The sequence below is a fragment of the Streptomyces sp. NPDC051064 genome (genome assembly GCF_044455985.1).
In the GTDB taxonomy this organism is placed as follows: Bacteria; Actinomycetota; Actinomycetes; order Streptomycetales; family Streptomycetaceae; genus Streptomyces.
In genome coordinates, this window is record NZ_JBITFK010000014.1 from 1 (window position 1) to 111,244 (window position 111,244).

Sequence of the window (111,244 nt, forward strand, 5' to 3'; positions counted from 1 at the left end):
GGCGGGGCGGGGGGGGGGGGGGGGGGGGGCCGCGCCGCCCCCGGCCCGCGGGGGGGGGGGGGGGGGGGGGGGGGGGGGGGGGGGGGGGGGGGGGGGGGGCGCCCCCCCCCCCCCGCCACCGGTCAGCTGGTGGGGAAGCTGTCAGGAGTGCTGATCCGGTTCTTGAGCAGTGCCCCGGACTCGGTGAGCACGCCACCGCTGCTGTAGTCACCGCCGCCGCAGGTGCCGGGCCGGAACGCCGCGCTGCTCTCGGGGGCGTCGGAGTAGGTCCAGTTCGCGTAGCTGATCTTCAGCCGGTCGAGCAGGTCCAGCCAGGCCGTGGTGCTCGCCTGGTCCATGGCTCCGCCGCCGGTGGCGGTCACGGTGCCGAACTCGGTGACGAACAAGGGAAGTTGCGAGGCGGCGCGGCTCAGCGTCGAGCGGTAGGAGTCCTTGTGGCTCGCGGCGTAGAAGTGGAACGTGTACATGATGTTGGACGCGTTGACGGGGTTGTTGACGACCTCGCTCTCGTTGGAGCCGTCCGAGACCCCGAGCGAGGACCAGCCGCGGGTGCCGACGATGACGACCGCGTCCGGGTCGGCGGCACGGACCACCGGGATGACCTGCTCGGCGTAGCGCTTGATGCCCGACCAGCTCACGCCGTTGGGCTCGTTGGCGATCTCGTAGATCACGTTCTTCTTGTCCGCGTTGCGGGCGGCGACGGACGCGAAGAACGTCTTCGCGCGGTCGAGGTTGTAGTTCGGGTCACCCGGCGTCAGGGTGTGGAAGTCGATCAAGGCGTACATGCCGCGGGCCTCGGCCATGTCGACGAGCTCGTTCACGCGGGCGGTGAAGCCCGCCGGGTCGGTCTCGTAGCCGTCCTCCTGGACGTACATGGAGATGCGCAGCAGGTCCGACTTCCAGACGTTCGCCAGGGCGTCCAGGGACGCGGCGTCGTAGCAGGCGTCGAACCACTGGATGCCGTGCGTGCTCATGCCCCGCAGCTGGATGGGGCGGTCGTGCTCGTTGCACAGGTTCACGCCGCAGACGTGAAGCTGACCGTTGACATCCACGGGGGTGCCGTCGACGTCCGGGGCCGGGCCGGGCGGGGGCTCTTCGAGGGAGCCCGTGCAGGCGACGCCGTTGAGTGTGAACGCGGTGGGCTTCGGGTTGGCGCCCGTGAAGGTGCCCGAGAATCCCAGGTCGGTCGTCGCGCCGGTGGCCAGCGTGCGGTTCCAGTCGACGCCGACGGCGGTGACCGCGGAGCCGGACTGCGACCAGGTGGCGTTCCAGCCCTGGGCGACCTTCTGGCCGGCGTCCGGCATGGCGAACGCGAGCGTCCAGCCACTGGTCGGGGCGCCCAGGTTGGTGACCTTCACTCCGGCCTGGAAGCCGCCCTGCCACTGGCTGGCGACGGTGTACTCGACCTTGCAGCCGGTGGCGGCAGCCGCCTCCTGGGAGCCGAGTGCTGCCGTGAGGCCCAGGACTGTCGCGCAGGTCGCCAGTAAGGCGAGTAGGCGTTTCATAGCGTTCCTCCTCGTGCGAAGCGGAAACAGTGGGGGGTGGGAGCGCTCCCAAGGTCCATCGGGCCGAGACCGTACACGGTGCGCCGAGGCGCGTACAGACATCCGACCGGCTTCGGTGAGGAGCGGTACGTAGGCAGCGGTTACGGCATGGCGGCGAGCTGGGAAGACGTGTCAGGCCCAGGAGGATGTGCCGTGAACGGTGTCGGCCGACTGCACGGGGCACCCCATGAGGTCCACGGCCGCCAGCACGGCACGGCGCGCCGCCGCGCTGTCGGCGGGCGGGAACGCGACCCGGAGCTGATGGCCGTAGGCCGACTCGTACGTCAGGAGCCAGCCGGCGCCGTCCACGGCGAAGTGGTCCTGCCGCCGGCCGTCGTGCTCGTAGCCGCCGCGGTCCGACGTGGGGGCGAGCGCGTCCCGCAGGATCTTCAGGCGTTCGGTGTACGGGCGGGCCCCCTCGCCCAGGCGTACGTACACGTGGTCGAGCTGGACGGCGGGGTCGAACCAGGGGGCCGGCTCCGGATCGTGGTGCAGGAGCTGGGACGGGATGCGGCGGCTCGTCACACCGTCGAGGAACGCGCCGGCCCCGCAGTCGAACCGCTCGTAGTCGTCGTCCCGTGACCAGATCACCACCGGCCAGGATTCGGGAGGCCCTTCGGTCAGCCAGCAGACGTGCGCCGCGCTCTCCGTCACCGCCCAGGCGAGCAGCCCGCCGGGCTCCGGGAAGAGCGGGTAGGGGTAGTACTCGGGGCAGAGGTCGCGCAGCGGACCGTAGTCGTCCAGGAGGTCCGCCGTGAGCGGGACCGGGTTGTCGTCACCGAACGGGGTGCACAGACACAGCGCACCCCAGAAGTCCCCGCGTCCGTACGTCGCGACCAGCTGCTTGTAGTCCTCCGGCAGCCGGGTGCCCAGCGCCTTCTCCGCCTCGGACCAGTCACCGTGGCCGTCGACCGCCACGGCGGGCGGCCGCACCCGTTCGGCGATGCGGGCGAGGGAGCTCTGCGGGTCGGTCATGCGCGCACCGTCAGGTGGTGGAGGCGACGAACGCGGCCCAGGCGGCCGGGGGCACGGTGAGGACCGGGCCGTCGGTGACCTTGGAGTCGCGGATGTGCACGGCGGCGGGGTGGGCGGAGACCTCGACGCAGTTGCCGCCCTCGCTGCCGCTGTAGCTGGACGTGCGCCAGTCGTAGGCGACTTCGAGACAGTCGCCGCCCTCGCTGCCACTGTGGCTCGACTTGAACCAGGTGAGACCTGTGCCCTGTGCTGCGCGCGTCATGACTCTCCCAGCAGGTCGTCCAGTAGGCGCTTGCTTTCCTCGGGGGAAATCGCCTGCGAACGCAGCATCCCATATTTCTGTTGCAGCACGCTGACCTCGTCGAGGTCGTCGATCAGGACACTGACGCGCTGGCCCTCGATGTACGCCAGCTGGTCGTGGTCAGGGGTCTCCAGTAGCACCATCGGCCCGTCGAGCGCGGCGTGCGTCTCCCGGTTCGTGGGCATGATCTGGAGTCCCAGGAACGGCAGTTCCGCGCAGCGCCGCAGATGCCGGATCTGCTCGCGCAGGACGGATCGGCCGCCTAGAGGCCGCGCCAGAATGGACTCCTCGATCAGGAAGTTGACCATCGGCCGAGGCTTCCGGTCGAACACGCACTGTCGGCCGAGACGACCTGTGAGGCGCTCCTCCAAATCATCTTCCTCCAAGGGCGGGTAGAGGCTCGCGAAGACGGCGCGTGCGTACTTCTCCGTCTGCAACAGCCCGGGTACCACCTGGTTCTGGTACGACAGCAGCGTCACCGCCTCCTGCTCGTACTCCACGAAGTCCTGCACGAACGCCGGGAACCGCTCCTTCTGCGGCACCTTCGCCACCGCGACCCCCAACGCCCCCTTGGTGTCGAGCAGTTCGTCGAGCTGCGTCGCGAAGTCCGCCTGGAGGGCCCGGCGGCCCTGCTCGATCGAGGCGATCGTGTCCTCGCCCACGCAGAACCGGTCGGCCAGCGACGTCTGCGTCAGCCCGGCCGCGCGCCGGAACGCGGCCAGCTGCGCTCCGATGACATGCCAGGACGTGACCCGCTTGTTCCTCTTCACCGAGTGCATGCCGTGCCTTTCCCTGTACGCGAGCCCCGCCGGACCCGTCAGCGCTCGTACAAACGCGGTGTACGACCTGACGCGGTGCCCCACAGTAGTGACGTTCTGTGACAGTCGTGCCGTGAATGAATCAACGCAACTGGCCTCCTTCCGCGAGGCGTTCTACCGCCGCGAGCGCAGGTCGATCCCCCTCGCGCGCCAGTTCGTCCGCGAGGCGCTGCTCGACTGGGCGTGCGAGGTGGACCTGGACGACGTACTGCTCTGCGTGAGCGAGCTGGCGACCAACGCGCTGGTCCACGGAGTCCCGCCCGGGAGGGGTTTCCGGGTGCAGCTCACCTGGGGGAGCGTGCTCCGGATCGAGGTGCACGACAGCGGGGGCGGTGTGGTCCAGGGGTCCGCGCACCCCGTGCCCCTCGCCGAGTACGGGCGCGGGCTCGCGCTGGTCGGTGCGCTCGCCGACGCATGGGGGGTGGGGGAGCGGGATCCTGGGAAGACCGTGTGGTGCGAGTTTGCTGGTTCAGCAAGCAGGTTTGTCGAATCACCGTCGCGCGCGCACCATCTTCCGTAACAGGAGGTGTTCCGCATGAGCGAGACGAACCAGCGGTACGACGTAGTGGTGATCGGCGGTGGGGCGGCCGGGCTGAGCGGGGCGCTCGCGCTGTCCCGGGCGCGGCGTTCCGTGCTTGTGATCGACGCGGGCAGCCCGCGCAACGCCCCCGCGTCCCACGCGCACAACTACCTGGGTCGGGAGGGCGTCCCGCCCCTGGAGCTGCTGGCCATCGGCAGGGCCGAGGCGGCGGACTACGGCGCCGAGATCGTCCAGGGCAACGTCGTCTCGGCCGAGAAGCTGTCCGACGGCTTCCGCGTCGTGCAGGAGGACGGGAACGCCGTCCACGCCCGCCGCCTGCTCGTGACCACCGGGATCGTCGACGAGCTGCCGGCCGTGGAGGGCCTGGCCGAGCGCTGGGGCGGCGAGGTGCTGCACTGCCCGTACTGCCACGGGTGGGAGGTGCGGGACAGGCCGGTCGGCATTCTGGCGAGCAGCCCCATGGCCGTGCACCACGCGCTGCTCTGGCGGCAGTGGACCGACGACGTGGTGCTGTTCCGGCACGAGCAGCCCGACTTCAGTGACGAGGAGTACGAGCAGTTCGCCGCGCGGGGCATCTCGGTGGTGGACGGCGAGGTGGAAGCGCTGGAGGTGGCCGACGACCGGCTCACCGGTGTGCGGCTGGCCGGGGGCACGGTGATCCCGCGCGAGGCGCTCGTGGTCCAGCCCCGCTTCACCGCGCGGTCGGCGGTCCTGGAGAGCCTCGGCCTGGTGCCGACCGAGATGACGATGGGCGACCAGGTCATCGGCACCTACATCGCTGCCGACCCCGCAGGGGCCACCGATGTGCCCGGGGTCTGGGTGGCCGGTAACGTCGCCAACCTCATGGAGCAGGTCGTCGGAGCCGCCGCAGCCGGGCTGAAGGCGGCCTCGATGATCAACATGGACCTCGTCACCGAGGACACCCGCCGCGCGGTCGACGCCCGCCGCGTCCCCTTCTCGGCCGAGGCCGAGCGCCAGGTCACCGAGCGTGTGCTCGGGGACCGCCGTCACGGACTTCAGGAGACCTCACGATGACCACCGACAGCACCCGTACCGACGCCGAGATGTGGGACGACCGGTACCGCGAAAGCGACCGCATCTGGAGCGGGAACCCCAACGTCGCCCTCGTCCGTGAAGTGGAGGGCCTCAAGCCGGGCCGCGCCCTCGACCTGGGGTGCGGCGAGGGCGCCGACGCGGTCTGGCTCGCCCGGTGGGGCTGGCAGGTCACCGCCACGGACATCTCGCGGGTCGCCCTGGAGCGGGCGGCGGGTCACGCGGCCGAGGCCGATGTCGCCGACCGGATCGACTGGCAGTGGCACGACCTGGGGGCATCGTTCCCCGAGGGGGAGTACGACCTGGTCTCCGCCCAGTTCCTGCACTCGATGGGAGACCTGCCGCGCGAGGAGATCCTGCGCAGGGCCGCCAGGGCCGTCGCACCCGGCGGCGTACTCCTGATCGTCGGGCACGCCGGCTTCCCCTCGTGGGAGCACGACCACCCGGACATGGAGCTGCCCACGACGGACGAGGTTCTCGCCTCGCTCGAACTGCCGGAGGGGGAGTGGGAGGTGCTGCTCAGCGAGGAGCACGAGCGGATCCAGAACGACCCCGAAGGCAACCCCACCACCCGCACGGACAACGCGCTGAAGGTCCGCCGTAAGTCAGGCCGCTGACGCCGAGCGCCCGCCGTCCTCCCCGGGAGGGGAGAGCCGGCGGGCGCGCTCGGTTCGGGAGGGTCAGGCCTGCGGGGCAGCCTTGATGGCGGAGATGTCGAAGGTCAGCTTGACCTTGTCGCTGACCATCACGCCGCCGGTCTCCAGCGCCGCGTTCCAGGTCAGGCCCCAGTCGGAGCGCAGGATGCTGGTGCTGCCCTCGAAGCCGACGCGCTCGTTGCCGTAGACGTCGGTGGCGGAGCCGTTGAACTCCAGGTCGATGGAGAGCGGGCGGGTGACGTCCTTGATCGTGAGGTCGCCGGTGACGCGGTAGGTGTCGCCGCCCAGCTGCTCGGCCTGCGTGGAGCGGAACGCCATGAGGGGGAACTTCTCGGCGTCGAAGAAGTCGCCGCTGACCAGGTGGCCGTCGCGGTCGGGGATGCCGGTGTCCACGCTGGCGATCTTGACGTCGATGGAGGCGGAGGAGTTGGCCGGGTCGGAGCCGTCCAGCACCAGCGTGCCCTCGTGCTCACCGAAGGAGCCGCGCACGTTGGTGACCATGGCGTGACGCACGGTGAAACCGATGCTGCTGTGGGCCGGGTCGATCGTGTACGTGCCGGTCAGCGCGGCCAGCGCGGGGTCCACCGCGGGGGTGGCGGCGGCGGTCGGGGCGTCGTTGTTCTTGCGGTTGAACAGAGCCATGGCTCCTCCTCGGGGGACGGATTCAGACGAGTGGCTGTCGAAGCGTTGATTTAACCTTCAACGAGTTCGACTGTAGACCCATCTTGTTCAAAGTTCAACATCAAGGGTCCAGGCCGGTCCGGAAATCGCGGAAGGTCTGGCGGGCGCCTCGGTCGCCCCCTGGCGGACGCGCGTAGAGCTGGGGCACTATCTCCCTGCCCGTAATTGTCATGAGCAGGAGGACTCCCCATGCTGACCCGCCCCCGACTCCGCTCGGCCCTCACCGCTCTCGCCCTCGTCCTCGGCGCGCTCTTCGCGCCCGGCGTCGGCGTCCTCGGCGGCGGCGCCACCGAGGCGCACGCCGTCACCAAGCTGACCCACTCCCAGGCGACCTCCCGCTTCATCTCGTCCGGGATCACCTGGTCGTCCTCGGGTGGCTGCTCCGACCGGAACGTCTCCACCTGCACATCCTTCGACCAGCTCAACCTGACCAGCGCCCAGGGCGCCCAGACCCTGAAGAGCGCCACGGGCTGCGCCCTGAACATCACCGGGGGCACCGAGACCGGGCACGCCAGTGGCACGTACTCGCACTGGAACGGCTACAAGCTCGACTTCGGCAAGAGCACCTGCCTGACCAACTACGTGAAGGGCGTGTTCAGTTACATCGGCCTGCGCGGCGACGGCGCCCCGCAGTACAAGTCCGGCTCCGGCAACATCTACGCCGACGAGGGCAACCACTGGGACGTGACGTACTACAACTGCGGCGGCTGCTGACCTCACGCGCACAGGCCCGGCCCCGTACGCGGAGGTGCCCCCGTCCGGCCGGACGGGGGCACCTCCGCGTACGGGGCCGACCGGAATCAGACCTGCGGCTTCAGCGCCGGCCCGAGCGAGGCGAACTTCTCCTTGCTGACGACCCGGCGCGGCGGCCAGGTGATGTTCTCCGGCGGCCAGCTCTGGCCCGTCTTCTTCAGGAACCAGGCGGGCGGCTCGTACATCGGCGGCTCGTAGCCCTCCGGCAGCGCTGTCTTCCAGGTCAGCCCCTTGGTCCGCTTCTCGAACTCCTCCTTGACCCCGCGCAGGAGCTCCGGCTTCACGAGGAGGTCGACAGCCGTGGCCGCCAGATAGGCCGCGGCGGCCTTGATCGCCGCGTGGGCGGGTGCCGATCCCGCGCAGGAGGCGGTCGACCAGGTGTGCATCTTCGACCCGATGGGAGCCACGGCCGCGCCCATGGAGACGGTCGGCACCTGCCAGCTGATATCGGCCACATCGGTGGAACCGCCGCCCAGGAAGACCGGGTTGGGCGGCGTCAGCTCACCGACCTTGTCGTGCAGTCCGCTCTCCGGCAGCCCCAGCGAGCTCTGGAGCTCCTTGGCCAGGCGCTGGGCGTCCTCGGAGAAGACCGGGGGCCCGATCTGCCGCATGTTGTCGTACATCAGCTCGGCGAACGCCTTGGAGGGGAGCTGGTTCCAGCACGCCGAGGTGATCCGGTGCCGCACCGACGTGCGGCTGGCGGTCGCGGCGGCCTCCGAGACGGCGATGACCTTGTCCAGCAGCGAGGTGACCCGCTCGACGCTGCCCTCACGGACGTAGTAGGAGATCTCCGCGATCTCCGGCGTCACATTGGGGATGTCGCCGCCGTTGTTGATCACCCAGTGCAGCCGCGCCGAGGGGGCCATGCTCTCCTCGCGGAGGAACTCCGACATGGTCGCCATCATCACGGCCGCGTCCAGCGCGCTCTTGTTGCCGAGCGGGGTGCCGCCGTGGCCGGCGACACCGAGGAAGGTGAAGGTGACGGCCGTCATCGCGTTCGAGGTGCCCCAGCCGGTGGCGTTGCCGGTGGAGGGGTGCCAGTCGAGGAAGGCGTCGAGGCCGTCGTAGGCGCCCTGGCTGACGGCGTACGTCTTGCCGATCAGCTGCTCCTCCGCGGTGGAGCCGAAGAACTTCACCGTCACGTCGAGCTTGTGGCGCCGGGACGCCTCCGCGACGGCCGCGGCGGCAGCCGCCGCAGCGGTCCCGAGTGCGCAGTGGCCGCAGCCGTGCCCGGCCCCGTAACCCGGGGCGAACGGGTCGTGGACGTACTCCTTCGGGTCGTGCTCGCCCACCCCCTTGTTCTGGGACAGGCCGGGAAGGGCGTCGTACTCGCCGCTGAAACCGATGACGGGGCCGCCCTTGCCCCGGGTGTACGTGGCGGTGAAGGCGGTCGGGAAGCCGGCCGTGCCGAACTCGACGTCGAAGCCCGCCTTGCGCAGGAAGTCGGCCTCGGCGAGGGAGGAGTTCCACTCCCGCAGGCTCAGCTCCGCGTGCTCCCAGATCTCGTCGTTCAGGCCGTTGATCCGGGACGCGTTCCGCTCGATCCAGCCCAGCGCCGTCCGCTTGGCCGCCGAGTCCTGGGCGAGCCCCTCGGGCGGGGTGTACGAGGCGGCCTCCACCGCTCCGCCGGCGGCCTCGTCCGAGGCCGCCGCCATCGCCGGATCGGCGGTCGCGCCCATCGCCGTGGTGGCTATTCCGGCGGCCCCGAGCATCTGCATGATCCGGCGGCGGCTCAGCCCGTCGCCCGTGTGTACCGCATGGTCGTGGTCGCTGGGGTCGTGCAGGTCACACACGGGCGCCTCCGGGTCCGATGGCATGTACAAGTACAGTGCCCGGCACTCTCCATTCCGGTTGTTGCGAAGTCAATAGGCCCGGATGTCGCCGGAGTTACGCGTTGCGTACCGGCACCTGTGTATGCGGACGACCAGGGTTCGCAGCCCTCCGGGGCGAGCGGCGGGGAAGAAGCCGCCGCCGCGCACGGATACGGTGCGGGCCGGCGCGGCGAGGGCACCGGCCTGCCGGTGAGAATCCGTCCTCACGTCATCGCGACGACGACCTTGCCGGCCTTCGCACGGCCCTTCTCGACGTACTCGATGGCCGCCGGGGTCTCGCGAACGGGAAGACGCGGTCGACGACCGGCCGGATCTTCCCGGCGTCCACGAGCGCCGCGAGTTCCCGCAGCTGGTCGCCGTCGGCCTTCATGAACAGGAACGTGTACGTCACCCCGTGGCGCTCGGCGCGACGCCGGGTCCTGAAGCTCAGGGCGCTCACCGCCAGTCGGAGAATCGCGTTGGCGCCCAGCTCGCGGGCGAAGCCGGGGTCGGGAGGGCCTGCGATGCTGATGACTTTCCCGCCCTGCTTGAGTACCCGCAGGGACTTCTTGAGCGTCTCGCCGCCGAGGGTGTCCAGGACGACGTCGTAGCCGTCTAGGACTGTCTCGAAAGCCTGCTTCCGGTAGTCGACGACGACGTCCGCGCCGAGTTCCTTCATCAGGGCGACCTTGGCCGTGCTCGCGGTGGTGGCCACGTGCGCGCCCAGTTGCTTCGCCAGTTGCACGGCGATGGTGCCGACGCCGCCGGACCCCGCGTGGACCAGGACCCTCTGGCCAGGTTGCAACTGAGCTCGCTCCACGAGCGCCTGCCATGCGGTCAGGGCGACCAGGGGAAGGGATGCGGCCTCCTCCATGGTCAGCCCGGCCGGTTTGACCGCCACGTCGTCCTGCTGGACGGCGATGAGCTCGGCGAACGTGCCGATGCGGTCCTTGTCGGGCCGGGCGTAGACCTCGTCACCCACCGTGAAGCGCGTGACTGCTGATCCCACCCGCACCACCACACCCGCGAGGTCGTTGCCCAGGACGAGCGGGAGACGGTACGGCAGGAGCGCCTTGAGGTCCCCGTCACGGAGCTTGAGGTCCAGCGGGTTGATGCTCGCCGCGTGGATCCGGACGAGAACGTCGGCGGCTCCCACCTGCGGGTCGGGCATCTCGCCGGCGCGCACTCCGGCCCTGTCGCCGTAGCGCTCGATCATGAAGGTCTTCATCGTCGTCGCCGTCCTCCGTCCGCGAAGGCAAAGGCGTCTCCGCCCGTCCCGCGCCTCATGCCGCGTCAGGCGAAGCGGCGAGGCTCTGCTTGACGTACCGGGTGGTCTCGTCGGCGAGGATCTCGGACATGCCCGTCTCGATGCCGTCCAGGGCCTGTGCCGCGACCCCGGCGGGGGCGGCCTTCTGGTCGGCCGGAACGCCCGCTGCCATGTCGGTGTCCATGTATCCGACGTGCAGCGCCGAGACGGCGATGCCGCGGGGCGCCAGTTCCTCCCGGGCCGCGTCGGTCAGGGCCCATGCCGCGGCCTTCGCCGCGGCGTAGGACCCGAGGCCCGCCGGGTGCAGCCAGGACAGGACGGACAGCACGTTGAGCACGGCGCCGCCGCCGTTGCCCTCGATGACGGGGGCGAAGGCCCGCGTCACGGCGAGCGGACCGAAGAAGTTCGTCTCCATCTCCAGGCGCACCGCGTCCAGGTGACCCGCGATCAGCGGCGTCGCGGTGGAGATGCCGGCATTGTTCACCAGCAGGGTCGCGTCGGAGGCGATGCGGGCCGCGGCCCGGATCGATTCCTCGTCCGTCATGTCCAGCCGCAGCGGAGTGACGCCCGGCAGGTCCACCGTCTCGGGGCGGCGGGCCGCCGCGTACACCGTTGCTCCGCGTTCCACGAGCTGTGCGGCCAGATGCCGCCCGAGCCCCCGGTTGGCACCGGTCACCACCGCGACCGCGTCCTTCAGTTCCATGTCTGCTCCCAGCGTTGCGGGCGTCGAGCGCCATTAGATGATGAGGGTAATCTAAACATGGCCTAGAATAGATTTCAACCGACATCAAACAGTGAGGTGGCTGATGGGCCGCGTATCGCAGGCGCAAGCGGAGGAGAACCGCCGCCGGGTCGTGGAGACCGCGTCCCGGTTGTTCCGGGAACAGGGCACCCACGTCAGCGTGGCCGACCTCATGAAGGCGGCCGGGCTGACCCATGGCGGCTTCTACAAGCAGTTCGCCTCCAAGGAGGCACTCGTCGACGAAGCCACCGCTCACGCGTTCGACGAACTCGGCCGGCTCCGCAACGAAGGGCTCGAGCGGAACGGCGGGCGGCGTGACGCCGCCCAGCGGGCGCTGATCGACACCTATCTCTCCGTCGAGCACCGTGACAGTGCGGCGGACGGGTGCCCCGCTGCCGGACTCGTCACCGACATGGCCCGTGAATCCGGGGCTCCCGGGGCTCGCCGCGCGTACACCGAGGGGGTGGGTGATTTCGCCGCATGGCTCGCCACCGATGACCAGGAGGGCATCACCCGGCTGTGCACCATGCTCGGCGCACTCGTCCTGGCCCGGGCCACCAAGGGCTCCCCGGTCTCCGAGGAGATCCTCACCACCGCGCGCGCGGCGCTGACGGCAGCCGGCTGAGCGGAGGTGTGGTGCCGGTTGGTACGCGGCGGGAACGGGCCCGGTTCGTCCCGGCTGTACGTACGCTTCTCGGCGAAGGCGCTGCTCGTCCGGCAGAACCGCCCCGCCGGCCGCGCACAGCGGCCGACGGGGCGGGTTGCGTGTGGGGTCAGGAGCCCACGCTCACCGTGAAGCGGCGGGGGTTGCCGTCGTGCGCCGCCCCCGACACGTCCGGCTCGCCGTCCGGGCGTACGTCGTCGTAGGGGAAGGCGTAGCCGATCGGGGAGTTCGCGTGGACGACGCGCGACCAGTGGTTCGTCACCGCGCCCTTGTAGTAGTCCGCCACCGATGTGCCGTTCGGCTGGCTGGGGTGGCTGAGCATGATCGAGCGGTTGAAGCCCGCCGCGATCCTGGCCAGCAGGGCCTTCTTGTCGTCGGAGTCCCCGGGGTTGTTGGTGAAGGGACCGTGGTTGCAGGTGAAGATGTCCTTCGAGGCCGGCTTGACGAACGTGTGGCCGCCCTCGAACGTCAGGGTGTCGCCGCTGACCCGGCCGGCGAGCGTGCCCCGGCCCCCCTGCAGATCGATCCGCAGGTCGGTGGAGCGGTACTTCTCCCAGACCTCGTCGATCTGCGCGGTGAACAGATCACGGAACGGCATCTCGGCGGGGCGGTCGAAGAACGGCGCCATCAGGTTCTGCGGCGAGATGACCCGCAGGACCTGTCCGTCCGAGCCGCGGGTGACCAGCTTGTCCCAGGGCTGCCCGTCGGAGGCCGCCTGGGCCGTGAGGTCGTCGGCGATGCGCTGGACCGCGCCGTCGGGGAGCGGGGCCACCGTGTGCGTGGCGTCGCCCTCGAGGGTCAGCCCGATCGGCAGCGCCGTCACCAGGTCGACGTAGCTGATGTTCGCGTACAGCTGCTGCGGGTTGAAGGTGAACTCGCAGAACGACCAGGTCCTGCCGTAGTTCGGGTCGGTGGGCGTCGCGAAGGCCGGCTCGACCAGGGACGGGCCCGGGTTGAGGTAGAAGTCCAGCTTGTCGTCGCGCACGAAGTAGACCCGCGCCCCGTACATCTGGGGCAGGGTCAGGACGACCGGGCCCCCGCCCGCGGCCTTCAGCGGGATGGCGCAGTCGACCGGCAGCGGGGTCTGCGGTGCGCCGGGGGAGTCGGGGCGGTAGACGCCGCCGTCGGGGCGCAGGAGCACCCAGCGGTCCGAGCCCTGCTCGTGGCCGGTGACATAGGCGTGCACGGTGCCGGGCAACGAGCGGTTCTCCAGGGCCAGTTCACACGTCGCGGGGGCGGCCGACGTACGCGGACTCAGGGTGCTGCCCCAGAGGGGGTAGGCGAGCGCGGTCGCGGAGGCGGCGGCGCCCGTCAGGAACATTCTGCGCGAAATCACGGAGGAACTCCCGAGGTGTGGGGGGACGCGGACGGGGATCAGGGGTGGTGCGGGGAGGTGGAGAGGTGGGGCCGTCTGCGGTGCGCACCACTCTCGCGACGGCTCCGGTGAGCGTCAAGAGTCAGGACTGAGAGCGCTCTCAGAAAGTTGCCGTTCTTCACAACTCGACGCCTGGGAACGGCTTTTGGCCACGCCTGGTCCCTCGCCGTGCGCGTGGAGTGAACAGGTGTTGAACGCGGCCGCCGCCGGAGCCCCGGCGCCGGGGGTGCCCCGGGTGGTCGGGCGGGTGCCGCCTCGCTCGCCCCTCGGGGGATGTGAAACTGTGGCACCGGAGCCTGCCTCCGTGACTGGAATCCGGCGCCGGCCCCCCTGCCATTCCGGTGGGTCCGGTCGCCCGCCCCGGTGGATCCGCGGCGTGGCGCGCGGAGCGGTGTGTGGCCGGGGCCACATTCCGCGCTTTGTCGAAGCCCTACAACGCGGAAGCCCTGTGAGCTGGCAGATGGGATGCATGGTGCACCGCTTCTGTCAGGTGCCACCAGGAAACCGGGCAGGAGACTGTTCGGTGTGGACGGCAGGAATTACGCGGTCGGCTTCGTAGGGTCGACGTATGACCGTTGTGGACGAAATCGCGGGCGAGCCGAGTGACACGCGTGGCCGGGTGGCCGAACTGCTGGCACTGCGTGAGCAGGCCCGGCGCGGACCGAGCGACCGGGCGACCGAGGCGCAGCACGCCAAGGGCAAGCTGACGGCGCGCGAGCGGATCGAGCTGCTGCTGGACGAGGGGTCGTTCAAGGAGGTCGAGCAGCTGCGCCGGCACCGGGCGACCGGCTTCGGCCTGGAGGCCAAGAAGCCGTACACCGACGGTGTCATCACCGGCTGGGGCACGGTCGACGGCCGGACGGTCTTCGTCTACGCGCACGACTTCCGGATCTTCGGCGGCGCGCTGGGCGAGGCCCACGCCACGAAGATCCACAAGATCATGGACATGGCCATCTCGGCCGGTGCCCCGCTGGTCTCGCTGAACGACGGCGCCGGAGCCCGTATCCAGGAGGGCGTCAGCGCGCTCGCCGGCTACGGCGGGATCTTCCAGCGCAACACCCGGGCCTCCGGTGTCATCCCGCAGATCAGCGTGATGCTCGGCCCGTGCGCGGGCGGCGCGGCCTACAGCCCGGCGCTGACCGACTTCGTCTTCATGGTCCGCGAGACCTCGCAGATGTTCATCACCGGACCGGACGTCGTCAAGGCGGTCACCGGCGAGGAGATCACCCAGAACGGCCTCGGCGGCGCCGATGTGCACGCCGAGACCTCGGGCGTCGCGCACTTCGCGTACGACGACGAGGAGACCTGCATCGCCGAGGTCCGCTACCTGATCGGCATGCTCCCGTCCAACAACCGGGAGAACCCGCCCGTCGTAAGGAGCGACGACCCGGCCGACCGGCGCGGCGACGTCCTCCTGGACCTGGTCCCGGCGGACGGCAACCGCCCGTACGACATGCACAAGGTCATCGAGGAGCTCGTCGACGACGGCGACTTCCTGGAGGTCCACGAGCGCTGGGCCCGCAACATCGTCTGCGCCCTGGCCCGGCTCGACGGCCAGGTCGTCGGCATCGTGGCCAACCAGCCGCAGGCGCTGGCCGGTGTCCTGGACATCGAGGCGTCCGAGAAGGCCGCGCGATTCGTCCAGATGTGTGATGCGTTCAACATCCCCATCGTCACTCTGCTGGACGTACCCGGCTTCCTGCCCGGCGTCGATCAGGAGCACGGTGGAATCATTCGGCACGGCGCGAAGCTGCTCTACGCGTACTGCAACGCCACCGTGCCGAGGATCTCGCTGATCCTGCGCAAGGCCTACGGAGGCGCGTACATCGTCATGGACAGCCAGTCCATCGGCGCCGACCTCACCTACGCGTGGCCGACCAACGAGATCGCGGTGATGGGCGCCGAGGGCGCCGCCAACGTCATCTTCCGCCGGCAGATCGCCGACGCCGAGGACCCCGAAGCCATGCGGGCCCGCATGGTCAAGGAGTACAAGGCCGAGCTGATGCACCCCTACTACGCGGCCGAGCGCGGCCTGGTCGACGACGTCATCGACCCCGCCGAGACGCGCGAGGTACTGATCGCCTCGCTCGCGATGCTCCGCAACAAGCACGCAGACCTGCCGTCCCGCAAGCACGGCAACCCTCCGCAGTAGTCGCCGGCCGCAGCGGCGACCCCGCCCACCGTCCGCGACCACTGCCCAGAAGACGGAGACATCCATGAGCGTCACCCCCGCCGATTCGGTCCTTCGCGTCGAGAAGGGCCAGGCCGGCCCCGAGGAGCTCGCCGCCATCACCGCGGTCCTGCTCGCCCGTGCGGCCGCACAGCGCGACGCGCCCGCCCACCGCGGCCGCACCACGGCCGGATGGCGCCGCCTGGAGCGCACCCCCGGCTTCCGCGCCCCGCACAGCTGGCAGGGCTGAGAACGGCCACTGAGGCCGCTCCAGGGCCCACCGGGCCCTCTTCACGCCGAAGGCCCCGTACTCCTTCCGAGGAGTACGGGGCCTTCGGCGTGTGCGGCGGCGGGGTCAGCGCAGGCGGGCCATGAGGGCGTGCTCGACCAGGGTGATCAGCGCGCTCTTGGCGTCGGCACGGTGCCGGGCGTCCGTGGTGAGGATCGGGGTGTCCGGGCCGATCTGGAGGGCTTCGCGTACTTCGTCGGGTGTGTAGGGCTGGTGTCCGTCGAAGCCGTTGAGGGCGATGACGAAGGGGAGGCCGCTGTTCTCGAAGTAGTCGACGGCTGGGAAGCAGTCGGCGAGGCGGCGGGTGTCGACGAGGACGACGGCGCCGATGGCGCCGCGGACCAGGTCGTCCCACATGAACCAGAAGCGGTCCTGTCCGGGGGTGCCGAACAGGTAGAGGATCAGGTCCTGGTCCAGGGTGATGCGTCCGAAGTCCATGGCCACCGTGGTGGTGGTCTTGTCCCCGGTGTGGGTCAGGTCGTCGATGCCCGCCGAGGCGGACGTCATCACGGCTTCGGTGCGCAGCGGATTGATCTCCGAAACGGCACCGACAAACGTGGTCTTACCCACGCCGAAGCCCCCTGCCACCACGATCTTCGCCGAGGTAGTGGAGCGGGCTGCTCCGCCGCTAGAGCTTGCGAAGTCCACTGAGCACCCTTTCGAGCAGTGTCACGGCTGGTTGGCCGCCGGCGGCCTCGTCGCCGCCGGGCTGATGGATAGCGACGAGTCCGGCCTCGGCCAGGTCGGCGACGAGGATCCGGGCAACGCCGAGGGGGATCGAGAGAAGGGCCGAGACCTCGGCCACCGACTTGATCTCGATGCAGAGCCGGCAGATCCGCTGGTGCTCGGGCAGCTGCCCTTGCAGCCGGGCAGGATCGGCCGTGGTGCTGACCAGTGCCTCGATGGCGAGCTGGTACCGCGGCCGGGTCCGGCCGCCGGTCATGGCGTACGGCCGGACCAGCGGGTTGTGCGCCGCGGGCTTCGACGGCTGGGGGGCCTGCCGCTGGACCGGCTGGATGCGCGACGGCGGAGCCTCGTACCGCTGCGGAGGCTGCTGCTCGTGCTGCGGCTGCTGGTAGTGCTGCGGCTGCTCGTGCTGCGGGTGCTGCGGCTGCTGCTGCGGCCACCCGGAGCCCGGCTGCTGAGGCTGCTGCTGCCAGCTGCCCTGCTGGGGCTGCTGGTAGGGCTGATATGGCTGATAAGGGTCTTGCGAACCCTGTCTGCCGGGCATGGAGGGGTTGTCGAAACGATCGTCACCCTGCTCACCCGGAACCCGCTGACCGCCCTCGTACGGGTGTCCGCCTGTGGGTGCTGCCACGTTTCCTCCTCCGACTGCCGTTCGCCATCCCAGTGGTGCCGCGCCACCGCACCTTATGGCGCGGTGACGAGAAACGCACTGTCTGTCTGTTAGTTAAGAAGACTTCCCTGGAGTTCGGCGCGGAGATCCGGGGTAAGAACACTTCCTGCACGGTCCACGAGAAGTGCCATTTCGTACCCAACCAGACCGATATCGGCGTCCGGGTGGGCGAGGACGGCGAGTGAGGATCCGTCAGAGATGGACATGATGAAGAGGAATCCTCGCTCCATCTCCACAACGGTCTGATTCACGGCACCGCCTTCGAAGATCCGTGAAGCACCCGCGGTGAGCGACGTCAGGCCGGAGGCGACAGCCGCCAGCTGATCGGCACGGTCCCGTGGGAAACCTTCGGACATCGCCAGCAGGAGTCCGTCGGCGGAGACCACCACCGTGTGCGACACCCCAGGGGTGTTGTCCACGAAGTTGGTGATCAACCAGTTCAGATTCTGCGCCGCCTGGCTCATCGGGCTCACACTAACGCTCCTGGTTGTAGGTATTACTTGCGTCCGACCCCGCGGTCCTTCCCCGCAGGACACCACGCCGCAGGTTGCTCAACCTGCCGCGTACGTCCTCAGGGGCGCGGGAGACCTGTGGGCCGCCCTGCTGGGTCTGCTCCGCCGTGCCCTCGACCAGATTGGCCTTGGGCACGCGCCGGGGGAGTCCGGAAGGGGTGATCCCGCCCGCCTTCGGATCCCGGAGCTTCTCGGCCCGCTCCCAGCGCTCGTCGTTCGACGAACGCCAGTCGCCGGGCCTTTCCCCGTGGGCATGCTCCGTCTGCTGCGCCTGCGGCTGTTCCTGCTGCGGCCGCTGCCGCTGCTCGGGTGCGGCAGGCTGATCGTTTCCGCGGCCGGTGGGCTGCCAGTGCTGCTGGCCGGCGCCGCGGCGCGGGAGGCCCGCCCCGGTCAGGTCCTGACCGGGGTTCGGGGTGGGCCCCGGGCGGTCGAAGCCTACGCGGTCCTGTGTCCCACCGGGAGCGCTCGGGGCCGCTTCCGCCTGGGGCTGCGCCAGGGGCTCGAACGCCCCCTGGTAGGAACCCTGGTCCGCCCAGTCGCCCTGGTGGGGGAGCCCCTCCTGCGGGGCGAACTGGTCGGCGTACTGCTCCTGCCGGCCGTCCGGAGCGGCGTACGTGGCTTCCGCGTAGGTGTTCTGCTGCGGATCCTGGTAGCCGTTCCCTGCGGCGTACGGGTCGTAGCCGCCCTCGTAACCGGGCTGCGCGTACTCCTGCTGCTGCTCGGGGGCGTACTGCTCCTGCGTGTACTGCTGCGGGGAGTACTCCTGCCGCTGCCCGGAGCCGTCGTCCTGGAAGGACGGACGCTCGCCGCCGGCCTGCGCCTCCAGGGCCGCCCGCCGCTCCTCACGCATGAGTGAACGGTTCACCGGGTCCAGCTGCGGGGAGTCGGCCGCCGAGGTCTCGTAGCGCGAGTCGTCGAAACCGAGCTCCGCCGCCGTACGCATCGGAACCTGCTGCGGCATCGGGTCGAACGTCTGCTGCTGCTCGGCCATGATCGAGGAGACCGTGAAGTCGTCCTGCGGGAGCCCCTCGCCACCGCCACCGTGGGTGATGGCGTCCGGCAGCATGACCAGCGACGTGGTCCCCGCCTGCTCGCCCGAGGGCCGCAGCTGGACGCGGATGCCGTGCCGGTCGGCCAGCCGGCCGACCACGAACAGACCCATCCGCTGGGAGACCGCGGCGTCCACGGTCGGCGGGTTGGCCAGCTTGTGGTTGAGGTCCGCGAAGTCCTCGGCGGTGAGACCGATTCCCTTGTCGTGGATCTCGACCATGACGCGGCCGTCGGGGAGCCGGGTCGCGGTGACCCGGACCTTGGTCTGCGGCGAGGAGAACGTGGTGGCGTTCTCCAGCAGCTCGGCCAGCAGGTGCACGAGGTCGGTCACGGCCTGGCCGTGGATCTCGCTCTCCGGGACACCGGTGAGCTCGATGCGCTCGTAGGACTCCACCTCGGAGGAGGCGGCCCGCAGCACGTCGACGAGCGGCACCGGCTGGTTCCAGCGGCGGCCGGGCTCCTCGCCCGCGAGGACGAGGAGGTTCTCACCGTTGCGGCGCATACGGGTGGCCAGGTGGTCCAGCTTGAAGAGGCTCTCCAGCTGGTCCGGGTCGGCCTCGTTGTTCTCCAGGTCGGTGATGAGGGTCAGCTGGCCCTCGATGAGCGACTGGTTGCGGCGCGACAGGTTGGTGAAGATCGCGTTGACGTTGCCCCGGAGCATGGCCTGCTCGGCTGCGAGCCGGACGGCCTCGCGGTGCACCTGGTCGAAGGCGCGGGCGACCTCGCCGATCTCGTCCTGGCTGTTGATCGGGATCGGCTGCACCCGGGTGTCCACCCGGCCGGGCTCGGTCCGCGACAGCTGGTCGACCAGCATCGGCAGCCGCTGCTCGGCGATACCGAAGGCGGCCGTACGCAGCTGGCGCATCGAGCGGCTCATCTGGCGGGCCATGAGACCGGCGATGATGAAGGCGGCCAGCAGCGAGATGATCACGATCGCGGCGTTGGTGATCGCGTCGTTGCGGGCATCGGTCGAGATCTCCGCCGCCTCGGCCACGGCCTTGTCGACGAGTTCGTTCTCGACCGTCGTGTAGCCGTCGAACTTCGCGGTGGCCGCGGCCATCCAGGTCTCGGGGGTGATGCCCTTGGCCTTCAGCTCTTCCGGGGACTTGCCCTGGCCGATCTGCTGGGCCATGCCGTCGAAGACCGAACCGTCGACGCTCGGAGGCGCCACGAAGGGCTTGCCGGCGGCCTTGGCCTGCGCCTGGGCGGCCTTCAGCTGCTTGGCTCCCTCGGCCGCCTTGCCGGCCATGACCTCCTTGAGCCTGGCCGCGTCGGCCTCCGTACCACCGGAGACGAACTCGCCGAGGGCGATCTGCTCCAGGTAGTTGTACGAGCTGAACGCCGTGACCTGGCCGTTGAAGTTGCGCTCCTCCTGGCTCGGACGCACCAGCAGGTGCATGCCGATGGAGCGCTGAAGCGATTCGGCAGCCTTGGAGAGCTCGATCGCGTACACGGTCCGGCCGTAGCTGGTGATGTTGCCCGTACCCAGGCCGAGCTCGTTGGAGAACTCCATCAACGAGTGCTGGACCTTGGTATAGCCCTCTTCCGTCTTCACCGGGTCCATCGCCTCGGCGTAGGCGGCCTTGCGCAGCTCGGGAAGGAGCGGCTCCTCCACCTTGAACAGCTTCAGACGGCGGTGGAGGCCCTCCTTGTCCGGCATGTTCTGCACGGCGGCGTCGAACTTCGACGCGGCCGCGTCCGTGGTGGCGCGTACCTGCTCCACCTCAGCGGCGGTGCGCTTGTTGGACAGCAGCGGTTCGGCGGTGAGGTCGCGCTCGTTCAGCAGCGCCTGCCCGTACGCAGCCGCGGCGCGGACGACCAGGGCCGTCTTCTCGGCGTCCTGGGCCTCGTTCCAGGTGTCTACGGACCCCTTCACCTGGAAGCCGCCCATGACCAGACCGACGAGTGCCGGGATCAGGAGAATCGCGTTCAGCCGGGTGGGGACCCGCCAGTTCCGCGGTGACAGCCGACTGGTGCTGCCGCCTGCCGGTTCCGCCCCGGACGACGTGTCCGCGGGCGGGGACAGCGCGGCGCGCGGCGGCGGCGTGAAGTTGCCCCGCTCCGGCTGCGCCGCGGAGCCCTCGTTGCTTCGCCTCACTCGACCAACAACCTCTCGGCGTCGGCACCTACGTTGTGCCGGATTATCGTTCAGGAGCCGTACTACTGGGTAGTTCGAGGCATTGCAGCACGCGGACCGGTCGCGTTCCAAACAGTCGGAATGAGCGATTCCGACTGTGACCCGGCGCCGATAAAACGGGCATAAAGAGCGAGCCCCGCCAAAAGGCGAGGCTCGTATGAGCGCAGTGGTACCGGTCGTGCGCGTCGGGTATTGATCGGGCTCCAATTCTCTGTCGAAATGTTATGAACACGGGGGCGGATCGTGTCAAAGGACACAGGCCGCCCCCGCGTGACTACAGCAAGTTCCGTAGATCGCTACCGACTTACGGCTACTTCAGCCGGGCCATCAACGCGTGCTCGACCAGGGTGATCAGGCCGCTCTTGGCATCCGCACGGTGCCGGGCGTCCGTCGTGATGATCGGGGCGTCGGGGCCGATCTGGAGGGCTTCGCGTACTTCGTCGGGTGTGTAGGGCTGGTGTCCGTCGAAGCCGTTGAGGGCGATGACGAAGGGGAGGCCGCTGTTCTCGAAGTAGTCGACGGCTGGGAAGCAGTCGGCGAGGCGGCGGGTGTCGACGAGGACGACGGCGCCGATGGCGCCGCGGACCAGGTCGTCCCACATGAACCAGAAGCGGTCCTGTCCGGGGGTGCCGAACAGGTAGAGGATCAGGTCCTGGTCCAGGGTGATGCGTCCGAAGTCCATGGCCACCGTGGTGGTGGTCTTGTCCCCGGTGTGGGTCAGGTCGTCGATGCCCGCCGAGGCGGACGTCATCACGGCTTCGGTGCGCAGCGGATTGATCTCCGAAACGGCACCGACGAACGTGGTCTTACCCACGCCGAAGCCCCCTGCCACCACGATCTTCGCCGAGGTGGTAGAGCGGGCCGTACCGCCGCTAGAGCTTGCGAAGTCCACTGAGCACCCTTTCGAGCAGTGTCACATCCGGCGCGCCGCCGGCCTCTCCGTTGCCCGGCTGGTGGATGGCCACCATGCCGGCTTCCGCCAGGTCCGCCACGAGGATCCGCGCCACGCCGAGGGGCATGGACAGCAGGGCCGAGACCTCGGCCACCGACTTCACCTCGCGGCACAGGTGGCAGATCCGCTGGTGCTCGGGGAGCAGGGTCCCGAGGTGGGCGGGGTCCGCTGTGGTGCTGACCAGTGCCTCTATCGCGAGCTGATAGCGAGGCCGGGTCCGGCCGCCGGTCATGGCGTACGGACGGACCAGCGGCTGGTCGCCTTCACCGTCGTACGACGCGTGGTGCAGTGCGCCGTACGGATCAGGTGAGGCGGGTGGCGGGGTCATAAATCCTCCGGGCGTGACAGCAGGGTGTCGGCTTGCCGTCTGAAGGTGGCCGGTGAGGGGCTGTGTCGGCCGGACGGGTGAGGGTTTTGAGTAGTACCTGGGGGGATCGCGTCAAGTGGCTGCCGCATGGCCGTCTAGTGGAGCAGACTTCCTTGTAGTTCGGCACGGAGATCAGGGGTGAGGACGGTCCCCGCACGGTCGACGAGGAGTGCCATCTCGTACCCCACCAGACCGATGTCCGCGTCCGGGTGGGCGAGGACGGCGAGTGAAGAACCGTCAGAGACGGACATGAGGAAGAGGAAACCTCTCTCCATCTCCACAACCGTCTGGCTCACGGCGCCGCCTTCGAAGATCCGTGAGGCACCCGCGGTCAGCGACGTCAGACCGGAGGCGACAGCCGCCAACTGGTCGGCGCGGTCGCGCGGGAAACCTTCGGACATCGCCAGCAGCAGGCCATCCGCGGAGACCACCACCGTGTGGGACACCCCTGGGGTGTTGTCCACGAAATTGGTGATCAGCCAGTTCAGATTCTGCGCGGCCTGACTCATGGGGCTCAACTAACGCTCCTGCTGGTGAGTGGGGCCGAGTTGGAAACTGCCGGTAGACGAGCCGGTGTTGGCCTGTCGTCCCTGCTGGATGCCCCGGCGGAGATTGGTCAGACGCCCGCGTACGTCATCCGGCGCACGCGAAACCTGAGGTCCGGACTGATGATTCTGCTGTTGAGCGGTGCCCGGCACCAAATTGGCACGTGGGACACGGCGTGGCAGTCCGGAAGTGGTGATCCCGCCGGCGGCGGGCTTCTTGACCCGCTCCGCCTGCCGCACGAGGTCGTCGTTGGGCGAAGCACGCCATGAACTGGTGGCTCCGGTGTCGGCCGCACCACGCCGCGGCATGGGCGGAGGCGGGTTGCCGGCGGGCTGGGGAGCGGCCGGTGCCTGCGGCTCCGCGGCGGGCGGCTGCTGGCCACCCTGCTGCGGTCCGTGGAACCAGTTCGTCTCCAGCGTGTCGTACAGCGGCGTACGCCCGTCACCGGGACCGGCCGGCGGCAGCACCTCGGGCTGCTGCGGCAGGGCCGGGCGCTGCGGCGGTTCACCCGCGGAGGGGGCCGGCGGACGCGGTGCGCCGAAGTCGGCGTTGTCGTGGCGGCGCGGTGCCGGGGCCTGCGGGCGCTGCGGACCCTGGGCACCGAAGCCCTGGTCCTGCTGGGGGCGGTTGCCGAAGCCCTGGCCCTGCGGCATCGGGGCGTTGAAGTCCGGGCGGGCGAACTGCGCGGTGCTCGCCGGGTCCTGCCCCTGCGGGACGTGGGGAGCCTGCGGTGCCTGCGGTGCCTGCGGTGCCGAGAAGTCCGGGCGGGCGAACTCCGCCGTGGCACCGGGGCCCTGACGGTCGTTCATCGGCGGACGCTGATTGGGCGGGCTGAACGGCTGGTTCGGGGCGGAGGTGCCCGGACGGGTGAACCGGCCGGCCTCGTGCTCCTCGTGACCACGCGGCGAGTCCGGCTGCGTGCGCCGGGGGGCGCCCTGCTCCTCGACACCCCAGCTCGTGCTCTGCGGGCGCTGCGGCTGCGGGTTGCCGCCGGGCAGCTCGGCCCGGGGACCGCCGGAGGGCGGCAGCTGGCGGCCGGGGCCGCCGGGCTGCTGCGGGCCGCCCTGGCCGAGCTGGGCCTGCTGCGGCTGCGGAGCCTGGCGTCCGGGCTGGCCGCCCTGCTGGCCGGAGTGGCCGAAGAGGTTGGGCCGGCCGGAGTCCGCACCGGCCGAGGGGTCCTGCGGGGGGCGTGCACCGGGCCGGGCGCCGCCGGCGAAGGCACCGGCGAGGCCGCCACCCTGGCGGGGAGCATCGGAGCGGCCCTGGCCGGGCAGGCCGGGTCCCTGCTGGCCCGGGTTCTGCTGGCCGGGTCCCTGCTGCGGCGGACGCGGTCCGCTGTCGCGCGTGGGCAGCGCGGCGTCGCGCGTGGGCAGCGCGGCCCGGGAGGCCGAGCCCGCGCCGACCTGGCCGCGCGGGGCGGCCGAGCCCAGACCCTTGGCCGGAGCCTCAGGAGGACCGGAGAGCCCGGGACGCTGGCCGCCCGCGGCGGGAGCGCCACCACCGGCGAGGAGCCCGCCCGGAGCGCCGCCCTGCGGGCCCTTGCCCTGCTGGCCCGGCTTCGACGGCTGCTTGCCGCCGTGCGCGACCTCCATGGGCAGCATGACCAGTGCGGTCGTACCTCCGGAGTCGGAGGGCCGCAGCTGGATGCGGATGCCGTGACGCAGGGACAGCCGGCCGACCACGAAGAGACCCATGCGGCGGGAGACCGAGACGTCCACGGTGGGCGGCGAGGCGAGCCGCTCGTTGATCGCGGCCAGGTCCTCGGGGGAGAGGCCGATGCCGGTGTCGTGGATCTCGACGAGCACACGGCCGTCGGGCAGCGCGTGACCGGTGACCCGGACCTTCGTCTGGGGCGAGGAGAACGACGTGGCGTTCTCCAGCAGCTCGGCGAGGAGGTGCACGAGGTCGTTGACGACGCGGCCGGCGACCTCGGTGGCGGGCACCGCGGCCAGTTCGATGCGTTCGTACTGCTCCACCTCGGAGGCGGCGGCACGGAGCACGTCGACCAGCGGCACGGGGCGGGTCCAGCGGCGGCCGGGCTCCTCGCCCGCGAGGACGAGGAGGTTCTCGCCGTTACGGCGCATACGGGTCGCGAGGTGGTCGAGCTTGAAGAGCGAGGACAGCTGGTCCGGGTCGGCCTCGCGCGACTCCAGTTCGGAGATGAGCGAGAGCTGACGCTGGATGAGGCCCTGGCTGCGGCGCGAGAGGTTGGTGAACATCGCGTTGACGTTGCCTCGCAGCAGCGCCTGCTCGGCGGCCAGTCGGACCGCCTCGCGGTGCACGTCGTCGAAGGCCGCGGCCACCTGGCCGATCTCGTCCCTGGAGTGCACACCGACCGACTCGACGGAGGTGTCGACGTCCTGCGGGTCCGTCTCGGAGAGCTGGCGGACGAGCTCGGGCAGCCGGTCCTGGGCGACCCGGGTCGCGGTGTCCTGCAGCCGTCGCAGGGAGCGGATCATGGACCGCGCCACGACGAACGCGCCGACCAGCGACACACCGAGGACGATCAGGATGATCGCACCGTTGAGGATCGCGTCGCGCTGCGACTCCTCCTTGAGCTCGCGGGCCTTGCTCTCCATCTCACCGAGGAGCGTCTCCTCGATGGTCTTCATGGCCTGGATCTTGTTGGAGCTCTGGTCGTACCAGTCCATGTACGTGCGCGTCTTGCCGCTGCCCTCCATGCCCAGGGGGCTGTCGAGCACCTTCTTCGCGTACATGTCGGCGGCGGTTATCTCGGGATTCCCGTTGTCCAGCGGCGCCAGCAGCTCGGCGGAGCTCTTGCCGGTCGACTCGTAGGTCGTCTCGAAGGTCTTGAGGGTCGTGCCCGCCTTGCCGAGGGCGTTGCGGCCGAACGCCTGGTCGTTGTCGTTCAGGTGCGTCTTGGTGCTGTCGCCGCCCGGCAGCGCCGCGGCGATGATGGCGCGCTCGACGGAGGCGTACTCCTTCGAGGAGGAGAAGGCGGCCAGCGCACGCGTCCGCTTGATCATCTCCGGGCTGCTGGTGGCCTGCGCCATGTCCTGCGAAAGGCTCAGCAGCGACGTGATCAGCTGGCTGTACTGGTCGATCGTGTTGAGACTCGGGCTGTTTCCGGCGTACGCGTCCTTGCGGATGCTGGTGATGTTGCCCAGCTGCGTGCCGATCTGGCTGACGCTCGCGTGGATGCTGTCCAGGGCCGCGTCGCCGGGGGTGTTGCCGATGTCGTCGGTCGCCTCGAAGAAGGCGGCCTTGGCGCGGTCGGTGCGCTCCCGGGGCTGGGTGACCTTGTAGTCGGTCGCCTTCACGCCGTTCGACAGGGGGCCGGCCGACTTGTCGCGCTCCTCCTGGAGCGCGTTGGCGAGCGCGGTCGCCTTCTTGGTCATCTGGGTCAGCAGCTGCATGTGCTCCAGCTGGTCCATGTCGTTCATGGACTCGTTGATCCGCAGTCCGCCAAGCGTGGTCGCCGCGACCACGGGGAGGGCGAGCAGGGAGACCAGGCGGGTGCTGATGCGCCAGTTGCGCAGCGCCAGCCGTGAACCGGCGGAGGTGGGACCGACCGGCTTCAGGGGCGGCGGCGCGGCCTCCGGGCTGCCGACACCCGTCGTACCGGAGCGCTGCGCGCGGTCGCCGCCGTCACCGGACGCACCGGGATTCTGGGCGTGCTGGGGCGAGGAACCGCGGTCGTTCCCACCGCGCGGTTCCTGATCCGCCGGGGTTTCCCCTCGGCCCTGGCGGGGCTGGGGCGACCCCATGCCATCCCTCTTGAAACGTCCCTGCACTAGCGTCGCAACCTCTGGACCAGGCGTCCCTCCGCGCATACGCGACGGGACGGTGTCGGCGTCGTGGGGCGCTGGACGCGCCCCATGGTGGTCGTGAGTGACCGGCGTACTTCCCCCTCCCGCCGCCACTCGGCGCTGCGTTGCGCCCCTGCGCGCTGGGCCTGAAACCCGCGGCGGTGCGTGGAATTCCAGCACAGTGGAGGATCTCCAACAAGGCCCGCGTACCGGGCTGTGACCTGGGTGACACGGTGTGATGACCGGGTAACAAGGCGTGGAGCGCGTTCAGGGGCAAACCGGTCGATTAAGGGTGAGGCCACGGGGGGTGCCAGGTGTCCCAGACGCCATGATCGGGAGCGGAATAGGAGATTCAGGGCCGTATTGTCTGGTTTGCATCCCATGATCAACTGCCTGCAATGGGTGTTTTTGTCGCCAAGTTCGTGAGCAAACTCACATGATGATCGCCGTCTCATCCCGGCCAAGGCGGGGAATCGGATGTTTAGCCTGGCGCTTTACAGGGATAGCGAATCCGACAACCGGCGCACCTCCGGGCAGCGCCCCAGCGGCAAGGACCCATACGGCAGATGAAGACGACGATGATTTTCCGCAACATCGCCAACCCCCGGCGCACCACGCTGGCGCACCTCGAGGACGCCGAGGCGCTGCAGACGCCGGAGCAGCGGGAGCACGCCGTCGACCTGCCCACCCAGACGGCCAACCCGCGCCGCACCATCCTCATGGAAGCCCCGGTCGCGGCGGCGAAGTAGTGGCCCGCCCTCGGCGGTAATGCGCGAGGCCCGGCCTCTCACGCGCGCTAGCCTGGAGCGTCAGTCTTCAGCCAGCCAGCAAGTGAGGGGCGACAGCATCCCGTGCGCATCGCCAGGTTCTCCATCGACGGCAATGTCGCCTTCGGCGCGGTCGAGGGCGACAGCCCCGACAGCCTCGTCCTCGACATCATCAAGGGCATCCCGTACGCCGACTTCGAGCTCTCCGGGACCAAGGTCCCGCTGAAGAAGGTTCGGCTGCTGCCGCCCGTGCTTCCCAACAAGGTCGTGGCCATCGGCCGCAACTACGCGGAACACGCCGCCGAACTGGGCAACGAGGTCCCGGATGTGCCCGTCGCCTTCTTCAAGCCCACCACCTCGGTGATCGGCTCCGGCGACTCCATCGAGTACCCCTCGTTCTCCGAGGAGCTGCACCACGAGGCCGAGCTGGCCGTGGTGATCGGCCGTATGTGCCGCGAGGTCCCGCGTGAGCGCGTCAAGGACGTCATCTTCGGCTACACCTGCGCCAACGACGTCACCGCGCGTGACGTCCAGCGACGCGAGAGCCAGTGGGCCCGGGCGAAGGGTTTCGACACCTCCTGCCCGCTCGGCCCCTGGGTGGAGACCGACGTCGACCCCGGCAACCTGGCCATCCAGGCCACGGTCAACGGCGAACAGCGCCAGCTCGGCCGGACGAGCGACATGGTCCGCTCCGTCGAGGACCTGGTCGTCCACATCACGGAAGCCATGACGCTGCTCCCGGGCGACGTGATCCTCACGGGAACCCCCGCAGGGGTGGGCCCCCTGCACGTCGGCGACGAGGTCGCCGTCACCATCGAAGGCATCGGCACTCTCACCAACAAGGTGATCAAGCGTGGTTAACGGACCTGTCCGCGTACGTTTCTGTCCCTCCCCGACCGGCAACCCCCACGTGGGCCTGGTCCGGACAGCTCTCTTCAACTGGGCCTTCGCCCGGCACCACCAGGGCACCCTGGTCTTCCGTATCGAGGACACCGACGCTGCCCGCGACTCCGAGGAGTCCTACGAGCAGCTGCTCGACTCGATGCGCTGGCTCGGCCTCGACTGGGACGAGGGCCCCGAGACCGGCGGCCCGCACGCCCCGTACCGCCAGTCGCAGCGGATGGACCTCTACAAGGACGTCGCCGGGAAGCTCCTGGCCGCCGGGCACGCCTACCACTGCTACTGCACCACCGAGGAGCTCGACACCCGCCGCGACGCCGCCCGCGCGGCCGGCAAGCCGTCGGGTTACGACGGGCACTGCCGCGACCTGAGCGACGAGCAGAAGGCTGCGTACGAGGCCGAGGGCCGCACCTCGATCGTCCGCTTCCGGATGCCCGACGAGGCGATCACCTTCACCGACCTGGTCCGCGGTGAGATCACGGTCCAGCCGGAGAACGTCCCGGACTACGGCATCGTCCGTGCCAACGGCGCTCCCCTCTACACGCTCGTCAACCCGGTCGACGACGCGCTGATGGAGATCACCCACGTCCTGCGCGGCGAGGACCTGCTCTCCTCCACCCCGCGCCAGATCGCGCTCTACCGGGCGCTCATCGAGCTGGGCGTCGCCAAGGACACCCCGGCCTTCGGCCACCTGCCGTACGTCATGGGGGAGGGCAACAAGAAGCTCTCCAAGCGTGACCCGCAGGCCTCGCTCAACCTCTACCGCGAGCGTGGCTTCCTGCCCGAGGGGCTGCTCAACTACCTCTCGCTGCTCGGGTGGTCGATCGCCGAGGACCGCGACATCTTCGGCCGCGACGAGCTCGTCGCGGCGTTCGACATCGCCGACGTCAACGCCAACCCGGCGCGCTTCGACCTGAAGAAGGCCGAGCACGTCAACGCCGAGCACCTGCGCATGCTCGACGTGAAGACCTTCACCGAGGCCTGCGGCCCCTGGCTGAAGGCCCCCTTCGCCCCATGGGCGCCCGAGTCCTTCGACGCGGAGCAGTTCGCCGAGATCGCCCCGCACGCCCAGACCCGTGTGACGGTTCTCTCGGACATCACGGCCAACGTCGACTTCCTCTTCCTGGACGAGCCCGTCCACGACGAGGCGTCCTGGACGAAGGCCATGAAGGAGGGCTCCGACGCCCTGCTCGTGACCGCCCGCGCCGAGCTGACCGCCGCCGAGTGGAACGCCGAGACGCTCAAGACGGCCGTCCTCACCGCCGGTGAGAAGCACGGTCTGAAGCTCGGCAAGGCGCAGGCCCCGGTCCGCGTCGCCGTCACCGGCCGCACGGTCGGGCTCCCGCTCTTCGAGTCCCTGGAGATCCTGGGCCGCGAGAAGACGATCGCCCGCATCGACGCCGCGCTGGCGAAGCTCGCCGCGTAGCTCCCGGTTCACACGACGGGGTGGCCGCCCGAACCGGGGCGGCCACCCCGTCGGCATGTGGCGGACGTGCCGGTAATCTGGCCGGCATGCCGATCCGAGCGGTTCTCTGGGACATCGACGACACGATCTTCGACTACTCGGGAGCCGACCGTGCCGGCATGCGCGAGCACCTGGCGAACGAGGGCTTTCCCGAGGGGTACGACGGCCTGGAGCGGGCACTCGACGCCTGGAAAGCCATCACGGACGTGCAGTGGGCGCGTTTCGCCGCCGGGGAGCTCGACTTCCAGGGACAGCGACGGGAGCGCGTACGCGCGTTTCTCGGGCGGTGGCTGAGTGACGCCGAGGCCGATGACTGGTTCGGCCGGCACGCCGCCCACTACGAGGCCGCGTGGGCGCTCTTCCCGGACACCCTGCCGGTCCTGGACCGGCTGGCGGGAAACTTCCGACACGCCGTCCTGTCCAACTCCAGCATCCACAACCAGGACCGCAAGCTGCGCGTCCTCGGGGTGCGGGACCGCTTCGAGGCCGTGGTGTGCGCCGTTGAGCTGGGCATCTCCAAGCCGGACGCGGGAGCGTTCCATGCCGCCTGTGAGGTGCTGGAGCTCGACCCGCACGAGGTGGCGTATGTCGGGAACGAGCCCGACATCGACGCGGGCGGCGCGGTGGCCGCCGGGCTGACGGGGATCTGGCTGGACCGTGAGGGGCGGGGCGGGCGCCCCGAGCTCGTACGGATCACCGGGCTGGAGGAGCTTCCCGGGCTGCTGGCGAGCAATACCCGTTTTGGAGCGCCGGACACCTTCAGGTAATGTTCTTCCTGCGCCGCCCGAGCGGGCCGAAAGATCCGGCCGGGAAGCGCAGACAGAAACAGAACCCCCAGGGGTTGCGTTTCAGTGGGCTATGGTGTAATTGGCAACACTACGGTTTCTGGTACCGTCATTCTAGGTTCGAGTCCTGGTAGCCCAGCGCAAGTCAGCAGTAAACAAGCCCCCGTTGTGTAGCGGCCTAGCACGCTGCCCTCTCACGGCAGTAGCGCCGGTTCGAATCCGGTCGGGGGTACAGATCCTTCCCGCGAGAACATCTGGGTCGCACCCACGTTCTTGATGCAGGATCGCTAGGGCCCCCGTTGTGTAGCGGCCTAGCACGCTGCCCTCTCACGGCAGTAGCGCCGGTTCGAATCCGGTCGGGGGTACTTCACCATGGGCTATGGTGTAATTGGCAACACTACGGTTTCTGGTACCGTCATTCTAGGTTCGAGTCCTGGTAGCCCAGCGCAAGTCAGCAGTAAACAAGCCCCCGTTGTGTAGCGGCCTAGCACGCTGCCCTCTCACGGCAGTAGCGCCGGTTCGAATCCGGTCGGGGGTACAACACAGCAGTACGGAAGGGCCCTTCACCTCGGTGGAGGGCCTTTCTCGTGTGCGCTCCTCAGAGCCCGTACCGCTGCGCGGACTCCTCCGCCTGTGCCAGCCGGCGCAGCGACGCCAGCAGCGGCTCGTACAGCACGGCCGACGCCACGGCGGCTTCCACCTGCTCGGCCTCCGTGGGGAACGACTCCAGCGCGTCCAGGTCCTGCACCGCCACCTCCCGCATGAGGCGGGCCTGTTGGGCGAGGCGCGCCACATCGCAGGGGTGGCCGAGGCGGATGAGCGTGGCCAGTGAGGCCACCAGCGAGCGGTGTACGGGGGAGAGTTCGCCGAGCTCCAGTGCCGTGGTCCAGCCCAGTTCCGTGAGCAGCCGGGCGACTTCGGCGCGTGCGGTGGCGGTCTCCGGCGCGTCCTCGTCGGGCTCGGGGCCGTGGGGCAGCGCCCACAGGGCGGCGCCCAGCCGGATCGTCCGGCCCAGCGACTCGTCGTCGACGTGCGCCAGCACCTCGCGGGCCGTGGCCACCGGGAGACCTCCGACCTGGAGCAGGGCCCGCACCAGGCGCAGCCGGCGCAGATGGCTCTCGTCGTAGTCGGCCTGTGTGGCGCTGATCCGGGTGCCGGCGGGGAGCAACCGCTCGCGCAGGTAGTACTTGATCGTCGCGGTGGAGACACCGCTCCGCTCACTCAGTTCGGACAGCCGCATCCTCTGTGCCTTCCCGTGTGCCGCCCCGGTGGGTGGTGCCACCATCCCACCCTTGGACAGTCGGGCTCTCCAATGAAGCGACGAGGGTGGCAATCCATGTACCGGCAGCATGTGGGGCTGTGGCACGAGACCTGCATCGTGCCCGAGGGGTCGTACGAATCGGTCTACGCCGATATGCCGGCCTACGGACCGGCGGCGGCGACCGGTGTGCTGTCGCTGGAGAAGAGGGGCCGCCGGGCGGCGGGCCGCTTCGCGCACCGCGCGTCCGGGGAGCGGACGCCGGGGGGTTCCGGGGAGCTGACACCGGAAGAAGGGGGCCGCCACGGCGCTGGGGCGGCTCGGTGAAGGAATAAGAGCGGCGACGACTCGCGGCGCGGGCTTCAGCCCGTGCGGCGCAGGGCCTCGCTCAGTCGTGCAGCTGAGTCGATGATGGCCTGCGCGTGCATCCGGCCCGGGTGGCGGGTGAGGCGCTCGATCGGCCCGGAGACGGACACCGCGGCGACCACCCGGTTCGACGGCCCGCGGACCGGGGCCGAGACCGAGGCCACGCCCGGCTCGCGCTCGCCGATCGACTGGGCCCAGCCCCGCCGCCGGACACCCGAGAGGGCCGTCGCGGTGAAACGGGCCCCCTGCAGGCCCCGGTGCAGGCGCTCCGGCTCCTCCCAGGCCATCAGGATCTGGGCGGAGGAACCCGCCTTCATCGTGAGCGTGGAGCCGACCGGCACGGTGTCCCGCAGTCCGGACAGCCGCTCCGCCGCCGCGACGCAGATCCGCATGTCGCCCTGCCGGCGGTAGAGCTGCGCGCTCTCGCCGGTGATGTCGCGCAGATGTGTGAGTACGGGTCCGGCCGTCGCCAGGAGGCGGTCCTCGCCGGCCGCGGCAGCGAGCTCCGCGAGCCGGGGGCCGAGAATGAAACGGCCCTGCATGTCCCTTGCCACCATGCGGTGGTGTTCGAGTGCCACGGCCAGTCGGTGTGCCGTGGGCCGTGCGAGCCCTGTCGCCGCGACCAGCCCGGCGAGGGTGGCCGGACCGGACTCCAGGGCGCTCAATACCAGAGCTGCCTTGTCGAGAACGCCGACGCCGCTAGAGTTGTCCATACGACGATACTCGCGTCTCACTCTGTGAAACGCAAGTTCAATTTTCCCCGGAAGTTGCGAACCTGTACGTGCGGCCTTACAACGGCCTGCGGCCACCGCCCCGCTCGGGGGTCCGGACGGCGGCACCCGAATCTCTAGTTGGGCCGGCGAAGACGCCGGCCGGAGGGAAAGCGATGGGTAGGACACTCGCGGAGAAGGTCTGGGACGACCACGTCGTCCGGCGCGCCGATGGCGAGCCCGACCTTCTCTTCATCGATCTGCACCTGCTGCACGAGGTGACCAGCCCGCAGGCCTTCGACGGCCTGCGCCAGGCCGGCCGGCCGGTGCGGCGTCTCGACCTCACCATCGCCACCGAGGACCACAACACCCCGACCCTCGACATCGACAAGCCGATCGCCGACCCGGTCTCCCGCGCCCAGCTGGAGACCCTGCGCAAGAACTGCGCGGAGTTCGGCGTCCGGCTGCACCCCCTGGGAGATGTCGAGCAGGGCGTCGTGCACGTGGTCGGCCCTCAGCTGGGCCTGACCCAGCCCGGCACCACGGTCGTCTGCGGCGACTCGCACACCTCCACCCACGGCGCGTTCGGGGCGCTGGCCTTCGGTATCGGCACCAGCCAAGTCGAGCACGTCCTGGCCACCCAGACGCTGCCGCTGGCCCGCCCCAGGACCATGGCGATCACGGTCGAGGGCGAACTCCCCGACAGCGTCACCGCCAAGGATCTCATCCTGGCCATCATCGCCCGGATCGGCACCGGCGGCGGCCAGGGCTACATCCTCGAATACCGCGGCTCCGCCATCGAGAAGCTCTCGATGGAAGCCCGGATGACCATCTGCAACATGTCGATCGAGGCCGGCGCCCGCGCGGGCATGATCGCCCCCGACGAGACCACTTTCGACTACCTGCGGGGACGCGACCACGCCCCCCAGGGCGAGGAGTGGGACGCGGCGGTGGAGTACTGGAAGACGCTCCGCACCGACGATGACGCCGTCTTCGACGCCGAGGTGTTCATCGACGGCGCCGAACTCGCGCCGTTCGTCACCTGGGGCACCAACCCCGGCCAGGGCGCGCCCCTGTCGGCCAACGTCCCCGACCCCGCTTCGTACGAGGACGCCTCGGAGCGCTACGCCGCCGAAAAGGCCCTGGAATACATGGGGTTGACCGCCGGCCAGCCGCTGCGCGAGATCAACGTGGACACGGTGTTCGTAGGTTCCTGCACCAACGGGCGCATCGAGGACCTGCGTAACGCGGCCTCGATCCTGGACGGCCGCAAAGTCGCCGACGGCGTCCGGATGCTGGTCGTCCCGGGCTCCGTCCGGGTCGCCCTGCAGGCGGTCGAGGAGGGCCTGGACAAGGTCTTCACCGCCGCCGGCGCCGAATGGCGGCACGCGGGCTGCTCGATGTGCCTCGGCATGAACCCCGACCAGCTGGCCCCCGGTGAGCGCTCCGCCTCCACCTCGAACCGGAACTTCGAGGGCAGGCAGGGCAAGGGCGGCCGCACCCACCTGGTCTCCCCGCAGGTCGCCGCCGCCACCGCCGTGCTGGGCCACCTGGCATCGCCCGCCGATCTGTCCGACGTCCGTACGCCCGCCGGAGTCTGAGAGTCATGGAAGCATTCACCGCACACACCGGCCGGGCCGTCCCGCTGCGCCGCAGCAACGTCGACACCGACCAGATCATCCCCGCGCACTGGCTGAAGAAGGTCACCCGCGACGGCTTCGAGGACGGGCTCTTCGAGGCCTGGCGCAAGGACGAGAACTTCGTCCTCAACCGCCCCGAGCGCAAGGGCGCCTCGGTCCTGGTGGCCGGTCCCGACTTCGGCACGGGCTCCTCGCGGGAGCACGCGGTCTGGGCCCTGCAGAACTTCGGCTTCAAGGCGGTCATCTCCTCCCGCTTCGCCGACATCTTCCGTGGCAACTCCCTGAAGAACGGTCTGTTGACCGTCGTCCTCGACCAGAAGGTCGTCGACAGTCTCTGGGAGCTGACCGAGGCCGACCCGACGGCCGAGGTGACCGTCGACCTGGAGAAGCGGCAGGTCCTTGGCGACGGAATCACGGCCGACTTCGAGCTCGACGAGAACGCCCGCTGGCGACTGCTGAACGGCCTCGACGACATCAGTCTCACTCTTCAGAACGAAGCGGACATTGTGACTTACGAGGCGGCCAGGCCGTCCCACAAGCCGCGTACAATTGATGCCTGAGCAGCGCTTTTCCCGAACTGCGCCCCCTGCCGGAAGGCAGGGGGCGCAGTCGCTTGTTGAGACCCCCTCGGGCGACAACTCGCCCCAGATGGCACAATCGGTGCATGGAACGCGACAGCCAACTCGAGCTCTATGGCCAAGTCGCCGACCGATTGAAAGAAGCACACGCAAAGGTGCGCGAACTGCAAGTCCCGGAGGGCGTACGGATGGCGCTGTCCCGGAAGCTGCTGGTCGTCACGGCCGCGGCTAAGCACGATCTCCCAGGCGCGGCAAGGCGTCTGGACCGGTTGATGAAGGACCTCGACGAGGGCCGATTCCCCGAAGGTGACTGACTCTGCGGACAGCGCAGCGGTCGACTTCGTTGCGGCACTAGGGTGATTAGCCCGTTTCGTGTTTGATTTGCGGTATATATCTGCCTAACGTGCGAAAAAGCCTGAACAGTTTCGTTCCGGCAATGTCTCCGAAGGGGAAGACGTGAACAAGGCGCAGCTCGTAGAAGCGATTGCCGACAAGGTCGGCGGCCGCCAGCAGGCCGCAGACGCTGTCGACGTGGTACTCGACGCGATCGTCCGTGCGGTTGTCGCGGGGGACCGTGTCTCGGTCACCGGCTTCGGCTCGTTCGAGAAGGTCGACCGTCCCGCCCGGTACGCCCGCAACCCGCAGACGGGCGAGCGCGTACGGGTCAAGAAGACCTCTGTGCCCCGTTTCCGCGCGGGACAGGGTTTCAAGGACCTGGTGAGCGGCTCCAAGAAGCTCCCCAAGAACGACGTGGCCGTGAAGAAGGCCCCCAAGGGCAGCCTCTCGGGCGGTTCTTCCACCCGTACGACGGCGAAGGCGGCCGCCAAGAAGGCCACCGCCAAGAAGGCCACGGCGGCGGCCAAGAAGACCACGGCGGCCGCGAAGAAGGCGGCCCCGGCGAAGAAGACCACCGCCAAGAAGGCCACGGCGGCGGCCAAGAAGACCACGGCGGCGGCGAAGAAGGCGGCCCCGGCGAAGAAGACGACGACCACCAAGAAGACCGTCGCCGCCAAGACGGCGCCCGCCAAGAAGACCACGGCGAAGAAGGCGCCCGCGAAGAAGACCACGGCACGCAAGACCACTGCCAAGAAGGTCACCGCACGCAAGAAGTGAGACCGGGCACCGCTCGTTCCTCATACGCGCCGGGCCGGGCTCCCCGAGGGGAGCCCGGCCCGCGGGCTGTTCAGGGGCGCTCTCAGAGCGTCTGCAGCGTCACCAGGGTGATCCGCAGCGAGGCGCCCTCGCCCTCGGTCTCGATCCGCACCCGCTGCCCCGGGCGCAGCAGCCGCAGCCCTCCCGCGTCGAACGCGGGTGCGTCGAAGTCCACCGGGGTGCCGTCGTCGAGAAGCACGCTGCCGGTGCGGGTCTCGGAGTCGTACGTGAACGAGGTCGCCTGCATGAGCGGCAGCCTATCGGTCCGCGGCAGGCGCCACGGGGGCCGCCAGCGCAGCGGTGAACCGCCCCACTCCCAGTGCCAGCGCGGCCTCCAGATCGTCGCCCGTGTCCACGTCCCTGCGGACCGAATCGATGCCCGGCAGCGAGATCTCCACCGCCCCCGACGCCAGGTGCCTCGCCCGCGACGCCCCGCCGAAGGCCGGCCGCAATTCCACCCCGGGCGCCGCGGAAAGAAATGTGGTGCCGATTCCTTGTGCGTCACCGACAAATGCACGGGGAAATACTGCGGAGAATTCGAGCACCCGCGCCAGATCGTCCGGACGCAGCGCGGGTAGATCCGCGTTGAGCACGGCCACCGCCGCACCCCCGTGCCGGCCGCGCGCCGACCGCGCACCGTGCTCCATCGCCGCGTCGAGTCCGGCCGCCGGGGTGTCGGCCACCGTCCGCGCGCCGAGCGCCGCCAGCGCCGCTCCGGCCACCGGGTCGTCCGTGACGACCACCACATCTCGCACCGCCGGGCAGGACAGCGCGGCCGACACGGTGTCCAGCGCGAACGCCAGGGCCAGGCGCGGACGCAGATCCCCGCCCACCGCCCGGCCGAGCCTGCTCTTGGCCCGTGCGAGCGGTTTCAGCGGGACGACCAGGGACCAGAGGCCGGTCGGGTCGGTGTTCGTGGCGATCTCCCCCTCCGTACGCATCAGCCCTTATTCTCGCCTGCCGGTACGACAACCCGGAGGTCCGCCCCCAGGCGTGAGGCGTACGGTGTTCTCCACACAGCAGGGCCCGGGGCACGAAAGCACCGCCGCGAGCCGCGCAGCAGCTCAGGTCCTAGAGGAAGGCGTCCGAGTGTCCCGCCGCAGAATCGGCTTCTGGTACCGCCTGGCGGCGGCCATCGCGAAACCGCCCCTGGTGGTTCTGTTCAAGCGGGACTGGCGGGGAATGGAACACATTCCGGCCGATGGCGGATTCATCACCGCGGTCAACCACAACTCCTATCTGGACCCGCTGTCGTACGGGCATTTCCAGTACAACACCGGACGCGTTCCGCGGCTCCTCGCGAAGGCCGGACTCTTCAGGACGCCTTTCGTCGGAATGATCCTGCGCGGCACCGGCCAGATCCCCGTCTACCGGGAGACGACCAACGCACTCGACGCCTTCCGTGCCGCCGTGGACGCCATCGAGCGGGGCGAGTGCGTCGCCTTCTATCCGGAAGGCACGCTCACCCGTGACCCCGACATGTGGCCGATGGCCGGCAAGACCGGCGCCGCCCGGGTCGCGCTGATGACCAAGGCCCCGGTCATCCCCGTCGCCCAGTGGGGCGCCAACCTGGCGATGCCGCCCTACGCCAAGGAGAACAAGCTCCAGCTGTTCCCCCGCAAGACCCTGCGGGTGCAGGCAGGTCCGCCGGTCGACCTCTCCCGCTACTACGGCCTCGACCCGACGCCCGACGTCCTGCGCCAGGCCACCGAGACCATCATGGCCGCGATCACCGCCCAGCTCGAGGACGTACGCGGCGAGAAGGCCCCCGCCGAGCTCTACGATCACCGCAAGGCCCGCGCCGAACAGCGGCGTAAGGCAGAGGGAAAGGGAATGACGTGACGCACCCCGCGAAGGCGGCCGTCTTCGGAACCGGCTCATGGGGTACGGCCTTCGCCATGGTCCTCGCCGACGCCGGCTGCGAGGTCACCCTCTGGGGACGCCGCGCCGAGGTCGCCGAGGCCGTCAACACCACCCGCACCAACCCGGGCTACCTTCCGGGCGTGGAACTGCCCGCCTCGGTCCGGGCCACGACCGACGCCGCCGAGGCCCTGCGCGGCGCCGACTTCGCCGTCCTCGTCGTGCCCTCGCAGACCCTGCGCGCCAACCTCGCCGACTGGTCGCGGCATCTGGAGCCCGGCACGGTGCTCGTCTCCCTGATGAAGGGCGTCGAACTCGGCACCGCCAAGCGGATGAGCGAGGTCATCGAGGACGTCACCGAGGTCACCCCGGACCGGATCGCCGTCGTCACCGGCCCCAACCTCGCCAAGGAGATCGCCGAACGCCGCCCCGCGGCCGCCGTCGTCGCCTGCTCGGACGAGAACGTCGCCCAGCGCCTCCAGGCCGCCTGCCACACCCCGTACTTCCGGCCGTACACCAACACCGACGTGGTCGGCTGCGAGCTCGGCGGCGCCGTGAAGAACGTCATCGGTCTCGCCGTGGGTATCGCCGACGGCATGGGCCTCGGTGACAACGCCAAGGGCTCCCTCATCACCCGCGGCCTCGCCGAGACCACCCGGCTGGGACTCGCCATGGGGGCCGACCCGCTCACCTTCTCCGGCCTGGCCGGACTCGGCGACCTGGTGGCGACGTGCTCCTCACCGCTCTCGCGCAACCACACCTTCGGCACGAACCTCGGGCGGGGGATGACCCTCCAGGAGACCGTCGCCGTCACGAGCCAGACCGCCGAGGGCGTCAAGTCCTGCGAATCCGTGCTCGATCTGGCGCGCAGGCACGGCGTCGACATGCCGATCACCGAGACGGTCGTCGGCATCGTCCACGAGGGCAAGCCGCCGGTGGTCGCCCTCAAGGAGCTGATGTCGCGCAGCGCCAAGCCCGAGCGACGCTGACTCGAGCCCTACCAGCAGGTACGCTCATCGCGATATGAGCAGCCAGAACCTCCCCCAGAGCCCTGAGAGCCCGCTGAGCTCCGAGCAGAGCTCCGAGCCGGGCCGCAAGCCGCGCGTGGCCGTCGTGTTCGGCGGCCGCAGCTCCGAACACGGCATCTCGGTCGTCACGGCCGGTGCCATCATGAGCGCCATCGACCGGACGAAGTACGACGTCCTGCCGATCGGCATCACGAGGGACGGACGTTGGGCCCTCACGTCCGACGACCCGGCCCGCATGGCCATCACGGACCGGCAGGTGCCCGACGTGGACCAGCTGGCCGACTCCACGCAGGGCGCGGTGACGCTCTCCGTCGACCCCGGCAACCGTGACGTCGTCGTCAGCGAACCCGGTGCGGTGCCCACGGTCCTGGGCGAGGTCGACGTCGTCTTCCCCATGCTGCACGGCCCCTACGGCGAGGACGGCACGCTCCAGGGGCTCCTGGAGCTCTCCGGCGTCCCCTACGTCGGCGCCGGTGTGCTGTCCTCGGCCGTCGGCCAGGACAAGGAGTACATGAAGCGGGTGTTCACCTCCTTCGGGCTGCCGGTCGGCCCGTACGAGGTCGTCCGGCCCCGGGAGTGGGAGTCGGACCGCCCCGCCGCCCGCAAGCGCATCATGGAGTTCGCGGCCGAGCACGGCTGGCCGCTCTTCATCAAGCCCGCCCGCGGCGGCTCCTCCATGGGCATCACGAAGGTCGACGACGCGGCCGGGCTCGACGAGGCGATCGAGGAGGCCCGCCGGCACGACCCCAAGTTCCTCGTGGAGTCCCTGCTGCGCGGCCGGGAGATCGAATGCGGCGTGCTGGAGTTCGAGGACGGACCGCGCGCCAGCGTGCCCGCCGAGATCCCGCCCGTCACCGCGCACGACTTCTACGACTTCGAGGCCAAGTACATCGACTCGGCGGCCGGCCTGGTGCCCGCACCGCTCACCGAGGAGCAGACCGCCGAGGTGCGGCGGCTCGCCGTCGAGGCATTCGAGGCGGCCTCCTGCGAGGGCCTCGTGCGCGCCGACTTCTTCCTCACCGAGGACGGCACGTTCGTCATCAACGAGATCAACACCATGCCGGGCTTCACCCCGATCTCCATGTTCCCCCGCATGTGGCAGGCGAGCGGTGTGGAGTACCCGGAGCTGGTCGACCGGCTGATCACCTCCGCGCTGAACCGCTCCACCGGCCTGCGCTGAGCCGTCGAGGGCTGTCCCGCACGGGACAGCCCTCAGAGACTGTCGGGGACCGTCTTCTTCACGGGCACGGCGAACGCGGACAACGGGGTGATGTCGTGGGCGTACTCCGTCCCGAGCGTCACCTCGACATACGCCTTGCGGTAGGTGGTCGTGAACCGAGGGCCGGCGTCATCGGGCTGCTCCAGCAGCCAGTTGACGCCGTCCGCGTCGACCGCCTTCGACTGGGAATCATCCATCCTCGCGGGCCGGGGGACACCGCAGCGCAGTACGATCGCCCCGTCCCCCCAGCCGGCGGTCAGGTCCGAATCCGGTGAGGGATCACTCCGCTCCAGATCGTCGACGGTTTCCGGCAGCTCCTTGTGCAGTTCCTCGCAGTACCCGGCGGCCTCCGACGACGGCGTGGGAACCGCCACCGAGGGCTGGTCACCACCGCCGGAACAGCCCGCCACGGCGAGCACGCACAGGGCGGCGGACGGGGCGAGTACAAGGGAACGGGGGGACCGGCGGCGGGTGTGAGTCACCGGACCAGCGTAGACAGGGGTCAGAGGTGGACGACCGGGCAGGTCAGGGTGCGTGTGATGCCGTCCACCTGCTGGACCTTGGCGACCACCATGCGGCCGAGGGCGTCGACCGTGTCGGCCTGCGCGCGCACGATCACGTCGTAGGGGCCTGTGACGTCCTCTGCCTGGATCACTCCCGGGAGCTTTGCGATGGTCTCGGCGACGATCGACGCCTTGCCCACCTCGGTCTGGATGAGGATGTACGCCTGTACCACGGAACCTCCAGGGCGGCCACGAGGATCATGTGGGGGAAAGGGACGCCACGTTATCGCGTTGCCCCGGGCCGGGGGGAGACCTACGGGCCGGTTGACGCCCACAGCGTGGCGCACGCACCACAGAAGTTGACGTATCTCTTGACGGTACCGACAGCCGTTGGGGCTCGCGACCGCAAGCCCACCGGTGCGGAAGGGCGACAGTGACGCCCGTACGCCCCGGAGCCACCGGATCCCGTGGGCCGTCCGCCCACGGTCCGGACCTCCGGCCGCTGAAGCAGCCCGGACAGGTGTCCGGTGCGATAGATGAGAGGTGAGACTCGGTGAAGGGAACCGTGGGCGAGTTGGGGGAGTTCGGGCTCATCAGAGAGCTCACGTCCCGGCTCACCACCACTCCGGCGGTACGGCTGGGACCCGGCGACGACGCCGCGGTCGTGGCCGCTCCCGACCGCAGGGTCGTGGCCAGTACGGACATCCTGCTGGAAGGGCGGCACTTCCGCCGCGACTGGTCGACGGCGTACGACGTCGGCCGCAAGGCCGCCGCCCAGAACCTCGCCGACATCGCCGCCATGGGCGCCGTGCCCACGGCGCTGCTGCTCGGTCTCGTCGTACCGGCCGACCTGCCGGTCACCTGGGCCGCCGAGCTCATGGACGGACTGCGTGACGAGTGCCAGGTCGCCGGTGCGGCCGTCGTCGGCGGCGACGTCGTCGGGGGCGACACCATCACCGTCGCGATCACCGCGCTCGGCGACCTGCGCAACCACGAACCCGTCACCCGGGCCGGCGCCCGGCCCGGCGACGTCGTCGCCGTCACCGGGTGGCTCGGCTGGTCCGCTGCCGGATTCGCCGTGCTCTCCCGGGGGTTCCGCTCGCCGCGCGCCTTCGTCGAGGCGCACCGGCGCCCCGAACCGCCGTACCACGCGGGCCCCGCGGCCGCCGGGCTCGGCGCCACGGCCATGACCGACGTCAGCGACGGACTCGTCGCCGACCTCGGGCACATCGCCGAGGCCAGCAAGGTCCGTATAGACCTGCGGTCCGGTCTCATCGACATTCCCTCGCAGATGTCCGACATCGGGCAGGCCGTCGGGGTCGACCCCCTGCAGTGGGTGCTGACCGGGGGAGAGGACCACGCGATCGTGGCGACGTTCCCCGCCGATGTGAAGCTCCCCGCGCGCTGGAAGGTCATCGGAGAGGTCCTCAACCCGTCGGCGCTTCCCCAGGTCACCGTCGACGGAGCGCCCTGGACGAGCAAGGGCGGCTGGGACCATTTCGGATCCATCGAGGACGCCCAGTAGATTCCGGGGCATGACCGCACCTGCCCCGGTACCGCCCCGTGTCCTCACCGTCGCCGGATCCGACTCCGGCGGCGGTGCGGGCATCCAGGCCGACCTCAAGACGATGCTGGCTCTCGGCACCCACGGGATGAGCGTGCTGACCGCGGTGACCGCCCAGAACTCGCTGGGCGTGCAGGGAGCCTGGGAGCTGCCGGCGGACGCCGTACGCGCCCAGTACCGCAGCGTCGTCGACGACATCGGCGTCCAGGCGGTGAAGACCGGCATGCTGTCCTCGGCCGTGCTCGTCGACACCGTCGCGGAACTCCTCGCGGGGACCGGCGCACCCGTCGTCGTCGACCCCGTCGGGGTCTCCAAGCACGGGGACCCGCTGCTGGCGGCCGAAGCCCTCGACTCCGTACGCACGAAGCTGCTGCCCGTCGCCACCGTCGCCACCCCGAACCTCGACGAGGTGGCCCAGCTCACCGGCGTCACCGTCACCGACGAACCGGGGATGCGCAGGGCCGCCGCCGCGATCCTCGCGTACGGACCGCGCTGGGTGGTGATCAAGGGCGGCCATCTGCCCGGCGAGGCCGTGGACCTGCTGACGGACGGCAGCGAGGAGCACTGGCTGCGCGCCCCGAGGCTCGACAACCGGCACACCCACGGCACGGGCTGCACCCTCGCCTCCGCCATCGCCTGCGGACTCGCCCGCGGCCAGGACGTCCCGGCCGCCGTGCGGGGCGCGAAGGAGTACGTCACCGGCGCGATCCGGGCCGGCTTCGCGCTGGGCGGCGGGATCGGCCCCGTCGATCACGGCTGGCTCGTACGCCCGGCCCGCTGAAGCAGAGCACAGCAAAAAGCCGGTCCACCGAGGTGGACCGGCTTTTTGGGCAACCGGAAGGCTGCGCTACGACGGGGACGTCAGCGCGCGACCTTGCCGGCCTTGATGCACGAGGTGCAGACGTTGAGCCGCTTCGGCGTCCGCCCGACCACGGCACGCACGCGCTGGATGTTGGGATTCCAGCGACGGGACGTACGGCGGTGCGAGTGCGAAATGCTGTTGCCGAAGCTCGGCCCCTTGCCGCAAACGTCGCAGTTGGCAGCCACGGGTCACTCCAAAACTTCAGATGCACTTACAGTGAATTCCGGCGCGCCGGAATCATTTTACTGAAGTGGCGGTACCGGAGGAATGTCCCGACTCTCGTCGGGCAACCGGAGCAGCATACAACGGCTGCGTCGGAGATACGAAACTACCACGGCTCCCCGGGCACTCCGTCCCGCACCTCTGCCCGCCGGGCCTGCGCACGAGGACTACTCTGCGGTGCAGCCAGCCCCCCACGGCCGCCCCAAGGAGGACCAACGGTGCCGCAGTCCCCCGACGATCTGGACGCCGTCGCGGTGCGCACCTGGTGCTCACTGGCCCTGGAGGCCCTGGGACGGGAGCGGGCAGCCATCGACGCCATCAACGTCTACCCCGTCGCCGACGGGGACACCGGCACCAACCTCTATCTCACCGTCGAGTCGGCGGCCGCGGCCGTCGAGGCGGTCTTCGCCGCCCATGAGACCGGTTCCACCGTGCCCGGCCCCGCCGACGCGGTGCGGGCCATGGCGCACGGCGCGCTGATCGGGGCCCGGGGCAATTCGGGGACCATCCTGGCCCAGCTGCTGCGCGGCATGGCCTCCGTCCTGTCCGAGTCGGGTGACGCCCGTCACCTGCGGACCGCGCTGGCGGAGGCCGCCGCGGCGGCGCGGCTGGCCGTGGCCCATCCCGTCGAGGGCACGGTGCTCACGGTCGCCACAGCAGCCGCCGAGGCGGCCGGGGCAACAGGCGGGAGCGCCCGGCTCACCGAGGTGGCCGAGGCAGCGTACGAAGGGGCGCGCACCGCCCTGGCAGCCACCCCCGGCCAGCTCGCCGTCCTCGGCCGTGCGGGCGTCGTCGACGCCGGCGGGCAGGGCCTGGTGACCGTGCTCGGCGCACTGCTGGAAGCGGTCGGCGGACGTGTCCGGGAGCGCGCCGTCACACCCGCCCCCGACGTCCTTCCGCTGACCGGTGACTGTGCGGAGGCGGGCCCGGACAGCGGGCCGGCCTTCGAGGTCATCTATCTGTTGGAGGCCCCCGACGACGCGGTCGCCCGGCTGCGGAGCCGGCTGGACGCCCTGGGGGACTCACTCGTCGTGGTCGGCGGCGACGGCCTGTGGAACGTCCACGTCCATGTCGACGACGCGGGGGCGGCCGTCGAGGCCGGGGTCGAGGCCGGCCGGCCCTACCGGATCCGGATCACCCACTTCGCCGCCGACCGGGGTTCGGCCCACCGTGAACCCGCCCAGCGCGCGGTCGTCGTGGTCGTACCCGGCGACGGGCTCTCCGGCCTGTGCGCCGAGGCCGGGGCGACCACCGTGCTGGCACGTCCCGGCGAGCCGCCCGCCAGCGGCGAACTGGTCGACGCCATCCGCCGGGCGCACGCCCGGGAGGTGGTCCTGCTGCCGAACGACGCACAGCTGCGTCACACCGCCGCCGCCGCCGCCGAACAGGCCAGGGGCGAGGGCATCCGCGTCGCTCTGGTCCCCACCCGCGCCGCGGTCCAGGGCATCGCCGCGCTCGCCGTCCATGAACCCGGCCGCAGCTTCGACGAGGACGTCGTCGCGATGACGTCGGCGGCCGGCGCCACCAGGTACGCCGAACTGGCCGTCGCCGAACGGCAGTCGTGGACCATGGCGGGCATCTGTCAGGCCGGCGACATCCTCGGCCTGATCGACGGGGACGTCGCCGTCATCGGTGAGGACGTCCCGGGCACGGCCCGCACGGTCCTGGACCGGATGCTGTCGGCGGGCGGCGAACTCGTCACGCTGATCCTGGGGGAGGACGTGCCCGACGACCTCGCCGACGAGCTGAGCGAACACGTCCGCGAGGGCTACCTCGCCGTCGACACGGTCGTCTACCGGGGCGGCCACCAGGCGGCGCCCCTGCTCATCGGCGTCGAGTGACACGTCGAGCGGGGCGGCGCACGGAGACATCTGTCAGTGGCGTGGTGTGCAATGGACCGCGTGTCCGCTTTCGATGAACCCCTGAAGAAGCTGCTCGGCGGAGCCACCGCGAAGGTGATGGCCGAACACCTCGACCTGCACACGGTCGGTGATCTGCTGCACCACTACCCGCGGCGCTACGAGGAGCGGGGCCGCCTCACGGCGCTCACCGAACTCCCGCTCGACGAGCATGTGACGGTCGTCGCCCAGGTCGCCGACGCGCGGATCATGATGTTCAACAACGGCCGCGGCAAGCGGCTGGAGGTCACCCTCACCGACGGCAGCGGCCGCCTCCAGCTGGTCTTCTTCGGACACGGCGTCCACAAGCCCCACAAGGAGCTCCTGCCCGGCCGGCGGGCGATGTTCGCGGGCAAGGTCTCCGTCTTCAACAGGAAGATGCAGCTGGCCCACCCGACGTACCAGCTCCTGGACGCGAGGCACGATGACGACCCGGCCGATGTGACCGAGGCCGTCGACGCCTTCGCCGGGCAGCTGCTGCCGATCTACCCGGCCTGCAAGCAGCTCGACTCCTGGCGGATCGCCAAGGCCGTCGACACGGTCCTGCCCAGCGCGCAGGAGGCGGTGGACCCGCTGCCCCCGGCGCTGCGCGAAGGGCGCGGCTTCGTCCCCCTGCCCGAGGCTCTGCTCAGGATCCACCGCCCGCACACCAAGGCGGACATCGCGGCCGCGCGGGACCGGCTGCGCTGGGACGAGGCCTTCGTCCTCCAGGTCGCGCTCGCCCGCCGCCGCTACGCCGACACCCAGCTTCCCGCGGTGGCCCGCAGACCCGTTTCCGGCGGTCTGCTCGACGCCTTCGACGCCAAGCTGCCCTTCACGCTCACCGAGGGCCAGCAGAAGGTCACCGGAGAGATCTTCGGCGACCTGGCGACGGAACACCCGATGCACCGGCTGCTGCAGGGCGAGGTGGGCTCGGGGAAGACGATGGTCGCCCTGCGCGCGATGCTCACCGTCGTCGACGCGGGCGGCCAGGCCGCGATGCTCGCCCCCACCGAGGTGCTCGCCCAGCAGCACCACCGGTCCGTCACCGAGATGATGGGCGAGCTGGCCGAAGGCGGGATGCTCGGCGGGTCCGACCTCGGCACGAAGGTCGTCCTGCTCACCGGCTCCATGGGCACGGCGGCCCGCCGCCAGGCGCTGCTCGACCTCGTCACGGGCGAGGCCGGGATCGTCATCGGCACCCACGCGCTGATCGAGGACAAGGTCCAGTTCCACGACCTCGGCCTGGTCGTCGTCGACGAACAGCACCGCTTCGGCGTGGAACAGCGCGACGCGCTGCGTTCCAAGGGCAAGCAGCCGCCCCACCTGCTCGTCATGACGGCCACCCCCATTCCCCGTACGGTCGCGATGACCGTCTTCGGCGACCTGGAGACCTCCGTCCTGGACCAGCTCCCCGCCGGCCGTTCGCCGATCGCCAGCCATGTCGTCCCCGCCAAGGACAAGCCGCACTTTCTCAGCCGCGCCTGGGAACGCGTCCGCGAGGAGGTGGAGAACGGCCACCAGGCGTACGTGGTCTGCCCCCGCATCGGGGACGACGCCGACGAGGCCGGGAAGAAGAAGGGGAAGAAGAAGGCCGCCCCCGAGGACGACGCGGAGAAGCGGCCGCCGCTCGCCGTGCTGGACATCGCCGACCAGCTCGCCAAGGGCCCGCTGGCCGGCCTGCGCGTCGAGGTCCTCCACGGCAGGATGCCGCCCGACGACAAGGACGACGTCATGCGCCGGTTCGCCGCCGGCCAGGCCGACGTCCTGGTCGCCACCACCGTCATCGAGGTCGGGGTGAACGTCCCCAACGCCACCGCGATGGTGATCATGGACGCGGACCGTTTCGGGGTGTCCCAGCTGCACCAGCTCAGGGGCCGCGTCGGACGCGGCAGCGCCCCCGGCCTCTGTCTGCTGGTCAGCGAGGCCCATGAGGCGAGCCCCGCCCGGGCCAGGCTCTCCGCGGTCGCCGCCACCCTCGACGGCTTCGAGCTCTCCCGCATCGACCTCGAACAGCGGCGCGAGGGCGACGTCCTCGGACAGGCCCAGTCCGGTGTCCGCTCCTCCCTGCGGGTGCTCAGCGTCATCGACGACGAGGAGGTCATCGAGGCCGCCCGCGAGGAGGCCGTCCGCGTCGTCGCGGACGACCCCGGGCTCGAACGCCTGCCGGAGCTGCGCACGGCGCTGGACGCCCTGCTCGACAAGGACCGGGAGGCGTACCTCGACAAGGGGTGACCGGGCGGATTTCCGGCGACGCCATATCGTGGGGAGCACGGCACACGTTCCGTCCTGTGTGCCGCCCGCGACCCGAGGAACAGACACCCATGACCCGCGTGATCGCCGGCTCGGCCGGCGGACGCCGCCTGGCCGTCCCGCCCGGCACCGGCACCCGCCCCACCTCCGACCGTGCGCGCGAGGCCCTGTTCTCCACCTGGGAAGCGCTCCTGGGCACCCTCGACGGCGTCCGTGTCGCCGATCTCTACGCGGGCTCCGGCGCGGTGGGCCTGGAGGCGCTCTCGCGCGGGGCGGTCCACGCGCTGCTCGTGGAGGCCGACGCCAAGGCCGCGCGCACCGTCCGCGACAACATCCGCTCCCTCGGCCTGCCCGGCGCCGAATTCCGTGCGGGCAAAGCCGAACAGATCGTGGCGGGACCGGCACCCTCGGACCCGTACGACGTGGTTTTCCTCGATCCGCCGTACGCCGTCACCGACGACGATCTTCGGGAGATCCTGCTCACACTCCGTGCTCAGGGGTGGCTCACGGACGATGCTCTCGTCACGGTGGAACGGAGCACCAGGGGCGGGGAATTCAACTGGCCCGGCGGATTCGAACCACAGCGGGCGCGTCGTTACGGCGAAGCGACGTTTTGGTACGGTCGCGCCGCCTCTACGTGCGAAGACGCACGATGACCGCACCGGAGAGCGAGGGAACCACGTTGCGCCGCGCCGTCTGTCCGGGGTCGTTCGACCCCATCACCAACGGACATCTCGACATCATCGGACGAGCCTCGAAGCTGTACGACGTCGTGCACGTCGCCGTGATGATCAACCAGTCCAAGAAGGGCCTGTTCACCGTCGACGAGCGGATCGAGCTGATCCGCGAGGTCACGGCGGACTTCGGCAACGTGGAGGTCGAGTCCTTCCACGGCCTGCTGGTCGACTTCTGCAAGCAGCGCGACATCCCGGCGATCGTGAAGGGCCTGCGGGCCGTCAGCGACTTCGACTACGAGCTGCAGATGGCCCAGATGAACAACGGCCTCTCGGGGGTCGAGACGCTCTTCGTGCCGACGAACCCGACCTACAGCTTCCTTTCGTCCTCCCTGGTCAAGGAGGTCGCCACCTGGGGTGGCGACGTGGCTCACCTGCTGCCGCCGACGGTCCACGAGGCCCTCGTGAAGCGTCTCGGCGAGAAGTGATGCGCTGACCGACCGTCACCAGGTGTCGGACGGGAGGCGACTGGCCTTACAGTCGTCCCGTCCGTCTCCAACAGCAGCAGAGAGTGGCGAGCACACGGTGGACGTGCAGAAGAAGCTCGACGAGATCGTCGAAACGGTCGGGAACGCCCGCTCCATGCCCATGTCGGCGTCCTGCGTGGTCAACCGGGCCGAACTGCTCGCGATGCTGGAGGAGGTCCGCGAGGCCCTGCCCGGTTCGCTGGCCCACGCCGAGGAGCTCATCGGCGGCCGTGAGCAGCTCGTCGAGCAGGCCCGGCAGGAGGCCGAGCGGATCATCGAGTCGGCCCGCGCGGAGCGCGGTTCGCTGATCTCCGGCACCGAGATCGCCCAGCGGTCCCAGGCCGAGGCGGACCGCATCCTGTCCGAGGCCCGCAGGGAGGCCGACGAGGTCCGCGGCGAGGCCGACGAGTACGTCGACAGCAAGCTCGCCAACTTCGAGGTCGTCCTCACCAAGACCATCGGCTCCGTCGACCGGGGCCGCGAGAAGCTCCTGGGCCGGAGCGAAGGCCTCGACGAGCAGGGCTACGAGGACCCCGACTTCGCCGAGGCTCCCGAGCGCAGCGCCGACCCCGAGACGCTCCGCCGCCGTGCCGACGACTACGTGGACACCAAGCTCGGCGCCTTCGAGGCCGTGCTCGCCAAGACCCTGGAGGCCGTCGGCCGGGGCCGCCAGAAGCTGCACGGCCGGGTCGCCACCGACGAGCTCGGCGCGCACATGGCCGCCCAGGACGCGGCGGGTGGCCACCTGCACACCAGCGACGAGGACCACTGGGCGGGCCTTGCCGAGCTCGCCACCCCCGAGCCGCGGCAGAGCCCCCAGCAGCCGCCCTACGCCGAGCCCGCACAGCCGGACTACACGCCGGTCGCCGACTACCAGGACCCCGCGCGGACCGGCTTCCCGGCCCAGGGGCAGCCCGAGCCGCAGTACGCGCAGACGTACGGCTACCAGGACCAGCAGGTCCAGGACGGCTACGGCTACCAGCAGCAGGACCCGTACGGCGCCTACCAGCAGCAGCCGTACGACCCGAACCAGCAGCAGGAGTACTGGCCGCAGCAGGGCCAGGTGCCCGTGCAGCAGGGCGAGAGCGCGCTCGACGAGACCAGCCTCTTCGACACCAGCATGATCGACCTGGAACAGCTGCGACGCTACGAACAGGGCCGCTGACCGGAGCGGGGCGTACCGGATTGGGAGCTGGGCGGTACGTCCAGTATCCTGGCTCTTCGGTCGCGTGTATGTCCGCGATCCCGGCTGCCCTCTTTCCGTCAGGACAAGGGGTGGCCCTCCCGAAGCCGCACCACGCACATGATCTCGAAAGCAGGAAAAGCCCTGAACGGCCACCTCGACCACCGCAGCCTTCTCGTGTTCGATACGCGCGAGCTGGGCCGGCGTCCTGGTGCCATGAAACGGCTGACCCGCACGGTGGAAGCTCCGAAGGACCTCGGTATCGACGGGGTCATCGGTGTGCAGGAGAACGCGCCTCTGGCGCTGGACCTCCGCCTCGAATCGGTCATGGAAGGGGTGCTCGTCACAGGCACCGCCCGTGCGACGGCCGAGGGGGAGTGCGTAAGGTGTCTGGAGCCGCTGGCCCTCGAGGTCGAAGCGGACTTCCAGGAGATGTTCTCGTACCCTGACGCCGATGACCGGAACCGCAGCAGGACCGCGGACCCGGTCGACGACGCCGAGGACGACGAGGACAGGTTCTTTCTCGAGGACGACTCGTTCGACCTCGAGCCTGTGCTGCGTGACGCGGTGGTGCTCGCACTGCCGCTGCAGCCGGTGTGCAAGGAGACCTGTGCCGGTCTGTGTTCCGAGTGCGGAATCAGGCTGGACGAGAATCCGGACCACCACCACGATGCCGTCGACATCCGTTGGGCGGCACTGCAAGGACTCGCCGAGACCGTTCAGGACGGCGAGAAGGACAACATGGGCGGCGCCGAACCGGGCGTCGACGAGAAGCAGGAGAAGTAGCCGTGGCTGTTCCGAAGCGGAAGATGTCGCGCAGCAACACGCGCCACCGCCGGTCGCAGTGGAAGGCTGCGGTCCCCACCCTGGTTTCGTGCGAGCGTTGCCAGGAGCCGAAGCTCCAGCACATTGCGTGCCCGAGCTGCGGCACCTACAACAAGCGCCAGGTCCTCGAGGTCTGAGCGGCTGGTGAGAGGCCCGATGTCTGAGTTGTCCAGCTCCAAGAAGACAGACAACATCAACACAGCCTCGTCCCACACGCTTCTGGAAGGGCGGCTCGGGTATCACCTCGAGTCCGCCCTTCTGGTGCGTGCGCTGACCCATCGCTCGTACGCGTACGAGAACGGCGGTCTGCCCACCAACGAGCGGCTGGAGTTCCTCGGGGACTCCGTGCTCGGTCTGGTGGTCACGGACACGCTGTACCGCACCCACCCCGACCTGCCCGAAGGCCAGCTGGCCAAGTTGCGGGCCGCGGTGGTCAACTCGCGTGCACTTGCGGAAGTGGGCCGCGGCCTCGAACTCGGCTCCTTCATCCGGCTCGGCCGTGGTGAAGAGGGCACGGGTGGCCGGGACAAGGCTTCCATCCTCGCCGACACTCTTGAAGCGGTGATCGGCGCCGTCTATCTCGACCAGGGCCTCAGCGCGGCCTCGGAGCTGGTCCACCGGCTCTTCGACCCGCTGATCGACAGGTCCTCCAACCTCGGAGCCGGCCTGGACTGGAAGACCAGTCTCCAGGAGCTCACCGCGAGCGAGAGCCTCGGAGTCCCCGAGTACCTCGTCACGGAGACCGGCCCCGATCACGAGAAGACCTTCACTGCTGCCGCTCGCGTCGGTGGTGTCTCGTACGGCACCGGCACCGGCCGTAGCAAGAAGGAAGCGGAGCAGCAGGCTGCCGAGTCCGCCTGGCGTGAGATCAGCGCCGCCGCGGAGGCACGCGGGGAGGCTGCGGCCAAGGTCGCAGCCGACGGAGGGATCGCCGACATCCCTGCCGACCCGTCGCCGCACTCGGACGCGGCTCCGGCCTGAACCGTCCGAGAGCCCCCCGGTGCCTTGTGCACCGGGGGGCTCTCGCTGTCTTCCCCCCTGTGCCGAAGGAGTCACCGTGCCCGAACTGCCCGAGGTCGAAGTCGTGCGCCGGGGTCTGGAGCGCTGGACCGCCGGGCGCACCGTCGAGGACGTCGAGGTGCTGCACCCGCGTGCGGTGCGCCGGCACCTCGCGGGCGGCCCGGACTTCGCGGCACGGCTCCGTGGTCTGCGCTTCGGCCCCGCGATGCGCCGCGGCAAATACCTCTGGGTCCCGCTCGACGAGGTGGAGTCCTCACTCCTGGGCCACCTCGGCATGAGCGGTCAGCTGCTCGTGCAGCCTGAGGAGGCCGCCGACGAGAAGCACCTGCGGATCAGGATCCGCTTCGACGACGCGCTCGGCACCGAGCTGCGCTTCGTCGACCAGCGGACCTTCGGCGGGCTCTCGCTGCACGACAACACCCCCGACGGCCTGCCCGACGTGATCGCGCACATCGCGCGCGACCCCCTCGACCCGGCCTTCGACGACACCGCCTTCCATCTGGCGCTGCGCCTGCGCCGTACGACGGTCAAGCGTGCCCTGCTCGACCAGTCACTGATCAGCGGCGTGGGCAACATCTACGCCGACGAGGCGCTCTGGCGCAGTCGGCTGCACTACGAGCGGCCGACCGCGACCCTGACCCGCCCCAGGACGGCGGAGCTGCTCGGGCACGTCCGGGACGTGATGCGGGAGGCCCTCGACCAGGGCGGCACCAGTTTCGACAGCCTGTACGTCAATGTGAACGGCGAGTCCGGTTACTTCGACCGGTCGCTGGACGCCTACGGACGCGAGGACGAACCCTGCCACCGCTGCGGTACGCCGATGCGCCGACGGCCGTGGATGAACCGCTCCAGCTACTTCTGCCCGCGCTGCCAGCGTCCGCCGCGGATCTCCTGACGCGACCGGCCGTCCCCGCACCATCGCGGCCACCGCGATGGTGCGGACGGCTCAGAAGCCGAAGTCCTGCGTCCACCAGGGGCCGCCGGAGCCGAGGTGGACACCCACGCCCAGCGTCTTGTAATCGCAGTTGAGAATGTTTGCGCGGTGGCCGTCGCTGTTCATCCAGGCGTCCATCACGGCCTGTGCGTCGGCCTGGCCCCGGGCGATGTTCTCGCCGCCCAGACTCTGCACACCCGCTGCGGCGGCACGGTCCCAGGGGGTCGCTCCGTCGGGGTCGGTGTGGCCGAAGAAGTCGCGGGCCGCCATGTCCTCGCTGAAGTCCTGGGCGAGCGCGGTCAGCGAGGCGCTCGTGGTGACCGGGCTGCAGCCGACCTTCGCGCGCTCCTGGTTGACCAGCGTGAGCACGGTGGCCTGAGCGGTGGTGGCGGACGGGCTCGCCGGGGCGGTGGCCTTGCGGCTCGGCGCGGCGGACGAGGTCTTCGGAGCGGCCGGCTTCTTGGCCGCGGGACTGGACGACGTGGTCTTCTTCGGCTCCGGGGCGGGAGCCTTCGTCCGCTCCGGAGCCTTCGTCGCCGGCTTCGTCGCGGTGGCGGACGGCTTCTTGCTCGGCTTCTCGCTCGGGGTGGCCGAAGGGGACTTCGAGGGTGCGGCGGAACGGCCGGAACCCCGGTCGGCCTCGGCGGACGCGGAGGTGCGGCCGGTCGGCTCGGCGGACGACTCGCCCTGGGTCAGCAGGTCGGGAGCACCTCCGGCGTGGACCTGGTCGGCGGCCCCGCCTCCGCTCACGCTGTAGCTGTCACCGCCGGGCAGCAGGCCCGAGGCCACGGCGACCGCTCCGAGGGCCACGGCCGCGGACACGCCGAGGAGCCCGGCGCGTACGGGTATGCCGGCTCGCTTCTTCCGGCGTGCGCCCCGGGGCCCGTCCTCCGCGTTGGCCGCGTGCTGCTCAGCGGCGGGGGCCGCGCCTGCGCGTCGATGCCGTCCCATGCGCTGTGCCTTCCTCGTGCTCCGGGGCGTCGTCACGACGTCACCGTATTAAAGATCAAACTCACCCGTTCGGGTGAGGCTATTGCGAGGGGACCTTACGCCATGGCGGATTGGGGCGGCGTGCTCCTTGAAGTAATTGGACGGTTAGCGTTCGGGCATGAACGAAGATGCACGACTCGTCGTATGGGTACGCGGCCGAGTACAGCAAGTAGGGTTCCGCTGGTTCACCAGGGCAAATGCTTTGGAGATCGGAAACCTCACCGGCTTCGCCCTCAATCTCGACGACGGCCGGGTGCAGGTGGTGGCCGAAGGACCGCGTGAGAATTGCCACCGTCTGCTCGACTGGCTCGGCTCCGACGACACACCCGGGCGCGTGGACGGAGTCACTGAGATCTGGGACACGCCGCGGGGTGGATATGAGGGATTCGCGATCCGCTGATCCCGCCCGGGAAATGCGGGCCGGACGCGCAGTGCGCACGGACGACGGCGAGCGGTGAACAGAGGGCGGGCGAAGACCTCGCACCCGAAATGACCTGCGGAGGAGGCCGGCGCCTGGACATGGTTGCCAAGAGCGGCGCGCCGTGCCAGGCTGCGGCATTGACGAAGATCTCCACACCCTTCGGGAACCCGCAGGAGAGTCGCGCCGCATGATCGTCAGGCCGCGCACCCCCGGGACACCCGGCCCGCTGGCGTGTGATCGTGTTGACCGTCAAACTTTTTGGTGAGACGCTGAAAACCCCGCGCACCTTAGCTGTTCGGCAGAGCTGGTGACAGCAGAACAGCAGTGAATTCACAGCGCTGCCGAGCACCGCGGGTGCGATTCCCTCACGACCCACACCGCATCGGTCGGTCACTCAGTGTGGAGGACCTTTCATCATGGCAAAGGCGCTTCTCGGTTACGTCGGCGGTTCCGATCCGCGACTCCTCGCCGAGATGCGACGGCTCCAGAAGCGCGTCCAGGACCTGGAATCCGAGCTCGTACGGATCCAGGACGAGAACGACGCGCTCAACGCCGCCGCCCAGCACCAGGAGTCGCTGCTCGACAGCATCGACATCGACGTACCCCAGGCGGAGCCCGCGCTGACCTGACCCCAAGGCCCTGCCGGGGCCGGTCGGGCCACACGCCAGCCGCTCGGGATCAACCATCGAAGTCTTCGTCACGGATCGTCGTCCTGGAACACCGAGGACTGCAGGACTGCTCGTGATCCGGTCCGCCAGCGATCCGTTACGCAAGACTGTGCTCGGACGACTGCACAGCAGTACCGTGCAGGATTTACAAGGGACGCTCCGGCGTCCCTTCTTTCTTTCCCCCGGGCCGTCGTCGGCCTATCGCTCTTCGCTTACCGTCTGATGTGCCCTGCACCTTCATCAGCGAAACCGAGAGTGAAAGGTAGAGTCCGGCGGCGTGCACCTCAAGGCCCTGACCCTCCGTGGTTTCAAATCGTTCGCCTCCGCCACGACCCTGCGGTTCGAACCGGGGATCACCTGTGTCGTCGGCCCCAACGGGTCGGGCAAATCCAATGTGGTGGACGCCCTCTCCTGGGTCATGGGGGAGCAGGGGGCCAAATCCCTGCGCGGCGGCAAGATGGAAGACGTGATCTTCGCCGGCACCACGGGAAGGCCGCCTCTCGGCCGTGCGGAAGTGTCGCTGACCATCGACAATTCCGATGGCGCGCTGCCCATCGAGTACGCCGAGGTGACGATCACCCGGATCATGTTCCGCAACGGCGGCAGCGAATACCAGATCAATGGCGACACCTGCCGGCTGCTCGACATCCAGGAACTCCTCTCGGACTCCGGTATCGGCCGCGAGATGCACGTCATCGTCGGCCAGGGCCGGCTGGACTCGGTCCTGCACGCCGACCCGACGGGGCGCCGCGCCTTCATCGAAGAGGCGGCGGGTGTGCTCAAGCACCGTAAGCGCAAGGAGAAGGCGCTGCGGAAGCTGGAGGCGATGGGTGCCAACCTCGCCCGCGTCCAGGACCTCACCGACGAACTGCGGCGCCAACTCAAACCGCTGGGCCGGCAGGCAGCCGTGGCCCGCCGGGCCGCTGTCATCCAGGCCGACCTGCGCGACGCCCGCCTGCGTCTGCTCGCCGACGACCTGGTGAGGCTGCGGGAGGCGCTGCGGGGCGAGATCGCCGACGAGGCCGCCCTCAAACAGCGCAGGGAAGCGGCGGAAGCCGAGCTCAAGGCGGCGCTCGCCCGCGAGGCGGACCTGGAGGACGAGGTACGCCGGCTCGCGCCGCGGCTGCAGCGGGCCCAGCAGACCTGGTACGAACTCTCCCAGCTGGCCGAACGCGTGCGGGGCACGATCTCGCTCGCCGACGCCCGGGTGAAGAGCGCCACCGCCGCGCCTGAGGAGGAGCGGCGCGGGCGGGACCCGGAGGACATGGAGCGTGAGGCCGCCCGGATCCGCGAGCAGGAGGCGGAGCTGGAGGCCGCGCTCGAAGCGGCCGAGCACGCCCTGGAGGACACCACCGCACACCGGGCCGAACTGGAGCGGGAGTTGGCCGCCGAGGAGCGCAGGCTCCGGGACGCGGCCCGGGCCATCGCCGACCGGCGGGAAGGGCTCGCCCGGCTCACCGGGCAGGTCAACGCCGCCCGCAGCCGCGCGGGTTCGGCTCAGGCCGAGATCGACCGGCTGGCCGCGTCGCGGGACGAGGCGCAGGAGCGGGCGGTCGCCGCCCAGGAGGAGTACGAGCAGCTCAAGGCCGAGGTCGAGGGACTGGACGCGGGCGACGCGGAGCTGGCGGAGCAGCACGAGGCCGCCAAACGGGAACTCGCCGGGGCGGAGGCGGCCCTGAGCGCGGCGCGCGAGGCGGTCACCGCGGCCGAACGCAGCCGCGCGGCGGTCTCCGCCCGGCACGAGGCACTGTCGCTGGGCCTCCGTCGCAAGGACGGCACCGGGGCGCTGCTCGGTGCGGGGGACCGGCTCACCGGGCTGCTCGGACCGGTCGCGGAGCTGCTCACGGTGGCCCCCGGGCACGAGGTCGCGGTGGCCGCCGCCCTGGGCGCGGCCGCCGACGCCGTCGCGGTGACGGGTCCGGCCACCGCGGCGGAGGCGATCCGTCTGCTGCGTAAGCAGGACGCGGGGCGCGCGGCGCTGGTGACGGGCGGAGCGGCGGGCGGGCAGGTACCCGCGCAGGGTACGGAGCAGCCGCAGGAGCCCGTCGACGGCCCCGCCGGCCAGGTGCCCGGGCAGGCCTCCGGCCCCACGGCCGCCACGGTTTCCGGGGCGGAGCACGGTCCCGCAACCGTCACGGTCTCCGGCGCGGCATCGGCCGGCCCGGCCGTCGCCACCGGGGAATCCGCCGCGCCCGCCGTCGCGAGCCTGGTGCGGGGGCCCGCCGAACTGATGGCGGCCGTGCGGCGGCTGGTGCGCGACATGGTCGTCGTCGGCACCCTGGAGGACGCGGAGGAGCTGGTCGCCGCCCACCCCGGACTGACCGCCGTCACCGCCGAGGGCGACGTGCTGGGCACCCACTTCGCCCACGGCGGATCCGCCGGGGCACCCAGCCTGCTGGAGGTCCAGGCGGCCGTCGACGAGGCCGCCGCCGAGCTCGCCGAGCTCTCCGTGCGCTGCGAGGAACTCGCCTCGGCCCAGCGGGCCGAGGCCGCACGGCACTGCGAGGGCGCCGCCCGCGTGGAGGAGCTCGGGGAGCGGCGCCGGGCCGCCGAGCGGGAGAAGTCGGGAGTGGCGCAGCAGCTCGGGCGGCTGGCCGGGCAGGCCCGTGGCGCCGCGGGCGAGGCCGAGCGGATGACCGCCTCCGCCGCCCGGGCGCAGGAGGCGCTGGAGCGGGCCACCGAGGAGGCCGAGGAGCTGGCGGAACGGCTGCTGGTCGCGGAGGAGACCCCGGTCGAGGAGGAGCCCGACACCTCCGTACGGGACCGGCTCGCCGCCGACGGGGCCAACGCACGCCAGACCGAGATGGAGGCCCGCCTCCAAGCCCGTACGCACGAGGAACGGGTCAAGGCGCTCGCCGGACGGGCCGACGCCCTCGACCGCGGGGCCCGGGCCGAGCGCGAGGCGCGCACCCGTGCCGAGCAGCGCCGTGCCCGGCTGCGCCACGAGGCGGCCGTGGCCGCAGCCGTGGCGTCGGGCGCCCGACAGCTGCTCGCCCACGTCGAGGTCTCGGTCGTACGGGCGGACGAGGAGCGGACCCGGGCCGAGGCGGCGAAGGCCGAGCGCGAGCGGGACCTGGCGGCCGAACGCGGACGCGGCCGTGACCTCAAGAGCGAGCTCGACCGGCTCACCGACTCGGTGCACCGGGGCGAGGTGCTCGGGGCCGAGAAGCGGCTGCGCATAGAGCAGGTGGAGGCCAAGGCGTTGGAGGAGTTCGGCGTCGAGCCGGCCGGCCTGGCCGCCGAGTACGGCCCCGAACAGCTGGTGCCGCCGTCCCCCGCGGCGGAGGGCGAGGAGCTCCCGGCGGATCCGGAGGACCCGCGCAACCAGCCGAAGCCGTTCGTCAGGGCCGAGCAGGAGAAGCGCCTGAAGGCGGCCGAACGGGCGTATCAGCAACTCGGGAAGGTGAATCCTCTCGCCCTGGAGGAGTTCTCGGCGCTGGAGGAACGGCACAAGTTCCTCTCCGAGCAGCTCGAAGACCTGAAGAAGACCCGGGCCGATCTGATGCAGGTGATCAAGGAGGTCGACGAGCGGGTCGAGCAGGTGTTCACGGAGGCGTTCCGGGACACCGCACGCGAGTTCGAGGGCGTCTTCTCCCGGCTCTTCCCGGGCGGCGAGGGCCGTCTCATCCTCACCGACCCGGACAACATGCTGACGACCGGTCTCGACGTCGAGGCCAGGCCTCCGGGCAAGAAGGTCAAGCGGCTCTCCCTGCTGTCCGGCGGCGAGCGATCCCTTACGGCCGTTGCCCTGCTGGTCTCCATCTTCAAGGCCAGGCCGAGCCCGTTCTACGTCATGGACGAGGTGGAGGCGGCGCTCGACGACACCAATCTGCAGCGTCTGATCCGGATCATGGTGGAGCTCCAGGAGAGCTCCCAGCTCATCGTCATCACGCACCAGAAACGGACGATGGAGGTCGCCGACGCGCTGTACGGGGTCTCGATGCAGGGCGACGGAGTCTCCAAGGTAATCAGCCAGCGGCTTCGCTGAGCCGTCGGTCCACCGACTGGCGTGCAGTCACATCTCCTTTACCTAACCTTCAACACTTCAACGCACCTTTTGGGTGTTCCTGGGTACTTGCGAGGGACTGTTTCACTCGGATCAGGTCTTGACTTCGAAACTTGAACGCATAACCTCAGCAATGTTGTTTTTACCTTCAAGTGGTGGTCGGCTGGAAGTTGTGCGCCACTAGGAGGGCTCACCCCCCACACCTGACGTTGCGGCCAGGTACCAGGAGTTCATGTGACCAGCACAGCGCGCGGACCGGAGTCCGGAGCCCGGGAGGCCCACCCGGACCATCTCGGCCATGTCATCTTCATCACCGCAGCCGCAGCGATGGGCGGCTTCCTCTTCGGCTACGACAGCTCCGTGATCAACGGGGCCGTCGAGGGCATCCGCGGCCGCTACGACATCGGCTCGGGGACGCTCGCGCAGGTGATCGCGATCGCGCTGATCGGCTGCGCGATCGGCGCGGCGACGGCGGGGCGCATCGCCGACCGGATCGGCCGTATCCGCTGTATGCAGATCGCCTCGGTGCTCTTCACCATCAGCGCCGTCGGATCCGCGCTGCCGTTCGCCCTCTGGGACCTCGCCATGTGGCGGATCATCGGCGGCTTCGCGATCGGCATGGCCTCCGTCATCGGCCCGGCCTACATCGCCGAGGTCTCGCCGCCCGCCTACCGAGGGCGCCTCGGCTCCTTCCAGCAGGCCGCCATCGTCATCGGCATCGCCATCTCGCAGCTGGTCAACTACGGCATCCTGCAGATCGCCGACGGCGACCAGCGCGGCAAGATCGGTGGCATCGAGGCCTGGCAGTGGATGCTCGGCGTGATGGTCGTACCGGCCATCCTGTACGGGCTGCTGTCCTTCGCGATCCCCGAGTCGCCGCGCTTCCTGATCTCCATCGGCAAGAAGGACCGTGCCCGGAAGATCCTCGAAGAGGTCGAGGGCAAGAACATCGACCTCGACGCGCGTGTGAACGAGATCGAGACGGCCATGCGCCGTGAGCACAAGAGCAAGTTCAGCGACCTGCTCGGGAGCCGCTTCGGCTTCCTGCCGATCGTCTGGGTCGGTATCGGCCTCTCGGTCTTCCAGCAGCTCGTCGGCATCAACGTCGCGTTCTACTACTCGGCGACGCTGTGGCAGTCCGTAGGCATCGACCCGACCGACTCGTTCTTCTACTCGTTCACCACGTCGATCATCAACATCATCGGCACCGTGATCGCCATGGTCCTGGTGGACCGGGTCGGCCGCAGGCCGCTCGCCCTCATCGGGTCCACCGGTATGGCCATCGCCCTGGCGTTCGAGGCCTGGGCCTTCTCCGCGGATCTCATCGACGGCAAACTGCCTACGACCCAGGGCACCGTCGCCCTGATCGCGGCCCACGTCTTCGTGCTCTTCTTCGCCCTGTCGTGGGGTGTCGTGGTCTGGGTCTTCCTCGGCGAGATGTTCCCGAACCGGATCCGCGCCGCCGCACTCGGTGTCGCCGCCTCCGCGCAGTGGATCGCCAACTGGGCCATCACCGCGAGCTTCCCGAGCCTGTCCGACTGGAACCTGTCGGGTACCTACATCATCTACACCTTCTTCGCCGTGCTCTCCATCCCCTTCGTGCTCAAGTTCGTGAAGGAGACCAAGGGCAAGGCGCTGGAGGAGATGGGCTGATCCCCGCTGCCCCTCTCCTCGACCCCGCTGCCCCGGTCCGGCCCATGCCGGCCCGGGGCAGCGCTCTGCCGTGCCGGGGGTCGTCCGCCGGTACGGCGTCAGAACCGGGCCGGTGCGCCGCCCTTCCCGTCCGCCGGGCGCGGCAGCGCCGCGTACATCCCCGCCGCGACGAGGATCGTGGCCGCCCAGCCCAGGCCGTGGCGCCCGATCCAGTAGCCGGCGAGCGGGCCGGTGAACCACTCGACGTCGGTGAACAGCAGGCCGGTCACCAGTGCCGCCCCCCAGGCGCCCATGGCCTGCCGGCTGAACCCCCCGGCGTACCAGTAGCCGCTGCGGGGACCCGTGTCCATGAGGGCCTCGGCGTCGTACGTACGGCCACGCAGCAGATCGACGCCGAAGACCCCGATCCAGGCGGAGAACGTCACACCGAGCAGGGTCAGGAACGAGAGGAAGGCGTCGATGAAACTCGTCGCCACCATCATCAGGGTCCCGCCCAGCAGCAGGCTGATCGTCGCGTTCACGCCCACGGCCCAGGCGCGGGGCATCGCGAACCCGAGCGTCTGGGCGGTGAAGCCGGCGGAGTACATCGACATCGCGTTGATCAGCACCATGCCGGCCACGGCGGTGAGGAGATAGGGCACCGAGATCCACATCGGCAGCAGTTCGCCGATGAAGGCCACGGGGTCCTTCGTGACGGCCAGGTGTGGCGAGTTCACCGCCATGACCGCGCCCATCATCACCATCGGCGCCACGGTGACCAGCGCCCCGCCCACGGTCGCGCCCACCATCGCCCGCCCGGACGCGGAGTGCGGCAGGTAGCGGGTGAAGTCCGGGGCGGAGGGAACCCAGCTGATGCCCCCGGCGGCCAGTGTCCCGATCCCCGCGATCATCATCGCCGCCGGTCCGGGTGGCCGGTCCAGGACGGTCCGCCACGGGGTTGAGCCGATCAGATGGACCAGGACCAGGAGGCTCGCCGCCCCGAAGAGCCGGACGGAGACCCAGGAGGACACCCGGAGTGCCCTGATCCCGAGCCCCGACACGAGGAAGCCCGCGGCGACGAAGGCCGTCAGGACGACCAGGACCAGCGCGTGGGTACGCCGGATGGCGAACAGCAGATCGAGTACGGCCAGGAGGGCGTAGGAGCCGGTGACCGCGTTCACGGTCTCCCACCCCCACCGGGCGACCCACAGCAGGGCTCCGGGGAAGAGATTGCCGCGCTGTCCGAAAACCGCCCTGGACAGTGCCATGCCGGGCGCCCCGCCTCGCTTGCCCGCGATCGACACGAGGCCGACCAGTCCGTACGAGACCACGGGGGCCGTCACCGCCACGGCCAGCACCTGCCAGAGATTCAGCCCGTTGAAGACGGTGAGCCCGGCCCCGACGGTCAGCAGCAGCACCGTCATGTTGGCCGTGACCCAGGTGGGGAAGAGGGTGCGGACCCGGCCCGTGCGTTCGTCGTCGGGGACGGGATCCAGGCCGCGGTTCTCCACGGGCAGCAGCGTACCTTTACGCCCAAACGTGGCATACCGACCTTGCGGTCGACACCCGCCGCTCTCCAGGGCCGCGCCGGACCACGGCTGTGGCCGATACTGGACGCGTTATGGAAATCGTCATCCTTGCTGTAGTCATCGCCCTGGTCGCGGTCGGCCTGATCAGCGGGCTCGTGGTCAGCAGCCGCAAGAAGAAGCAGCTGCCGCCCTCGGCGCCGTCGAGCACGCCGACCCTCACTCCTCCCGCCGAGCCCCGTGTCGGCGAGGAGGCCGAGACGCCGCGCGACGAAGCGCGGCGCACCATCGAGGAGGTCGGTCTCCCCGGCGCCGGGACTCCCGTGGAGGAGACCCCCGTCGTCATCGAGCCGGAGATCCCCGAGCTCGAAGTCCCCGAGCCCACCGCCGGCCGTCTGGTGCGGCTCCGTGCCCGGCTCGCCCGTTCGCAGAACTCCCTGGGCAAGGGGCTGCTCACGCTCCTGTCCCGCGACAACCTCGACGAGGACACCTGGGAGGAGATCGAGGACACCCTCCTCACCGCCGACGTCGGCGTCGCCCCCACCCAGGAGCTGGTGGAGCGGCTCCGCGAGCGGGTCCGTGTCCTCGGCACCCGTACGCCCGACGAGCTGCGCACCCTGCTGCGCGAAGAACTCGTCACCCTGCTCGGTCCCGACTTCGACCGTGCGGTGAAGACCGAGGGCGGCGACGCGACCCCCGGCGTCGTGATGGTCGTCGGGGTCAACGGCACCGGCAAGACGACCACGACGGGCAAGCTCGCCCGGGTGCTCGTCGCCGACGGCCGCAGCGTCGTGCTCGGCGCCGCGGACACCTTCCGCGCCGCCGCCGCCGACCAGCTCCAGACCTGGGGCGAACGCGTCGGTGCCCGTACGGTGCGCGGCCCCGAGGGCGGCGACCCCGCGTCGATCGCCTTCGACGCGGTGAAGGAGGGCATCGCCGAGGGCGCCGACGTGGTGCTCATCGACACCGCGGGCCGGCTGCACACCAAGACCGGTCTGATGGACGAGCTCGGCAAGGTCAAGCGGGTCGTCGAGAAGCACGGGCCGCTCGACGAGATCTTGCTCGTCCTCGACGCCACGACCGGACAGAACGGCCTCGTCCAGGCGCGGGTCTTCGCCGAGGTGGTCGACATCACCGGCATCGTGCTCACCAAGCTGGACGGCACCGCCAAGGGCGGCATCGTGATCGCCGTTCAGCGCGAGCTGGGCGTCCCCGTGAAGCTCATCGGTCTCGGCGAGGGCCCGGACGACCTCGCGCCGTTCGAGCCGGGCGCCTTCGTCGACGCGCTGATCGGCGACTGACCGGCAGTACCCCGCGTACGTACGAAGGGCGGTGGACCCCGGGAGGGGTTCACCGCCCTTCGGCGTTCACCACCGGTGGCATATGTAGGCGAGCGTGCCCAGCAGCAGTCGCGCCTGCGGGGGAGCGGCGGCCGTGTCCGGCACCGGCGGGCGCAGCCAGCGGACCGGGCCGAGGCCCCCGAGGTCCGACGGGGGAGCGGTGACGTACGCCCCGCGGCCCAGTGCGCGCAGGTCCAGGTCCGCGTCGTCCCAGCCCATCCGGTAGAGCAGCCCGGGGAGCCCCGCCGCCGCCCCCGGGGCGACGAAGAACTGTGTACGGCCGGTCGGCGTCACCGACACCGGCCCCAGGGGCAGACCCATCCGCTCCATCCGCACCAGCGCGCGCCGTCCCGCGGCCTCGGGGACATCGAGGACGTCGAAGGAGCGCCCGGCGGGGAGCAGCATCGAGGCGCCCGGCACCTCGGCCCAGGCGTCCGAGGCCATGTCGAGGGTGGCGCCCGGCGGCACCTCGCCGGCGAAGTCCAGCGGATGCGCGCCGGGGGCGGCGCACGCGGTGTCGCCGCACGAGCAGACGCCCGCCGCGGCACGCGCGCCCGGAGCCACCGCCCAGCCCCAGAGTCCTGTGTACTCGGCCACCGCGGTCGCCCCGGCCGCACGGCCGCGCCGCCGCGTGCCGGACCGCATCTCCCGGATGCCGCCGATCGTGAAGCCCATGCCCCCTCCAACGGGTCCGACTCACCGGTGGTTACGACCCGGAGCACCGGACGTCCTCCGTTGCCGCCGATCCGCCGGAGCGCGGGGGTCGTGTCACAGGGGTGCGCGAGGTGCACCAAGCGCCCCTGAATAATTCACTCCGCTCGCTCCTGATCGCGGCCTGTCAAGTGAATCGCGGACGGCGCCGAAGGGGTTCATCCGAAGGGGTGGCGAATGGTGGCGTTTCTGCAACGACCCTCGCCGCAGCGGTGATCGTGGGATTACCGTGGGTACACGAAGCTGCAATTGCATCTGCAGTTGAGTATGCCGATGGCAATTCGCCGATCTGTTCGATGGCGCGCAACGGGCGTACGGGCAGCACCGAGGCGCGGCATTCTGATAGAGGTTCGCGCGACAGGTTTCAGCGGGATGGGGGCGTTCCAGTGAGTGGCAGCGGCGCAGGCGAGACGCATGCCGGAAAGCGCCCCAACGGGCAATTGGGATCGTGGTTCGTGCGGAGCGGCTGGTCGAAGGGCGAGCTCGCCCGCCAGGTGAACCGGCGCGCCCGCCAGCTCGGTGCCCACCACATCAGCACCGACACCTCCCGGGTGCGCCGCTGGCTCGACGGCGAGCAGCCCCGCGAGCCGATCCCGCGACTCCTCTCCGAGCTCTTCTCCGAGCGCTTCGGCACCGTCGTCTCCGTCGAGGACCTCGGACTCCGTGCCGCCCACCAGGCGCCCTCGGTGGCGGGGGTCGACCTGCCCTGGGCCGGACCGCAGACCGTCGCGCTGCTCAGCGAGTTCTCCCGCAGCGACCTCATGCTCGCCCGGCGCGGCTTCCTCGGCAGCTCCCTCGCCCTCGCCGCCGGACCCACCCTCATCGAGCCCATGCAGCGCTGGCTGGTGCCCGTCACCCGCCAGGGGCAGGCGGAACCCGAGCTGCCGACCGCGGAGAGCCGCCCCTCACGCCTCTCCGGCCCGGAGCTGGACCTGCTGGAATCCACCACGGCGATGTTCCGGCAGTGGGACGCCCAGTGCGGCGGCGGGCTGCGCCGCAAGGCCGTCGTCGGCCAGCTCCACGAAGTCACCGACCTGCTGCAGGAGCCGCAGCCCCAGGCCACCGCCAGGCGCCTGTTCCGCTGCGCGGCCGAACTGGCCGAGCTCGCAGGCTGGATGAGCTACGACGTGGGCCTCCAGCCCACCGCCCAGAAGTACTTCGTACTCGCCCTGCACGCCTCCAAGGAGGCCGGCGACAAGCCGCTGGGTTCGTACATCCTCTCCAGCATGAGCCGCCAGATGATCCACCTCGGCCGGCCCGACGACGCACTCGAACTCATCCACCTCGCGCAGTACGGCAGCCGTGACTGCGCCACCGCCCGGACCCAGGCCATGCTGTATGCGATGGAGGCGCGCGCCTACGCCAACATGGGCCAGCCGAGCAAGTGCAAGCGGGCGGTCCGGATGGCCGAGGACACCTTCGCCGACGCCGTTCTCGACGACGAGCACGAGCCCGACTGGATCCGCTTCTTCTCCGACGCCGAACTCCACGGAGAGAACGCCCACTCCTACCGTGACCTCGCCTATGTCGCCGGCCGCAGCCCCACGTACGCCTCGCTCGCCGAGCCCGTCATGGCCCGCGCCGTCGAGCTCTTCGGCGAGGACGACGAGCACCAGCGGTCCTACGCGCTCAATCTGATCGGCATGGCCACCGTGCATCTCCTCAAGCGCGAGCCGGAGGAGTCGACGGTCCTGGCCACAAGGGCCCTGAAGATCGCCAAGAGTGTCAGGTCGGAGCGCGTCAACACCAGGCTCCGCAAGACCGTCGGCACCGCTGCCAGGGACTTCGGTGACATTCCCGAGGTCGCGCGGCTCACCGACCTGCTCACCGAGCAGCTCCCGGAGACCGCCGAAGCGGTCTGACCGGCACTCCTGCCACCGGCCACGACGGCCGCCCCGTACCACCCGACTCGGCTCCCCCATCGCCAGGTCAGCGGGTCTCCGTCGTGGCCGGTTCACGTTCCCGGCCGCTCCGGCCGCGCCGTATGCGGAGCAGGCAGCATGGTAGGCAGCACACCGGGTCCGACACCCCTGGTTCATCGGTACGTAACACGCGGAGCCCAGCTGTCACTGCGGTGAAACATCGTGCGGCATTCGTGGAAACCGCGCTGCGCGAATGTCATGGCGCATAACCGGCCCGCACCTTTTCACCGTGGTCCCGCACCCCCGCACGTGGCCGCACCGACGACGAGGAGACGCCGATGCCCCCAGGCATCACGACGCTTGCCGCAGACGCCCCGGAGCTGTCTGCCGCCAATACAGGGTTCATGCTCATCTGCACCGCTCTGGTGATGCTCATGACCCCGGGTCTGGCCTTCTTCTACGGAGGCATGGTCCGCGTCAAGAGCACCCTGAACATGCTGATGATGAGCTTCATCAGCCTCGGGATCGTCACGATCCTCTGGGTGCTCTACGGATTCAGCCTCGCCTTCGGCACCGACGTCGGCTCCGTCATCGGCTGGAGCTCGGACTTCGTCGGCCTCAGCGGAATCGGCGTGACCGAGCTCTGGGACGGCTACACCATCCCGACCTACGTCTTCGCGGTCTTCCAGCTGATGTTCGCCGTGATCACCCCGGCCCTCATCAGCGGCGCCCTCGCCGACCGGGTCAAGTTCACCTCCTGGGCCCTCTTCATCACGCTCTGGGTCACCGTCGTCTACTTCCCCGTCGCCCACTGGGTGTGGGGCGCGGGCGGCTGGCTCTTCGAGCTGGGTGTCATCGACTTCGCCGGCGGTACGGCCGTCCACATCAACGCGGGTGCGGCGGCCCTCGGCGTCATCCTCGTCATCGGCAAGCGGGTCGGCTTCAAGAAGGACCCGATGCGGCCGCACAGCCTGCCGCTCGTCATGCTCGGCGCCGCTCTCCTGTGGTTCGGCTGGTTCGGCTTCAACGCCGGTTCGTGGCTCGGCAACGACGACGGTGTCGGCGCCGTCATGTTCGTCAACACGCAGGTCGCCACGGGTGCGGCGGTCCTCGGCTGGCTCGCCTACGAGAAGATCCGCCACGGTTCCTTCACCACCCTGGGTGCCGCGTCCGGCGCCGTCGCGGGCCTCGTCGCCATCACCCCCGCGGGCGGTGCGGTCAGCCCGCTCGGTGCCATCGCCGTCGGTGTGATCGCCGGTGTCCTGTGCGCCATGGCCGTCGGCCTCAAGTACAGGTTCGGCTACGACGACTCCCTGGACGTCGTCGGCGTCCACCTCGTCGGCGGCGTCATCGGCTCGCTCCTCGTCGGCTTCCTCGCCACCGGCGGTGTGCAGTCCGACGCCAAGGGTCTCTTCTACGGCGGCGGGCTCGACCAGCTCGGCAAGCAGGCCGTCGGTGTCTTCGCGGTTCTCGCATACTCTCTGGTCGTCTCCGCGGTGCTGGCCTTCATCCTCGACAAGACCATCGGGATGCGGGTCAGCGAGGACGACGAGGTCTCCGGCATCGACCAGGTCGAGCACGCCGAGACGGCGTACGACTTCAGCGGCGCCGGAGGCGGCGCGGCCCCGCGCAACACTCCGGCCCCCGGCGCCCCGGCAGCCCCGACGAACAAGAAGGTGGACGCATGAAGCTCATCACCGCAGTCGTGAAGCCGCACAGGCTGGACGAGATCAAGGAGGCCCTCCAGGCCTTCGGCGTCCAGGGCCTCACGGTCACGGAAGCGAGCGGCTACGGGCGTCAGCGCGGACACACCGAGGTCTACCGTGGTGCCGAGTACACCGTCGACCTCGTACCGAAGATCCGTATCGAGGTGCTGGTCGAGGACGAGGACGCCGAACAGCTCATCGACGTGGTCGTCAAGGCGGCCCGGACGGGCAAGATCGGTGACGGCAAGGTCTGGAGCGTCCCGGTCGAGACCGCGATCCGCGTACGGACCGGCGAACGCGGCCCGGACGCACTCTGACCGACGGTTCCTCGAACGGAAAGGCAGCTGGGTGACGAGCACCGAAGTGACCACCGAATCCGAGGACTCGGGACCCAGCGGGTACGCGGCGGCCCGGCTGCGTCTTCTCCAGGAGAAGACGCGGTCCGGGCCGCCGCGCCGTGCCGCTCTGGCCCGGCTCACCGACGACTGGCTCACCGGCCTGTTCACCGCCGCGGCCGAGCGGGCGGGTGTCCGGGGCGCCGCCCTCGTCGCCGTCGGCGGATACGGACGCGGCGAGCTCTCCCCGCGCAGCGACCTCGACCTCCTGCTCCTGCACGACGGCACCGCCGACGCCGGAGCCGTCGCCGCGCTCGCCGACGGGATCTGGTACCCCGTCTGGGACCTCGGCCTCGCCCTCGACCACTCCGTACGCACCCCCGGCGAAGCACGCAGGACCGCGGGGGAGGACCTCAAGGTCCAGCTCGGACTGCTCGACGCGCGCCCCGTCGCCGGAGATCTCGGCCTCGTCGCCGGACTGCGGACCTCGATCCTCGCCGACTGGCGCAACCAGGCCCCCAAGCGCCTCCCCGCCCTCGACGAACTCTGCCGCGAGCGGGCCGAACGCATGGGTGAGCTCCAGTTCCTCCTGGAACCCGACCTCAAGGAGGCCCGCGGCGGCCTCCGGGACGCCACCGCCCTGCGTGCCGTGGCAGCCTCCTGGGTCGCGGACGCGCCCCGCGAAGGGCTCGCCGAGGCGCGGCGCACGCTCCTCGACGCGCGCGACGCACTCCACCTCACCACCGGCCGGGCCACCGACCGCCTCGCCCTGCAGGAACAGGACCAGGTCGCCGGGGCCCTCGGCCTCCTCGACTCCGACGCCCTGCTGCGCCAGGTGTACGAGGCCGCCAGGACCGTCTCGTACGCCACCGACGTCACCTGGCGCGAGGTCAACCGAGTCCTGCGGGCCCGCTCCGTCCGGCCACGGTTGCGGACGATCCTCGGCGGCGCCAAGGCCGCACCGGAACGCACCCCGCTCGCCGAGGGTGTCGTCGAGGCCGACGGCGAGGTGGTCCTCGCGCGCACCGCCCGCCCCGAACGCGACCCCGTGCTCACTCTCAGGGCCGCCGCCGCGGCGGCGGAGGCCGGGCTGCCGCTCTCCCGTCACCTCGTACGCCACCTGGGAACCGCGGCGCAGCCACTGCCCGTGCCGTGGCCCGCCCAGGCCCGCGAGGAGCTCGTCACCCTGCTCGGTGCCGGCGAAGCCACCGTCGGCGTCTGGGAGGCCCTGGAAGCGGAAGGCATCATCACCCGCCTGCTGCCCGACTGGGAGCGCGTGCACTGCCGGCCGCAGCGCAACCCCGTCCACACCTGGACCGTCGACCGGCACCTCGTCGAGACGGCCGTCCGCGCCTCCCACCTCACCCGCCGCGTCGGCCGCCCCGACCTCCTCCTGATCGCCGCCCTGCTCCACGACATCGGCAAGGGGTGGCCCGGGGACCACTCCGTCGCGGGCGAGGTCATCGCCCGCGACATGGCCGCCCGCATCGGCTTCGACCAGCAGGACGTGGGCGTCGTCGCCACGCTCGTACGCCACCATCTCCTGCTCGTCGAGACCGCCACCCGGCGCGACCTCGACGACCCCGCGACCGTCCGCTCCGTCGCCACAGCCGTGGGCAGCGCCTCCACCCTGGAACTCCTGCACGCGCTCACCGAGGCCGACGCCCTGGCCACCGGTCCCGCCGCCTGGAGCTCCTGGCGGGCGTCCCTCGTCGCCGACCTGGTCCGACGCGTCGCCGCGCTCCTGGCCGGCGAGGAACCCCCAGCGCCGGAGCCCCTCGCGCCCAGCGCCGAGCAGGAACGCCTGGCCGTCGAGGCCCTGCGCACCCGCGAGCCCGTCCTGTCCCTGCACACCCGGCCCGAACCGGCCGCCGAGGACGGCGGACCCCAACCCGTCGGTGTCGAACTCCTCATCGCCGTGCCCGACCGCCCCGGCGTCCTGCCCGCGGCGGCCGGAGTGCTCGCCCTCCACCGCCTCACCGTGCGCGCCGCCGACCTGCGCGCCGTCGAGCTGCCCACCGAGATGGGCGAGTCGGCCGGCCTGCTGGTGCTCAGCTGGCGGGTCGCGGCGGAGTACGGCTCGCTCCCGCAGGCCGCCCGGCTGCGGGCCGATCTCGTACGCGCCCTGGACGGTTCCCTGGACATCCGGGCCAGGCTCGCCGAACGCGAGGCGGCCTATCCACGGCGGCGCGGGGTGAAGGCCCCGCCCCCCAGGGTGACCGTCGCGGCGGCCGGCTCGCGCCTGGCCACCGTGATCGAGGTCCGCGCCCAGGACGCCCCCGGGCTGCTGCACCGGATCGGCCGGGCGCTGGAGCAGAGCGCGGTGCGCGTGCGCAGCGCCCATGTCTCCACGCTCGGAGCGAACGCAGTGGACGCCTTCTACGTCACGGACGGCGACGGTGAGCCACTGGCTCCTGAGCGGGCCGCGGAGGTGGCCAGGGAGGTCGAGAAGGAGCTGGGCTGAGCCCCCGCCCCGGGCCCGTTCGTCACGAGAAACGGGCGAGGGCTTTGCGTTCTCCGGGGTCCGGATACCCTGGAGAGCGACTGACCTGCCACGCCCCCGACCCTGAGGACCGACGAGCGCCGTGTTCGATACTCTCTCCGACCGCCTTAGCGCGACTTTCAAGAACCTCAGGGGCAAGGGCCGCTTGTCCGAGGCGGACATCGACGCCACGGCTCGCGAGATCCGTATCGCCCTGCTCGAAGCTGATGTCGCGCTCCCCGTCGTCCGGTCCTTCATCGCCAAGGTCAAGGAGCGGGCTCGGGGCGTTGAGGTCTCCCAGGCGCTGAACCCTGCGCAGCAGATGATCAAGATCGTCAACGAGGAGCTCGTCTCCATCCTTGGCGGCGAGACCCGGCGGCTCAGGTTCGCCAAGAACCCGCCCACCGTGATCATGCTCGCGGGTCTCCAGGGTGCCGGTAAGACCACCCTCGCCGGAAAGCTCGGTCTCTGGCTCAAGAGCCAGGGCCACTCCCCGCTGCTCGTCGCCTGTGACCTCCAGCGCCCCAACGCCGTCAACCAGCTCAGCGTCGTCGCCGACCGTGCGGGCGTCGCGGTGTACGCGCCGGAGCCGGGCAACGGTGTGGGCGACCCGGTCAAGGTCGCCAAGGACTCCATCGAGTTCGCCAAGGCCAAGGTCCACGACATCGTGATCGTCGACACCGCCGGCCGCCTCGGCATCGACGAGGAGCTGATGAGGCAGGCCGCGGACATCCGCGACGCCGTCAGCCCCGACGAGATCCTCTTCGTCGTCGACGCGATGATCGGCCAGGACGCGGTCAACACCGCCGAGGCCTTCCGCGACGGCGTCGGTTTCGACGGTGTGGTGCTCTCCAAGCTCGACGGTGACGCCCGCGGTGGTGCCGCCCTGTCGATCGCCCACGTCACGGGCAAGCAGATCATGTTCGCGTCGAACGGTGAGAAGCTCGAGGACTTCGACGCCTTCCACCCCGACCGCATGGCGTCCCGCATCCTCGACATGGGTGACCTGCTCACCCTGATCGAGCAGGCGGAGAAGACCTTCAGCCAGGAAGAGGCCGCCAAAATGGCCTCCAAGCTGGCGTCGAGCAAGGGCAAGGACTTCACGCTCGACGACTTCCTGGCGCAGATGGAGCAGGTCAGGAAGATGGGCTCCATCTCCAAGCTGCTCGGGATGCTGCCCGGCATGGGGCAGATCAAGGAACAGATCAACAACATCGACGAGCGCGACGTCGACCGCATGGCCGCGATCATCAAGTCGATGACCCCGAAGGAACGCGCCGAGCCGACGATCATCAACGGCTCGCGCCGGGCCCGTATCGCCAAGGGATCCGGTGCCGAGGTCTCCGCGGTCAAGGGGCTCATCGAGCGGTTCTTCGAGGCCCGCAAGATGATGTCGAAGATGGCCCAGGGCGGCGGCATGCCCGGGATGCCGGGTATGCCCGGCATGGGCGGCGGCCCCGGCCGTCAGAAGAAGCAGGTCAAGCAGGCCAAGGGCAAGCGCAAGAGCGGCAACCCGATGAAGCGCAAGGCCGAGGAGCAGGCCGCGGCGGCCCGCCGTGAGCAGGCAGCGCAGGGTGGCGCGCTGGGTCTGCCCGCCCAGGAGGACAAGAACTTCGAACTCCCGGACGAGTTCAAGAAGTTCATGGGCTGACCGGCCAGGAACACGGACGAAGGGGCGCCCTGCCCGGCGGGGCGCCCCTTCGCTGTCCCGTGACGACCGTTACGACACGCACACCAGGTAGCGGAAGACGTTCGGCATCCACACCGTGCCGTCGGGCCGCAGATGCGGATGCAGGGCCTCCGCGACCTCCTTCTCCACCTGGGTACGGTCCGTCGCCCGTATAGCCGTGTCGAACAGCCCGGTCGACAGCAGCCCGCGCACCGCGCTGTCCACGTCCGCGTAGCCGAACGGGCAGGACACCCGGCCCGAGCCGTCCGGCTTGAGCCCGGCCCGCGCCGCCACCTCTTCCAGGTCGTCCCGGAGCGCGGGCCGCCAGCCGCTCCCGGAGCGCGGGGCGCGCGCCGACTCCGTGAGCCGGGCCGCCACCCTCAGCACCGGAGCCGTGGCACACCGCTCCGGCGGTCCCCAGCCGGCCAGTACCACCGTGGCTCCCCGCACGGCCAGCGGAACGGCGGAGGCGAGAGCGGGCGCGAGCCCCTCTGAATCCCCGGCCGCGCAGCCGATCGGCTGGAAGGCGGTCAGCAGGTTGTACGGCGCCCCGCCGTCGGGGGCGGCCGCCGGAATGCTGTCGACGAGCCTCGCCCGCGGCTCCGTGCGGCCGGGGCCGGCGTCCTGCCCCTGGCCGGAGGCGAGGCGCTCGCGGGCCAGGGCGAGCCGTTCGCGGTCGGTGTCGACGCCGGTGACGCGCGCCCCGCGTGAGGCCGCGATCAGCAGCGCGAGCCCGGAACCGCAGCCGAGGGAGAGCATCCGCGTACCGCCCCCGACTTCGAGGCGCTCGTACACCGCCTCGTAGAGCGGTGCCAGCATGCGCTCCTGGATCTCGGCCCAGTCACGGGCGCGGGTACCGGCGTCCACCGGGGCGGAAGAATCCGCGTACCTGTGGTGCCGGACGAGCGTAGGTGTCATGGAATGCGCCCCAATCCGCCGTGAGGTCGGTCGTGCCCGAGTGAGGTCCCCCATGTCTATGTGCTGTGTGTGTGCGCCCACAGCCCCCGTATGTCAGAGAACTCCGCATCGGCGGTCCCGTCCAGAGGTGGGACGGAGTGGGATGGCATTGCTCGCGTGCTCCGGCCGTGCGCCCCCGGGCGCACCTTTGCGGACGCGGGCGCCGGGAACAGCATGCCTGCTGCTCGCTTCCTCACAGTCTTACCCGACACGCGGGGCGCAGCACGTCGAGCGCCCCGGCCGCCGGTCACGACCGGTGTGCGGCCGTCGCTCCGTGCCGGGTACTGTCACTCGCGGGGCGCCCGTCCACGCCGGTGCGTACGTGTTGCTACGTACCACCTTGGTGCGAGCTGTGAGGCTTCTCCACTGATCTGCGCACCCGCCCTCGTCCGGACGCATCAAGGGCAACTGACTGGTACGTGCAAATTATTTGAGATGCCCCGGAATAGGAACACCGGAGCACTCAGGCTCGTTGTCACGACGTGAGCACGACACCACCTGTACTTGCCGCAGAGCTGGCACAGGCGTGGGCCGACATTCAGCGGTACCACCCCGAGCTGCCCGATCTTGCCGCGCCAGAGTCCCTGATCGGAGAGTCCTCGTCCGCCTGTGGCGCCGAGCTCTCCTTCGAACGGCTGCTCCATGAGGCAGTCCACGGCATCGCCGCCGCGAGAGGTGTCCGGGACACCTCCCGGGCCGGCCGCTACCACAACCGACGCTTCCTCGCGATCGCCGAGGAGCTGGGCCTCGATCATGCCGAGGAACCCCACCCCAGCAGCGGATTCTCGCTGGTGACGCTGAATCCCGAGGCCAAACGCAGATACCGCCCGACGACCGAACGGCTGCAGCGGGCGCTCAAGGCGCACACCGTGGCCACCGCGGCGGACACCAAGCGCTCGTTCCGCGGTCCCGCCGCCCGGCACGGCTCGTCCGGGGGAGGGGTGCGGGTCAAGGCCGTCTGTGACTGCGGGCGCAACGTCCGCGTCGTCCCCTCCGTCCTCGCGCAGGCTCCGATCGTCTGCGGTGGCTGCGGCAAGCCCTTCCGTATCCCGGAAGCGGCGGTCGCGGTGGGGTGACCCGATGTGGTGTGGCACAATGGACAGCTGTACTCGACAGTCGCACAGGACCCCTCTCTCCTCCGGCTGACGCGTCCATCGGGCACCCGAGTACCGCAACCCCACGTGGCATCTTTTGTGCCCAACCACGTCAGAGACCAGGAGACACCACTTCCGTGGCAGTCAAGATCAAGCTGAAGCGTCTGGGCAAGATCCGTTCGCCTCACTACCGCATCATCGTCGCCGACTCCCGTACCCGCCGTGACGGCCGGGCCATCGAGGAGATCGGCCTGTACCACCCGGTACAGAACCCCTCCCGCATCGAGGTCAACGCGGAGCGCGCACAGTACTGGCTGTCCGTCGGCGCCCAGCCGACCGAGCCGGTCCTCGCGATCCTGAAGCTCACCGGTGACTGGCAGGCCCACAAGGGCCTCCCGGCCCCCGCGCCGCTGCTGCAGCCGGAGCCCAAGGCTGACAAGCGCGCCCTGTTCGAGGCCCTGGCCACGGACGGCGACGAGGCCAAGGGTGAGGCCATCACCCAGAAGGCCAAGAAGTCGGACAAGAAGGCGGACGAGGCGGCTGACGCTGCTGCGTCCACCGAGTCGACCGAGGCCTGAGCATGCTCGAGGAGGCTCTTGAGCACCTCGTGAAGGGCATCGTCGACAACCCCGACGATGTGCAGATCGCCTCGCGTGACCTGCGCCGTGGACGCGTGCTCGAGGTCCGGGTTCACCCCGACGACCTCGGCAAGGTGATCGGCCGCAACGGCCGCACCGCACGCGCCCTGCGTACCGTCGTGGGTGCCATCGGCGGCCGTGGAATCCGTGTCGACCTCGTCGACGTGGACCAGGTTCGCTGAAAGAGTTGAACACCGGCCAGGGCCGGGGAGGGCTTTCGAGCCGTCCCCGGCCTTTGTCGTCCGTACATGACCGCCTCCTCAAGTAAGAGATCACCGGGAGAAGTAGCGTGCAGTTGGTAGTTGCGCGGATCGGTCGCGCCCACGGCATCAAGGGCGAGGTCACCGTCGAGGTGCGCACCGACGAGCCCGAGCTCCGGCTCGGGCCCGGTGCCGTGCTGGCCACGGAGCCGGCCCATGCCGGGCCACTGACGATCGAGACCGGCCGGGTGCACAGCGGCAGGCTGCTGCTGCGGTTCGAGGGCGTGCGCGACCGTACGGCCGCCGAGGCGCTGCGCAACATCCTTCTGATCGCCGAGATCGACCCGGCGGAACTGCCCGAGGATCCCGAGGAGTTCTACGACCACCAGCTGATGGACCTCGACGTCGTCCTCACCGACGGCACGGAGATCGGCCGGATCACCGAGATCACGCACCTGCCGTCGCAGGACCTGTTCATCGTGGAACGGCCGGACGGCAGCGAGGTGATGATCCCGTTCGTCGAGGAGATCGTCACCGAGATCGACCTGGAGGAGCAGCGGGCCGTCATCACCCCGCCCCCGGGCCTGATCGACGAGAGTGAGGCGGTGATCGCCTCCACGCGTGACGAGGACACCGCCTCCACGCAGGACGAGGACGGCTCCGGGAGCGACGCGGCGGCCGACGCAGGGAAGGGCGACGCGTGATGCGGCTCGACGTCGTCACGATCTTCCCTGAGTACCTGGAACCCCTGAACGTCTCGCTCGTCGGCAAGGCGCGCGCCCGGGGGCGTCTCGACGTACACGTCCACGACCTGCGCGACTGGACGTACGACCGGCACAACACGGTGGACGACACCCCCTACGGCGGTGGCCCCGGCATGGTCATGAAGACCGAGCCCTGGGGTGACGCCCTGGACGACGCGCTGGCCGGCGGATACGAGGCCGGGGCGCACTCCCCGGTGCTCGTGGTGCCCACGCCGAGCGGCCGGCCCTTCACGCAGGAACTGGCCGTCGAGCTCTCGGAACGGCCGTGGCTGATCTTCACCCCCGCCCGCTACGAGGGCATCGACCGCAGGGTGATGGACGAGTACGCGACCCGGATGCCGGTCATCGAGGTGTCCATCGGGGACTACGTCCTCGCGGGCGGGGAAGCCGCCGTCCTGGTGATCACCGAGGCTGTGGCCCGGCTGCTGCCCGGGGTGCTCGGCAACGCCGAGTCGCACCGCGACGACTCCTTCGCGCCCGGGGCCATGGCCGACCTGCTCGAGGGGCCGGTCTACACGAAGCCCCCCGAGTGGCGGGGACGTGACATTCCCGAGGTGCTGCTGAGCGGCCACCACGGCCGGATCGCACGCTGGCGACGGGACGAGGCCTTCCGCCGTACCGCTCTCAACAGGCCCGACCTCATCGAGCGTTGCGAGGCCTCGGGCTTCGACAAGAAGGACCGCGAGATGCTCTCCATCCTCGGCTGGTCCCCGGGGCCCGACGGACGATTTTGGCGCAGGCCCGAGGCCGTGGAAGAATAGGCCCGCTGTACGTCCGGCGTGCGCCCCTGCCACAGGGGGAAAGACGCCCGCCCGATGTGATCAGCATCCGAACTTCACTCTCTCCCGTCGATGACCTGTGGCATCGGCGAAGAAAGCAGACAACATGACTTCCCTGCTCGATGGCGTCAACGCCGCCTCGCTCCGTACCGACCTCCCGGCGTTCCGCCCGGGTGACACGGTCAACGTCCACGTGCGCGTGATCGAGGGCAACCGCTCCCGTATCCAGCAGTTCAAGGGCATTGTCATCCGTCGCCAGGGCTCGGGCATCAGCGAGACCTTCACGGTCCGCAAGGTCTCCTTCAGCGTCGGCGTCGAGCGCACCTTCCCGGTGCACAGCCCGATCTTCGAGAAGATCGAGCTCGTCACCCGCGGTGACGTCCGTCGCGCCAAGCTGTACTTCCTCCGTGAGCTCCGCGGCAAGGCCGCGAAGATCAAGGAGAAGCGCGACCGCTGATTCACCTCCGGCGTCCACAGCGCGGCCGGATAGGATTCGGCCCCGATGGACACGGAAGCACAGCACATGGAGCGCGATCGTTCCTCCGGCCCCGCAGAAGGGGCGGAGGAGGGGTCGCGCTCCACGCATGTGCGGGACCGGCCGGCCGGGTCGATCACCTGGGGGCGAACCGTCTTCCTGGGCATGCTCTGCACGGTCGCCCTGCTGCTCTTCAGCGCCTTCGTGCTGCAGCCCTTCCTCATCCCCAGCGGCTCGATGCAGCCCACGCTGCGCGTCGGGGACCGGGTCCTCGTCAACAAACTGGCGTACCGTTTCGGCTCGGAGCCCCACCGCGGCGACGTGGTGGTCTTCGACGGCACCGGATCCTTCGTACAGGAGACGGCGTCCGACGGGAACGCCGTCGGCGCGCTGCTGCACGGGGCGGCCGCGTCCCTGGGACTGGCCGAACCCGCCGGGTCCGACTTCGTGAAGCGGGTGGTGGGCGTGGGGGGCGACCGTGTGGTCTGCTGCGACAAGCGGGGGAGGCTCGAGGTGAACGGCGCCCCGGTGGACGAGGAGTATCTGCACCCGGGTGATCGCCCGTCCGACGTCTCCTTCGACATCGTGGTGCCCGACGGCAGGCTGTGGGTGATGGGCGACCACCGCAGCAACTCGCGGGACTCCAGGGACCACCTGGGGCAGCCGGGGGGCGGCATGGTGCCCGTGGAGCGGGTGATCGGACGGGTCGACTGGCTCGGCTGGCCGCTCGGCAGGCTCGGCTCCCTGGAGGGCACCGACGCCTTCACCGGCATACGGCCGGCGGACGCGGACCATGGGTAACCGGGGGCGTAGGCCGGGAGCGCCGGACACCGGCCAGCCGCTGCCCACCGGGTCGAGGCCGGCCACGGGCCGCTCACTGCCCACGCGGGCGGAGCGCCGCAAGCTGGCCCGCAGGGTGAAACGCCGCCGGCGCCGGTCCGCGATCAAGGAGATACCCCTCCTCGTCCTGGTCGCGCTGCTGATCGCGCTCGTACTCAAGACCTTCCTCGTCCAGGCCTTCGTGATCCCCTCCGGGTCGATGGAGCAGACCATCCGGATCGGCGACCGGGTGCTGGTGGACAAGCTGACGCCCTGGTTCGGCTCCGAACCGCAGCGCGGCGACGTGGTCGTCTTCAAGGACCCGGGTGGCTGGCTGCAGCAGGAGAACACGGCCACCGAGGACCCGCCCGCCGGGGTCAAACAGGTCAAGGAACTGCTGACCTTCATCGGACTGCTGCCCTCCGAGGACGAGCAGGACCTGATCAAGCGCGTGGTGGCGGTCGGGGGCGACACCGTGAAGTGCTGCGGCGCCGACGGCAGGATCACGGTCAACGGCGTGGCGCTCGACGAGCCGTACCTGAATCCCGGCGATGTGCCCTCCACTCTCAAATTCGAGGTAAAGGTTCCCGAGGGCCGCATCTTCGTCATGGGCGACCACCGGTCGAATTCCGCCGACTCGCGATTCCATCTCGACAAGCCGGGGAAGGGCACGGTTTCGGAGGACGAGGTCGTGGGGCGGGCCGTGGTGATCGCCTGGCCCTTCGGGCATTGGCGCAGGCTGGAAGAGCCCGGAACGTATGCCTCCGTTCCCGAGGGGGGCGTCGGAGCGACCGCTGCGAAGGCCCCGTCGAATAGTGTGTCCTCCCAGGATCGCAACGGAATGGTCCTGCTCCCGACCCCTGCGGAACTCCCGCTCGTTATGGGAGTGGTGGGCCTGCGCCGAATCGGGCGCGGGCGGTGGCACGGAGTGAGGAGTGGATGTGGGGGATTTGGCGGTCGGCGCACGATCCGGACACGACGAACCCGAGGACCGGCCTTCGAGCGACGGGGTCCCGGTGGAGGCGGAGAGTGACGGCGAGTCCCCGGGCGGTGGCAGTACGGCGGTGAAGAAGCCGCGTTCGTTCTGGAAGGAGCTGCCGCTCCTCATCGGCATCGCGCTCATTCTCGCGCTGCTGATCAAGACGTTCCTGGTACAGGCGTTCTCCATCCCCTCGGACTCCATGCAGAACACCCTGCAGCGGGGTGACCGGGTGCTGGTCGACAAGCTGACTCCGTGGTTCGGTTCGGAGCCGGAGCGCGGAGAGGTCGTGGTCTTCCACGACCCGGGCGGCTGGCTGGAGGACACCGCGACGCCCGAGCCCAACGCGGTGCAGAAGTTCCTGAGCTTCATCGGACTGATGCCGTCCGCCGAGGAGAAGGACCTGATCAAGAGGGTCATCGCCGTCGGCGGCGACACCGTCCAGTGCAAGAAGAACGGGCCGGTGACGGTCAACGGCAAGGCGCTGGACGACAAGTCGTTCATCTTCGAGGGCAACAGTGCCTGCGACGACGAGCCGTTCGGGCCGATCCACGTGCCCGAAGGCCGGATCTGGGTGATGGGCGACCACCGGCAGAATTCGCTGGACTCCCGTTACCACCAGGAGCTTCCCGGTCAGGGCACGGTTTCCACGGACGAGGTGGTCGGTCGGGCCGTGGTCGTGGCCTGGCCCATCAACCGCTGGGCGACCCTCCCGGTGCCGAAGACGTTCGACCAGCCCGGGCTGAACGCGGCTGCCTCGGCGGCCGTTCCGGGAGCACTCGGTGTAGCCGGAGCGCTGCCCCTCGTGTTCTGGCGTCGCCGCAGGCTGACCCGCGGGCATACCGCCGGGTAGGGTGCCGCTCGGATCAGCGATTGTCGATCTCCGATGGGGGAGCGCTGGGATGAGTGGATCAGAACGTGACGACGGCCGCGGCCGGCTCGGCAACGTGTTGTCGAACCTGGCCGTGGCCGTCGGCTGTGTGCTCTTCCTCGGCGGTTTCGCCTGGGGAGCGGTGGTGTACAAGCCGTACACCGTGCCGACCGACTCGATGACGCCGACGGTGAACGCCGGCGACCGGGTCCTCGCGGAGCGGATAGGCGGCGGCGACGTGCGGCGCGGAGACGTGGTCGTCTTCACCGACTCGACGTGGGGCGACGTGCCCATGGTGAAGCGGGTCGTGGGCGTGGGCGGCGACAAGATCGCCTGCTGCGACAAGGAAGGCCGGCTCACCGTCAACGGCAAGCCCATCGAAGAACCGTATCTGCGCGGGGAGGGCGCCTCGTCCCTCCTCCCGGCGGACGGGAACGCCCCGGCCTCGCCCCAGAACTTCACGGCCGATGTGCCCGAGGGCCAGCTCTTCCTCCTCGGGGACGAGCGCAACACCTCCATGGACTCCCGCGTCCACCTGGAGGACCCGGGACAGGGCTCGGTGCCGCGTGGCGCCGTCCAGGCGCGGGTGGACGCCATCGCCTGGCCCATGAACGGCATGATCGGCCGGCCCGACGCCTTCGCGTCCCTGCCCGGCGGCGTGTCGTCCGAGGGACCGCTGCCGCTGCAGGTGGGCGCCCTCGTGGCGGGTGTGGTGCTCATCCTGGGCGGGGCGTCCTACGGACCGCTCGCGGCGCGCTCCGGACGGGGGAGCAAGAGGCCGAAGGTGTCCGCCGGTGCTCACTGAGGCACGCAAGGTCGCTCGCGTGGTGCTCCTGGGCCCGGACGACCGGATCCTGCTGCTGCACGGCTTCGAGCCGGCGAACCCGGCCGAGAGCTGGTGGTTCACCCCGGGCGGCGGCCTGGAGGGTGACGAGACCCGCGAGGAGGCCGCCCTGCGTGAGCTCGCCGAGGAAACCGGGATCACGGACGTCTCCCTCGGTCCGCTGCTGTGGACGAGGACCTGCTCCTTCCCGTTCGACGGGCGGCGCTGGGACCAGGACGAGTGGTACTTCCTGGCCTGTACGTCGCAGACCGCGACCGACCAGAAGGGGCTCACCGAGCTGGAGCTGCGCAGTGTCGCCGGTCTGAGGTGGTGGACTTCCGCCGAACTTCTCGCCACGCGTGAGACGGTGTACCCGACCAGGCTCGCCGGGCTGCTGCGCACGTTGCTCGACGAGGGTCCCCCGAGTGATCCGCTGGTTCTCGCCCCCGAAATCGTCTAATCGGCCAGGGGTGCGTGGGGCTGACGCACAATAGGGGGACGCACGGCTGAAGGGGAACATGCCATGAGTGCCGAGGACCTCGAGAAGTACGAGACCGAGATGGAGCTGAAGCTCTACCGGGAGTACCGCGATGTCGTCGGTCTGTTCAAATATGTGATCGAGACCGAACGGCGCTTCTACCTCACCAACGATTACGAGATGCAGGTGCACTCGGTCCAGGGTGAGGTCTTTTTCGAGGTTTCCATGGCGGATGCGTGGGTCTGGGACATGTACAGACCCGCCCGGTTCGTCAAGCAGGTCCGGGTATTGACGTTCAAGGACGTGAACATCGAGGAGCTCAACAAGAGCGACCTCGAACTCCCGGGCGGCTGACCCCGGCGTGCTCCTCCGATATCCCGGTTCACTCGTCCGAGTGGCCGGGATATCCACATCGGGCTGGTTGTCCACCAAGATCCAATAGATCGGGCGGGGCGCGTCACAGTCGGTGCCGGAGGTGGTGCCGATATGAACGCACGGGGGGCACTCGGGCGGTACGGCGAGGATCTGGCGGCACGGCTGCTGGCCGACGCCGGTATGACTGTGCTGGAGCGCAACTGGCGGTGTCGCGCAGGAGAGATCGACATCGTCGCCAGGGACGGCGACGCGGTGGTCGTCTGCGAGGTGAAGGCCCGCAGGGCGGGCTCCTTCGAGCATCCCATGGAGGCCGTCACACCGGCCAAGGCGGAGCGGCTGCGCAGGCTCGCCGAGATCTGGCTCGACCGGCACGGCGGGCCGCCGCCCGGCGGGGTCCGTATCGATCTGATCGGCGTGGTCCTGCCCAGGCGTGGCGCCCCGGTCGCCGAGCATGTGCGGGGCGTGGCCTGATGGGGTTCGCGCGGGCGTGCTCGGTGGCGCTTGTCGGCGTCGAGGGCGTGGTGGTGGAGGTCCAGGCCGATCTGGAACCGGGCGTGGCGGCGTTCACGCTCGTGGGCCTGCCGGACAAGAGCCTGGTGGAGAGCCGGGACCGGGTGAGGGCCGCGGTCGTCAACTCCGGGGCGGAGTGGCCGCAGAAGAAGCTCACGGTGGGGCTGTCCCCCGCCTCCGTACCCAAGGGCGGTTCGGGATTCGATCTCGCGGTGGCGTGCGCGGTGCTCGGCGCGGCGGAGCGGATCGACCCCGCGGCCATCGCCGATGTGGTGATGATCGGGGAGCTGGGCCTCGACGGCAGGGTGCGCCCGGTGCGCGGGGTGCTGCCCGCGGTCCTCGCGGCGGCCGAAGCGGGGTACCGGCACGTTGTCGTCCCGGAGCAGACCGCGGGGGAGGCCGCGCTCGTGCCGGGACTCTCCGTCCTCGGCGTACGGAGCCTGCGCCAGCTGATCGCCGTCCTCGGAGACGAACCCGTGCCCGAGGAGCCGGCCGCCGACCGGGGCCGCCCCGACACGATGCTCGCCGGGCTGATGGTGCCCGGAGCGGGCCTCGGCACGGGGCTGGCCCCGCTGTCGGCCGACGGCACGGCGCACCGGCCCGATCTGGCCGACGTCGCGGGCCAGGGGCGAGCGCGCAAGGCCCTGGAGGTGGCGGCGGCAGGGGGACACCACCTGCTGCTCTCCGGGCCGCCCGGGGCGGGCAAGACCATGCTGGCCGAGCGGATCACGGCGATCCTGCCGCCCCTTTCCCGGCAGGAATCCCTCGAAGTGACGGCGGTGCACTCGGTCGCGGGCATCCTCCCGCCGGGTGAACCCCTGATCAGCAGAGCGCCGTACTGCGCCCCGCACCACTCGGCGACGATGCAATCACTCGTGGGCGGGGGGAACGGCCTGCCGCGGCCGGGAGCGGTGTCCCTGGCGCACCGGGGCGTCCTCTTCCTGGACGAGGCCCCGGAGTTCTCCGGCCGGGCCCTCGACGCGCTGCGCCAGCCCCTGGAGTCCGGACATGTGGTGGTCGCACGCGCGGCCGGGGTCGTCCGGCTGCCCGCGCGCTTCCTGATGGTCCTGGCCGCGAACCCCTGCCCGTGCGGCAGGCACACCCTGGCCGGGGCGGGCTGCGAGTGCCCGCCCTCCGCTGTCCGCCGGTATCAGGCGCGGCTGTCGGGCCCGTTGCTCGACCGGGTGGATCTGCGCGTCGAGGTCGAGCCCGTCGGAAGGGAGGACCTGATGGGGAGCGGCGGCCGCGGGGAGTCCTCCGCCGAGGTGGCCGCCCGGGTGCGGGCAGCCAGGGAGCGCGCCGTCGAGCGGCTCGCGGGCACCCCCTGGACCACCAACAGCGAGGTACCCGGGCATGAGCTGCGGACCAGGCTGGTCGCGGCCCCCGGCGCCCTGAAGGCGGCCGAGCGGGACATGGAGCGTGGCGTCCTCACGGCCCGCGGCCTCGACAGGGTCCTGCGTGTGGCGTGGACCGTGGCGGACCTGAGGGCCGCCGACCGCCCGGACGCCTCGGACATCGCGGTGGCGCTGGAGCTGCGGACGGGCATCCAGCGGGGGGTCCCGATGCAGGCCGGCGCCCGGTGAACGCCCCGCCGGACCACGGCGAGCTCGAGCGGCTGGCACGCGCCGCTCTGACCCGGGTGTTCGAACCCGGGGACGAGCGCGCCGGCCGCTGGATCCGTGAGATCGGGCCCGTCGAGCTGATACGGCGTCTCACGGGCGCGGACGGACCCGCGCAGGCGATGGAGGGGATGACGGCGACCCGGCTCGCCGCGTACCGCCTGCGTGCGTCGAGCGCCGCCCCCGGGAGGGATCTGTCGGAGATCGCCGCGGTCGGCGGGCGGTTCGTCTGCCCCGGTGACCGGGAGTGGCCGAGCCAGCTCGACGACCTGGGGGACGCACGGCCGATCGGCCTCTGGGTGCGCGGCCGGTCCGACCTGCGCCTCTGGGCGCTGCGCTCCGTCGCTCTGGTCGGCGCCCGGGCCTGCACGCCCTATGGGGCGCACATGGCGGCGACCCTCGCCGCGGGGCTGGCGGAGCGCGGCTGGGTCGTGGTCTCCGGCGCGGCGTTCGGGGTGGACGGCGCCGCCCATCGCGGCGCGCTGGCCGCGGGCGGCGCGACCATGGCAGTGCTGGCCTGCGGGGTGGACGTGGCCTATCCGCGGGGACACGCCGAGCTGATCGGGCGCATCGTGGAGCAGGGCATGGTCATGGGAGAGCTGCCGCCCTCGGACCATCCGACGCGCAGCAGATTCATCCTGCGGAACAGGGTGATCGCGGCACTCACGAGAGGCACCGTGGTCGTGGAGGCCGAATACCGCAGCGGCTCGCTGGTCACCGCGAGGAACGCGCAACGGCTGGGCCGTTTCACGATGGGGGTGCCGGGCCCCGCCACGAGCGGTCTCTCGGCCGGGGTCCATGAACTCCTGCGCGGTGAGGGCGTCCTGGTCACCGACGCCGCCGAGATCTCCGAGCTGGTGGGGGACATCGGCGAGCTGGCCCCGGCCAGAAGCGGCCCCGTCCTGCCCAGGGACCTCCTCGACACCGCCTCCGCGCGGGTGCTGGACGCGCTGCCGGGGACGGGCGTGATGGAGGGGCGCGACGTGGCCAGGAGCGCCGGAGCGTCCACGGATGAAGCCCTCGGGCGGTTGTACGAACTCCACTCACTGGGGTTCGTCGAACGCGAGGGCGACGGATGGCGGTTGACGCGGGGACGGACACGCAATGGGGACGCGCGGCGAGGCGGTACTTGACCCGGAGCATTCGGGTGAAAAGGTGATGCAGATGACCTCGGCGGCACCCGGTCAGGCCTCCGGGGGCGGTGTGAGCGGTGGCGGGCCCTCGCCATCACCCCCGTCAGGCGGAGGGAGAAAGACAAGGGATTTGGCACGCAATCGCACCGCACGGTTCCCTTGTCCTGCGCGCACCGCAACACGTCGGTCACGCTACGCTCACAAGGATTCCGCCCCAGAGACACGTCCCAGCACTTCACAGCAGAACGGCTCAAGGCACCACATGCCCCAGCACACCTCCGGGTCTGACCGCGCGGCAGTACCACCGGCTGCGCGTGGCACTGTGCGTCCTCCCGCCCCCTCCTCGCTCGACGAGTTGTGGCGTTCGTACAAGACCACCGGCGACGAGAGGCTGCGGGAGCAGCTGATCCTGCACTACTCGCCGCTGGTGAAGTACGTCGCCGGCCGGGTCAGCGTGGGGCTGCCGTCCAACGTGGAGCAGGCGGACTTCGTCTCGTCCGGTGTCTTCGGGCTGATCGACGCCATCGAGAAGTTCGACATCGAGCGGGCCATCAAGTTCGAGACCTACGCGATCACCCGGATCCGCGGCGCGATGATCGACGAACTCCGGGCGTTGGACTGGATTCCGCGGTCCGTGCGGCAGAAGGCGCGCAACGTCGAGCGCGCCTACGCCACGCTGGAGGCTCAGCTGCGGCGCACACCCTCGGAGGCCGAGGTGGCTGCGGAGATGGGCATCGCCGTGGAGGAACTGCACGCGGTTTTCAGCCAGTTGTCGCTCGCCAACGTGGTGGCGCTGGAGGAGCTGCTGCATGTCGGCGGCGAGGGCGGCGACCGGCTGAGCCTGATGGACACCCTGGAGGACACCGCGGCCGACAATCCGGTCGAGGTCGCCGAGGACCGCGAGCTCAGACGGCTGCTCGCCCGCGCCATCAACACGCTCCCCGCGCGGGAGAAGACCGTGGTCACGCTCTACTACTACGAAGGCCTCACCCTCGCCGAGATCGGCAACGTCCTCGGGGTCACCGAGAGCAGGGTCAGCCAGATCCACACCAAGTCGGTGCTGCAGCTCCGGGCGAAGCTGGCCGACGCCGGACGCTGAGCACGAGCGGCTTCGGCCAACCGGCCGCCGACGCGCACCCCCCTTCGAACCGGCCCCGCCGTAGAGTGGAGGGGTGCCCAGGATTCGAGCGGCCTCCGTGGCCGAGCACCGGACCATGCAGCGCGGCGCCCTCCTGGACGCCGCACGCTCCTTGCTGTCCGAGGGCGGCACGGAGGCGCTGACCTTCCCCGCCCTCGCCGAGCGCACCGGCCTCGCCAGGTCCTCCGTCTACGAGTATTTCCGCTCCCGCGCGGCCGTGGTCGAGGAGCTCTGCGCCGTCGACTTCCCGGTCTGGGCCGCCGAGGTCGAGAACGCGATGGAGCGGGCAGGTACGCCCGAGGCCAAGATCGAGGCCTATGTACGCCGCCAGCTCGACCTCGTCGGGGACCGGCGGCACCGCGCGGTCGTGGCGATCTCCGCGAGCGAGCTGGACGCCGGCGCCCGGGAGAAGATCCGTGCCGCGCACGGCGGGCTGATCGCCATGATCGTCGAGGCGCTCGCCGACCTGGGCCACACCGAACCGAGGCTCGCGGCCATGCTCCTGCAGGGCTCCGTGGACGCCGCGGTACGCAGGATCGAGCTGGGCGCGGCCGAGGAGCCGGGCATCGTGGCGGACACGGCCGTGGCCATGATCCTGCGCGGCGTCCGGGGCTGAGCGCGCCTCCCGTCCGCCTCCGGGAGCGGTACGCCGAACACCGGCAGCAGCCTGGAGGGCCCCCGTCGCAGCAGCGACGGAGGAAGCAGCGACAGCGGATCCAGATAGACGTCTCCGCGCCGCAGCCCCCAGTGCAGACAGCCGGAGGCGCAGTGGGACGGCTCCGGCCCGACCACCCCCACCACCTGCCCCGCGACCACCTCGTCGCCCTCGGAGACCTGCGCCCGCACCGGTTCGTACGTGAAGCGCAGCGGCGGCTCCCCGCTCGCGGCCACGTCGACGGAGACCACCCCGCGCCCCGCGACCGGACCCGCGAAGGCGACCCGGCCCGGGGCCGCAGCCAGAACCGGGGTGCCCGGCGGGGCTGCGAGGTCGACCCCGCGGTGGCCCGGCGCGTACGGACCGGCGGGCGGCTCCCAGCCCCGTACGACCAAGGGCCGGTCCGCGAGCGGCCAGACACGTTCACCGCCCGGCGGCGCCGCCCAGGCTCTCGCGGAGGCCGGCCCCAGCAGGAGGGCGAGCAGCGCAGCGGGCAGTAAGGCGAGCAGGACGGCCACCGGTGCGGCACGCGGCCGGCCGGTGGTTACTCCAGGTGAGCGGCACATGGCGCAACGATCTCCCGCAGGCCCGTTCCATGGGGATCATGGCCCGGATCTGTGGACGGCCGAGGGGTTGTGGACATCGCCGTCACCCTGGACCCGGCGGGTCCCGTACACTTCTTCTGGCGATCCGGGTCACCGGGTCGACTTCGCACGCCCCGCCACCTCCCTCTCTGCGGACGGTGGCCGCGCTCCTCGGTCCCTCGTGGCACGGCGCGTCGGGGCGTCAGGCGCGACAGCAATCCTGCGGTCGCGAAAACCGAGTACCTCAAGGAGTACGGCCATGGCCGTCGTCACGATGCGGGAGCTGCTGGAAAGCGGCGTCCACTTCGGTCACCAGACCCGTCGCTGGAACCCGAAGATGAAGCGCTTCATCTTCACCGAGCGCAACGGCATCTACATCATCGACCTGCTCCAGTCGCTGTCGTACATCGACCGCGCCTACGAGTTCGTCAAGGAGACCGTCGCCCACGGCGGCTCCATCATGTTCGTGGGTACGAAGAAGCAGGCCCAGGAGGCCATCGCCGAGCAGGCGACGCGCGTCGGCATGCCGTACGTCAACCAGCGTTGGCTCGGTGGCATGCTCACCAACTTCTCCACCGTCTACAAGCGCCTTCAGCGTCTGAAGGAGCTCGAGCTCATCGACTTCGAGGACGTGGCCGCCTCCGGCCTCACCAAGAAGGAGCTCCTGGTCCTCTCCCGCGAGAAGGCCAAGCTGGAGAAGACCCTCGGTGGTATCCGCGAGATGCAGAAGGTGCCGAGCGCCGTCTGGATCGTCGACACCAAGAAGGAGCACATCGCCGTCGGTGAGGCGCGCAAGCTCCACATCCCGGTCGTCGCGATCCTCGACACCAACTGCGACCCCGACGAGGTCGACTACAAGATTCCGGGCAACGACGACGCGATCCGCTCCGTCACCCTGCTCACCCGCGTGATCGCCGACGCCGTCGCCGAGGGCCTCATCGCCCGTTCCGGTGCCGCCACCGGTGACTCGAAGCCGGGCGAGAAGGCCGCCGGCGAGCCCCTCGCCGAGTGGGAGCGTGACCTTCTCGCGGGCGAGAAGAAGGACGACGCCGAGGTGCAGTCCTCCGCCGAGACCGAGAAGGCCGCCGACGCCGAGCCGGCCGCCGCCGCCGACGAGCAGGCTGCCGAGCAGGCCGAGGCTCCCGCCGCGGAGGCCCCGGCCGCCGAGGCACCGGCCACGGACGAGCAGGCCTGACACCCGTCAGTCACGGCTGAATGACGGCGGGGGCCGGTGCATCGGCACCGCCCCCGCCGTTCACCCGTAGATCTTTCAGACTTCGAGAGAGAAACAGACTCATGGCGAACTACACCGCCGCTGACGTCAAGAAGCTCCGCGAGCTCACCGGCGCCGGCATGATGGACTGCAAGAAGGCGCTCGACGAGGCCGACGGCAACGTCGACGGTGCCGTCGAGGCCCTCCGCATCAAGGGCCAGAAGGGCGTCGCCAAGCGCGAAGGCCGCTCTGCCGAGAACGGTGCCGTCGTCTCCCTCGTCTCCGAGGACCAGACGTCCGGCGTCCTGCTCGAGCTGAAGTGCGAGACGGACTTCGTCGCCAAGGGCGACAAGTTCCAGGCCGTCGCCAACACGCTCGCCGCCCACGTCGCCGCGACCTCCCCGGCCGACACCGAGGCGCTCCTCGCGTCCGAGATCGAGCCCGGCAAGACCGTCCAGGCGTACGTGGACGAGGCCAACGCCAACCTCGGCGAGAAGATCGTCCTGGACCGCTTCGCGCAGTTCACCGGCGACTACGTCACCGTCTACATGCACCGCACCATGCCTGACCTGCCGCCGCAGATCGGTGTCCTGGTCGAGCTGGACAAGGCCGACGCCGAGCTGGCCAAGGGCATCGCCCAGCACATCGCCGCCTTCGCCCCGAAGTACCTCTCCCGCGAGGACGTCCCGGCCGAGGTCGTCGAGGCCGAGCGCCGCGTCGCCGAGGAGACCACGCGCGCCGAGGGCAAGCCCGAGGCCGCCCTCCCGAAGATCGTCGAGGGTCGCGTCAACGGCTTCTTCAAGGAGGCCACCCTCCTCGGCCAGCCGTACGCGCTGGACAACAAGAAGTCCGTCCAGAAGGTCCTGGACGAGGCCGGTGTCACCCTGAAGCGCTTCACGCGCATCAAGGTCGGCATCTGAGTCCGTCCGCGAACAACGGTGGACCCCGATAGGGTCTGGTGCAGTCGACGGCCGCACTCAGCCGGACGACCGCAGATCTGACGAGGAGGCCATTGCCGCTGAGGGACAACAGACCCACCGGCAATGGCCTTCTTCGTATGTGCACGAGGAGAATCTCCATGAACAAGGGCGCGGACGCCACACAGGGTGACCACAAGCGCGACGACGCGATTTCCGGCCGCTTCATGCTGAAGCTGTCCGGCGAGGCCTTCGCCGGTGGCGGAGGCCTCGGGGTCGACCCCGACGTCGTGCACGCCATCGCCCGCGAGATCGCCGCGGTCGTACGCGACGGAGCGGAGATCGCGGTCGTCATCGGCGGCGGCAACTTCTTCCGTGGCGCCGAGCTCCAGCAGCGCGGCATGGACCGGGCGCGGTCCGACTACATGGGCATGCTCGGCACCGTCATGAACTGCCTGGCGCTGCAGGACTTCCTGGAGAAGGAAGGCATCGACTCGCGCGTCCAGACCGCCATCACCATGGGTCAGGTCGCCGAGCCGTACATCCCGCTCCGTGCCGTGCGGCACCTGGAGAAGGGACGCGTCGTGATCTTCGGCGCAGGCATGGGCATGCCGTACTTCTCCACCGACACGACCGCCGCACAGCGCGCCCTGGAGATCGACGCCGAAGCGCTGCTGATGGGGAAGAACGGTGTGGACGGGGTCTACGACTCCGACCCGAAGGCCAACCCCGACGCGGTGAAGTTCGACGCCCTGGAGTACGGCGAGGTGATCGCCCGGGACCTCAAGGTCGCCGACGCCACCGCCATCACTCTCTGCCGTGACAACCAGCTCCCGATCCTCGTCTTCGAGCTGACCACGGAGGGCAATATCGCCCGAGCGGTGAAGGGTGAGAAGATCGGCACGCTGGTGAGCGACCGGAGCACCCGGGCCTGACGGCCCAGAAGATGGACAACGGCCTGCCGGTCGGACACCGTGCAGGTGAGGACGCGACGCAGGATCCGCAGGACCCGACGATGCCGGGTCCGCTCAAGACACGCAGGAGCACGTGGTGATCGAAGAAATCCTCCTCGAGGCCGAGGAGAAGATGGAGAAGGCCGTCGTGGTCGCGAAAGAGGACTTCGCCGCGATCCGGACCGGCCGCGCGCACCCGGCGATGTTCAACAAGATCGTCGCCGACTACTACGGCGCGCTGACCCCGATCAACCAGCTCGCCTCGTTCTCGGTTCCCGAACCGCGGATGGCCGTGGTGACCCCGTTCGACAAGACCGCGCTGCGCAACATCGAGCAGGCGATCCGCGACTCCGACCTCGGCGTCAACCCGAGCAACGACGGCAACATCATCCGCGTGACGTTCCCCGAGCTCACGCAGGACCGCCGCAAGGAGTACATCAAGGTCGCCAAGACCAAGGCCGAGGACTCCAAGATCTCGATCCGCTCCATCCGCCGCAAGGCCAAGGAGTCGCTCGACAAGCTCGTCAAGGACAAGGAGTCCGGCGAGGACGAGGTCCGCCGCGCGGAGAAGGAGCTCGACGACACCACCGCGAAGTACGTCGCGCAGGTGGACGAGCTGCTCAAGCACAAGGAAGCCGAGCTGCTCGAAGTCTGATGAACGACTCTTCCTGGGGCGCCCCGCAGGGAGCCGGCTACTGGAGCGCGCCCGAGGTGGGGGGCGCTCCGGCGGGTCCTGCATACGATGTGCACGGTGCCCAGCAGACTCGGCCCATGCCCATCGTGCCGGACGTTCCCGACGCAGGTAGAGACGCTGACGACCGCGACGACCGGAACGGGGACGCCGCGCGCGTCAGCGGCCCCCTGTTCCGTGACGAGAAGCCGCAGGAGCCCATGTCCACCCCGCTGCCGTCCCCGCCGCCGCCCAAGAAGCGTGCGGGGCGTGATCTGCGTGCCGCCATAGGTGTCGGTGTCGGTCTCGGTGCGCTCGTCGTCGGCTCCCTGTTCATCGTCAAGGCGGTCTTCGTCGGCGTGGTCGTGCTGGCGGTGGTGGTCGGCCTGTGGGAGCTCACGTCCCGCCTCAAGGAGCGCAAGGGCATCAACGCCCCGCTCGTGCCGCTCGCCGTCGGCGGCGCCGCGATGGTGGTCGCCGGCTATGTGCGGGAGGCGGAGGGCGCCTGGGTCGCGATGGCGCTCACCGCCCTCGCGGTGCTCGTGTGGCGGATGACGGAGCCCCCCGAGGGGTACCTCAAGGACGTCACGGCGGGCGTCTTCGCCGTGTTCTATGTGCCGTTCCTGGCGACGTTCGTCGCGATGATGCTCACCGCGGACGACGGTGCCTGGCGTGTGCTGACCTTCCTCCTGCTGACCGTGGTCAGCGACACCGGCGCGTACGCCGTCGGCTGGCGCTTCGGCACGCACAAGCTGGCACCCCGCATCAGCCCCGGGAAGACCCGTGAGGGCCTGTTCGGCGCGGTCGCCTTCGCGATGGTGGCCGGCGCCCTGTGCATGGAGTTCCTGATCGACGGCGGGAGCTGGTGGCAGGGCCTGCTGATGGGCCTCGCCGTCGCCGCCAGCGCCACGCTGGGGGATCTCGGCGAGTCCATGATCAAGCGGGACCTGGGGATCAAGGACATGGGCACGCTGCTGCCCGGCCACGGCGGCATCATGGACCGGCTCGACTCGCTGCTGCCGAGCGCCCCGGTCGTATGGCTGCTGCTGGTGCTGTTCGTCGGAGCGGGCTGAGGCCCTCGGGTCCGCGCCCCGCTCTCTCGGAGGGCCCGCCGTCCGGCGGGCCCTCCGAGCGTGCTCAACGGCGTCGGGGAAACTTCCAGCCGTTCCTGCGGAGCCGTACGAGGATGTACACCCCGCATAGGGACCACACCCCCAGGAATGCCCATGTGAACCACGGGGGCCCTGCCAGCGCTCGGCGAGTTCGACTGCTGACGGCACATGAGGGTCATGGGCTGCGTGTGCCCGCGCCCCGGGCGGGGACATTCCGCGTGTGTGCCGTGGCTCCGTACCCCTGGTCGCCCGTGGGCGGTCCGCAGATACTGGCAGCATGGAATTCGCCGTATTCATGACCCTCCCCGGGCTGGTCGTCGGCCTGACGCTCCTGGCCTTCGTCGATCAGCTTCTGCTGCGTGCGGGCCGTGCGGGCGTCCTCCCCTGGCGCAACGGCGCCCGCCAGGGGCAGATCTCCGCGACAGGATTCGAGCAACTGCACGCGAGCTTCTCGCCGGGGAAGCAGAACGAGCTCAAGGAACGGCAGTCGGCTCTTCTGATGCGCGACGACGAGGAGGACGGCGCGCCTCCGAACCGGACCACGGTGGACCTGGCGATGGGCACCGCGGTGGTCCGATTGCCGAAGCCGGGCCGCCGGGAGCCCGGTAAGGCCTGACAGCGGGCAGGACGGGCCACCGACTCGGACGCGCATGCGATTTCGGGTGCCCGTGTGCGCCTCCCTCCCGCCGTGCGATCGGTCACGGTTCCCGCAAGCGCGCCGAGCCGTCCCAGGGCCGTCGGGGGCGCCTACGTCGGCTGATGGCGGCCGAGGGTGCCCGAGGCCACCGGCCCCTCACCTCTCCTGAGCCTGCGGAGGTCTCTGGGACCGCGGCGTGTCTGTAACACTGGAGGAACCATGCCTAAGCCCGGAGAACTCACTTTCGTCGCGCCCCGTGGAGCCAAGCGGCCGCCGCGGCACCTCGCCGACCTCACCCCCGACGAGCGCAAGGAAGCAGTCGCCGCGACCGGCGAGAAGCCCTTCCGTGCCAAGCAGCTGTCGCAGCACTACTTCACGCGGTACGCGCACGACCCGGCGGAGTGGACCAACATCCCGGCCGCGTCGCGGGAGAAGCTCGCCGAGGCGATGTTCCCCGACCTGATGTCGGTGATGCGCCACATCAGCTGCGACGACGACACCACCCGCAAGACGCTCTGGAAGCTGCACGACGGCACGCTCGTCGAGTCCGTCCTCATGCGCTACCCGGACCGGGTGACCATGTGCATCTCGTCACAGGCCGGCTGCGGGATGAACTGCCCGTTCTGCGCCACCGGGCAGGCGGGACTCGACCGTAATCTGTCGACCGCCGAGATCGTGCACCAGATCGTGGACGGCATGCGGGCCCTGCGCGACGGGGAGGTCCCGGGCGGGCCTGCGCGGCTGTCCAACATCGTCTTCATGGGCATGGGCGAGCCGCTGGCCAACTACAAGCGCGTGGTCGGGGCGATCCGCCGGCTGACCGACCCGGAGCCGGACGGCCTCGGGCTGTCGCAGCGCGGGATCACCGTGTCCACGGTGGGTCTGGTGCCGGCGATGCTCCGCTTCGCCGACGAGGGCTTCAAGTGCCGCCTCGCGGTCTCGCTGCACGCTCCGGACGACGAACTGCGCGACACCCTCGTCCCCGTGAACACCCGCTGGAAGGTCGGTGAGGTCCTGGACGCCGCGTGGGAGTACGCGGAGAAGTCGGGGCGCCGCATCTCCATCGAGTACGCGCTCATCCGCGACATCAACGACCAGGCCTGGCGGGGCGACCGGCTGGGCCGGCTGCTCAAGGGCAAGCGGGTGCACGTCAACCTCATCCCGCTCAACCCGACGCCGGGGTCCAAGTGGACCGCATCGCGGCCCGAGGACGAGAAGGCCTTCGTCGAAGCGATCGCCGCCCATGGTGTGCCGGTCACCGTCCGGGACACCCGCGGCCAGGAGATCGACGGCGCCTGCGGGCAGCTGGCGGCGTCCGAGCGCTGAGGCGGTCCCGCGTACGGGCTGGATCCGGCCGGTCCGGCGTGATCCGGCCGGTGTAGCCTGGCCGGGAAAGCAACTTCATATTCCGACAGGGGAGCGCCACAGCGCTGAGAGTGCGGCACCGAGGACAGGTCGGCCGCAGACCCTCTGAACCTCGCCCGGGTCATTCCGGGTAGGAAGTTCGGACCTTACTCAAGCTGTTGCGCCCTGCCCGCTCGCCGAGCGGGCAGGGCCGCGTCTCTTCCTGGTCACCTCCAGGAGGACATCACCATGAACACCACGACGAAGTACGCGGCGACCGCGCTCGCCGCCGCGCTCGGAGTCACCGCGCTCGCGGGCTGCGGGGGCTCCGACGACAAGTCTTCCGGTGACACGGGAACCGGTTCGAAGACCGTCACCCTCGTCAGCCACGACTCGTTCAACGCCTCGGACGCCGTCCTGAAGGCGTTCACCAAGGAGACCGGCTACAAGGTCAAGGTGCTGAAGAGCGGTGACGCCGGGGCAGCGCTCAACCAGGAGATCCTGACCAAGGGCTCCCCGCGTGGCGACGTGTTCTTCGGCGCCGACAACACCCTGCTCTCCCGTGCCCTGGACAACGGCCTGTTCACGCCGTACGAGGCGAAGGGCCTGGACCGCGTCGCGGCCGACACCCAGCTCGACGCCGACAAGCACCGGGTCACACCCATCGACACCGGCGACATCTGCGTCAACTACGACAAGCAGTACTTCGCCGACAAGAAGCTCGCCCCGCCGAACTCCTTCGACGACCTCCTGAAGCCCGCGTACAAGAACCTCCTCGTCACCGAGAACGCCGCGACCTCGTCACCCGGCCTCGGCTTCCTCCTCGGCACCGTCGCCAGTCAGGGCGAGAGCGGCTACCAGGACTACTGGAAGAAGCTGAAGAGCAACGGCGTCAAGGTCGTCGACGGCTGGGAGCAGGCCTACAACGAGGAGTTCTCCGGCTCCGCGGGCGGTAAGAAGGCCAAGGCCGACCGGCCGCTCGTCGTCTCGTACGCCTCCAGCCCGCCCGTCGAGGTGCTGTACGCCGATCCGCAGCCCAGCGAGGCCCCGACCGGTGTCGCCACCGGCACCTGCTTCCGCCAGATCGAGTTCGCCGGACTGCTGGACGGTGCGAAGAACGAGGCAGGCGGCAAGGCGCTCCTGGACTTCCTGATCAGCAAGCGGTTCCAGGAGGACATGCCGCTGAACATGTTCGTGAACCCGGTGGTGAAGGACGCGAAGCTGCCGGAGCTCTTCACGAAGTTCGGGGCCACCGTCGACAAGCCGGAGACCGTCGCACCGGAGAAGATCGCCAAGAACCGTGAGCAGTGGGTCCAGTCGTGGTCCTCGCTCGTCGTGAAGTAGTCGCGCGGCCCCCGTGGAGGGGGAACGCGGTGCGGCTCGGTCTCATGGCCGTGCCTGTCGCGTTCTTCGCGCTGTTCTTCGCCTATCCGGTCGTCGCCATCGTCGGCCGGGGCCTGAAGACGGACGGAGACTGGCAGTTCGGCCGGATCGGCACGGTGCTGAGCCGGCCGGACATCCTCGACGTCCTCTGGTTCACCACCTGGCAGGCCCTCGCCTCGACCGTGCTCACCCTGCTGATCGCACTGCCCGGCGCCTATGTCTTCGCCCGTTTCGACTTCCCCGGCAAGCAGCTGCTGCGTGCCGTCGTGACCGTGCCGTTCGTCCTGCCCACCGTCGTCGTGGGCACGGCGTTCCTGGCGCTGCTGGGGCGCGGCGGGTTCCTCGACGAACTCTGGGGGATCCGCCTCGACACGACCGTGTGGGCGATCCTGCTCGCCCATGTGTTCTTCAACTACGCGGTGGTCGTACGGACCGTCGGCGGCCTGTGGTCCCAGCTCGACCCCCGGCAGGAGGAGGCCGCCCGGGTGCTCGGGGCCGGCCGCCTCGCCGCCTGGCGGCGTGTCACCCTGCCCGCGCTCGCCCCGGCCGTGGCCGCGGCGGCTCTGATGGTCTTCCTCTTCACCTTCACCTCCTTCGGGGTCGTCCAGATCCTCGGCGGTCCGGCCTACTCCACGCTGGAGGTGGAGATCTACCGGCAGACCGCTCAGCTGCTCGACCTGCCGACGGCCGCCGTGCTGACCCTGATTCAGTTCGCCGCTGTCGGAGGGATCCTCGCCGTCCACGCCTGGACCGTACGGCGCCGGGAGACCGCGCTGAAGCTCGTCGACGCGGCCCAGACCTCCCGCCGCCCGCACGGAGCAGGGCAGTGGGCGCTGCTCGGCGGGGTACTGCTGACCGTCCTGCTGCTGATCGTGGTGCCGCTCGGTGTACTGGTGGAACGCTCCCTGGACACCTCGGGCGGCTACGGCTTCGGCTTCTACCGCGCGCTGCAGTCGGCCGACGCCGGCGGCTCCACCTTCCTGGTCCCGCCGCTCGACGCCATCGGGAACTCCCTGCGTTACGCACTGGTCGCGACCCTGATCGCCCTCGTGATCGGGGGTCTCGCCGCGGCGGCCCTGACCCTCCCCCACTCTCGGCTTCGCTCGAGCGGGCGGTACCCCCACGCCGGACCGCTGGTGCGTGGCTTCGACGCCCTGCTGATGCTGCCGCTCGGAGTGTCCGCCGTCACCGTCGGCTTCGGCTTCCTGATCACGCTCGACAAGCCGCCGCTGGATCTGCGTACGTCCTGGATCCTCGTGCCGCTCGCCCAGGCGCTGGTGGGCGTCCCCTTCGTCGTACGGACCATGCTGCCCGTCCTGCGCGCGGTGGACGACCGGCTGCGGGAGGCCGCGGCGGTGCTCGGCGCCTCGCCGCTGCGGGCCTGGCGGGAGGTCGACCTGCCGCTGGTGCGGCGGGCGGTGCTGGTGGCCGCCGGCTTCGCCTTCGCCGTGTCGCTCGGTGAGTTCGGCGCGACCGTGTTCATCGCGCGCCCCGACAACCCCACCCTGCCGGTCGCCGTCGCCAGGCTGCTGGGGCGCTCGGGCGAGCTCAATTACGGCCAGGCGATGGCCCTCAGCACGATTCTGATGCTGGTCTGCGCGGTGTCGCTGCTCCTGCTCGAACGTATCCGTACCGACCGATCCGGGGAGTTCTAGAGATGCTGACAGTGGAGTCGGCCACGGTCCGTTTCGGGAAGAGGACCGCGTTGGACGCGGTGGACCTGGAGGTCGCGGACCACGAGATCGTCTGCGTGCTGGGCCCGAGCGGCAGCGGCAAGTCGACGCTGCTGCGGGCCGTGGCAGGGCTCCAGCCCCTCGACGGCGGGCGGGTGTTCCTGGACGGCGCGGACCAGGCACGGCTGCCTGTGCACCGCCGCGGGCTCGGCCTGATGTTCCAGGACCACCAGCTCTTCCCGCACCGCGACGTCGGCGCCAACGTCGCCTTCGGACTGCGGATGCACGGCGTCCCCCGCCCGGAGCGCGACCGCAGGGCCGGTGAACTCCTGGACCTGGTCGGCCTGCCCGGGGCGGGGCGGCGGGCCGTCGCCGCCCTGTCCGGCGGCGAACAACAGCGGGTGGCACTCGCCCGGGCCCTGGCGCCCCGCCCGAAGCTGCTGATGCTGGACGAACCACTGGGCCAGCTGGACCGGAGCCTGCGCGAACGGCTCGTCGTCGAACTGCGCGCCCTCTTCGGCCGGCTGGGCACGACGGTGCTCGCCGTCACCCACGACCAGGGCGAGGCCTTCGCGCTCGCCGACCGGGTCGTGGTCATGCGGGACGGCCGGATCGCCCAGGCGGGCAGCCCGCTGGAGGTCTGGCAGCAGCCCGCGTCGGCGTTCGTCGCCCGCTTCCTCGGTTTCGACAACCTGGTGGACGCCACGGTCACGGGCACGGCGGCCGACACCGTCTGGGGCAAGGTCCCGGTGCCCGAGGACTCGCCGCAGGGCGAGTGCGAGCTGCTCGTGCGGCCGGGCGGCGTCCGGATCGGCGGCCCCAAGGAAGGCCTGCGCTGCACGGTGGGCGTACGCACCTTCCGCGGCCACCACGTCACCGTCACCCTGCACCCCGACGACGGGCCGCCCCTGGAGGCGGAGTGCGCTCTGAGGGACACCCCCGAGGAGGGGGCCACCGTGGGCGTGACCTTCGACCCGGCGGAGACGGTGGTCCTGCCCCCGGCCTGAACCGTCCGGGTGGCAGCCCCGCCCGGAGCCTGGTCCCCTGGTCAGGGGCATCGGAAAGGAACCAGGGATCATGGCTGACTCAGCCCGCGAGGGCATCGACATCACCCGCGTCGTCGCGGCGCCCCGCGACCGTGTGTTCGAAGCCTGGACGGACCCCGAGGACTTCGCCGCCTGGTACGGGGGCGACGCGGACGTGCCGCTCGACCGGGTGTCCATGGATGTCACGCCTGGCGGCGAGTGGAGCCTGGTCATCGTGGTGCCCGGGGCGGAGATGCCCTTCCACGGCGTCTACCAGGAGGTGTCCGCCCCCGAGCGGCTCGTGTTCACGCTCAAGGACAGGAGCGCGCCTGCCGACATCGAGGGCGAGACCGTCACGGTCACCCTCACGGAGAAGAGCCGGAAGTCCACCGAGATGGTCTTCCACCAGCGAGGCGGCCATCTCACCCCCGAGCAGTACGCGGCGGCCGAGGACGGCTGGGAGGCGTTCTTCGACGCCCTCGATGCCCGGCTCGCCGCCGGCTGAGCCCGTCGGAGCGGGTCAGCCCGTCAGCCGGGCGAGCGCCCCGGCCGCCTCCTCCACCGTGTCGACGAGCGCGATACGGGATTCCATCGGACGGTCCGCCGCGAGCGCGCTCAGCAGGGGCCAGGCGGGCAGCTTCTCCGTCCAGTGCGCGCGGTCGACCAGGACCATCGGCGTGGGCGCGGAACGCGACTCGTAGTAGTTCGGCGTCGCGTTGTCGAAGATCTCCTGGACCGTTCCGGCGGCCCCCGGCAGGAAGATCACACCCGCGGTCGAGCGGGCCAGCAGCCCGTCCTCGCGCACCGCGTTCGCGAAGTACTTGGCGATGTGGTCCGCGAAGGCGTTCGGCGGTTCGTGGCCGTAGAACCACGTGGGGATCGCGACCGAGGACCCTCCGTCGGGCCAGCGCTCCCGTACGGCGAAGGCCGCCATGGCCCAGTGGGTGACCGACGGGCTGAACGACGGTGCCGAGGCCAGGAGTTCGCAGGCCTTGAGCAGCATGGCATCGGAGTGCGGAGCCGCGTACGCCCCGAGGTTGGCCGCCTCCATGGCGCCCGGCCCGCCGCCCGTCGCCACGGTCAGACCGCTGCGCGCCAGCTCCCTGCCGAGCCGCGCGGCGCCTCGGTACTCCCGCGAACCGCGGGCCATCGCGTGGCCGCCCATCACGCCCACCACCCGGGCCCCGACGAGGTGTTCGTCCAGCGCGTCGGAGACCGCGTCGTCGTGGAGCGCCCGCAGCATCGAGGCGAAGACGTCGCCGTTCGCCTTGGTCAGCTGGAACCAGCCGTACGCCCGCGCGTCGGGGGTTGCGGCGTAACCGCCCTCCGACAGGCCCTCGTACAGGGCGTCGGGGGTGTAGAGCAGCCCGCGGTACGGGTCGAAGGGGAGGCCGGGTACCGGCGGGAACACGAAGGCCCCGTCCGCGCGTATCTTCGCCTCGGCGCGCGGCTCCATGCGGCAGCCGAGGAAGACCGCGCCCCGGGTGCCGGTCGCGAGCAGCGCGTCGCTCCGGTCCGTCAGGTCGACGGACTGGACGCGGTGGCCGGCCAGGGTTCCGGCCGCGACCGCCTGGTCGAATGCGGTGAGCGTCTCGATCTCGACGCCGGGTGCGTACGTGTTCTCGTCCGGATTCTCCACGCCGCCATGCTACGTACCGCCCCGGCGGCTGTGGTCACTCCGTCAGAGGCAGTGCCGCAAGCTCCGCGATCGCCCAGGTCAGCGGGGCGAAGACGGCCAGCAGCACCAGAGCCCGCAGAGCGGCGGCCATGCGGAGCGAGGAGGCCGGGGCGCCGAGCCGCAGCAACGTCCTGGCCGTACGGGCACGGGCCTGCCTGGCCTCGAGGGCGGTCGTCAGCAGGGTCGCCATGGTGCAGCCGACGACGAGTACGGCGCCGAGCGCGGTGAGCGGGCCGAAGGGACGGGGCCCGTCGGTGTAGAGCACGGAGGCCGCGATCACCCCGGACAGCACCGCGCAGACGATTCCCAGCGGGCGGCCGATCCGGCACGCCTCGTCCATCAGGACCCGGCCCGCCAGCAGCCGTACGGCTCCCGGGCGCACCGCCTGGAGCAGCCGCCCGCACAGATGGGTGAGACCGGGCCCCGCCATGGCCAGGCCGATCGCGGTCAGGATCCAGCCCGCGAGCACGGCGGCCGGGGTGGAGTCGAGCCGGCCCGGCAGCGGGAACGGGCTGCCCGCCGAGCCCCGGCTCGCGTACGCCTCGACCGCGAGCCCGGCCGCGGTGAGTGCGACCCCCCACGGCAGCCCCTTCGGGACCGGGGCGGGCGCGAGGTCCTCCTCGGCCTCCTGGGCGTCGGACGGAGCGACCGGCCTGGAGCGGAGCGCGAGCCCGCCGGCCGCGGACGAGGCCAGCGGCACCAGGGCCAGCAGCGTGAGAGCCGCGGCGAGGGGCAGCGGGGTGCCCGCGCCCAGGAACTCGGCCGCGCCGCCGTCGAACGGCAGGCCGGTCAGATCGCCGCGCAGGTGAAGGAAGAAGAGCAGCGCCACCACCGAGCCCAGCGTGGTGGACACCGCCGTCGAGATGGCCGCCAGCAGGGCCAGACGCGCCGGTCCGAGGCCCGCGGCGAAGAGCCCGGGCCGTGGGCGGGTGCTCGGGTCCGTACGCGCGACCGCCACCGCGAACTGGACGGTCGCCGCGAGCGGAACGGCACACCACAGCAGCCGCAGCACGGAGCTCGACGCGTGCGCCGGGTGCCCGGAGGCGTACCCCAAGGTGCACAGGAGCAGGAAGCCCACCCCCGCCGACGCGGCGGCGAGGAGCAGCCGCCGCATCAGGACCAGGGGATGCGAGCCACGGGTCAGACGGAGAGCGAGCACGCCGAGCGGCCTTCCGTATCGGACGCGGCGGGCAGGGAGACGGTGGTGACGCGGCGGCCGTCCAGCAGGCTGACCACACGGTCGGCGAGCCCGGCGACCTCCGCGTCGTGGGTGGCGAGCACGACGGTGATCCCGTGGGACCGTGCCGCCGTGGTGAGGGTGCGCAGGAGCTGTGTGCGCTCGGCGTGGTGCAGGGCAGCGGTCGGCTCGTCCGCGAAGATCACGGACGGCGAACCGGCCAGCGCGCGGGCCACGGAGATCCGCTGACGCTGCGACTGGAGCAGGGTGTGCGGCCGCTTCTTGGCGAGCGGGCCGATGTCCAGGCGCTCCAGCCACTCCGTGGCGGCCTTCTTCGCCGCCCGGTGCGAGACGCCCCGCAGCAGCAGCGGCAGGGCGGCGTTCTCCCAGGTGCTGAGTTCGGGCACGAGCCGCGGCTCGGCACCGATCCAGCCGAATCTCTCCCGGCGGAGCCGTTCGCGCAGCCGGGGGCCCATGGTGTGCACGGGCACGCTGTTGAACCAGACCTCGCCCTGCTCGGGCACCAGCTGTCCGGAGAGGCAATGCAGCAGCGTCGACTTCCCGCACCCACGAGGCCCGGACACGGCGAGGACCTCGCCGTCGCGGACACCGAGGGAGACACCGCCGAGCCCCGGCGATCCGTTGTGGGAGTGGTGCAGGGAACGTGCCCAGATCACGTCGTTGTCGGGCGGGGCCACCATGGCGTACACCTCGTTCGGATCAGATTTCCTGTCCCCCGTACGGGGGGACGAATACAACGAGAAAAAAGCCGATCGGTCACTCGGCACGCTAGGCAGCCGGAGCCAGGTGTCGGGACAGTACGCGGCCCGGATGCCCCCTTCTCACTCGAACGGGTGCATCCGGGCCGCGTGGTCCGTATGAAATGACTGCCGGAAGCCCTGGGTGTGGCAGCCGGGGGCAGTCGGTCAGAGCTTCGCCCAGGCCTCCGTCAGTACGCCGCGCAGAATGCCCTCGATCTCGTCGAAGGTCGACTGGTCGGAGATCAGCGGAGGAGCGAGCTGGACGACCGGGTCGCCACGGTCGTCGGCCCGGCAGTAGAGGCCGTTCTCGTACAGCGCCTTGGAGAGGAAGCCGTACAGGACGCGCTCGGTCTCCTCGTCGGTGAACGTCTCCTTGGTGGCCTTGTCCTTCACCAGCTCGATGCCGTAGAAGAAGCCGTTGCCGCGGACGTCGCCGACTATCGGCAGGTCGTGCAGCTTCTGCAGCGTCGTCAGGAACGCGTTCTCGTTGTCCAGGACGTGCTGGTTGAGGCCCTCGCGCTCGAAGATGTCGAGGTTGGCGAGCCCGACCGCGGCGGAGACCGGGTGACCGCCGAAGGTGTAGCCGTGCAGGAAGGTGTTGTCGCCCTCGTAGAACGGCTCGGCCAGCCGGTCGGAGATGATGCAGGCGCCGATGGGGGAGTAGCCCGAGGTCATGCCCTTGGCGCAGGTGATCATGTCCGGCACGTAGCCGAACTTGTCGCAGGCGAACATCGTGCCCAGGCGGCCGAACGCGCAGATGACCTCGTCGGAGACGAGCAGCACGTCGTGCCGGTCGCAGATCTCGCGGACGCGCTGGAAGTAGCCGGGCGGCGGCGGGAAGCAGCCGCCGGCGTTCTGCACGGGTTCCAGGAAGACCGCGGCGACGGTGTCCGGGCCCTCGAAGAGGATCTCCTGCTCGATCTGGTCGGCGGCCCAGCGGCCGAAGGCCTCCGGGTCGTCACCGAAGAGCGGCGCGCGGTAGATGTTGGTGTTCGGCACCTTGTGCGCACCGGGCACCAGCGGCTCGAACGGGGCCTTGAGCGCGGGCAGTCCGGTGATCGACAGGGCGCCCTGCGGGGTGCCGTGGTAGGCGACCGCACGCGAGATGACCTTGTACTTGGTCGGCTTGCCCCTGAGCTTGAAGTACTGCTTGGCCAGCTTCCAGGCCGTCTCCACGGCCTCGCCGCCACCGGTGGTGAAGAAGACCTTGTTGAGGTCGCCCGGGGCGTAGTCCGCGAGCCGCTCGGCGAGCTCGACCGCCTTGGGGTGCGCGTAGGACCACACCGGGAAGAAGGCCAGCTCCTGCGCCTGCTTGTACGCCGTCTCGGCGAGCTCGTGACGGCCGTGTCCGGCGTTGACGACGAACAGGCCGGAGAGACCGTCGAGGTAGCGCTTGCCCTTGTCGTCGTAGATGTAGGTGCCCTCGCCACGCACGATGGTGGGAACGGGCGCGTTCTCGTAGTCCGACATGCGGGTGAAGTGCATCCACAGGTGGTCGTACGCGGTGCGGCTGAGGTCCTTGCTCACGGCTATCGGGTTCCCCACATATAGGTCTGCTTCTTGAGCTTGAGGTAGACGAAGCTCTCGGTGGAGCGCACTCCGGGAATGGCCCGGATGCGTTTGTTGATCGTCTCCAGCAGGTGGTCGTCGTCCTCGCAGACGATCTCCACCATGAGGTCGAAGGAGCCCGCGGTCATCACCACGTACTCGCACTCGGCCATGGCCGACAGGGCCTCGGCTACGGGGTCGAGGTCGCCCTCGACGTTGATGCCGACCATCGCCTGACGCCGCAGACCCACGGTGAGCGGGTCCGTGACGGCGACGATCTGCATCACGCCCTGGTCCAGCAGCTTCTGGACGCGCTGGCGCACAGCGGCTTCGGAGAGGCCCACGGCCTTGCCGATCGCGGCGTACGGCCGGCGTCCGTCCTCCTGGAGCTGCTCGATGATTGCGAGGGAGACGGCATCGACGGCTGGTGCCGATCCGTTCCCGGTCCTGGAGTCTGCGCTGCGACTGGCCACAGCCCCACTCTGCACCGCGCCTCGTCTGTCTGGCAAGCCCAAATCGATGAAATTCGTTGTCTGGGACTCTCAATCTCACCGAATCCGAAGTTCACGGCGGGTGGGTATGTCGAAAGCGTCACCCAAAGGTCTAGGGTGGAAGTCTCACCCATCGGACAGCCGACAGGAGGGGTGGTTGTGACCACCGAGGTGCGCCGTCTGCGCAACTACATCGACGGAGAGTTCCGGGACGCCGCGGACGGGCGGACCATCGACGTGGTCAACCCGGTGACGGAAGAGGTCTACGCGACCTCGCCGCTCTCCGGGCAGGCCGACGTCGACGCCGCCATGGCCGCGGCGGCCGCCGCGTTCCCCGCCTGGCGCGACGTGACGCCCGCCGAGCGCCAGAAGGCACTGCTGAAGATCGCGGACGCCTTCGAGGAGCGGGCCGAGGACCTGATCGCCGCGGAGTCCGAGAACACCGGGAAGCCGCTGGGGCTCACCCGTACGGAGGAGATCCCGCCGGCGGTCGACCAGATCCGCTTCTTCGCGGGTGCCGCCCGGCTGCTCGAAGGCCGTTCGGCCGGCGAGTACATGGAGGGCCTCACCTCCATCGTCCGCCGCGAGCCGGTGGGCGTCTGCGCCCAGGTCGCGCCGTGGAACTACCCGCTGATGATGGCCGTGTGGAAGTTCGCCCCGGCGCTCGCCGCGGGGAACACCGTCGTCATCAAGCCGTCCGACACCACTCCGGCGTCGACCGTGCTGATCGCCGAGATCATCGGGCAGATCCTGCCCAAGGGCGTTTTCAACGTCATCTGCGGTGACCGCGAGACCGGCCGCGCGATGGTGGAGCACCCGACCCCGGCGATGGCCTCCATCACCGGCTCGGTGCGGGCCGGTATGCAGGTCGCCGAGTCCGCCGCCAAGGACGTCAAGCGGGTCCACCTGGAGCTCGGCGGCAAGGCGCCCGTCGTCGTGTTCGAGGACAGCGACATCGCCAAGGCCGTTGAGGGCATCTCCGTCGCGGGCTACTTCAATGCGGGCCAGGACTGTACGGCCGCGACCCGCGTCATGGTCCACGAGTCCGTCCACGACGAGTTCGTCACCGCGCTCGCCAAGGCGGCGGCCGACACGAAGACCGGTCTCCCGGACGACGAGGACGTGCTGTACGGCCCGCTCAACAACGCCAACCAGCTGGCGCAGGTCAGCGGGTTCATCGAGCGGCTCCCCGCGCACGCCAAGGTCGAGGCGGGCGGCCACCGGGTCGGCGACAAGGGCTACTTCTACGCCCCGACCGTCGTCTCGGGCCTCCAGCAGGACGACGAGATCATCCAGCACGAGGTCTTCGGGCCCGTCATCACCGTCCAGTCCTTCACGGACGAGGCCCAGGCCGTCGAGTACGCCAACGGCGTGGAATACGCCCTGGCCTCCTCGGTGTGGACCAAGGACCACTCCCGCGCGATGCGGATGTCCAAGAAGCTCGACTTCGGCTGCGTGTGGATCAACACCCACATCCCGCTCGTCGCCGAGATGCCGCACGGCGGATTCAAGAAGTCCGGCTACGGCAAGGACCTCTCCGCGTACGGCTTCGAGGACTACACCCGGATCAAGCACGTCATGACGTCGCTCGACGGCTGACCCGCGTACGGCGGTGACCACGGCCCCGGGCTTCCCGCCCGGGGTCGTTCACGTGCCCGCCCCCCTCTCGCCCGGGGCCGTCCACGCGCTCGGGCCGCCGCCGGCGCCCGTCATGGACATGGTGTGCGGGCCCGGCCGCTCGCGTTGGGCGGTTGGTCCATTGCCCGCCGGGTCGGCGGAGCGGCATCCTGCGCGGGTGCGTTCGATTCCGGACCACCTCATGTCCCGTCGTTCCCTGCTCCGCACCCTCGGCACGGGTGCGGCCGGCGCCGCTCTGGCCGGCTGTGGAGTCCCCGCCGCCTGTGTGGAGCCAGGTGACCGGTCGGGCCCCGACCGCTCGGACAGCGACCACTCGCTACCAACTTTTGAACGTGTTCATGATGGGCGTACGCTGCGGCCATGAGCGAGCGAGCCCTCTTGCGGCGCATACGCGTGTGGTTGGTCGTCTTCATCGTCTGTCTGGTGCTCAGCGGGCTGACCGCCTTCCCTCTGGTCACCGAACTCCACTGGGCCGAGGACCTGTTGGCATCGTCGGCCTCTCCTGTCCCCGAGTACTTCCCGGCCCTGATGGAGTGGATCACCCGGGTCAGGACAGGTCTCGACGAGGCGGACACGAACTATCCCTTCGTGCTGTACGGCACCGACTGGCTGGCCTTCGCCCACCTCGTCATCGCGGTCGCCTTCTACGGCCCCTACCGTGACCCGGTCCGCAACATCTGGGTCATCGAGTTCGGGATGATCGCCTGTGCCGGGATCATCCCGCTTGCCCTGATCTGCGGGCCGATCCGGGGCATCCCCTTCTGGTGGACCGTCATCGACATGTCCTTCGGAGTCTTCGGGGTCATCCCGCTGCTCGTCGTCCGCCGCATGATCAAGCGCCTGGAGGCGGTGACCGCGACGGCGTGACGCTCACCCGGCCGACGGGGCCCCGAAGGTCGCCACCACGATGTCCATCGCCGTGGCGTTCGTGTCCTGGCCCTTCGCGTCGGTGGAGTTGACGCTGTACACCAGCGTCCTGGAGAGATCGCGGGTGGCCGCCATCACCGTGTTGTAACCCCAGCGGCCGCCCGTCTTCCCCCACACCTCACGCCCGCCCAGGGTCTGCACGCTCAGCCCCGCGCTCTACTGGGCGGGCGCACCCGTCAGGTACGTACGCACCGAGAAGTCGGGCAGCGTGAACATCTCCTCCAGCAGCGGCCCGCGCACGATCTTCCCGGCGAACAGCGCGCGGGTGAAGCGCTCCAGATCGGCCGTGGTCGAGACGATGTCCCCGGCCGCCCAGGCGTCGGTCACACCCCACGCCGTCACATCCCGCAGCTCCGTGCGGCCGGGGTCTCTATGAGCAGCCCCAGCACCGTGTAGTTGCTGTTGAGGTGGTGCTGGCTCCGGCCGGGCGTGAACTCCGGGGCCTGCGCCATGGCAGAGGAGACCATCCCGCGCGGTGTGTGCGGGTCGAAGCGGTGGGCGTACGCCTCCTCCAGGGTCTTGCCGGGCATCCGCGCGGCCGGTATCCCACTGGTGTGATCGAGCAGCTGCCGCACGGTCACCCGGCCGTAGGCCGCCGGGATCAGGTCCGGGAGGTAGTGCCTCGCCGTGCGGTCGAGGTCCAGCTTCCGCTCTCCGGCCAGCTGCAGCGCCGTGACGGCGGTGAAGACCTTGGTCACCGACCCGGCCCGGAAGCGCGCCGCCGGGTCGGCCGGACGGTTCGAGACCAGATCGTGCACACCAGAGCTCCCACGCCAGCTGCCGTCGGTGCCGCCGACCCGCACGAGGGCGGCGGTGGCGTCGTCGACGGGCAGCCCGGACATCGCCGCGCCCAGGGCTTCGGCGTCCGCCTCGGGGACGGTGTGCGCGCGGGCGCCGGCCGCATGCGGAGCGGTGGCGGTGGTGGTGGCGTTCGCGAAGGCGGCCGGAGCGGCGGGCCCCGCTGCGATACCGAGGGCCAGGGCAGCGGCGAGGAGTGTGCGGGCGCGGGAGTTCATGGGATGCCTCCGGGAGAGATGAAGTCCGTAACTGCTCGATGGATCCATCCTGTTGATCCGGAGTCCCCGGCGGATCACCCGAGCGAGGGGTCCTGGGAGGGAGACCGCCTCCCCCGCGCAGGGGAGGCGGCAGAGGTGCCTCCCTCGGGCGAGGGAGCGACGAGCCCTGTTTCGTAGGCGCAGATGACGGCCTGGATGCGGTCTCTCAGGCCCAGCTTGGACAGCACATTGCCCACATGGGTCTTCACCGTGTGCTCGATGCCGATGCCGATGCCGATGCCGATGCCGATGCCGATGTCGGTGGCCCAGGGCCCACGCGGAACCCATCGCGCCCACGGCCTCCGCGTCAAGGAGTGCCGCGTCAAGGAACTCCGCGTGAAGGGTCTTCGCGCCATGGACCTCCTCATCAGGGCTTCCGGCCCACCGCGCCGAACTGGGCGACCTCGGGGGTGCGGCCCGCGGGGCCCGCCCGCCAGCGGGAGCAGGACACGATGCCCGGCTCCAGGATGTCCAGGCCGTCGAGGAACGAGGCGAACTCGAAACGGCTGCGAGCCGTGATCGGCGGGGTGGCGTTCTCGTTCCAGAAGCGCATCGCGGCCTCGTTGCCCTCGCCGCCCAGCTCCAGCGTGGGATGAGTGAGCACCAGATGGCTGCCGGACGGCAGGGCGTCCATCAGCTTCGTCACGATGCCCCGGGCCTCGTCCGTGTCCAGGACGAAGTTCAGGATGCCCAGCATCATCACCGCGACCGGGCGCCGGAGGTCCAGGGTCTGTCCGGCCGCGCGCAGGATGTGCTCCGGATCCCGGGCGTCCGCTTCGATGTACACGGTGGCGCCCTCCGGCGAGCTGCTGAGCAGGGAGCGCGCGTGCGCCAGGACGATCGGGTCGTTGTCGACATAGACGACGCGTGCGTCGGGCGCGGTGTGCTGGGCGACCTCATGGGTGTTGTCCGCGGTCGGGAGCCCGGTGCCTACGTCAAGGAACTGGCCGATTCCCGCGTCACCGGCGAGATGGCGCACCACCCGGCCCAGGAACGCCCGGTCCGCGCGGGCCACTTCGCCGATGCTCGGATACATGCCGGTGACCCGGTCGCCCACCGCGCGGTCGACGGGGTAGTTGTCGCCGCCACCCAGCCAGTAGTTCCACACCCGGGCGTTGTGGGCGATGTCGGAACGTACACGGGAGGGTGCGGTGGGACGGCGGGGCTCGGTCACGTCTGCTCCTGGGGTCACGGACGGTACGGACCCGCCCATGATGCCGGACCGATCAAGAAGCGCCAGAGTGAAGGGAGTTCGCCAACTGGGCCCGGAGTGCGTCGATCCGGTTGGTGGTGATGGAGTCGACCCCGAAGGAGAGCAGCCGGCGCATGGTGCGCCGGGTGTCCGCCGTCCAGGCGGAGACCAGCAGCCCGTCGGCGTGGACACGGTCGGCCAGCTCGCGGCTCAGCAGCCCGAATCGGTAGTTCAGCCAGTGCGGCCGCACCGCTTCCAGCAGTACGGCACGTGGGGGCGCGAGCGTCGTCCAGGTCAGCGCGATCTCGGCGGACGGATCGGCCGCTCGCACCTTCAGCATCGCGTGTGTGTCCGCGCAGTAGAACACGCGCTCCTCCGCCCCGCACTCCCGCACCACACCGACGACCTCCTTCACGGAGGCGTCGGTCGCGCCTGGCAGGTCGACCATGATCCGCCGGTCGCCGGCGGCGGACAGCGCCTCGCGCAGGGAGGGCACCCCGCCGCCGGTCCTCTCCTCCAACTCCCGGTGGTCCAGCCGGTCGAGGCGGACGTCATGGCCCCACAGCCGCTCCAGCGTGGAGTCGTGGAGCAGCACCGGCACCCGGTCCCGGGTGACGCGGACATCGATCTCGACCGCGTCCGCCCCCCGTTCCACGGCGGACCGGATCGAGGGGAGCGTGTTCTCACGGGCACGGTAGGGATCGCCGCGGTGCGCCACGGCGGTGACAGTGGTGGTCATGGGGCCATTGTGTCCGGCCGGGCTCACCGGCCGGGGGCCTCCAGCCAGTTCGTCGTGTACGTGTCGATCTCGGCGGCCAGCGTCCGCTTGCCAGCCGGGTCCAGGAAGGAGGCCTCCACGGCGTTCTTCGCCAGATCGGCCACTCCGCGCTCGTCCAGGCCGAGCAGCCTGGCCGCCACCCCGTACTCGTTGTTGAGGTCGGTGCCGAACATGGGCGGGTCGTCGCTGTTGACCGTGACGAGGACGCCCGCCTCGACCATCTCCCTTATCGGGTGCCGGTCGATGTCGGCGACGGCCCGGGTGGCGATGTTCGACGTCGGGCAGACCTCCAGGGCGATGCGGTGCTCGGCGAGATGCGCCAGCAGCTCCGGATCCTTGGTGGAGCTGGTGCCGTGGCCGATGCGCTCCGCGCGCAGCGCGGTGAGCGCGTCCCAGACGGTCCCCGGGCCCGTGGTCTCCCCGGCGTGCGGGACGGAGTGCAGGCCCTCGGCGATCGCGCGGTCGAAGTACGGCTTGAACTGCGGGCGCTCCACACCGACCTCGGGTCCGCCCAGGCCGAAGGAGACCAGCCCCTCGGGCCGCAGGTCGACGGCGAGCCGGGTCGTCTCCTCCGCGGCCTCCAGACCGGCCTCGCCCGGAATGTCGAAGCACCAGCGCAGCACGGTGCCGAGCTCGGCCTCGGCCGCCTTGCGGGCGTCCTCGATGGCCTCCATGAAGCCCTGCTCCGGGATCCCCCGGCGGGTCGAGCTGAACGGGGTCACGGTCAGCTCCGCGTACCGGATGTTCTGCCGTGCCATGTCCCTGGCGATCTCGAAGGTCAGAAGCCGGACGTCCTCGGGGGTGCGGATCAGGTCCACCACCGAGAGATAGACGTCGATGAAGTGCCCGAAGTCGGTGAAGGTGAAGAAGTCCGACAGCGCCTCCGGGTCCGTGGGGACCTTGGAGTCGGGGTGGTGGGCCGCCAGTTCGGCCACGATGCGCGGTGAGGCCGACCCCACGTGGTGGACGTGGAGCTCGGCCTTGGGCAGCCCCGCGATGAAGGGATGCAGGTCGTTCATCGGATACTCCCGGATCTCTGATGTGAGCCGGGTGTACCGGCTGCACCGATCATCGTAGGCGGGGCCCTGCGGGCGGATGCCGGGCCGTAGCATGGCGGGACCACGATGGGGGAGGCCCATGTCAGACAACACACAGCAGCCCGGGGGCGAGGGCGCGCCGCGCGATCCGTGGGCTCCGCCGGACAGCAGGGTCGAGCTCGGCAAGCAGCCCACGGACGCCGTCCCGCCCGCCGTGCACAACCAGCCCACGGTCACGTCCATGCCGGGCGCCGACCCGGGCACCGGTCCCATACCCGGACCGGCCGGAACCTTCGGCCCCCAGCAGCCCCCTGTCCCGGCCCCGCCGGCCGGGCCGAACGGGCCGGGGGAGCCCGGGCAGTACGGCTATCCGGCCGCCCCTGCCGCGCCGTCGGCGGCGTACGGCTACCCCGCCGCTCCCGCCGCGCCCTCGGCTTCGTACGGCTACCCGGGATACCCCGGCTACGGCGGCCAGCAGCCCTGGGGCCCCGCGCCCGCCAACGGGCTGGGGACCGCGGCGATGGTCCTCGGCATCATCGCGGTGGTCGGCTTCTGCATGTGGGGGCTGGGGATCGTCCTGGGCATCCTCGCCCTGATCTTCGGAATCATCGGCCGGGGCCGCGCCAAGCGCGGTGAGGCGACCAACGGGGGCATGGCCCTCGCCGGGATCATTCTGGGATCGGTCTCGATCGTCATCAGCGCGGTCTTCCTCGGATTCCTGATCTGGGCCATCGCCAACGACGAGTCGGGCAGCAGCTACGACTACGACGACCCCTACGCCACGTCACTGGTCGTCGGCACCTCCCGCTGAACGACGGCGCACGGCTGCCCGTGGCCGGGCCCGGGACCAGGCACGTGTCCAGGGGCCCGGCCACGGCCCGTATCACCCCGCGCGCAGCCGCGTCCGCGCCTCCATCAGCGCGAAGCCCAGCAGATTCAGACCTCGCCAGGAAGCCGGGTCCGCGGTGCGCGGATCGTCCTTGGTGAGCCCGATGCCCCATATCCGGTCCATCGGACTGGCCTCGACGAGCACGCGCTCACCGGTCCCCAGCAAGTACGCCCGCAGCGCGGGGTCCTGACCGAACTTGTGGACGCTGCCCTCGACGACCAGGGCGAACCTCTCCCGTGCCCATACGCCGTCGTCGAAGCCCTTGACCAGCCGGCCTACCTTCTTCGCCGCCGCCGGGCTGCTCGCCGAGACGGCCAGGGCCTCGGCCTCGGCGTCCCCGAAAAGCCTGGCCTTGCCGGCCATCATCCAGTGCTCGGCCGAGGCGTAGGTGACCGAACCGACCG

At 70.4% G+C, this 111,244-nt stretch carries 106 protein-coding genes, 5 tRNA genes, 6 pseudogenes and 1 riboswitch (1 of these 118 cut by a window edge); of the genes and pseudogenes, 77 read left to right on the forward strand and 40 right to left on the reverse strand.

Going from position 1 to position 111,244, the window contains the following annotated elements; translation table 11 throughout:
• Window positions 1-122 precede the first annotated feature (122 nt).
• From ACIBCU_RS35490 to ACIBCU_RS35505, 4 genes are all read right to left on the reverse strand, one after another.
• Complete coding sequence (locus ACIBCU_RS35490) at window positions 123-1,505, reverse strand: cellulase family glycosylhydrolase (protein WP_399236607.1); 1,383 nt, start codon at window positions 1,503-1,505, stop codon at window positions 123-125.
• Window positions 1,506-1,676: 171 nt separating this feature from the next.
• Window positions 1,677-2,519 (reverse strand): SMI1/KNR4 family protein, encoded by an 843-nt coding sequence (locus ACIBCU_RS35495; protein WP_399236609.1) that lies wholly within the window; start codon window positions 2,517-2,519, stop codon window positions 1,677-1,679.
• Between the two features lie 10 nt (window positions 2,520-2,529).
• A complete protein-coding gene (locus tag ACIBCU_RS35500; protein WP_399236611.1) occupies window positions 2,530-2,781 on the reverse strand; it encodes a DUF397 domain-containing protein in 252 nt (83 codons plus the stop codon).
• Window positions 2,778-3,599 carry a Scr1 family TA system antitoxin-like transcriptional regulator gene (locus tag ACIBCU_RS35505; RefSeq protein ID WP_399236613.1) on the reverse strand — a complete coding sequence of 274 codons (822 nt, stop codon included), beginning with the start codon at window positions 3,597-3,599 and terminating at the stop codon, window positions 2,778-2,780. Before ACIBCU_RS35505 ends, ACIBCU_RS35500 begins: the two co-directional genes overlap by 4 nt.
• A 112-nt stretch (window positions 3,600-3,711) precedes the next feature.
• Here ACIBCU_RS35505 and ACIBCU_RS35510 point away from each other — a divergent pair, with 112 nt between their 5' ends.
• Genes ACIBCU_RS35510 through ACIBCU_RS35520 form a run of 3 tightly spaced genes read left to right on the forward strand, consistent with a single transcriptional unit; the run spans window position 3,712 to window position 5,849 of the window.
• Window positions 3,712-4,158 carry an ATP-binding protein gene (locus ACIBCU_RS35510; RefSeq protein WP_399236615.1) on the forward strand — a complete coding sequence of 149 codons (447 nt, stop codon included), beginning with the start codon at window positions 3,712-3,714 and terminating at the stop codon, window positions 4,156-4,158.
• A 15-nt stretch (window positions 4,159-4,173) separates the two neighbouring features.
• Window positions 4,174-5,214 carry an NAD(P)/FAD-dependent oxidoreductase gene (locus tag ACIBCU_RS35515; protein ID WP_362941122.1) on the forward strand — a complete coding sequence of 347 codons (1,041 nt, stop codon included), beginning with the start codon at window positions 4,174-4,176 and terminating at the stop codon, window positions 5,212-5,214.
• Window positions 5,211-5,849, forward strand: a complete 639-nt coding sequence (locus ACIBCU_RS35520; protein WP_362941119.1) for a class I SAM-dependent methyltransferase — start codon at window positions 5,211-5,213, stop codon at window positions 5,847-5,849. The genes ACIBCU_RS35515 and ACIBCU_RS35520 overlap by 4 nt, the downstream gene beginning before the upstream one ends.
• 63 nt (window positions 5,850-5,912) lie before the next feature.
• Here the strand turns inward: ACIBCU_RS35520 and ACIBCU_RS35525 are convergent, their stop codons facing one another.
• Window positions 5,913-6,530, reverse strand: coding sequence for a YceI family protein (locus ACIBCU_RS35525; RefSeq protein WP_399236619.1), 618 nt, complete (start codon window positions 6,528-6,530; stop codon window positions 5,913-5,915).
• Window positions 6,531-6,758: 228 nt separating this feature from the next.
• Here ACIBCU_RS35525 and ACIBCU_RS35530 point away from each other — a divergent pair, with 228 nt between their 5' ends.
• Window positions 6,759-7,283, forward strand: a complete 525-nt coding sequence (locus ACIBCU_RS35530; RefSeq protein ID WP_362941113.1) for a hypothetical protein — start codon at window positions 6,759-6,761, stop codon at window positions 7,281-7,283.
• Between the two features lie 86 nt (window positions 7,284-7,369).
• Here the strand turns inward: ACIBCU_RS35530 and ACIBCU_RS35535 are convergent, their stop codons facing one another.
• From ACIBCU_RS35535 to ACIBCU_RS35545, 3 genes and pseudogenes are all read right to left on the reverse strand, one after another.
• Window positions 7,370-9,139 carry an amidohydrolase gene (locus tag ACIBCU_RS35535; protein ID WP_362941110.1) on the reverse strand — a complete coding sequence of 590 codons (1,770 nt, stop codon included), beginning with the start codon at window positions 9,137-9,139 and terminating at the stop codon, window positions 7,370-7,372.
• A gap of 218 nt (window positions 9,140-9,357) precedes the next feature.
• A pseudogene (locus ACIBCU_RS35540) lies at window positions 9,358-10,361 on the reverse strand (NADP-dependent oxidoreductase).
• A 55-nt stretch (window positions 10,362-10,416) separates the two neighbouring features.
• On the reverse strand, window positions 10,417-11,103 hold the full coding sequence (locus ACIBCU_RS35545) for an SDR family oxidoreductase (protein ID WP_362941107.1): 687 nt from the start codon (window positions 11,101-11,103) through the stop codon (window positions 10,417-10,419).
• 103 nt (window positions 11,104-11,206) lie between these two features.
• Here ACIBCU_RS35545 and ACIBCU_RS35550 point away from each other — a divergent pair, with 103 nt between their 5' ends.
• Complete coding sequence (locus tag ACIBCU_RS35550; RefSeq protein ID WP_362941104.1) at window positions 11,207-11,767, forward strand: TetR/AcrR family transcriptional regulator; 561 nt, start codon at window positions 11,207-11,209, stop codon at window positions 11,765-11,767.
• Window positions 11,768-11,915: 148 nt separating this feature from the next.
• Here ACIBCU_RS35550 and ACIBCU_RS35555 read toward each other — a convergent pair whose 3' ends face one another.
• A complete protein-coding gene (locus ACIBCU_RS35555; RefSeq protein ID WP_399236733.1) occupies window positions 11,916-13,127 on the reverse strand; it encodes a glycoside hydrolase family 64 protein in 1,212 nt (403 codons plus the stop codon).
• Between the two features lie 622 nt (window positions 13,128-13,749).
• On the opposite strand from ACIBCU_RS35555, the gene ACIBCU_RS35560 reads away from it, so the two are divergent.
• Together ACIBCU_RS35560 and ACIBCU_RS35565 are read left to right on the forward strand one after the other, a co-directional pair.
• The gene (locus ACIBCU_RS35560; RefSeq protein ID WP_362941101.1) at window positions 13,750-15,333 is read left to right on the forward strand and encodes an acyl-CoA carboxylase subunit beta; all 1,584 of its coding nucleotides are present in this window, start codon (window positions 13,750-13,752) and stop codon (window positions 15,331-15,333) included.
• A gap of 64 nt (window positions 15,334-15,397) precedes the next feature.
• Window positions 15,398-15,601 carry an acyl-CoA carboxylase subunit epsilon gene (locus tag ACIBCU_RS35565; protein ID WP_362941098.1) on the forward strand — a complete coding sequence of 68 codons (204 nt, stop codon included), beginning with the start codon at window positions 15,398-15,400 and terminating at the stop codon, window positions 15,599-15,601.
• Between the two features lie 105 nt (window positions 15,602-15,706).
• Here ACIBCU_RS35565 and ACIBCU_RS35570 read toward each other — a convergent pair whose 3' ends face one another.
• The 8 genes from ACIBCU_RS35570 to ACIBCU_RS35605 form a co-directional block, all read right to left on the reverse strand.
• Window positions 15,707-16,288: an ATP/GTP-binding protein gene (locus tag ACIBCU_RS35570; protein WP_014048542.1), complete on the reverse strand. Its 582-nt coding sequence runs from the start codon at window positions 16,286-16,288 to the stop codon at window positions 15,707-15,709.
• Entirely contained in the window at window positions 16,269-16,958 is a 690-nt protein-coding gene (locus tag ACIBCU_RS35575) for a DUF742 domain-containing protein (RefSeq protein WP_362943584.1), read from the reverse strand. Before ACIBCU_RS35575 ends, ACIBCU_RS35570 begins: the two co-directional genes overlap by 20 nt.
• An 89-nt stretch (window positions 16,959-17,047) precedes the next feature.
• Entirely contained in the window at window positions 17,048-17,461 is a 414-nt protein-coding gene (locus ACIBCU_RS35580) for a roadblock/LC7 domain-containing protein (RefSeq protein WP_006127847.1), read from the reverse strand.
• A gap of 10 nt (window positions 17,462-17,471) precedes the next feature.
• Window positions 17,472-20,657, reverse strand: coding sequence for a nitrate- and nitrite sensing domain-containing protein (locus tag ACIBCU_RS35585; protein WP_399236624.1), 3,186 nt, complete (start codon window positions 20,655-20,657; stop codon window positions 17,472-17,474).
• Between the two features lie 349 nt (window positions 20,658-21,006).
• A complete protein-coding gene (locus ACIBCU_RS35590) occupies window positions 21,007-21,588 on the reverse strand; it encodes an ATP/GTP-binding protein (RefSeq protein ID WP_014153856.1) in 582 nt (193 codons plus the stop codon).
• Window positions 21,569-21,976 (reverse strand): DUF742 domain-containing protein, encoded by a 408-nt coding sequence (locus tag ACIBCU_RS35595; protein WP_003966010.1) that lies wholly within the window; start codon window positions 21,974-21,976, stop codon window positions 21,569-21,571. The genes ACIBCU_RS35590 and ACIBCU_RS35595 overlap by 20 nt, the downstream gene beginning before the upstream one ends.
• A gap of 134 nt (window positions 21,977-22,110) precedes the next feature.
• Entirely contained in the window at window positions 22,111-22,524 is a 414-nt protein-coding gene (locus tag ACIBCU_RS35600) for a roadblock/LC7 domain-containing protein (RefSeq protein ID WP_024495006.1), read from the reverse strand.
• Between the two features lie 9 nt (window positions 22,525-22,533).
• Window positions 22,534-26,289, reverse strand: coding sequence for a nitrate- and nitrite sensing domain-containing protein (locus tag ACIBCU_RS35605; protein WP_399236627.1), 3,756 nt, complete (start codon window positions 26,287-26,289; stop codon window positions 22,534-22,536).
• Window positions 26,290-26,897: 608 nt separating this feature from the next.
• Here ACIBCU_RS35605 and ACIBCU_RS35610 point away from each other — a divergent pair.
• The 9 genes from ACIBCU_RS35610 to ACIBCU_RS35650 all read left to right on the forward strand — a co-directional run bounded on the left by ACIBCU_RS35610 (window position 26,898) and on the right by ACIBCU_RS35650 (window position 30,786).
• Window positions 26,898-27,080 carry a hypothetical protein gene (locus tag ACIBCU_RS35610; protein ID WP_362931414.1) on the forward strand — a complete coding sequence of 61 codons (183 nt, stop codon included), beginning with the start codon at window positions 26,898-26,900 and terminating at the stop codon, window positions 27,078-27,080.
• Between the two features lie 102 nt (window positions 27,081-27,182).
• A complete protein-coding gene (locus tag ACIBCU_RS35615; RefSeq protein WP_362931416.1) occupies window positions 27,183-27,959 on the forward strand; it encodes a fumarylacetoacetate hydrolase family protein in 777 nt (258 codons plus the stop codon).
• A complete protein-coding gene (gene gltX / locus ACIBCU_RS35620; RefSeq protein ID WP_399236630.1) occupies window positions 27,952-29,424 on the forward strand; it encodes a glutamate--tRNA ligase in 1,473 nt (490 codons plus the stop codon). The genes ACIBCU_RS35615 and gltX overlap by 8 nt, the downstream gene beginning before the upstream one ends.
• Before the next feature lie 86 nt (window positions 29,425-29,510).
• The gene (locus ACIBCU_RS35625; RefSeq protein ID WP_399236632.1) at window positions 29,511-30,230 is read left to right on the forward strand and encodes an HAD family hydrolase; all 720 of its coding nucleotides are present in this window, start codon (window positions 29,511-29,513) and stop codon (window positions 30,228-30,230) included.
• An 85-nt stretch (window positions 30,231-30,315) separates the two neighbouring features.
• Window positions 30,316-30,387 (forward strand) — tRNA-Gln (locus tag ACIBCU_RS35630).
• 20 nt (window positions 30,388-30,407) lie between these two features.
• Window positions 30,408-30,480: transfer RNA gene (locus tag ACIBCU_RS35635), tRNA-Glu, on the forward strand.
• Window positions 30,481-30,540: 60 nt separating this feature from the next.
• Window positions 30,541-30,613 (forward strand) — tRNA-Glu (locus ACIBCU_RS35640).
• A gap of 8 nt (window positions 30,614-30,621) precedes the next feature.
• Window positions 30,622-30,693, forward strand: a tRNA-Gln gene (locus ACIBCU_RS35645).
• Window positions 30,694-30,713: 20 nt separating this feature from the next.
• Window positions 30,714-30,786 (forward strand) — tRNA-Glu (locus ACIBCU_RS35650).
• Between the two features lie 60 nt (window positions 30,787-30,846).
• Here ACIBCU_RS35650 and ACIBCU_RS35655 read toward each other — a convergent pair.
• Window positions 30,847-31,488 carry a MerR family transcriptional regulator gene (locus ACIBCU_RS35655; protein ID WP_399236634.1) on the reverse strand — a complete coding sequence of 214 codons (642 nt, stop codon included), beginning with the start codon at window positions 31,486-31,488 and terminating at the stop codon, window positions 30,847-30,849.
• A gap of 78 nt (window positions 31,489-31,566) precedes the next feature.
• On the opposite strand from ACIBCU_RS35655, the pseudogene ACIBCU_RS35660 reads away from it, so the two are divergent.
• Window positions 31,567-31,833, forward strand: a pseudogene (locus ACIBCU_RS35660) (monooxygenase family protein); the annotation flags it as partial.
• A gap of 35 nt (window positions 31,834-31,868) precedes the next feature.
• On the opposite strand, the gene ndgR reads toward ACIBCU_RS35660, so the two are convergent.
• Entirely contained in the window at window positions 31,869-32,585 is a 717-nt protein-coding gene (ndgR, locus tag ACIBCU_RS35665) for an IclR family transcriptional regulator NdgR (RefSeq protein WP_033303994.1), read from the reverse strand.
• 173 nt (window positions 32,586-32,758) lie between these two features.
• On the opposite strand from ndgR, the gene leuC reads away from it, so the two are divergent.
• The 4 genes from leuC to ACIBCU_RS35685 all read left to right on the forward strand — a co-directional run bounded on the left by leuC (window position 32,759) and on the right by ACIBCU_RS35685 (window position 35,913).
• On the forward strand, window positions 32,759-34,183 hold the full coding sequence (leuC, locus tag ACIBCU_RS35670) for a 3-isopropylmalate dehydratase large subunit (RefSeq protein ID WP_362931425.1): 1,425 nt from the start codon (window positions 32,759-32,761) through the stop codon (window positions 34,181-34,183).
• Between the two features lie 5 nt (window positions 34,184-34,188).
• The gene (gene leuD / locus ACIBCU_RS35675) at window positions 34,189-34,782 is read left to right on the forward strand and encodes a 3-isopropylmalate dehydratase small subunit (RefSeq protein ID WP_362931427.1); all 594 of its coding nucleotides are present in this window, start codon (window positions 34,189-34,191) and stop codon (window positions 34,780-34,782) included.
• A gap of 104 nt (window positions 34,783-34,886) precedes the next feature.
• On the forward strand, window positions 34,887-35,114 hold the full coding sequence (locus ACIBCU_RS35680) for a hypothetical protein (protein ID WP_033303999.1): 228 nt from the start codon (window positions 34,887-34,889) through the stop codon (window positions 35,112-35,114).
• 142 nt (window positions 35,115-35,256) lie between these two features.
• A complete protein-coding gene (locus tag ACIBCU_RS35685) occupies window positions 35,257-35,913 on the forward strand; it encodes an HU family DNA-binding protein (protein WP_362931429.1) in 657 nt (218 codons plus the stop codon).
• Window positions 35,914-35,995: 82 nt separating this feature from the next.
• Here ACIBCU_RS35685 and ACIBCU_RS35690 read toward each other — a convergent pair whose 3' ends face one another.
• Window positions 35,996-36,199 carry a hypothetical protein gene (locus ACIBCU_RS35690; RefSeq protein ID WP_147959669.1) on the reverse strand — a complete coding sequence of 68 codons (204 nt, stop codon included), beginning with the start codon at window positions 36,197-36,199 and terminating at the stop codon, window positions 35,996-35,998.
• 10 nt (window positions 36,200-36,209) lie between these two features.
• Window positions 36,210-36,893: a 2-phospho-L-lactate guanylyltransferase gene (gene cofC / locus ACIBCU_RS35695; protein ID WP_362931431.1), complete on the reverse strand. Its 684-nt coding sequence runs from the start codon at window positions 36,891-36,893 to the stop codon at window positions 36,210-36,212.
• 148 nt (window positions 36,894-37,041) lie between these two features.
• On the opposite strand from cofC, the gene ACIBCU_RS35700 reads away from it, so the two are divergent.
• The 3 genes from ACIBCU_RS35700 to ACIBCU_RS35710 are packed head-to-tail and all read left to right on the forward strand — an operon-like array spanning window position 37,042 to window position 40,020.
• On the forward strand, window positions 37,042-37,794 hold the full coding sequence (locus tag ACIBCU_RS35700) for a lysophospholipid acyltransferase family protein (RefSeq protein WP_362931433.1): 753 nt from the start codon (window positions 37,042-37,044) through the stop codon (window positions 37,792-37,794).
• The gene (locus tag ACIBCU_RS35705) at window positions 37,791-38,801 is read left to right on the forward strand and encodes an NAD(P)H-dependent glycerol-3-phosphate dehydrogenase (protein ID WP_362931435.1); all 1,011 of its coding nucleotides are present in this window, start codon (window positions 37,791-37,793) and stop codon (window positions 38,799-38,801) included. The genes ACIBCU_RS35700 and ACIBCU_RS35705 overlap by 4 nt, the downstream gene beginning before the upstream one ends.
• A gap of 34 nt (window positions 38,802-38,835) precedes the next feature.
• Entirely contained in the window at window positions 38,836-40,020 is a 1,185-nt protein-coding gene (locus ACIBCU_RS35710; protein ID WP_362931437.1) for a D-alanine--D-alanine ligase family protein, read from the forward strand.
• 32 nt (window positions 40,021-40,052) lie between these two features.
• On the opposite strand, the gene ACIBCU_RS35715 is transcribed toward ACIBCU_RS35710, so the two are convergent.
• Together ACIBCU_RS35715 and ACIBCU_RS35720 are read right to left on the reverse strand one after the other, a co-directional pair.
• Window positions 40,053-40,541, reverse strand: a complete 489-nt coding sequence (locus ACIBCU_RS35715) for a DUF3515 domain-containing protein (RefSeq protein ID WP_362931439.1) — start codon at window positions 40,539-40,541, stop codon at window positions 40,053-40,055.
• A gap of 20 nt (window positions 40,542-40,561) precedes the next feature.
• On the reverse strand, window positions 40,562-40,795 hold the full coding sequence (locus ACIBCU_RS35720) for an Lrp/AsnC family transcriptional regulator (RefSeq protein ID WP_056791028.1): 234 nt from the start codon (window positions 40,793-40,795) through the stop codon (window positions 40,562-40,564).
• A 320-nt stretch (window positions 40,796-41,115) separates the two neighbouring features.
• Here ACIBCU_RS35720 and ACIBCU_RS35725 point away from each other — a divergent pair, with 320 nt between their 5' ends.
• Together ACIBCU_RS35725 and thiD are read left to right on the forward strand one after the other, a co-directional pair.
• Window positions 41,116-42,087, forward strand: a complete 972-nt coding sequence (locus ACIBCU_RS35725) for a thiamine-phosphate kinase (RefSeq protein WP_362931441.1) — start codon at window positions 41,116-41,118, stop codon at window positions 42,085-42,087.
• 10 nt (window positions 42,088-42,097) lie between these two features.
• Window positions 42,098-42,907, forward strand: a complete 810-nt coding sequence (gene thiD, locus ACIBCU_RS35730) for a bifunctional hydroxymethylpyrimidine kinase/phosphomethylpyrimidine kinase (RefSeq protein ID WP_399236641.1) — start codon at window positions 42,098-42,100, stop codon at window positions 42,905-42,907.
• Between the two features lie 80 nt (window positions 42,908-42,987).
• Here the strand turns inward: thiD and rpmB are convergent, their stop codons facing one another.
• Entirely contained in the window at window positions 42,988-43,173 is a 186-nt protein-coding gene (gene rpmB, locus ACIBCU_RS35735) for a 50S ribosomal protein L28 (protein ID WP_003965989.1), read from the reverse strand.
• A 255-nt stretch (window positions 43,174-43,428) separates the two neighbouring features.
• On the opposite strand from rpmB, the gene ACIBCU_RS35740 reads away from it, so the two are divergent.
• From ACIBCU_RS35740 to mutM, 9 genes are all read left to right on the forward strand, one after another.
• The gene (locus ACIBCU_RS35740) at window positions 43,429-45,051 is read left to right on the forward strand and encodes a DAK2 domain-containing protein (RefSeq protein WP_399236643.1); all 1,623 of its coding nucleotides are present in this window, start codon (window positions 43,429-43,431) and stop codon (window positions 45,049-45,051) included.
• Between the two features lie 51 nt (window positions 45,052-45,102).
• Window positions 45,103-47,322, forward strand: a complete 2,220-nt coding sequence (gene recG / locus ACIBCU_RS35745; RefSeq protein ID WP_399236645.1) for an ATP-dependent DNA helicase RecG — start codon at window positions 45,103-45,105, stop codon at window positions 47,320-47,322.
• 89 nt (window positions 47,323-47,411) lie between these two features.
• Complete coding sequence (gene rsmD, locus ACIBCU_RS35750; protein WP_399236647.1) at window positions 47,412-47,996, forward strand: 16S rRNA (guanine(966)-N(2))-methyltransferase RsmD; 585 nt, start codon at window positions 47,412-47,414, stop codon at window positions 47,994-47,996.
• Window positions 47,997-48,022: 26 nt separating this feature from the next.
• Window positions 48,023-48,502 (forward strand): pantetheine-phosphate adenylyltransferase, encoded by a 480-nt coding sequence (gene coaD / locus ACIBCU_RS35755; RefSeq protein ID WP_041667884.1) that lies wholly within the window; start codon window positions 48,023-48,025, stop codon window positions 48,500-48,502.
• A gap of 97 nt (window positions 48,503-48,599) precedes the next feature.
• Complete coding sequence (locus tag ACIBCU_RS35760) at window positions 48,600-49,706, forward strand: cell division initiation protein (RefSeq protein ID WP_362931451.1); 1,107 nt, start codon at window positions 48,600-48,602, stop codon at window positions 49,704-49,706.
• A 138-nt stretch (window positions 49,707-49,844) separates the two neighbouring features.
• Window positions 49,845-50,510, forward strand: a complete 666-nt coding sequence (locus tag ACIBCU_RS35765) for a DUF177 domain-containing protein (RefSeq protein WP_362931453.1) — start codon at window positions 49,845-49,847, stop codon at window positions 50,508-50,510.
• A 2-nt stretch (window positions 50,511-50,512) separates the two neighbouring features.
• The gene (gene rpmF / locus ACIBCU_RS35770) at window positions 50,513-50,686 is read left to right on the forward strand and encodes a 50S ribosomal protein L32 (RefSeq protein WP_003965982.1); all 174 of its coding nucleotides are present in this window, start codon (window positions 50,513-50,515) and stop codon (window positions 50,684-50,686) included.
• Between the two features lie 19 nt (window positions 50,687-50,705).
• Window positions 50,706-51,530 carry a ribonuclease III gene (rnc, locus tag ACIBCU_RS35775; RefSeq protein ID WP_362931455.1) on the forward strand — a complete coding sequence of 275 codons (825 nt, stop codon included), beginning with the start codon at window positions 50,706-50,708 and terminating at the stop codon, window positions 51,528-51,530.
• Window positions 51,531-51,606: 76 nt separating this feature from the next.
• Window positions 51,607-52,464: a bifunctional DNA-formamidopyrimidine glycosylase/DNA-(apurinic or apyrimidinic site) lyase gene (gene mutM, locus ACIBCU_RS35780; protein ID WP_362931457.1), complete on the forward strand. Its 858-nt coding sequence runs from the start codon at window positions 51,607-51,609 to the stop codon at window positions 52,462-52,464.
• A 51-nt stretch (window positions 52,465-52,515) separates the two neighbouring features.
• Here the strand turns inward: mutM and ACIBCU_RS35785 are convergent, their stop codons facing one another.
• Window positions 52,516-53,454, reverse strand: coding sequence for a CAP domain-containing protein (locus ACIBCU_RS35785; protein WP_399236651.1), 939 nt, complete (start codon window positions 53,452-53,454; stop codon window positions 52,516-52,518).
• A 157-nt stretch (window positions 53,455-53,611) separates the two neighbouring features.
• On the opposite strand from ACIBCU_RS35785, the gene ACIBCU_RS35790 reads away from it, so the two are divergent.
• The 4 genes from ACIBCU_RS35790 to ACIBCU_RS35805 all read left to right on the forward strand — a co-directional run bounded on the left by ACIBCU_RS35790 (window position 53,612) and on the right by ACIBCU_RS35805 (window position 60,241).
• A complete protein-coding gene (locus tag ACIBCU_RS35790) occupies window positions 53,612-53,893 on the forward strand; it encodes an acylphosphatase (protein WP_073745712.1) in 282 nt (93 codons plus the stop codon).
• 437 nt (window positions 53,894-54,330) lie between these two features.
• Window positions 54,331-54,543, forward strand: coding sequence for a hypothetical protein (locus tag ACIBCU_RS35795; protein WP_033304037.1), 213 nt, complete (start codon window positions 54,331-54,333; stop codon window positions 54,541-54,543).
• A gap of 316 nt (window positions 54,544-54,859) precedes the next feature.
• Window positions 54,860-58,570 carry an AAA family ATPase gene (locus tag ACIBCU_RS35800; RefSeq protein WP_399236654.1) on the forward strand — a complete coding sequence of 1,237 codons (3,711 nt, stop codon included), beginning with the start codon at window positions 54,860-54,862 and terminating at the stop codon, window positions 58,568-58,570.
• A gap of 252 nt (window positions 58,571-58,822) precedes the next feature.
• Window positions 58,823-60,241: a sugar porter family MFS transporter gene (locus ACIBCU_RS35805; protein WP_399236656.1), complete on the forward strand. Its 1,419-nt coding sequence runs from the start codon at window positions 58,823-58,825 to the stop codon at window positions 60,239-60,241.
• Window positions 60,242-60,339: 98 nt separating this feature from the next.
• Here ACIBCU_RS35805 and ACIBCU_RS35810 read toward each other — a convergent pair whose 3' ends face one another.
• A complete protein-coding gene (locus ACIBCU_RS35810) occupies window positions 60,340-61,731 on the reverse strand; it encodes a purine-cytosine permease family protein (protein ID WP_399236658.1) in 1,392 nt (463 codons plus the stop codon).
• Window positions 61,732-61,841: 110 nt separating this feature from the next.
• Between ACIBCU_RS35810 and ftsY the strand changes: the two genes are divergently transcribed.
• Window positions 61,842-63,047, forward strand: coding sequence for a signal recognition particle-docking protein FtsY (gene ftsY, locus ACIBCU_RS35815; protein ID WP_362931467.1), 1,206 nt, complete (start codon window positions 61,842-61,844; stop codon window positions 63,045-63,047).
• 66 nt (window positions 63,048-63,113) lie between these two features.
• On the opposite strand, the gene ACIBCU_RS35820 is transcribed toward ftsY, so the two are convergent.
• Window positions 63,114-63,761, reverse strand: coding sequence for a bifunctional DNA primase/polymerase (locus ACIBCU_RS35820; protein ID WP_399236661.1), 648 nt, complete (start codon window positions 63,759-63,761; stop codon window positions 63,114-63,116).
• Window positions 63,762-64,183: 422 nt separating this feature from the next.
• On the opposite strand from ACIBCU_RS35820, the gene ACIBCU_RS35825 reads away from it, so the two are divergent.
• The 5 genes from ACIBCU_RS35825 to ffh all read left to right on the forward strand — a co-directional run bounded on the left by ACIBCU_RS35825 (window position 64,184) and on the right by ffh (window position 71,833).
• Window positions 64,184-65,659 carry a hypothetical protein gene (locus tag ACIBCU_RS35825; protein WP_362931471.1) on the forward strand — a complete coding sequence of 492 codons (1,476 nt, stop codon included), beginning with the start codon at window positions 64,184-64,186 and terminating at the stop codon, window positions 65,657-65,659.
• A 338-nt stretch (window positions 65,660-65,997) separates the two neighbouring features.
• Entirely contained in the window at window positions 65,998-67,347 is a 1,350-nt protein-coding gene (locus ACIBCU_RS35830; protein WP_362931473.1) for an ammonium transporter, read from the forward strand.
• The gene (locus tag ACIBCU_RS35835; protein WP_014048583.1) at window positions 67,344-67,682 is read left to right on the forward strand and encodes a P-II family nitrogen regulator; all 339 of its coding nucleotides are present in this window, start codon (window positions 67,344-67,346) and stop codon (window positions 67,680-67,682) included. The genes ACIBCU_RS35830 and ACIBCU_RS35835 overlap by 4 nt, the downstream gene beginning before the upstream one ends.
• 31 nt (window positions 67,683-67,713) lie before the next feature.
• Window positions 67,714-70,164 carry a [protein-PII] uridylyltransferase gene (locus tag ACIBCU_RS35840; RefSeq protein WP_399236664.1) on the forward strand — a complete coding sequence of 817 codons (2,451 nt, stop codon included), beginning with the start codon at window positions 67,714-67,716 and terminating at the stop codon, window positions 70,162-70,164.
• A 121-nt stretch (window positions 70,165-70,285) separates the two neighbouring features.
• Window positions 70,286-71,833: a signal recognition particle protein gene (gene ffh, locus ACIBCU_RS35845; protein ID WP_362931477.1), complete on the forward strand. Its 1,548-nt coding sequence runs from the start codon at window positions 70,286-70,288 to the stop codon at window positions 71,831-71,833.
• Window positions 71,834-71,902: 69 nt separating this feature from the next.
• Here ffh and ACIBCU_RS35850 read toward each other — a convergent pair whose 3' ends face one another.
• Complete coding sequence (locus ACIBCU_RS35850; RefSeq protein WP_399236667.1) at window positions 71,903-72,769, reverse strand: methyltransferase domain-containing protein; 867 nt, start codon at window positions 72,767-72,769, stop codon at window positions 71,903-71,905.
• Window positions 72,770-73,290: 521 nt separating this feature from the next.
• Between ACIBCU_RS35850 and ACIBCU_RS35855 the strand changes: the two genes are divergently transcribed.
• The 17 genes from ACIBCU_RS35855 to ACIBCU_RS35935 all read left to right on the forward strand — a co-directional run bounded on the left by ACIBCU_RS35855 (window position 73,291) and on the right by ACIBCU_RS35935 (window position 86,119).
• On the forward strand, window positions 73,291-73,884 hold the full coding sequence (locus ACIBCU_RS35855) for a hypothetical protein (RefSeq protein WP_003965961.1): 594 nt from the start codon (window positions 73,291-73,293) through the stop codon (window positions 73,882-73,884).
• A 155-nt stretch (window positions 73,885-74,039) separates the two neighbouring features.
• On the forward strand, window positions 74,040-74,480 hold the full coding sequence (gene rpsP / locus ACIBCU_RS35860) for a 30S ribosomal protein S16 (RefSeq protein ID WP_104789428.1): 441 nt from the start codon (window positions 74,040-74,042) through the stop codon (window positions 74,478-74,480).
• A gap of 2 nt (window positions 74,481-74,482) precedes the next feature.
• Window positions 74,483-74,722, forward strand: a complete 240-nt coding sequence (locus tag ACIBCU_RS35865; RefSeq protein WP_362931481.1) for an RNA-binding protein — start codon at window positions 74,483-74,485, stop codon at window positions 74,720-74,722.
• 107 nt (window positions 74,723-74,829) lie between these two features.
• Complete coding sequence (gene rimM, locus ACIBCU_RS35870) at window positions 74,830-75,444, forward strand: ribosome maturation factor RimM (RefSeq protein ID WP_399236670.1); 615 nt, start codon at window positions 74,830-74,832, stop codon at window positions 75,442-75,444.
• Window positions 75,444-76,265 carry a tRNA (guanosine(37)-N1)-methyltransferase TrmD gene (trmD, locus tag ACIBCU_RS35875; protein WP_362931585.1) on the forward strand — a complete coding sequence of 274 codons (822 nt, stop codon included), beginning with the start codon at window positions 75,444-75,446 and terminating at the stop codon, window positions 76,263-76,265. Before rimM ends, trmD begins: the two co-directional genes overlap by 1 nt.
• Before the next feature lie 124 nt (window positions 76,266-76,389).
• The gene (gene rplS / locus ACIBCU_RS35880; RefSeq protein ID WP_033304056.1) at window positions 76,390-76,740 is read left to right on the forward strand and encodes a 50S ribosomal protein L19; all 351 of its coding nucleotides are present in this window, start codon (window positions 76,390-76,392) and stop codon (window positions 76,738-76,740) included.
• A 45-nt stretch (window positions 76,741-76,785) separates the two neighbouring features.
• Window positions 76,786-77,559 carry a signal peptidase I gene (gene lepB / locus ACIBCU_RS35885; RefSeq protein ID WP_362931486.1) on the forward strand — a complete coding sequence of 258 codons (774 nt, stop codon included), beginning with the start codon at window positions 76,786-76,788 and terminating at the stop codon, window positions 77,557-77,559.
• Window positions 77,552-78,610, forward strand: a complete 1,059-nt coding sequence (gene lepB / locus ACIBCU_RS35890) for a signal peptidase I (protein ID WP_362931488.1) — start codon at window positions 77,552-77,554, stop codon at window positions 78,608-78,610. Before lepB (ACIBCU_RS35885) ends, lepB (ACIBCU_RS35890) begins: the two co-directional genes overlap by 8 nt.
• Entirely contained in the window at window positions 78,528-79,409 is an 882-nt protein-coding gene (gene lepB / locus ACIBCU_RS35895; protein WP_362931587.1) for a signal peptidase I, read from the forward strand. Before lepB (ACIBCU_RS35890) ends, lepB (ACIBCU_RS35895) begins: the two co-directional genes overlap by 83 nt.
• A gap of 49 nt (window positions 79,410-79,458) precedes the next feature.
• Entirely contained in the window at window positions 79,459-80,232 is a 774-nt protein-coding gene (gene lepB / locus ACIBCU_RS35900; RefSeq protein WP_399236673.1) for a signal peptidase I, read from the forward strand.
• Entirely contained in the window at window positions 80,222-80,710 is a 489-nt protein-coding gene (locus tag ACIBCU_RS35905) for an NUDIX hydrolase (RefSeq protein WP_399236675.1), read from the forward strand. The genes lepB (ACIBCU_RS35900) and ACIBCU_RS35905 overlap by 11 nt, the downstream gene beginning before the upstream one ends.
• A gap of 63 nt (window positions 80,711-80,773) precedes the next feature.
• The gene (locus ACIBCU_RS35910) at window positions 80,774-81,082 is read left to right on the forward strand and encodes a DUF2469 domain-containing protein (RefSeq protein ID WP_003965949.1); all 309 of its coding nucleotides are present in this window, start codon (window positions 80,774-80,776) and stop codon (window positions 81,080-81,082) included.
• A gap of 132 nt (window positions 81,083-81,214) precedes the next feature.
• Entirely contained in the window at window positions 81,215-81,574 is a 360-nt protein-coding gene (locus ACIBCU_RS35915; protein WP_399236677.1) for a YraN family protein, read from the forward strand.
• A complete protein-coding gene (locus ACIBCU_RS35920; RefSeq protein WP_362931496.1) occupies window positions 81,574-83,196 on the forward strand; it encodes a YifB family Mg chelatase-like AAA ATPase in 1,623 nt (540 codons plus the stop codon). Before ACIBCU_RS35915 ends, ACIBCU_RS35920 begins: the two co-directional genes overlap by 1 nt.
• Window positions 83,193-84,365 (forward strand): DNA-processing protein DprA, encoded by a 1,173-nt coding sequence (dprA, locus tag ACIBCU_RS35925; RefSeq protein ID WP_362931498.1) that lies wholly within the window; start codon window positions 83,193-83,195, stop codon window positions 84,363-84,365. Before ACIBCU_RS35920 ends, dprA begins: the two co-directional genes overlap by 4 nt.
• 262 nt (window positions 84,366-84,627) lie before the next feature.
• Window positions 84,628-85,464 (forward strand): RNA polymerase sigma factor WhiG, encoded by an 837-nt coding sequence (gene whiG, locus ACIBCU_RS35930; protein ID WP_362931500.1) that lies wholly within the window; start codon window positions 84,628-84,630, stop codon window positions 85,462-85,464.
• 97 nt (window positions 85,465-85,561) lie between these two features.
• On the forward strand, window positions 85,562-86,119 hold the full coding sequence (locus ACIBCU_RS35935; RefSeq protein ID WP_362931589.1) for a helix-turn-helix domain-containing protein: 558 nt from the start codon (window positions 85,562-85,564) through the stop codon (window positions 86,117-86,119).
• 155 nt (window positions 86,120-86,274) lie between these two features.
• Here the strand turns inward: ACIBCU_RS35935 and ACIBCU_RS35940 are convergent.
• Window positions 86,275-86,724, reverse strand: a pseudogene (locus tag ACIBCU_RS35940) (peptidoglycan DD-metalloendopeptidase family protein); the annotation flags it as partial.
• A 277-nt stretch (window positions 86,725-87,001) separates the two neighbouring features.
• Between ACIBCU_RS35940 and rpsB the strand changes: the two are divergent.
• The 11 genes from rpsB (at window position 87,002) to ACIBCU_RS35995 (ending at window position 98,174) form a co-directional block, all read left to right on the forward strand.
• Window positions 87,002-87,937: a 30S ribosomal protein S2 gene (gene rpsB, locus ACIBCU_RS35945; RefSeq protein ID WP_104789440.1), complete on the forward strand. Its 936-nt coding sequence runs from the start codon at window positions 87,002-87,004 to the stop codon at window positions 87,935-87,937.
• A 101-nt stretch (window positions 87,938-88,038) separates the two neighbouring features.
• The gene (gene tsf / locus ACIBCU_RS35950; protein ID WP_362931502.1) at window positions 88,039-88,875 is read left to right on the forward strand and encodes a translation elongation factor Ts; all 837 of its coding nucleotides are present in this window, start codon (window positions 88,039-88,041) and stop codon (window positions 88,873-88,875) included.
• A gap of 158 nt (window positions 88,876-89,033) precedes the next feature.
• Window positions 89,034-89,807, forward strand: coding sequence for a UMP kinase (gene pyrH / locus ACIBCU_RS35955; protein ID WP_362931504.1), 774 nt, complete (start codon window positions 89,034-89,036; stop codon window positions 89,805-89,807).
• A 115-nt stretch (window positions 89,808-89,922) separates the two neighbouring features.
• Window positions 89,923-90,480 (forward strand): ribosome recycling factor, encoded by a 558-nt coding sequence (gene frr, locus ACIBCU_RS35960; protein WP_031100531.1) that lies wholly within the window; start codon window positions 89,923-89,925, stop codon window positions 90,478-90,480.
• Window positions 90,480-91,568: a phosphatidate cytidylyltransferase gene (locus tag ACIBCU_RS35965; RefSeq protein WP_399236682.1), complete on the forward strand. Its 1,089-nt coding sequence runs from the start codon at window positions 90,480-90,482 to the stop codon at window positions 91,566-91,568. The genes frr and ACIBCU_RS35965 overlap by 1 nt, the downstream gene beginning before the upstream one ends.
• Window positions 91,569-91,884: 316 nt before the next feature.
• Entirely contained in the window at window positions 91,885-92,223 is a 339-nt protein-coding gene (locus tag ACIBCU_RS35970) for a DUF6191 domain-containing protein (RefSeq protein ID WP_362931509.1), read from the forward strand.
• Window positions 92,224-92,463: 240 nt separating this feature from the next.
• Complete coding sequence (rlmN, locus tag ACIBCU_RS35975; RefSeq protein ID WP_362931511.1) at window positions 92,464-93,570, forward strand: 23S rRNA (adenine(2503)-C(2))-methyltransferase RlmN; 1,107 nt, start codon at window positions 92,464-92,466, stop codon at window positions 93,568-93,570.
• A gap of 77 nt (window positions 93,571-93,647) precedes the next feature.
• Window positions 93,648-93,764, forward strand: a riboswitch (TPP riboswitch).
• A gap of 73 nt (window positions 93,765-93,837) precedes the next feature.
• Window positions 93,838-94,932, forward strand: a complete 1,095-nt coding sequence (locus ACIBCU_RS35980; RefSeq protein ID WP_362931513.1) for a thiamine ABC transporter substrate-binding protein — start codon at window positions 93,838-93,840, stop codon at window positions 94,930-94,932.
• A gap of 44 nt (window positions 94,933-94,976) precedes the next feature.
• The gene (locus tag ACIBCU_RS35985) at window positions 94,977-96,626 is read left to right on the forward strand and encodes an ABC transporter permease (protein WP_399236685.1); all 1,650 of its coding nucleotides are present in this window, start codon (window positions 94,977-94,979) and stop codon (window positions 96,624-96,626) included.
• Window positions 96,627-96,628: 2 nt separating this feature from the next.
• Window positions 96,629-97,651, forward strand: coding sequence for an ABC transporter ATP-binding protein (locus tag ACIBCU_RS35990; RefSeq protein WP_362931515.1), 1,023 nt, complete (start codon window positions 96,629-96,631; stop codon window positions 97,649-97,651).
• A 70-nt stretch (window positions 97,652-97,721) separates the two neighbouring features.
• Window positions 97,722-98,174 (forward strand): SRPBCC domain-containing protein, encoded by a 453-nt coding sequence (locus tag ACIBCU_RS35995; RefSeq protein WP_362931517.1) that lies wholly within the window; start codon window positions 97,722-97,724, stop codon window positions 98,172-98,174.
• Window positions 98,175-98,189: 15 nt separating this feature from the next.
• Here the strand turns inward: ACIBCU_RS35995 and ACIBCU_RS36000 are convergent, their stop codons facing one another.
• From ACIBCU_RS36000 to ACIBCU_RS36020, 5 genes are all read right to left on the reverse strand, one after another.
• Window positions 98,190-99,308, reverse strand: a complete 1,119-nt coding sequence (locus ACIBCU_RS36000; protein ID WP_362931519.1) for a Rossmann fold nucleotide-binding protein — start codon at window positions 99,306-99,308, stop codon at window positions 98,190-98,192.
• A 34-nt stretch (window positions 99,309-99,342) separates the two neighbouring features.
• A complete protein-coding gene (locus ACIBCU_RS36005; protein WP_362931521.1) occupies window positions 99,343-100,506 on the reverse strand; it encodes a hypothetical protein in 1,164 nt (387 codons plus the stop codon).
• Window positions 100,488-101,225 carry an ABC transporter ATP-binding protein gene (locus tag ACIBCU_RS36010; protein WP_399236689.1) on the reverse strand — a complete coding sequence of 246 codons (738 nt, stop codon included), beginning with the start codon at window positions 101,223-101,225 and terminating at the stop codon, window positions 100,488-100,490. The genes ACIBCU_RS36005 and ACIBCU_RS36010 overlap by 19 nt, the downstream gene beginning before the upstream one ends.
• Before the next feature lie 225 nt (window positions 101,226-101,450).
• Window positions 101,451-102,830: an aspartate aminotransferase family protein gene (locus ACIBCU_RS36015; protein WP_399236691.1), complete on the reverse strand. Its 1,380-nt coding sequence runs from the start codon at window positions 102,828-102,830 to the stop codon at window positions 101,451-101,453.
• Window positions 102,815-103,306, reverse strand: coding sequence for an Lrp/AsnC family transcriptional regulator (locus ACIBCU_RS36020; RefSeq protein ID WP_187355837.1), 492 nt, complete (start codon window positions 103,304-103,306; stop codon window positions 102,815-102,817). Before ACIBCU_RS36020 ends, ACIBCU_RS36015 begins: the two co-directional genes overlap by 16 nt.
• Window positions 103,307-103,483: 177 nt before the next feature.
• Here ACIBCU_RS36020 and ACIBCU_RS36025 point away from each other — a divergent pair, with 177 nt between their 5' ends.
• The 3 genes and pseudogenes from ACIBCU_RS36025 (at window position 103,484) to ACIBCU_RS36035 (ending at window position 105,829) form a co-directional block, all read left to right on the forward strand.
• Window positions 103,484-104,923, forward strand: a complete 1,440-nt coding sequence (locus ACIBCU_RS36025) for a gamma-aminobutyraldehyde dehydrogenase (RefSeq protein WP_399236696.1) — start codon at window positions 103,484-103,486, stop codon at window positions 104,921-104,923.
• A 220-nt stretch (window positions 104,924-105,143) separates the two neighbouring features.
• Window positions 105,144-105,281 (forward strand): annotated as a pseudogene (locus ACIBCU_RS36030) (spermidine/putrescine ABC transporter substrate-binding protein); the annotation flags it as partial.
• 41 nt (window positions 105,282-105,322) lie between these two features.
• Window positions 105,323-105,829 carry a hypothetical protein gene (locus tag ACIBCU_RS36035; protein ID WP_399236698.1) on the forward strand — a complete coding sequence of 169 codons (507 nt, stop codon included), beginning with the start codon at window positions 105,323-105,325 and terminating at the stop codon, window positions 105,827-105,829.
• Window positions 105,830-105,832: 3 nt separating this feature from the next.
• Here ACIBCU_RS36035 and ACIBCU_RS36040 read toward each other — a convergent pair.
• From ACIBCU_RS36040 to ACIBCU_RS36060, 5 genes and pseudogenes are all read right to left on the reverse strand, one after another.
• Window positions 105,833-106,905 (reverse strand): annotated as a pseudogene (locus ACIBCU_RS36040) (serine hydrolase domain-containing protein).
• Window positions 106,906-106,979: 74 nt separating this feature from the next.
• A pseudogene (locus tag ACIBCU_RS36045) lies at window positions 106,980-107,162 on the reverse strand (response regulator transcription factor); the annotation flags it as partial.
• A 149-nt stretch (window positions 107,163-107,311) separates the two neighbouring features.
• Entirely contained in the window at window positions 107,312-108,157 is an 846-nt protein-coding gene (locus ACIBCU_RS36050) for an SAM-dependent methyltransferase (protein ID WP_399236700.1), read from the reverse strand.
• Window positions 108,158-108,170: 13 nt separating this feature from the next.
• Window positions 108,171-108,875: a glycerophosphodiester phosphodiesterase gene (locus ACIBCU_RS36055; RefSeq protein ID WP_399236702.1), complete on the reverse strand. Its 705-nt coding sequence runs from the start codon at window positions 108,873-108,875 to the stop codon at window positions 108,171-108,173.
• Window positions 108,876-108,898: 23 nt separating this feature from the next.
• Window positions 108,899-109,933, reverse strand: a complete 1,035-nt coding sequence (locus ACIBCU_RS36060; RefSeq protein WP_362931535.1) for an adenosine deaminase — start codon at window positions 109,931-109,933, stop codon at window positions 108,899-108,901.
• A 118-nt stretch (window positions 109,934-110,051) separates the two neighbouring features.
• On the opposite strand from ACIBCU_RS36060, the gene ACIBCU_RS36065 reads away from it, so the two are divergent.
• Window positions 110,052-110,762 carry a DUF4190 domain-containing protein gene (locus tag ACIBCU_RS36065; protein WP_399236704.1) on the forward strand — a complete coding sequence of 237 codons (711 nt, stop codon included), beginning with the start codon at window positions 110,052-110,054 and terminating at the stop codon, window positions 110,760-110,762.
• A gap of 72 nt (window positions 110,763-110,834) precedes the next feature.
• Here ACIBCU_RS36065 and ACIBCU_RS36070 read toward each other — a convergent pair whose 3' ends face one another.
• Window positions 110,835-111,244, reverse strand: the 3' portion of a protein-coding gene (locus ACIBCU_RS36070; protein ID WP_399236737.1) for an NADAR family protein. Its footprint extends 130 nt past the window's final position; 410 of the gene's 540 nt are visible here — the last part of the coding sequence; the start codon falls outside the window, past its right edge; the stop codon is at window positions 110,835-110,837.

Bases quoted from the DNA above. Each gene is read 5' to 3' on its own strand.
- ACIBCU_RS35550 (WP_362941104.1), top strand. From the start codon at position 11,207: ATGGGCCGCGTATCGCAGGCGCAAGCGGAGGAGAACCGCCGCCGGGTC.
- ACIBCU_RS35535 (WP_362941110.1), bottom strand. From the start codon at position 9,139: ATGCCATCGGACCCGGAGGCGCCCGTGTGTGACCTGCACGACCCCAGC.
- ACIBCU_RS35995 (WP_362931517.1), top strand. From the start codon at position 97,722: ATGGCTGACTCAGCCCGCGAGGGCATCGACATCACCCGCGTCGTCGCG.
- ACIBCU_RS35965 (WP_399236682.1), top strand. From the start codon at position 90,480: ATGAACGACTCTTCCTGGGGCGCCCCGCAGGGAGCCGGCTACTGGAGC.
- ACIBCU_RS36055 (WP_399236702.1), bottom strand. From the start codon at position 108,875: ATGACCACCACTGTCACCGCCGTGGCGCACCGCGGCGATCCCTACCGT.
- ACIBCU_RS35790 (WP_073745712.1), top strand. From the start codon at position 53,612: ATGAACGAAGATGCACGACTCGTCGTATGGGTACGCGGCCGAGTACAG.
- tsf (WP_362931502.1), top strand. From the start codon at position 88,039: ATGGCGAACTACACCGCCGCTGACGTCAAGAAGCTCCGCGAGCTCACC.
- whiG (WP_362931500.1), top strand. From the start codon at position 84,628: ATGCCCCAGCACACCTCCGGGTCTGACCGCGCGGCAGTACCACCGGCT.
- ACIBCU_RS35495 (WP_399236609.1), bottom strand. From the start codon at position 2,519: ATGACCGACCCGCAGAGCTCCCTCGCCCGCATCGCCGAACGGGTGCGG.
- ACIBCU_RS35970 (WP_362931509.1), top strand. From the start codon at position 91,885: ATGGAATTCGCCGTATTCATGACCCTCCCCGGGCTGGTCGTCGGCCTG.
- ACIBCU_RS35600 (WP_024495006.1), bottom strand. From the start codon at position 22,524: ATGAGTCAGGCCGCGCAGAATCTGAACTGGCTGATCACCAATTTCGTG.
- ACIBCU_RS36060 (WP_362931535.1), bottom strand. From the start codon at position 109,933: ATGAACGACCTGCATCCCTTCATCGCGGGGCTGCCCAAGGCCGAGCTC.
- ftsY (WP_362931467.1), top strand. From the start codon at position 61,842: ATGGAAATCGTCATCCTTGCTGTAGTCATCGCCCTGGTCGCGGTCGGC.
- ACIBCU_RS35920 (WP_362931496.1), top strand. From the start codon at position 81,574: ATGGGGTTCGCGCGGGCGTGCTCGGTGGCGCTTGTCGGCGTCGAGGGC.
- rpsB (WP_104789440.1), top strand. From the start codon at position 87,002: ATGGCCGTCGTCACGATGCGGGAGCTGCTGGAAAGCGGCGTCCACTTC.
- ACIBCU_RS35785 (WP_399236651.1), bottom strand. From the start codon at position 53,454: ATGGGACGGCATCGACGCGCAGGCGCGGCCCCCGCCGCTGAGCAGCAC.
- ACIBCU_RS35680 (WP_033303999.1), top strand. From the start codon at position 34,887: ATGGAACGCGACAGCCAACTCGAGCTCTATGGCCAAGTCGCCGACCGA.
- ACIBCU_RS35915 (WP_399236677.1), top strand. From the start codon at position 81,215: ATGAACGCACGGGGGGCACTCGGGCGGTACGGCGAGGATCTGGCGGCA.
- ACIBCU_RS35830 (WP_362931473.1), top strand. From the start codon at position 65,998: ATGCCCCCAGGCATCACGACGCTTGCCGCAGACGCCCCGGAGCTGTCT.
- recG (WP_399236645.1), top strand. From the start codon at position 45,103: ATGGACCGCGTGTCCGCTTTCGATGAACCCCTGAAGAAGCTGCTCGGC.
- ACIBCU_RS35515 (WP_362941122.1), top strand. From the start codon at position 4,174: ATGAGCGAGACGAACCAGCGGTACGACGTAGTGGTGATCGGCGGTGGG.
- rlmN (WP_362931511.1), top strand. From the start codon at position 92,464: ATGCCTAAGCCCGGAGAACTCACTTTCGTCGCGCCCCGTGGAGCCAAG.
- trmD (WP_362931585.1), top strand. From the start codon at position 75,444: ATGCGGCTCGACGTCGTCACGATCTTCCCTGAGTACCTGGAACCCCTG.
- ACIBCU_RS35490 (WP_399236607.1), bottom strand. From the start codon at position 1,505: ATGAAACGCCTACTCGCCTTACTGGCGACCTGCGCGACAGTCCTGGGC.
- ACIBCU_RS35835 (WP_014048583.1), top strand. From the start codon at position 67,344: ATGAAGCTCATCACCGCAGTCGTGAAGCCGCACAGGCTGGACGAGATC.
- ACIBCU_RS35765 (WP_362931453.1), top strand. From the start codon at position 49,845: ATGATCTCGAAAGCAGGAAAAGCCCTGAACGGCCACCTCGACCACCGC.
- ACIBCU_RS35795 (WP_033304037.1), top strand. From the start codon at position 54,331: ATGGCAAAGGCGCTTCTCGGTTACGTCGGCGGTTCCGATCCGCGACTC.
- ACIBCU_RS35520 (WP_362941119.1), top strand. From the start codon at position 5,211: ATGACCACCGACAGCACCCGTACCGACGCCGAGATGTGGGACGACCGG.
- ACIBCU_RS35990 (WP_362931515.1), top strand. From the start codon at position 96,629: ATGCTGACAGTGGAGTCGGCCACGGTCCGTTTCGGGAAGAGGACCGCG.
- ACIBCU_RS36065 (WP_399236704.1), top strand. From the start codon at position 110,052: ATGTCAGACAACACACAGCAGCCCGGGGGCGAGGGCGCGCCGCGCGAT.
- ndgR (WP_033303994.1), bottom strand. From the start codon at position 32,585: ATGGACAACTCTAGCGGCGTCGGCGTTCTCGACAAGGCAGCTCTGGTA.
- ACIBCU_RS35865 (WP_362931481.1), top strand. From the start codon at position 74,483: ATGCTCGAGGAGGCTCTTGAGCACCTCGTGAAGGGCATCGTCGACAAC.
- cofC (WP_362931431.1), bottom strand. From the start codon at position 36,893: ATGCGTACGGAGGGGGAGATCGCCACGAACACCGACCCGACCGGCCTC.
- ACIBCU_RS35655 (WP_399236634.1), bottom strand. From the start codon at position 31,488: ATGCGGCTGTCCGAACTGAGTGAGCGGAGCGGTGTCTCCACCGCGACG.
- ACIBCU_RS35850 (WP_399236667.1), bottom strand. From the start codon at position 72,769: ATGACACCTACGCTCGTCCGGCACCACAGGTACGCGGATTCTTCCGCC.
- ACIBCU_RS35555 (WP_399236733.1), bottom strand. From the start codon at position 13,127: ATGTTCCTGACGGGCGCCGCCGCCTCCGCGACCGCGCTCGCCTACCCC.
- ACIBCU_RS35610 (WP_362931414.1), top strand. From the start codon at position 26,898: ATGAAGACGACGATGATTTTCCGCAACATCGCCAACCCCCGGCGCACC.
- ACIBCU_RS35525 (WP_399236619.1), bottom strand. From the start codon at position 6,530: ATGGCTCTGTTCAACCGCAAGAACAACGACGCCCCGACCGCCGCCGCC.
- ACIBCU_RS35560 (WP_362941101.1), top strand. From the start codon at position 13,750: ATGACCGTTGTGGACGAAATCGCGGGCGAGCCGAGTGACACGCGTGGC.
- rsmD (WP_399236647.1), top strand. From the start codon at position 47,412: ATGACCCGCGTGATCGCCGGCTCGGCCGGCGGACGCCGCCTGGCCGTC.
- ACIBCU_RS35690 (WP_147959669.1), bottom strand. From the start codon at position 36,199: ATGCAGGCGACCTCGTTCACGTACGACTCCGAGACCCGCACCGGCAGC.
- ACIBCU_RS35625 (WP_399236632.1), top strand. From the start codon at position 29,511: ATGCCGATCCGAGCGGTTCTCTGGGACATCGACGACACGATCTTCGAC.
- ACIBCU_RS35605 (WP_399236627.1), bottom strand. From the start codon at position 26,289: ATGGGGTCGCCCCAGCCCCGCCAGGGCCGAGGGGAAACCCCGGCGGAT.
- thiD (WP_399236641.1), top strand. From the start codon at position 42,098: ATGACCGCACCTGCCCCGGTACCGCCCCGTGTCCTCACCGTCGCCGGA.
- lepB (WP_362931488.1), top strand. From the start codon at position 77,552: ATGGGTAACCGGGGGCGTAGGCCGGGAGCGCCGGACACCGGCCAGCCG.
- pyrH (WP_362931504.1), top strand. From the start codon at position 89,034: ATGAACAAGGGCGCGGACGCCACACAGGGTGACCACAAGCGCGACGAC.
- leuD (WP_362931427.1), top strand. From the start codon at position 34,189: ATGGAAGCATTCACCGCACACACCGGCCGGGCCGTCCCGCTGCGCCGC.
- ACIBCU_RS35710 (WP_362931437.1), top strand. From the start codon at position 38,836: ATGAGCAGCCAGAACCTCCCCCAGAGCCCTGAGAGCCCGCTGAGCTCC.
- ACIBCU_RS36010 (WP_399236689.1), bottom strand. From the start codon at position 101,225: ATGGTGGCCCCGCCCGACAACGACGTGATCTGGGCACGTTCCCTGCAC.
- ACIBCU_RS35565 (WP_362941098.1), top strand. From the start codon at position 15,398: ATGAGCGTCACCCCCGCCGATTCGGTCCTTCGCGTCGAGAAGGGCCAG.
- rnc (WP_362931455.1), top strand. From the start codon at position 50,706: ATGTCTGAGTTGTCCAGCTCCAAGAAGACAGACAACATCAACACAGCC.
- ACIBCU_RS35595 (WP_003966010.1), bottom strand. From the start codon at position 21,976: ATGACCCCGCCACCCGCCTCACCTGATCCGTACGGCGCACTGCACCAC.
- ACIBCU_RS36050 (WP_399236700.1), bottom strand. From the start codon at position 108,157: ATGGGCGGGTCCGTACCGTCCGTGACCCCAGGAGCAGACGTGACCGAG.
- ACIBCU_RS35505 (WP_399236613.1), bottom strand. From the start codon at position 3,599: ATGCACTCGGTGAAGAGGAACAAGCGGGTCACGTCCTGGCATGTCATC.
- leuC (WP_362931425.1), top strand. From the start codon at position 32,759: ATGGGTAGGACACTCGCGGAGAAGGTCTGGGACGACCACGTCGTCCGG.
- ACIBCU_RS35545 (WP_362941107.1), bottom strand. From the start codon at position 11,103: ATGGAACTGAAGGACGCGGTCGCGGTGGTGACCGGTGCCAACCGGGGG.
- ACIBCU_RS36035 (WP_399236698.1), top strand. From the start codon at position 105,323: ATGAGCGAGCGAGCCCTCTTGCGGCGCATACGCGTGTGGTTGGTCGTC.
- ACIBCU_RS35985 (WP_399236685.1), top strand. From the start codon at position 94,977: ATGGCCGTGCCTGTCGCGTTCTTCGCGCTGTTCTTCGCCTATCCGGTC.
- ACIBCU_RS35820 (WP_399236661.1), bottom strand. From the start codon at position 63,761: ATGGGCTTCACGATCGGCGGCATCCGGGAGATGCGGTCCGGCACGCGG.
- ACIBCU_RS35580 (WP_006127847.1), bottom strand. From the start codon at position 17,461: ATGAGCCAGGCGGCGCAGAATCTGAACTGGTTGATCACCAACTTCGTG.
- ACIBCU_RS35500 (WP_399236611.1), bottom strand. From the start codon at position 2,781: ATGACGCGCGCAGCACAGGGCACAGGTCTCACCTGGTTCAAGTCGAGC.
- ACIBCU_RS35910 (WP_003965949.1), top strand. From the start codon at position 80,774: ATGAGTGCCGAGGACCTCGAGAAGTACGAGACCGAGATGGAGCTGAAG.
- lepB (WP_399236673.1), top strand. From the start codon at position 79,459: ATGAGTGGATCAGAACGTGACGACGGCCGCGGCCGGCTCGGCAACGTG.
- ACIBCU_RS35980 (WP_362931513.1), top strand. From the start codon at position 93,838: ATGAACACCACGACGAAGTACGCGGCGACCGCGCTCGCCGCCGCGCTC.
- ACIBCU_RS35530 (WP_362941113.1), top strand. From the start codon at position 6,759: ATGCTGACCCGCCCCCGACTCCGCTCGGCCCTCACCGCTCTCGCCCTC.
- rplS (WP_033304056.1), top strand. From the start codon at position 76,390: ATGACTTCCCTGCTCGATGGCGTCAACGCCGCCTCGCTCCGTACCGAC.
- lepB (WP_362931486.1), top strand. From the start codon at position 76,786: ATGGACACGGAAGCACAGCACATGGAGCGCGATCGTTCCTCCGGCCCC.